We start from the raw sequence: 115,343 nt of genomic DNA on the forward strand, positions 1-115,343 counted from the left end.
TTGTTCCTGCCACGAGCAGATGGGGCATTCTGGCAAGGTCTGCCATGATGGGTTCACCGGCAATATCCTTGCCGAGAGCCAGCGGCAGCTTGCTGCGGTTTTCCTTCCATGCCGGGGACAGCAGGAGTTCCGGGAAATAGACCGTTTCCCGTGTGCTGTTGGGCACTTCGATCCCGATGACGTTCCGGCCCGGTACGGTGGCAATGCGGACACTCAGCACGGCGAGGGTACGGGCAATGTCATCCGCAAGACCGATCACACGGGAGGAGCGGACACCGGGGGCTGGCTCCAGCTCATAGAGCGTGACGACAGGCCCTGCCCTGTAATCGGTGATGGAGCCTTGCACGCCATAATCATCCAGCACTTTTTCCAGCATCTGGGCATTGGCCCGCAGGGTCTCTTCCGAGGGGCCAACCTGGTTGCTGTCAGGCATGGGATTGAGCAGGCTGATGGCAGGTGGCAGCCATGCGGAGGGTGTGGTCATGCCGGGCAGGGGGGCCGGGGCTACGCTGGGCTGGGGTGCAACGGCCGGATGGGGCGGGACAGCAGAACTGACAGGCTGTGCCGCTTCATGAGGGACGGGAGTGGACACCGTTTCCGGATGCTGGGCAGCGGGCGTACCCGGAGCTGCCGGTGTGACCGGGGCCATGTTGGGGATGGTTTCGGTGATGATGGTGCTGTGCTGTTCCGGTGCTGCCCTGGAGGCCGGGCTGCCCGCCGAGATGAGGCGTTTGAGGAAGCCGGGTTGCTGTGCCGGACCGGACAGTTCCTGCGGCTGGACTGTCAACGGGACGCCGGGGATGTCGTCGTAATTTTCTTCGGCATGGCGACGCTGCACCATGCGGGTCCGGCCAGGATCGTGGCGGATATGGGCCAGCATGCGGGCGTAAGGGTTGTCAGCTTCTTCCTCATGGGGAGGAACGTGCTGTGTTTCCTCCTGTGCCGGGGCTGGAGGCGGTGCGGGAGGCTGGGGTGGCTGGGCGGAAGGGGGCTTCTGCCACGGGGTGGCTCCATGCTGCATGGGAGACCACGGCGCACCGGGAACCGCAGCGGGCCGTTCAGCCTGCCGACTGAGATTGCGCATGATGAAGCCGGAAGGCAGGGGCGCATTTCCCTGAACGGGGCGGCCATGACGGATGGGGCCACCAGCTCCCGAAGGATAGGCGGTCTGGCGTTCCATTTCGGGGGCCGTGCCACGGGGGCGGAAGAGCGCACGGGCGGGCAGCCGGAAGAGGGCACTGAGGCCCCGCCCGACAGACCGCCATTCCCGGCTCTGGAGGCCCATGGTCATGGGGCACAGGATGCCAAGCAGAACGAGGGTGATCAGGATGGAGACGACACTGCCCATGCTGCCCGTTTCACCTGAAACGAGGCTCAGCAGTTTCTGGGCGAAGAAGACACCGCTTTCCCCGCCGATGCCGCTGCTGGTGGGCCATGCAGCGTCCAGTCCGGGCAGGCTCAGCTGAAACAGGCCGATCATCATGGCCGCCACCGGGCAGAACAGGATGGCCGCCATCAGCCGCAGCAGGGGCAGGCCCAGATGGTGATGGCGCAGGAGCTGCCATGTCCATGCCAGCAGGATGAGGACAGGCACGATCCCGGCCAGTCCCAGAAGCTGCGTCAGCCCGTCTGCAATGGTGGCACCGAAGCGGCCCAGCCAGTTGGTCGGCTCGGTACCTGTAGCGGTGTTGAAGGATGGATCATGCGGATTGAAGCTGAAGAGGGACGCTGCAATGGCCAGTGCCATGATGAGCAGGATGAGGCCCAGGACCTCCATCATGCGTGCGGACAGGATGCGGGAGAAGGGAGAGGCGTGCCATGCTGGAATCTCCTCGCCACCATGTGTCAGATCATGGCCGGGAAACGGTTCGGCGGTAGTGCCATGACTGCGCCGTGAGGCAGGCAGAAGGGAGCGCAGCTTGGCAGGAAGGCGAAAGCGGGAGAGCACAGGGGCAGGTCCTCTGGCTGGGACAGAAAGGGCACGATCGGGCCGCAATATAGCCTGTTCCGGGTGATTCTGGGAAGTGGAACCACCCTGCCTCCCGTTTCAGAGGGTGGGGCGGCTTCCCCTGATGCTGTTATCCTGCCGCCAGATGTGCAGCGTCGCTGCCCCGAAGCTGCGCTGGGCCAGCAGGGGCGGTGGCGGTGCGGAGAGGCTCGGCAGAAGATGGGCGTGGAAGGGCTGGAAGGGGTCTTCCGGCTCTTTCCCTTCAGTGGGAAGGGGAGCACTTTCCGTTTCTGCAACGATCAGGGCACCATCGGCAATCCAGCCAAGCCGCCACAGGGCACGCAGGCCTTTCTGCACCAGTCCCTTGTGATAGGGGGGGTCAAGAAAGATGAGCGTATGGGGCTGGGAGGCTTTGGGCGGGCGGGTCACGTCGCAGTGGCGCAGGCGTGCCCGGTCTGTCATGCCGCAGCCATGCAGGTTGGCCTGAAGGGCGGCAATTCCGGGTCGGCTGCCCTCCATGAAGGTAGCAAATTTTGCCCCACGGGACAGGGCCTCAAGCCCCAGGGCACCGGTACCGGCAAAGGCATCCAGCACCACGGCGTTTTCCAGCTCATCCCGGCCGAACCACGGGGCGTGCATGAGCATGTCGAACAGAGTCTGGCGGGCACGCTGGGCGGTCGGGCGGGTTGTCAGTCCGGCTGGAGCCTGGAGGCGGCGGTTGCGGGCGGTCCCGGCGATGATTCTCATGAGGTCAGGACCGTGCCCTGCCGGGTTTGCCGGATTTCAGGCCCGGAATCTGGTCCAGAAGGGTTTTGTGGGAGACTTCCTCCAGCTCGTGGGGCTTGAGGCTGCCAAGGCTGAAAGGCCCGTAGGACAGGCGGATGAGACGGCTGACATGCAGGTTCATGCCCATCATGACCTTGCGTATTTCCCGGTTCTTGCCTTCCCGCAGGCTGACGGTCAGCCATGAATTGTCGCCCTTTGAGGAGTCCAGCGTGGCCTCGATGGGGCCGTACTGCACGCCGTCCAGAACACAGCCTCTGGCAAGCTCTTTCAGCCGCTTTTCATCCACAAGGCCGAAAACACGCACGCGATAGCGGCGGATCCACTGACGGGAGGGAAGCTCCAGCTCACGGGCCAGACCACCATCATTGGTCAGGAGCAGAAGCCCCTCGGAATTGAGGTCAAGCCGCCCCACGCTGACGACACGGGGCATCGCGGCAGGGAGGGATTCAAAGACCGTGCGGCGTTCTTCCGGGTCATGATGGGTCGTGACCAGACCGGCGGGCTTGTGATAACGCCACAGGCGGGTCCGCTGGGGCGGGTCCACGGGCCTGCCATCCACGCAGACAATATCCCCCGGCTGGATGAACGTGGCCGGGTGGGTTACCGGGCTGCCCCCGAGGGTGATGCGGCCTTCCTCAATCATCCGTTCAATATCACGGCGGCTGGCGACCCCACGGCGGGCCAGAGCCTTGGCAATGCGTTCACCACGCTGCGTATCGGGAGAGGAGGAAGGATCGTCTTTCATATCCTGCACGCATACCGTGCCCGGCCTTTCCTTGGCAATCCATTTACGGCTCTATAAAGCAGTCCGGAGCGGATTATGGTCCGTTTTTTCGCTTCAGGGGGATGGGTTCATGTCTCTTCGTGCAGTCATGACAACACGGCAGGCGATGCAGCAGGCTCTTGCCCTGGCGGATGAGGCGGCCCGTATGGGGGAGGTGCCTGTCGGGGCCGTGGTACTGGATGGGCGGGACCGTGTTCTGGGCATGGCCCGTAATTATGTGGAAGAGTGGCATGATGCCAGTGCCCATGCCGAGCTTCTGGCCATGAGGGAGGCTGCCCGTCAGCACGGCTCTGCCCGGCTGGCTGGCTGCACGCTGGTCGTGACGCTGGAACCCTGCCCGATGTGTGCGGCGGCCATCACGCATTTCCGCATCCGGCGTCTTATCTACGGGGCCTATGACCCTAAAGGGGGAGCCGTTGATCACGGCCCCCGCCTGTTCCATCGTCCCACATGCCTGCACCGGCCGGAAGAAGTCATCAGCGGGGTCAGGGAACGGGATGCTGGAGAGCGGCTCAGACTGTTCTTCAGGGCGTTGCGGGGAAAGGCGGGCGACTAGCCCAGAATGGCTCGTAACAGTCCCGTCGTGATGACCCCGCAGAGCATGGTGGGCAGCAGGGAGAAGCGTGTGGCGGCCAGCATGGTGGCGGTGAGGCCCAGCAGATCGGCCGGGCGGCCCGTGGCGAAGTCAGGTGCGATGACGGCCACCAGCACACAGCCGGGAATGAGGTCCATGACGGCCTGCATCCGGGGTGAGAGCTTACGCCCAGCGAGCAGCAGATAGCCTCCGATGCGGGTCAGATACGTCACGAGGGCCATGGCAAGGATGGCCAGAAGGGCGGGGATGTGGAGCATCATATGCCCCTCACGACCAGAAAGGCGGTGGTAATGCCTGCCAGCGCTCCGGCGGGGACGTACCAGGCTCCGGGCAGGAGGAGATGGACCAGCACGGCCACGCCAAGGCTGACACACCAGGGCAGGGCATTGCGTGCCCCCTTCCACATGCCCTTGAGCAGCATGATGAACACGGCCGGGAAAGCCATGTCCACGCCATAGCGTGTCAGGTCTCCCAGAAGATTGCCCGTATAGCCTCCCATGAAGGTGAAGATGACCCAGGTGAGATACAGGCAGACCGTGATGCCGGCATAGAAACCGGTACTGAAGCGGTGGCCTGGCCGGGCATGCAGGTCTGTCAGGGTCAGTGCCCAGACTTCGTCACACATGAAGAAAAGCAGCAGAAAGATTTTCCAGCGGGGCAGATGCTTCAGGTGCGGGGCGAGGGCTGCGCCCATGAGGATATGGCGGCTGTTGATGAGAAAGGTCACTCCGGCCAGGAGCATGATGGCGGGTGGGATGGACCACAGGCCGACAGCGGCGAATTCTGACCCTCCGGCAAAATTGAGGCCTGTCAGCAGGGGGACTTCCAGAATGGAGAAGCCTTTCTGCACGGCCTGACTGCCCAGAAGCAGGCCGAAGGGTACGAAAGCGATGAGGAGGGGCAGGGATGTTTTCACACCCCGGAAAAATTCCGCCCGGAAACTGTTCTGCCTGTCGGTCAGGGAGGTGGTCTGCATGGTGACTTTCTAGAAGCCAGCCGCCCTGTCAGCAAGAGCGGATGGGGTGGCTGATGGCCGGTGTGTCTTACATTTCTTTTAGGTGCTGTCTGCTTGCAGGGCGGGCAGTCCCAGCCTTATCTTCTCCACACGTTCCGCTTGATGCATGTACAACCCATAACCTCAGGAAAAGTCTGTGATGATGTCGCCCTCCCGTCTGTCTCTGGCATGTCTGGCCGTGCTGGGTCTGGCCAGTGTTCCCCTGCCTGCCCTGGCCCAGAATGCTCCCATCCGTCCGCAGATGTCGGGTGGACAGGGTATCCCTGATTTCGTGCAGATCGTGAAGCAGGTCAAACCTGCTGTCGTCTCCATCACGGCCCGCATCCGTGAGGGGGCTGATGAGGATGGTGGTGAAGGGCCGCCCGGTGGCAATGGCGGTCCGCAGGGTTTCTCATTTCCCTTCCCGTCATTCCCCTTTCCGTTCCAGATGATGCCGGGCATGCCGTCCAACCGTATGGTGGAGGCCAGAGGGTCCGGCTTCATCATTTCGGCTGATGGCTATGTCGTCACGAATAACCATGTCATCAATGGTGCCACGAAAGTCAGCGTGAAGCTTGATGATGGTACGACCATGCCCGCGAAGGTCATCGGCCATGATGCCAAGACGGACATTGCCCTGCTGCGCGTGAAGGCCGATCATCTGCCTTATGTCGAGCTGGGCAATTCTGATGACGTGCAGCCGGGCCAGTGGGTCGTGGCCGTCGGCAACCCTTACGGCCTCGGTGGCACGGTGACGGCGGGCATCATTTCCGCTCTGGGGCGTGATCTTCATTCCGGGGCCTATAATGATTTCATCCAGGTGGATGCGCCCATCAATCATGGCAATTCCGGCGGGCCGCTGATCACGCTGGATGGCAAGGTGATCGGTGTCAATTCCATGATCATGTCCCCGAATGGGGGCGGGTCCATCGGGATCGGTTTTGCCATTCCGTCCGCCACGGTGCGTTCCGTTGTGGATCAGCTGCGGACGACCGGCCATGTCGTGCGTGGTTTCATTGGTGTGGAAACGCAGGACATCACCCCGACGATGGCCCGTGCCCTCGGACTGGTCAGCAGCGACCATCCCGGTGCGCCCTCTCATGGTGCGCTGGTGGCCAATCTCATCAAGGGTGGACCGGCTGACAAGGCAGGGCTGAAGAGCGGTGACGTGGTCCTGTCTCTGGATGGACACGATGTCCGCAGTGCCCATGACCTCGCCGTGAAGGTCGTGTCCATGGCTCCGGGGTCGAAGGGGACATTCACGGTCCTGCGGGATGGCAAGACGCTTCCCCTGACGGTCACGGTCGGCAACCAGGCCAGGAGCAGTCAGGAAGGGGGCACGGAAGGCGGTACCGCTGATGCGCCGTCCGGCAAGATGGGTCTAGCTCTTGGCGTGCTGACGCCCCGTACCCGGCAGGAGCTGGGGCTGGATGACAGCGTGCAGGGCTGTGTTGTTGCTGATGTGGCCCAGGGCAGTCCGGCGGATCATGCCGGTATCCGTCCCGGTGACATCATCGTGGCCGTTGGTAACCAGATGATAGCCAATCCCCATGCCGTGGTGGCTCTGGTGCAGAAGGCTCTCCGACAGCATCAGCCGCCGCTGCTGCGTATCCTGCGTGATGGCCAGCAGCTCTTCGTGGCCGTCTCGCCTGATGGTGCGGGTGACAGTGACGAGGATGGAAGCGAAGACGGCCAGTAAGCCGGATACGCTTTCCCTTCCTCAATGTGCCTGATGGCTCGGGTATCCTGCTCTTTCGTAACTGGAGGGGCAGGATTTTTCCTGCGGGCCGTTTACGGCCCTGCATATTCTCGGTAGTGAAGCGTCAGTTCACCGAAATTGATGGCGCGTGATGGCGATGGCATGACGTTGACGTGTCGGCCACGGGAGATCTGGGTTTTGCTGAGAAATGACAGCCTGTCTTTCAGCCAGCGGTCATGTGCGGCATGGCCCGTGCTGGCCTGCCTGTTCCTGTCCTGTCTGGCAGGGCAGGCGGTGGCGGCCTCCGGGACTGCATCAGCAGTGTCCACCATCTCGTCTCTTCCGTCACCCATACAGGGCCTGACCCCGGAGGGACGGCGTGCGCTCCAGCGTCAGCGGCAGATGGGCCGGACCAGAAGTCACCACCGGCTGGTGTATGGGCGTCATTTTGCTGTGGAATGGTCACGCTACAAGCAGCGTGAGGCCAGACGGCTGGAAGAAAAACGCAAAGCTCTGGCCGTCGCAGCGGCCATTGCCGAGCATCAGAGGGTCCGGAAAAACACGGGAACCGTCCTGCCGGATGTCATCAATGCCGTGCATAGTGACGCCATCTCCGATGAGGTGCTGACCCGGAAACGGTACAATCCGCCTTCCGTGAGGGATCAGCATTTCTTTGGTGACTGGGGCGGCATCCAGCCCTGGCTGGTGGATCATGGCATCAGCCTGCTCGTGTCCCTCAATGAGGAACTGGCCGGGAACCTGATGGGCGGGAAGAAACGGGCCAACAGCAATGCAGGTCAGGTCGGGCTGGAGCTGGATATTGACTGGCAGAAACTTGCCGGACTGCGGAATTTCAAGACGCATACCATCATCGTCAACGGGCATGGGCGGAGCGTGTCGGCCGATTTTGGGGATACGTTGGCGGCGTCGCAGGAGATTTATGGTGCCCGTGGCAATGTGGTGGCGCATCTTGTGGCCATGTATGGTGAGCGGTCCTTTTGGAAGGAACGGGTGGACCTGAACGTGGGGTGGATGCCGGTCGGGTCTTTCTTTGCGGCATCCCCCCTGTTCTGTGATTTCATGAATGTGGCCATCTGTGGCAATCCGGGGCCGAACAAATACACCAATGGCAACCGGGACTGGCCTTCGGGCAATCTGGGCATGGTCGTGCATGTCATGCCCATCAGGGGGTTGTATCATGGGCGGGCTGTTTGCTGTCAGTCCGCACGGGTATAACGGTGGCATTTCTGGCTGGTCATGGGCGCAGGACGGGCTGGGCAAATTTTCCACCCCGGTGGAACTCGGCTGGCTGCCGGAGTTCGGGAAACACCGCCTGACGGGCCATTACAAGCTGGGTTATTCCTACGACAATTCCCGTTATCCGGACCTGTATCGTGATGCTTACGGACAGCCCTTTCTGCTGACGGGCCGTCCGCAGCGTTACCGGGCGGGCATGAACAGTGTATGGTTCATGGCGGACCAGATGCTGCTGCGTCACGGGCCGGGGGAGAGTAACGGGCTGATCCTGCTCGGCGGTGCCATGTATACGGATGGAAAGACCGTGTCCGTTCATGAACATGAATGGCTGGGGCTGCTGGAGACAGGGTGTTTCTGGAACAGGCCGCTCGATACGGTAGGGGTGATGTGGCAGCATCTGGGGATCAGCTCATCAGCCACGCACCAGCAGGAAATCTCCCTGATGCTGGGCCGTCCGTTCCTGCCTAATCGGTGGGGAGCCGTGGACGGCGTGCAGTCCCACGAGAATGTCTATGAGCTGTTCTACAGTGCCCATGTTGCCCGGGCGATGGCCCTCCAGCCGGACTTCCAGTACATCCAGCGGCCCAGTGCCACGACGACCTATCATGATGCCGCCGTGTTCGGGCTTCAGTTCACGGTCGTCCTGTGAGGCAGGCTATTAGCTGATGAGGCTTTCCAGCAGGGCATCGGCATCTTCCGGGCGTGTGTAGAAGCTGGTGACGAAGCGGACCAGCCTGCCCGGTACACCCTGCGGGGTAGGGTAAGTGTAGAACTGGTAGCCCTCGGAGCGGAGCTGTTCCACCTGTGCCTCTGGCAGGACGGCGAAAATCTCGTTGCTTTCCGTTGCGAAAGGCAGGTTGACGGCAGGATGCCTGTACAGGCCGTGGCGCAGACGCTGGCACATGGCGTTGGCGTGGCGGCAGTTTTCCAGCCACAGATCATTTTCCAGCAGGGCGAGCAGCTGCGCCGTCATGAAACGCTGCTTGGACCACAGATGGCCGCCACGTTTGATCCGGCGTGTCATGGCCTCCACCATCGGGCGGGTCCGGTCATTAAGGAAGAAGACAATGGCTTCCGCTGCCATCGCTCCGGCCTTGGTGCCGCCGAAGCTCAGCACATCCACACCGGCTTTCCATGTGGTGTCAGCGGGGCTGCATTCCAGATGGGCAATGGCATTTCCAAGCCGGGCACCATCCATATGGACGGTCAGACCGTGTTCATGGGCAATTTCTGACAGTTCGGCGATTGTCTCGCAGGCATAGGTCGTGCCCCATTCTGTAGCCTGCGTGAGGGACAGTGCCGTAAATGGCGGGGTGAGGACGCCCTTGGAACGGTTCTGCTGGAGGGTGGGCGGCAGGCTTGCCGGGTCCATCCGTCCTTCCGGGGAGGGAATGCCCACCAGCTTGGCCCCCTGGGTGAAGAATTCCGGTGCCCCGCCTTCCTCATTGTTGATATGGGCACTCTGGTCACACAGCACGCTGCCATAAGGGGGAACCATAGCGGAGAGGGCCAGGGAATTGGCTGCCGTGCCCGTAGTAACCGGGAAAACGGTAACTTCTGCCTCAAATACCTCGCCGAAACGCTGGTTCAGTGTCAGGGAGAGATCATCATGACCATAGGAAGGAACATTGCCGTTATTGGCATCAGCGATGGCCTGCATGACAGCCGGGCAGGCAGGGGTCACGTTATCGCTGGCAAAATTCTTGCGTAGATCGTCACGCACGGGGTGAGTTCCTTCATCCTTGGCTGGAGGGGCTGTCCATTTCTGCTTCCCAGTCTCTAGCGGAAAGATCAGGTCTTGTCATGTCTTGTCCAATGGGCATAGAGAGGCGGGAAATACCGGTTTGGCGGAGAGTACGTTCATGACAGCATCATCCACCGTACGTGCAGACGGCAGGGCACAACTGATTGATGGCAAAGCCATGGCAGCCGGAATGACGGCTGAAATCCGTGGTCAGGTGGAGCAGCTGGTCGAGCAGGGGCATGAGCTGCCCGGTCTGGCCGTGGTGCTGGTCGGCAACGATCCCGCCTCGGAAGTGTATGTCAAGAACAAGGCGATCCAGACCCATCGTGCGGGGATGAAGTCCTTCATGCAGATGATGCCGGAAAGCACGTCGCAGGATGAGCTGCTGGCCCTGATTGATGAGCTGAATGCCAACCCCAAGGTGGATGGCATTCTCGTCCAGCTGCCCTTGCCGCCGCAGATTGATGCGGCGGCCGTGACCAATGCCATCCATCCTGACAAGGACGTGGACGGGCTGGGTGAAGTCAATACTGGCCGTCTGGCCCTGGGGATGGAGAATGGCATCGTTCCCTGTACCCCGCTGGGCTGCCTCAAGCTGCTGCAGTCCGTCCATGCGGACATGACGGGGATGAAGGCCGTGGTCATCGGGGCCTCCAATCTGGTGGGCAAGCCGATGGCCCAGCTTCTGCTCAAGGCCAACTGCACCGTTACCGTGGCGCATATCCATACCCGCAACATCGAGGCCCTGGCACGGGAGGCCGATATTCTTGTCGTGGCCACGGGCAAGGCCGGACTGGTGAAGGGCAGCTGGATCAAGCCCGGTGCCACGGTCATTGATGTGGGCATCACCCGTGTGCAGACCGCCGAGGGCAAGAGCCGTCTGGTCGGGGATGTGGTGTTTGAGGAAGCCAGTCAGGTGGCCGGGCATATCACGCCGGTGCCGGGTGGCGTCGGACCAATGACCATTGCCTGCCTGCTGTACAACACGTTTCAGGCAGCGAGTCGGCGCAGGGCCTTTGCTGAAGGCTGATACCGGCCGTTTCCCGTCCTCCCGGATGAGCCCCTGCTGTCGGGCTGGGGCCTTGTGGCAGTCATGACCACTTCATGAGACTGGCCATTCCGGAACAAGTGCTTGATTGTTCGATATGAATAGGATAGTCCCTGTTCATATACAGAATGACCGGTTGGTCATTTTTCTTTTCAGATCATCGCTGGTCCAGTCACAGCCATGCAGGCAGCAGCTGCGCTGCCTAGGGTGCAGGACGGATAATTGCATATTTCGAGGTGACCATGGCGCAGTCCGGTACACAGTCTGACACTCACTCCGCCGCAGGGGGCGGGAAAGAGCAGAAGGCCACCCCGGACCAGACCGGAAAGTCTTTCAGGGATCATGGGGCACGGAAACTCATCCTGATCCTCATTCTGGTCATGGTCGTGCTGGGTGTCGGGCTGTATTTCTTTTTCAACCGGAACAAGGTTGAAACGGATGACGCCTATGTGACAGGCCGCAAGATTTCCATTGCCGCCCATGTTAGCGGGTATGTGTCCCGCCTGCTGGTGGATGACAACCAGTTTGTTCATAAGGGTGACCTGCTGGTGCAGATTGATGGCCGGGATTATCTGGCGCAGCTGCACCGGGCCGAGGCCGCCGTGGCCCAGGCCGAGGCGGACATGGTCTCCTATGATCTGTCCTACGCCGTGGCGCAGAAGAACTATCCCGGTCAGCTGATGGCAGCCCGCGGTGCGCTGGATGAAGCCAAGGCCCGTCTCTTCCGTGCCCAGACGGATTATGTCCGGCAGCATCGTGTGGAACGTGCGGCCACGACCCAGCAGAACATTGACTATGCCCGTGCCGCACTAGATGAAGCCACGGCATCCGTCATGCAGGCCCAGGGGCAGCTGACACAGGCCGAGCCAGTCAAGGCGAATATTGGCAATGCCTATGCCCATTACACACAGGCCCAGGCCACGCTGAAATCAGCGCAGGCAGAGCTGGAGCTGGCCCGCCAGAATGTGGACTGGATGGATGTTCGTGCCCCACGGGACGGCTGGGTCTCGCAGCGTACGGTGGAGCAGGGCAACTTCGTGCAGGTCGGGCAGGAGATGTTCTCCATCGTGGCGAAGGATGTCTGGATTGTTGCGAATTACAAGGAAACGCAGCTCGCTGACATGCGCCCGGGCCAGAAGGCCGAGATTGAGGTGGATGCCTATCCCCAGCTTCATCTGAAAGGCCATGTGGATACCATACAGAAGGGGTCTGGTGAGTCCTTCAGTGCCTTCCCGCCGGAAAATGCCACGGGGAACTTTGTGAAGACCGTGCAGCGTATTCCCGTCAAAATCCTGATCGACAGCGGGCTTGATGACAGGCTGCCTCTTTCTCTGGGCATGTCCGTCGAGCCAACCGTCCATGTGGGTGAGTGAGGCCGGACATGGCTGATTCTTCAGAAGAAGGTCACCACAACTGGAAACCACGCCATAATCCCTGGCTGGTGGCGGTCGTGGTGACGCTGGCCGCCTTCATGGAGGTGCTGGATACCACCATCGTCAACGTGGCCCTGCCGCATATCGCCGGATCGCTTGGCAGCTCCTACGATGACGCCACATGGGCACTGACATCTTATCTGGTGGCCAACGGGATCGTGCTGACGATCTCAAGCTGGCTGTCGAAACGGTTCGGGCGGAAGCGGTATTTTCTCATCTGCGTGATGATGTTCACCCTGTCTTCCTTCCTCTGCGGGCTGTCCACCTCCCTGCCGATGCTGGTGATTTTCCGTCTCATGCAGGGGTTTTTTGGTGGGGGACTGCAACCGGTGCAGCAGGCCATCATTCTGGACATCTTCCCGCCGGAGAAGCGTGGTGCCGCATTTGGTCTGACAGCCCTGGCCATGGTCGTGGGGCCGGTTCTGGGGCCGCTGGTGGGTGGATGGTTGACAGACACCTATTCATGGCGGTGGATTTTTTACGTCAACGTACCCTTCGGCATTATGACGGTCATGGCCGTGGCCGCCCTTGTGGAAGACCCGCCGTGGGTGAAGGTTGTACGGGAGCGGGTGGATGTCGTCGGCATCAGCCTGATTTCACTGGGTCTCGGCTGTCTTGAGATCATGGCCGATCGTGGTGAGGATGATGACTGGTTCGGGTCGCCCTTCATTACGACCATGGCCGTCATTGGTGGTCTCTGCACGCTGGGGGCCATCATCTGGCTGCTCAAGGCGAAAAATCCACTCCTGAGGCTGAGCGTGCTGAAGGACCGGAACTTCGCCATTGGCACTTTCATGATCGGTGCCGTGGGGGTGCTGCTTTATGCGTCTGCTGTGATCGTGCCGCAGTTTGCCCAGCAGGTGCAGGGCTATACGGCCACGATTGCAGGGCAGATCATGGCTCCGGGTGGCATGGCCGTGATGGTGCTGATCCCCCTCGTGGGGATGCTGATGAAGCATGTACAGGTCCGGCATCTCATCGGGGTGGGGTTCATCTTCATGGCCCTGTCCTGCTTCTTTTCAGCCACGCTCTATGCTGATGTGGATTTCTGGTATCTGGTGCTCTGCCGTGTGCGGCAGACGGCCCCGCTGGCCTTCCTGTTTGTTCCCATCTCCACCATCGCCTATGCGACCCTGCCACGGGAGCTGAATGGTGATGCGTCAGCCCTGTTCAGCATGGTGCGGAACTATTTCGGGTCCCAGGCCATTTCGCTTTCCACGGCGGCCCTGACAGAAATGCGGCAGGTCCAGCAGACGGACGTGTCCGCCCATGCCATTGCGGCACGGCCGGAGTTCCGGGATTACATGTTCCGTGCCCAGCAGCTGGCAGAGGCGCATGGTCTGGCTCCACTGCGTGCCCATGCCTATGCCATTGCCCATATCTATCAGGAATTCCTGAGGCAGGTGGCCATGCTGGCCTACAACCAGCTTTTCAACGTGCTGGGGATCATGGCTCTCTGCATCGTGCCATTCTGTTTCCTCATGTCCCCGATGAAGGGGAATGACCAGCAGGGAGGCGGACATTGAGGCTGAAGAACGTCTCTCCAGCGGCTCCTTCAGGGGGCGTACATGCGGAGGAAGCTGTCCGCCACCATGCTGGCGACTTCGTCTATGCTGGCCGGGCTGGTATCCACGGGCAGGGACAGGCGGGTCCGGTGGATGATGCGGGTCTGACTCATCGTGAGGAACTGTTCGGCAGCCAGGTCACTGTCTTCAATGACGAGCTGGCCTGCGGCATGTTTTTCGGCGAACCATTCGGCGAGGCCGGTCAGCGTGCGGGAGACGCCATAATGCCACAGCGTGTCCGCCAGATTGGGGAACTCATTGGCTTCGGCGACGACGATGCGGTAGAGGCCGATGGCTTCCGGGTCGATCATCAGTGTGATGATGGTGGCGGAGGCCTGCCGGAGGGCCGTGCGCAGGTCGGGCTGTGGAGCCTGGGAGACGGATTTCAGCGTGTTGAGCCGTGTGCGGCTGCGTTCCTCGAAAAAGGCCGTGAACAGGCCCGCCTTGTTCTCGAAATGGTTGTAAAGCGACCCTTTGGAGACGCCAGCCAGATGGGCGATCTGCGACATGGATGTCCGCTCATAACCCTGCTGGAGAAAAAGCTGGCCTGCGCTCTGGAGGATCCGTTCATATTTGCTGGATGTTCCCCTGCTGCGGAAAGGAGATGGGGCCGTCTGTTCGGTCTTGGTCATCGTCTCGTGGAAGGGTTGCTCCTGCATATGAGGGGGCATGTTAGGGTGCCGGGGCGGCAGGGTCCATACGGGCAGTCTGTTTCCGGCCCATTTTATGTTGATTATCATGCAGGAGCTTCACTGTGAAAGACGCTCGTTTATTCCGTTCCGTACGTAACGGGGGTGAGGCCCTGTATGCACGCCGTTTCAGTCGGCAGCTTCTGTGCGGGGTGGCTCTGCTGGGGCTGGGAGGCTGCCTCATGGTCGGCCCGAACTATCACCCTCCGAAGGACTGGGCACCACCACATTATGATCTTCATAACGGAAGCAACCAGACTTCCAGAGGAACGGCGAAGGGGAAAGGGCATGGCCCTCATGGGGCCAACGCCGCACCTGAAGACAGGACGGATGAAAAGGCCTCCCCCGCTTCTGTCGTGACGGAACTGCCGATGGCGGATGCGTGGTGGAAGACGTTCCATGATTCTGAGCTGACATCTCTGGAAGACCGTGTGGCCACGCAGAACCTATCTTTCCTGCTGGCCACGCAGAATCTGGCGCAGAGCCGTGCCCAGATGATCATTGCCGGTGCCGAACGTTTCCCCAGCCTCTCGGCCTATGGCACCTATGCACGGTCACAGCACAGTTCCAAGCAGCTTCAGGAGATTTTCAAACGGGTGGGCAAGGGGTTCCCTGACCTGCCCGAGCGGGAGGCCAATTTCATCCAGAGTTCCCAGCAGGCTCAGGTGCCGCTGCTGAACCAGTGGCAGGACAAGATTGATGCGACTTATGAGATCGATCTCTGGGGGCGTGTGGCGTATCAGTATCAGGCTGCAAAATATCTGATGAAAATGAGTGAGGAGGAGCGGCGCAGCATCCTCATTGCCCGTCAGGCTGACATGGCCCGTGATTATCTCCAGCTGCGTGGTGACCAGAAGCGTCAGCGCATTCTGGCGGACAGCCATGCCACCGTGCAGGACCTGCTGTCACTGGCACAGAGCCGTTACTGGAGTGGCCTTGTGACGGAGCTGGATGTGGACAGCATGAAGGCCCGTCTGCATGGGATTGAAGCACAGCAGGCCAATCTGGACGAGACGGTGGCCCGGGAAAAGAATGCCATTGCCCTGCTTCTGGGTATGCCGCCGCAGAGCCTGAATGAAGAGCTGGGCCGTACGGCTGCCGTGCCGACCGTGCCCCCCTTTGTTCCTGCCGGTCTGCCTTCCGAGCTGGCCCATCGCCGTCCGGATATCCGGGAGGCCGAGGAGCATCTGAGGGAAACGGTGGCCGAGGTGGGCGAGGCCACGGCCGATTTCTATCCCAAGGTGACGGTGACGGCTGATTTCGGGTTCCAGACCCTGTCTTTCCGGGACCTTGGCTTCTGGAATGCCCGTGCCTGGAATGTCGGTCCCAGCATTTCCCTGCCGATCTTTCAGGGGGGGCGGCTCTATGGCCAGCTCCGGCTGAAGAAGGCGGCACAGCGTGCAGCGGCCGTGGAATATCGCCAGACGGTCCTTCAGGCGTGGAATGAAGTGGATAACGCCTTGCAGGCCTATCATGACGAGCAGATTCATCATGAAGGTCTGGCAAGAACCGTGGATGACCAGAAGCGTGCCCTGACACTGGCGACCAGCCAGTACCGGGCCGGGCTGGCGACCTATCTGTCTGTTCTGGAAGCGCAGGAGAAACTGCAGGAAGCCCAGCTGGAGCTGGCAGCAAGTGACAGTGCTTTTGCGACGGACCTTGCCCGTCTCTACAATGCTCTGGGTGGCGGCTGGTCTGATGTTCTGCCAGATGAGGACAGGACGTCGCAGGGGGAGAAGGGACGGTCTGTCATCCGGAGGGCTGGTCAGTAATAAGGGTGCAGAGGGTGTGAACACTTCCGTTCCGGCCTGATGACGACTCCCCGGTCTGCTTCACGGGAATCGCTGTCAAGGGGACATCTTCATTACTCACAGACTTTTCCACAGGTGCGGGAGCGCAGAAAACGGCCAGCTTTGCGCTGTCCTTTCACTGATTATCCACACAGTGCCTGAGGATTGTAGGTCGGGCATGAAAAAACCGGCACGGGACTCATCCCGTACCGGTTTTCCATGCAGTTCTTTCCCCGCAGGCGCAGGGAGGAACAGAGCTTAGTGCTGCTTCTTGGCAGTGGCACTGCTGTTGCTGGCTTCCGTCACGACATTCTCGGAAACGAAAACGAGCGTGTTCAGACCATCATTCAGGGCCACAGTGGCGGCATCAGGATGGTTGTTCTCGGCAAAGGTCGTGGCACGGTTCACATAACCCTGAAGCTGGGCCAGGGGAGCCAGAGCGATGATGAAGTCGATGTCCTGTCCGACAACCTGAAGTGTCTGGGCGGCCTGCTGGGTCTGGCCTGCCTTCAGCTGGGCATTGGCTGTGGCCACGGCACTCTTCTTGCTGGGTTCCAGCATGTCCGTGGCGATGACTTCACCACCAACCGGAATCCAGTCCGTCGGGCCGGACTGTGCCGTATGGGCACTGGAAACAGGGTGCTGCGGGGCCGGCTGGAGGTCGGCTTCAGCAGCGGTGAACTGTTCACGGGCCTTGGCAGCGGCATCCAGATGGGCACTGGCGGAGTGAAGGGCCGTGACGGCCTTGCTGTTCTGCCCGTTGGCGAGGAACTGCTGTGCATCCAGAATGTTGGCCATGGCCTTCTGGCCATTGTCGGACAGATGATGGAATGCCCGATGTTCCTTGCGTGCTTCGTTCTTTGCGTGGCGGCTGGCAGCTGTCTTGTTCTGGCTGGCTGAAGCGGCGTCATCGGCCAGAGCCGGAGCCGCCAGAGTACCCAGACCAAAAACGGAAAGAGCCAGACCCTTGTGTAGTGTGGTGAAGCGCATTGGTATATCCTTATTCATTGGATGGTCTGACAGACTGCCCATGAAAACAGGCCATCAGAATATCCGCCATAACAACTTAGAAAGATCATGTCTGCAACCGTTATGACTGAGTAGCAGATATGCTGGAAAGGATGAGTATTTCATGGGAAATGCGTTGACGGCCCTGCCTCCCGGTCAACTTCATGAAACCCTTCCTGGAGGAAGAGGTGTGGCCTAGAAAATTTCGATGTGACTCTTGAAGCCGAGCAGGGCTGCATCACGCAGGTTGCCCTGCCCGTTGGGGCGGAAATAATATTCCAGAAGGGGCTGGAAGATGACGCCCCGATAGACATGGATGGCGTAGTTGACTTCCAGCACGGCGGCATGACGCTGTGCCCCCGTCGCATGGTTGGGAAGATGGCGGAACTGCTGGGTATCCAGCATCAGGCTCTCGGTGGCCTGTACGCCGGGAGCGATCTTTTCGTAGGTGAAGGCTACCCCAAACGTGTCAAAGGGGCGGGACCGGAAGATGCCCCGGTCGATGAGGGCACCATAAGCCTCCCATTCCCGCAGGGCGATGCGCTTGTCATTATAGAGGAAACCACCCAGAAGGGAGATGCCACGTTTGCCGCTGCCATAATGGTCCAGAATATGCTGGTCAGCCATGAACCAGGCCCCATAGCCGTCATGGCGCATGCGCGGGCGGCCTCCTGTCAGGGCATAGGGATGGCCTTCTTCATCCAGATAGTTGTCCGGGCTGGGGGCGGTCATCAGGACGCCGCCAAATTTGTAGTGGCCGTGATGGCCCTTGCCGAAGATGGGTTCCCAGCCGGTCTCGAAGGGCAGGCGGAAACCATTGATGTTGCCCCCATTGAACTTGAAACCCGTACGATGCTGTTCGTTCTTGTAAATGCCGTTCTCCCCGGCATAAAGGCCGGTCTGCACATAGAGGAAGCGGGTGGGACGGACACGGATGCGCCCTCCCCAGACAGAGGCAGGGTATCCGCTGACAAAGCTGCTGTCCGTTGCCGCCTTGGGACGGCCGCAGATGCTGCCATTCTGGAAATTGCAGAAGAGCGGGCTGTTCTGGAAGTCTGACATTTCGGCCATGCGACCGGCAGCGATGGAGAGGCGGCCACCGAAAAGCGTCTCTTCCCCATAGGCCATGACCAGATGGACGACCACGTTGCCGCCTCCGCCGTAATCTTCCGAGGCGTGGTTCAGCCAGTCACCGAACATGCGGTTGGCGGTCGTGCCGTAGCGGCCTACGATGATCGAATGGGTGGAGAAGCCCCGCAGGCCGACAAGCTGTTCCCAGTTGATATTGACGGAAGCCGCATACTGTCCAGCATTGCTGGCCCCCTGTTTGTACGGGGCAAAATGCTGGGAATTGGGATAGGAGCGGGTAGGTGGGGTGATGGCCCCGGCAAACTCGTTCGTGTTGTCGAGGAGGAAGGCAATGCCACGTTTCCTCAGCCAGTCCGTCATGCCGAAGCCGTGAGGGAACAGGGCTTCAGGCCGGTCAAAGGGCGGAACGGATGTCGTGTATCCGCTGTGGGCCGGCAGGGGCGTATCCACCCTGAGCAGCGGTTCGTTCCCGATGATTTCATCCAGTACCTGCGCCTGCGCAGAAAACGGCATGATGCAGAGCAGCATGAGAAAAAGGGCCGGAATCCAGAAGATAATTGGTCTTAGTCGCATGGCTCGGTAATAGACTGAGAATCGTGATGCGGAAAATGACCTTTTCTGGCGAATGGGGAAAGACAGGTAGACTGGCATGATTGCCCCATTGCTCCAAAAAAGAACCGCAATAGTACGGAAATGTGGCTAATCAAAGATATGACGCTACACGTTTAAGGAGATGGAACTGGAAATTCAAAGTCTATTTATTTTTGATACGAGCATTTTCCGGGACGAGGCCAGGTAGCTGAGAAAGTTGCGGTAAAGTAATCTCTTTTCACGCCCCGGGGAGTGTGGGAAAAGCAGGGCCATGAGTACCCACATGGAAACCCATACCATCCACCCAGTCCCGCAGACGCATCGTCACGGGCGTGTGGCGGACCTGTTCTCAGTCTGGTTCAGTGCTAACATGACGCTGCTGACAGTCGTGACCGGTGCCCTGGGGCCGGCCGTTTTCGGGCTTTCCCTCTTCTGGTCTTTTCTGGCCCTGCTGCTGGGCAATGTGGTGGGGGCGATCTTCATGGCCCTTCATGCCGCACAGGGGCCACGGCTTGGTGTTCCCCAGATGGTGCAGAGCCGGGCACAGTTCGGCATATATGGTTCCGTGCCGATCATCATTCTGGTCGTCCTCATGTATATCGGCTTTGCGGCGTCCAACTGTGTGGTCGGGGGGGAAGCACTGGCTCATGTCCTGCCTTTTTTCGAGGGCAGCCGAGGCGTGTGGCTGATTGCTGTCCTGACCCTTCTGCCCTGTGTGATGGGGTACAGGGCCATTCATGTCTGTTCCCGTCTGGCAAGCTGGGTGTCCATCGTGGCGGTCGTTTATGCCATTGGCTGTGGGCTGGGCGGTTTCTCCCGTGCCCTGCTGGCGGACATGCACGGTACGGTGGCCGGGTTCTTCGGAGCGTTTTCCGTTTCGGCTCTCTGGCAGATCGCCTACGCCCCTTATGTGTCTGATTCATCCCGCTATCTGCCGGATGAAGCCGGAGCAGGCCGTCAGGCATTCTGGGCCACATATGGCGGGACGGTCATCGGGGCGGTGCTGCCCATGGTGTTGGGCAGTCTCCTGTCACTCAGCTATCCCATGCTGCCTCTGGCGGGTGCCCTGTCCCATATGGGGGGGCATATAGGCAATATTGTCCTGCTGGTGCTGGCTCTGGCCATCCCGCTGGCCAATGCCATGAGTGTCTATTGTGGTGCCCTGTGCAGCCTGACTCTGGTGCAGACGTTCTGGCCCTCATGGCGGGCTGGACTGGGGGGAAGGCTCTTCATGACCGTCCTGCTGCTGGCGGTGGCACTCGTGATGAGTCTTGGCATGGTCGGGGACTTCCTGAAGGCCTATACATCCTTCTTGGACATTCTCATGGCTGTGCTCGTGCCGTGGACGGCCATCAATCTGTGTGATTATTACCTGCTGCGGCATGGTGATTATGATGTCATGGCGTTCTTCCGGGCGGATGGCGGGCCGTATGGGCGTTTCAATCTTCCGGTCGTGCTGATCTACGTCATGGGCGTTCTGGTGGAGCTGCCCTTCATGAAGACGGGTCCCTATACCGGCCCGCTGGTGCCCGCCCTGCATGGCGTGGATATTTCATGGTTCGTCAGTCTTCTGGTGACGGGGGTGGCGTATTGTCTCTGGGCACGGCGTGGTGGGGACGTAAAGGCGTAATCAATGTCCCCATCTGATGATGATGTCATGCAGAGCATGAAGGAATAAGTACCTATAGGGTAGATTTATATTCGTAATCAATTTTACCTGTTAATCTGAAGCATCTCCCCCTATAGGAGAAGGAGCCGTCATTGTCCGGCCGTCTTCTTGCAGGATGGCAGAGTTATGTGATGTGGAACCTCCAGCGGCAGAGGCCTGTATCACGTCTGGCTTTGTGGGGAAGGCTCTTTATGCTGTACCTGAGGGGATCAAGATTCCGGGGTCTGTCTCTTCTGGGAGTTCTGACCTTTCTGCTGGTGGTATTCCTATCCTCGGCCCGGGCTTCGGAGATCACTTTTTCGATCATCGGCCCTCATGAATATGACCTGCCGGTAGATTTCAAACCGTTCAATGTGTTCGTTCAGTATGGGGACGGTAATGCGACGGGAAATTACTATGACGGGCAGGGGTTACGCAGACCGGAGAAGGGCAGCCATACATGGTCGGGAATGAGCAAATATGTCCATTTCTGGACATTTGATTCAATCCCTCATGTCGGCTTTGCCTATGAGGTCATCCAGTCGGAAAGCTACCGTCTGGCCAACGGGACGAATTACGGGGGGCTGGGGCCGACCCTGACAGGGCCTGCCGTGTGGTTCAAGCCCAACGAGCACAGCACCTTTGGTATCCAGACCTTCATGCAGACACCCAGCGCAACCCGTAGGGCACTGAATCCGCAATACTGGTCCAACCTGTCGAGCTTCATGTTTGATTATGAATGGAAGTATTTCAGCTTTGATGGCGACCTTGGAGCGGTAGTGGCATCCACCATGCATAACAAGGGGGAGCATTCCTACCATCCGGGAACGGCCTTTCACAGCAATCTCCGTTTCAGCTGGAAGGCCAGCCGCATGTGGGAGCCGTTCTTTTCAATGGACTGGCAGAACAATGCCGGATGGCATGACAACACTCTGGGCCGTTCCGTGGCGGACAGCAGCAGCCGGGAAGTCACGCTGGGGGTTGGCCTGATGTGGAACATCAATCCGGCACTGGACATCACGACCCGCTATGCCCATTCGGTCGATGGCCGTTATGTGCCGGAGACCAATGCCTATTACTTCAAGCTGGTCTACCGTTTTTCCGGGGCACTGTTCTCACATTATTGAGTCCTGTCCAGGACCTTTTCTCCAGAACGCTGTATGAGGGGCGGATTCATGCAGTCAGAGGGAGAGGGCAGCGGATGATGGAAAGGCGCAGGCACTGGATGCTGGCACCGGAGATGGGCGGGCCGTTTCTGCTTCTGGTCATGGCGGTTCTGGGTCTGATTCTGGCCAACTCGCCGCTGCGTTCCGTCTATGCCCTGCTGGACAGGCCACTGGAGGGATCGGGTCCGTGGCACCTGTCCCTGCCCAGTATTGCCGAGCTGATGACCATTGGCCCGATGACGCTGTTTTTTCTCGTCATCACGCTTGAGCTGAAGAAGGAACTCGTTACCGGGCATCTTTCCAGCATCAGGCAGTGCCTCCTGCCCTGCCTGTCTGCTCTGGGGGGTGTGGCGGTTCCTGCGGGTCTCTACGCGCTGATCGCCGCGCCTGACCCGGCCCTTCATCCGGGATGGGCCATCCCGGTGGCGACAGATGCCGCTTTCACTTTGCCCATTCTGCTTGCTCTGGGGCGGCATGTCTCTGAAGGCGGGCGTGTCTGGCTGATGGCTCTGGCCATTTTTGATGATGTGCTGGGTATTCTGATCATTGCTCTTTTTTACGGGGGAACCTTGCACGCCCTGCCCCTCATGGGGGGAGTGGTGTTGACGGGGTTGCTGGCCTGTGCAGGGTGGCGGAAGGTGAACTGCCTGTGGCTTTATGGGGTTGGGGGCTGCCTGCTGTGGCTCTGTCTTCTGGAGGGAGGCCTGCACCCGACACTGGCAGGTGTTGTGGCCGGTCTCTGCCTGCCGACAGATCAGCAGAAGGGGCCGTCCCCTCTGGAACGTGTGGAACATGGCGTGTCGCCGTGGGTGACATGGCTGGTACTGCCAGCATTCGGCTTCGTGACGGTTGGCATCCCACTGCTGGACGTATCGGTTTCGGCCCTCAGCCTGCGCCTGATATGTGCCGTTGCTGTCGGGCTGGTTCTGGGCAAGACAGTTGGAATTTTCAGCATGACATGGCTTGCCATAAAACTGCGTCTGGCATCACTGCCAGCCCATACGTCATGGCAGATGCTTTTTGGCCTGTGCCTGCTCTGCGGTCTGGGCTTTACCGTCAGTCTTTTCATGGCGTCGCTGGCTTTTCCGACGTTCATTCTTCTGGTTTCCAGCAAGATCGGCATTCTCGTCGGCTCCTTCATCGCTGCCTTGAGTGGCTGGCTCTGGCTGCGGTTTATGGGGAGGGGCGTTTGAAGCATCTGGTTCAAGTTACGAGAGATAATCTTGATGGACTGGCGGCTCGACAGGGGCGTGTGGTCTCTGTATGGCGGGCGGAATATCCCGGTTTGTGGACCGGAACTGTAATGATGATCGGATGGAGGAAATACGCATGAGCCATGAGGAGACAGGCCCGCAGGACACTCTTCATTGTCCGGCCTGTGGTGACGCTGAAGGCCGTCCGGACAGGGAGCGTGGTTACGCTGCCCGGAAGAAACGCCGCCAGTCTGCGCCGCTGACACCGTCAGGTCGCCCTCTGCTGGAGCCGCCGGGCGGGCAGAAGAAAGTTCTGCTCCATTCCTGTTGCGCTCCCTGCTCCGGTGAGGTGATGGAGGCGATGACGGAATCCGGCATTGACTACACCATCTTTTTCTACAATCCGAACATCCATCCGGAGCGGGAATATCTTCTGCGTAAGGAAGAGAATGTCCGTTTTGCGGAGGCAAACAATATTCCGTTCGTGGATGCGGATTATGACAAAGACAACTGGTTCGAGCGTGCCAAAGGCATGGAATGGGAGCCGGAACGGGGTGTACGCTGCACGATGTGCTTTGACATGCGTTTTGAGCGCACGGCCCTGTATGCGCATGAACATGGTTTTCCTGTCATGACGAGTTCTCTGGGCATTTCCCGCTGGAAGAATATGGCCCAGATCAATGACTGTGGTGCCCGTGCCGTGGCCCCGTATGAGGGGCTGGATTACTGGGACTTCAACTGGCGCAAGGGCGGTGGTTCTGCCCGCATGATCGAGATCAGCAAACGGGAGAAATTCTACAAACAGGAATATTGCGGCTGTGCCTATTCCCTGCGGGATACCAACAATTTCCGTCGGTCCAAGGGGAGACCGGCCATCGTGCTGGGTGAGGAGTTCTACGGCGAGGAGGACTAGACGACCCTGCATCGTCGGCCCATCATGTAGGAATCAGGCCTGAAGGTGGGGAGGGTGGCATGAAAATTGCGATCGTGTGTGATTCCTTCAAGGAAAGTCTGGCCCCGCTGGATGTGGCTGAGGAAATAAAGGCCGGTTTCTCCCGTGTATTCCTGGAAGCAGAGTATCTCTGCCTGCCAATGGCTGATGGTGGGGAAGGCACGGTGGAGGCCCTCGTGCAGGGGACGGATGGTGAGCTGGTACACTGTTCCGTCACGGGGCCGCTGGGGGAGCCTGTTCAGGCATTTTTTGGTGTCAGTGGGGATGGGCAGACGGCCATCATCGAGATGGCCGCTGCGGCTGGTCTTCCTCTTCTGAAAACCGAGGAACGGAATCCTCTGCACACGACAACTTACGGGGTCGGAGAACTTGTTCTTGCGGCTCTGGAAAGGGGCTGCCGTCATGTCATTCTAGGGCTGGGGGGCAGCGCAACGAATGATGGCGGGGCTGGCTTTGCCCAAGCCCTTGGTGCCCGGTTTCTGGATGCTGAAGGGCAGGAACTGCCACCCGGTGGTGCGGCCCTGTCCCGGCTGGCAAAACTGGACCTTTCAGGCGTGGACAGGCGTCTGTCTGGCATCACGTTGGAAGGAGCCTGTGACGTGACCAGCCCGCTGACTGGTCCACAGGGGGCTTCATATGTTTTCGGTCCCCAGAAAGGAGCCAGTCCGGACGATGTGACCCGCCTTGATGAGGCCCTGACCCATTATGCGCAGATATTGTCGGACCAGTGTGGCCGGGATGTTGCGGTCGTTCCCGGTGCGGGAGCTGCAGGCGGGCTGGGTGCCGGGCTGCTGGCCTTCACGGGGGCCATTTTGCGGCCCGGTGTGGAGATTGTGGCGGATCAGTTACGGCTGGCTGAGCGTTTCGTGGATGTGGACCTTGTCATTACTGGCGAGGGCCGGATGGATGGGCAGAGTGCACAGGGCAAGGCCCCGATGGGCGTGGCGCAGGTCGCCAGAGCGCAGGGCAAGCCTGTCATTGCCATTGTCGGCTCTACGGGTGATGGCGTGGACGGAATGCATCAGGTCGGCATTGGTGCGTTTTTCGATACGGTCCCACGGCCAGCAACATTGCCAGAGGTGCTGCGGCAGGCACGGGAGAATGTCCGCCGGACGGCGGAAAATGTGGCGGCCACGCTGAAGATGGGCATGGTCATGGGGTCGGAACACCATCTGGAAGGCGGAGTCCGGACGGTGGGGCCGTGATGCCCGTGACCTTGAAAGACGGCACGATACCACCATATTTCTGTGTCCATATGCCCCTGTGGGTGGCTGTCCGTTACTGAAATTCAAGTAGGCTTTATGAAGCGTTATTCTGTTCGTCAGATCATGATTCGCATGGGGGCTGGCCTGGGGCTGGTGACCATGCTGTCTGCCCCGGTGCAGGCGGCCGGATCGGCTCCTGCCCCTGCGGCTTCAGCTTCCAAGGCCTCGTCAGCTCCTGCCGTGGTGAGTACGCCCCTGCCAGCGGTGCCTCTCGTCATGGGGCAGCCGGAAGGTGATTTTGGCTGGGCCGGTGTGGCGGCAACCCTGCGGACGCAGCTGGACCGGGATCAGGGCGTGCTGCGCTCGGTGGGAGGGGCACTTGCTCCTGCCAAGGCACCGCCAACCGGGCGGGTGCTGGACAGTTACGCCCAGCAGATAGGGCAGGTCCGTCAGCATGTGACGGATGGTCTGGCGCAGATCCAGTCTTATGAAAGTTCCATGAATTCCCTGCTTCAGGTGCTGGGGACCAAGGCGGAGGATGGAGAGGACAGTTCCATTACCCGTCAGCGTGTCATTGCCCGGAAGACATCGTTGAGCATTGCTGCCTTGCTGGTGCGGATGCGTGTCTGTGACCTTCAGACAAAACAGGTGGAGAGCCAGCTGAACGACCTGCGCCGCAAGGTGCAGCAGGGTGCCCTGGTCCGGCATGTGGCGACACCGCTGAGTGTCGGCTTCTGGCAGCGGGCTATTGCTGACGGCTATACGACATTCGAGGAGATCGGGGGAGCCGAGCTGACTGTTCTGATCGGTGTTCTGGGTGTCGGCTGTCTGGTTGGTCTGTTTGGATGGGGCCTGCGGCGTCTGACAGTGCTTGTTCTCGGTTCAGCCCGGATACAGGCGAGCTGGGGAGGCGTGATCCGTACCCAGCGTGCCCTGGGGAGCGTGCTGGCGGGCGTAATGTGCGGTCTGCTGGCAGAAGCTCTCTGGCAGGGGTGGCAGGCCGTGGCCTTCAATGGTGAGGGTGTCCCCATTGCACAGGGGCTGTATCTGACGCAGGCCCTGCCTGTCTGTGCCTTCATTGTTGGGGCTGGTGTCTCTCTCTCACGGTGGCTGCTGGGGAAGAACTGTCTGCCGTGCAGCCTGCTGCTGGGTGGTGGCATCCTGTTTTATGGGGCCTTGCGGACAGCCGAGGTGAGCCGGGACATCGGCCCCGGGATTGATACCGTGCTGGAAGGGGCTTTTGCCCTCACATCCGCCGTCCTTCTGTATCTGACCTGTCGCTCCAGCAAGCGTCAGCAGCAGAGCGGGGATTTTTCGGGGGGAGCCGGTGCCGGGCAGGATATTGGTTCCCTGCTCATCCAGCATATTCCGCTGCATGGGATTTCCGCTCTGCTCCTGGGGGTGACAGGCATTGCCGTTCTGAGTGGCTATATTTCTTTTGCCTTCCTGCTGAATGACTGGGTGCTGACGTTTCTTTATTCCTTTGGCGTGGTCATGCTGCTCATGCAGGCATGGCGGGACTTTGCCCAGTTCGTCTTTTCGGCCCAGAGCCGTCTGGGGCGTCTGTGGAATGAGCTGGAGCTAAGTGCCCGCCGTCTTGCACAGGTGGAAGTCATCAGCACCGCCCTTGTCGGGCTGAGCCTTATCATGGTCTTCATAGCCCTGTTACAGGGGCGGAATGGCGTTTCCTTCATCGGGACATGGCGGCAGCTTCAGCATATCTTTGGGGGTGGCATGCTTTTCGGTGTGCCGTTCTCTCCACGGGCCGTGGTGGATTCAGCCCTGCTGCTCATTGGGGTCTATTACCTGATCCGGTTTCTCCAGCAGTGGCTTCATACCCGTTTATTTCCGGTCACGTCTCTGGATAGTGGGGCGCAGACCTCCATCATCAGTATCCTGACCTACACGCTGTGGATTGCGGCCGGACTGAAACTGCTTTCCATGATCGGCATTTCCGTCCAGAACCTGACATGGGTTGTCAGTGCCCTTTCCGTTGGTGTCGGCTTTGGTCTTCAGTCCATCGTCAAGGACTTCATTTCCGGTCTGATTCTTCTGGCCGAGCGTCCGGCACAGGCGGGGGATAAAATCACCATCAGCGGCAATACGGGTGTGATTCAGCGTGTGAATGTCCGGGCAACGGATATCCGTTTGCCGAACGGGACGACGCTGATCGTGCCCAACTCCCAGTTCATCACGGCCAATGTGCAGAATTACAGTGCAGGCCATAACCCGCTGAAGATGAATCTTGTTTTCGCCGTCCCGACCAATGTCAATCTGGACAAGGTGCAGGCACTCTTCATGCTTGTCGTGGCTGAGCAGCCTGATGTTTTGAGGGACCCGGCCCCGCAGAGCTGGCTGGGTGAAAGGATCGGGGATACGGTGGATGCTACGCTGGCCATCTATACGGCCCGTGGCACCAACAGTGATGCCGTGCGTACTGCTGTGGTTGGGGCCTTGCTGGACCGGTTCAGCAAGGAGGGTATCAGCCTGTTCGTGACACAGGTGACAGCGACTGTGCCTTCTGATGCGTCGTCTTCCGATACATCTGGTAGCGATGCCCCATCCGGTGATGCTGCCCTCTCCTGAAGAGGGTCTGCTTCCAGTAGTCTGGACATGAAAAAAGCCGGGTAACATCCCGGCTTTTTCAGTCCATGACTTTTATGAAGTCTCTGGTCCGGTCTTACTTGCCGTCAACGGAACGGGCAATCTCGGCAACGAGCTTGAGAAGATAAGCGCGGTCGATCTTCGTGTTGGGACCTTCAATGCGGACCACATCCTGCACCAGAGCGAAGATCAGGTCTTCGCGGGACATGTTGCGGGCCAGATTGACTTCTTTCTGAGACATGCGGGTAAATCCTTTCAACAGAGGGAACGGCAATGCCGGACGGGCTGACACCCGACGGGAGGCCACCGTGTAAACCTTTTAGCAGTCTTTGTGGTGGGAGGTCACGGGGGGCAAATGAAAAGATCGTGACCATATCGGGGCATGTGTCTTTTTGTTTTACTTCATGGAACCTTTATGAAAGGTTCCCTGGGTTCCGGGTGTTTCCTGATTCTGAATGACCGGCATGACATTCCGGTTTTCATGAAGGTCAGCCTCCCATTGCCGATGGGAACGGAACGGTCCCTCTGCGGATACATCTCGTTCAGGACAGATTATGATAGCGCGTTTGAAGAGTTTCTTCCTTTCAGCCGAGGCAACAACCAGAGTGGCGATCAGTCCGGTCCGCCCGGTACTGACAGCCATCACAGCCTGTCTGCTGCTTCTGGCAGCGGTATGGATTATTCATCCTTTCCTGCCGCCTATCATCTGGGGCGTGACCATTTCTATTACGCTCTGGCCGCTGGTCCTGCGCCTTCAGAAGGTCTGTTTTGGCAGCCGGTCAGCGGCGGTATTTTTCACCGTGCTGGCGGCGGTGGTCATTTTCTTCCTGCCGGCAATATTCGTGATCGTCATTTTTGCACGGCATGTTGATGATGTGTCCCATTTCATAGCCATCCTGCCGACCCTGCAGCTGCCTGCGGCTCCGGCATGGGTGGGGCATCTCCCTTATGTGGGAGGGGACATCGTTCCATTCTGGGATCATCTGAGAGAGAACAGCCTGCCGACCCTGCTGCGGCGGGTCACGCCGTCACCGGAGAAGATTTTCCATGCGTTCCTGTTCTCGGCAGGAAGTCTCGGTTCCCTGCTTCTGGAGTTCGGCCTGACACTGGTTGCCATGGTGCTGATTCTGGGAAAAGCGGAGGGGATCATCTGTCTTCTGGAGACGGTCAGCAGCCGTCTTGGTGGCAGGACAGGCCGTTCCCTCCTGAAGCAAGCGGAGATCACGACCCGTGGTGTGGCATTGGGCGTTACGCTGACAGCCATTGTTGAATCCCTGTTTGGATGGATCGGCCTCATGGTGGCCGGTGTGCCGATGGGCAGCGTCGTGGCGGCGGTGATGTTTATTTCCTGCGTGCTGCAGTTCGGGGGGGGCTGGGTGATGTTCCTCAGCACTGTCTGGCTCTATTTCACGGCACCGCTATTACATGCCATCATCATGCTGCTGTTTGCTCTCGTGACTGTTGCGGGTGACAATTTTCTCCAGCCGCTCATTATCCGGCGTTATGTGCGGATTTCCGTTGTCATCATCATGCTGGGGGCTTTCGGGGGACTGTCCACACTTGGCTTTGCCGGTGTCTTCATCGGCCCGACCCTGCTGTATCTGACTGAAAAGATGATCCGTGACTGGGCGGGGCTTCCTTCAGAAGAGGACAGGGAGGCCGTGTCCGACGAGTGAACGGACATCCCCTCTGACAGGTGCTTTCATTGCCGGTTGGGTCTGGGGCGGAGTGTATGGAAGGCTCCACCCCAGAGGCACAGGCTGGCAATGGCGAAAGCGATGGTCAGTTCTGGTGAAACGGGAGTCTGTGTGGCCGTGTGATGCAGCGTTACGGTCAGGACGGCAGCGGAAAGGAACATGGCTGCAAGAGCCAGCACCACGCCACGGCAGAGACGCCGGGGCAGGACACAGTAGCTGAGAAGGCTCAGGAGCATCAGGGCATAATAGAACAGGCTGGCCTGCTGACAGGCTTTTTCCATCATGTGGGAGGAAGCGTCCTTCAGGGCCGTGATGGGATACAGATGGCTTGTGAACGGACTGAGGGCCACGAGGCCGCAGAGGCCTAGCAGGCAGCCAAGCAGTGTTCCTTCACTCAGGCGGCTCAGCCATGACGTGGCAAGGGTATCCACAGGGGCCGTCTGTCCCGGCACTTTGTGGCGGTGGGTATTGAGCCAGAGCTTGTTTGCCGTGTGGAAGAAGCCCACCCCACACAGCCCCAGTATCACATAGAGCCAGCGGACGAATTCGCCGCCAAAGCTGCCAAAATGCAGGGCGAGGCACCATGTCAGCATGTGGCGGGCAAGGCTCTGCCGACCGGGCAGATTCTGGCTGTCGAGTACGGTTCCCGTATGGGGGGCCATCAGGACGGCACCCCGATCCCGTCCGATGAGGGGGTTGTGAGGGTCCGTGCCTTCAATGAGCAGATAGGGCTGGTCTGAGGGGGGAAGACTGCGAAGACCATTGGCGTTGTAGAGGGGGGCGTGGAGAGCCAGCCGCTCAGGCAGGCTGTCCGTTCCGTGAGGCCCCAGAACATAATCCAGCGTGAGGGGCTGAAATTCCGGGGCAAGGTTCTGCATCTGTTTCAGGGCGGTGATGGGCGGCAGGGGAGCCGAAGAGGCCGCTGCATGAGGGGGAGACATGGCCTCAGTGCCGGAGCAGGGTGGCAGAAGAGGGGCAAAGGCGAACAGGGCCACTGTCAGGGCGATAATGAGCTGGAAGGGAAGGGAACAGAGGCCCAGCAGGCTGTGCAGGTCAAGCCAGAGCCGTCGGGCATGACCCTCCAGCCGTACCGTCATGAGGGTCCGCCATATGCCGGGCAGGAGCAGAATGACCCCGGAAAGCAGGGCCAGCCCGTAAAGGAGGCAGAGGATGCCGACAAAGGGCATCGCCCAGTTCTCGGGCAGGGGCAGGCCCATACGGCGGTGCAAACCCCCGATGACATTGGGGACGGGTGACGGAATCATCTGGTAGAGCTGGATGGTTCCTGGTGCAGGCTGGCTGACGAGAATCTGGGAGGCTGGCAGGCCCAGTGGAAGTTCCGGTCCCACAGGGATGCTGAGACTGGCTGAGCCGGGTGTGGTGAGCGTCAGCCTGTAATGGAGAGCGGGGGCTGGATGCTGCCCGGTTCCGGGTGGGGTGAGTCTGTCCAGTATGGTGGGAATGTCTGCCAGTGGAATGTTTCTCTGTGCGGGCAGGTGGGGCTGGCTCCATTGCTGGAGCGGGGTGGCGAACAGTGTGACGGTTCCCGCCAGAAAACCCACGGAGAGCATGCTGCCCGTCATAATGCCGATCCAGCCGTGAAGGGACCGGTAGCGGATGGCCAGATGCTGGAGTTTCTGCCAGTTGCCGATGCCGACGCAGAGGGTCAGGGCGATCATTCCTGTCAGACAGCCGCCCATGACCAGCAGGGACAGGCCTGTTGCCCCGTAGGGCTGAAGGAAGGGAATGTGTCTGGCGGCCCAGCATGAGGCCAGGAGGCAGAAGGCAGCAAGGATGCTGCCCATGACCAGGCGCATCCAGAGGGCGGACGTGGAATGAGGTCGTGGAGGAAGGATGCGCTCTGCCCGGGCCGCTGGGGGTTTCATCCCGGTGTATGGGAACGGTAGGTGCGGAAGAGTGCCCAGAAGACCGGCATGAAACAGAGCAGGGCCATGCTCCAGCCCCCCAGGCAGAAGAAGGCACTGACAGGCCCGAAGACAGGCGACCACAGCACCCATGCCAGCCCACCGGACAGGGCCAGACCAGCCAGACCGGCGGAACGGCTCAGTCGTGCGGGGCGAGGGGTATGACCGGGGAGCTGAATCCAGAGCAGCATGACCCAGGCAGTTCCTGCCAGCAGCCCAGCCCAGAAGAAAAGGGGGTCAGTCACCATCCCCGTCATGATTGTCTCTCCCATCCTGCCGTGCCAGCCCGCCAGTTTTCCCTGTCATTTCAGGGGGTAGTGACGGCAGGCACGGCTCATGTCATGGACCTGACTTTATGTGAGGCCGGATGGGAGCGTCAAATATGTATTATTTATACAGGATAAAGGAAACCCTTATAAAACCAGGGGTTTACAGCTTCAGGGCGATCCGTTCACTGTCTCCGGAAAGGTAGACGTTTGCGGATGCCACTGAGTGGCCCGGCAGCGGCAAAACCGAGAAGCAGTGACGCAGCGACGGTCAGCTGAAAGAAGAAGTGGCAGGAGGACGACACGATTCTGTTCTCCAAGGTGAGGGCAACATGAGGGAACTCTGTGCTACCAGTAATTAATTTTTCGTAATAGAGAAATGGTGTTTCGTATTTTTTTCATGAAATGTGAAAACATGCTGTTTTCATTACCTGTTTCATATAGGTTCAGGTGCGCCCTGAGATGTCCGTGACAGGTATCGGGCCATTCTGGGGAGGCTTGTGCAGGACCTGTCAGAATGAGACAGTCCCTGTGGATGCAGTCAGGACGGAAGGGGCATGATGATGAAGATTCGGCCAGCCAGAGGCGAGGACATCACCGCCATTACTGAGATTTACAATCATGCGGTCAGTACGACCACGGCCATATGGAATGAGCGGACGGTCGATGAGGCCAACCGGATGGAATGGCTGACGGCGCATGAGGAGGCGGACCTGCCCGTTCTGGTTGCCGTGGATGCTGAGGACAGGGTTGCAGGTTACGCCACATTCGGCCCCTGGCGGGCCTGGGATGGCTACCGTCATACGGTGGAACATTCCGTTTATGTCCATAAGGACAGACGGCGGGCCGGCATCGGGCAGTCCCTGATGACGGCTCTGCTGGAAGAGGCCCGTCAGCGGGACTATCACGTCATGGTGGCCGGAATTGAATCAGGGAATGCCGGGTCCATTCATCTGCATGAGAAGCTGGGTTTTTCGGCTGTGGGGCAGTGCCGGCAGGTTGGATGCAAGTTCGGCCGCTGGCTGGACCTGACCTTCATGCAGATCATTCTTGATGACCGTTCCCAGCCGGACTGATCCTGCCTTCATGGTGTCGGCCATCATTGGCCCGGCAGGTTGTGCGCCTCTGGTCATACTCGTTCTGGAATAGTAATAAAGTTGCGGGACATGATCTGGTCATGACCCGTCCTGATGGTTACGGTGGTGACAGCAGAATGAAGGATTATGTGATGAAAATGACAGGATACAGGGCTGCCAGCCTGTGTGGAGGCCTGATGGCTCTTTCCATGGGGGCGGTTGCCAGCGTGGCACCGGCCCGGGCGGAAGGGCTGGACCGTGTCTATGGCGTGCAGGCCCAGCTGTCACCGACGCCTCTTGTGGCTGGCAGTAATGCCGCTTCCACGGCGGATCTGCTCAAGACCCAGCTCGGCCCGAATTTCCGGCAGAAGCAGGAGCTGAAGGTCGTGTCCATCGGGCAGGGACAGTATAGGCTTGGTCAGTACCGCATGAGGGTCCGGCTACATCATGGCCCGAATGGCAGTTATGACAATGGCACGATGAGCTACGTGATCTCTGCCAGCCTGAGCCGGATGAGCAGTGACCATACGGCTTCCATCTTCACAAGGGTACGGGGTGTCCTGAAGCTGCATGACGGTCAGGCTGCGGGAACACTGCCTGCCAACCGTTATTTCACGGGTACGGTACAGATCAACGCCATTGCAGCAAAGCTGTTCTGACAGAAGTGACGGGGAGAGGCATGGGCATGTGGCGGTTCATGAAGCGTGGTGTGGCAGGGCTGGCCTGCCTGATGGCTCTGGCCGGGGCGGAAGCAGCTGACCTGTCTCTCCCTGCCTCCGGGATCAAGGCTTCCTACAGTCCTCTTGCTGTGCCCACACGGATGACGCCGCTGACGGACTCTCTGGAGACGCTGCTGAACCGGCATTATCGTGTTGTTGCGGCCCATCAGGCGGGCGGAGAGGAGATACTGGTCCTGCACCTGAAGGGGACTCAGGCCGTGGCCGGAACCACGGCTCTCTGTGCCCTGACGATGCCTGCTCCGGAGAAGGATCAGAACGTCGTGACATCCCGCTGCTGGTCCCTGAATCAGCCCGACAGGTGACGGGCAGGGGAGGGCACAAGAAAGCCATTCTGTCAGAATGACAGGTATGCTACCCGTTTTACAACATCATGCAGTCTGTCACGCCTCATGCTTTTTCCCGGTAATGGGGAGACGGGACTGTCCAGGGGGGAAGGTATTTCTATGGTTGATTCGGTTTACAGTCTGCTGGGCTACGAAGCAGAGGTACGGCAGCTGGGCAAGAAGATCGGTCGTCTTTCCAAGCATGAGCTTTTCTCGCAGGACCTGTCTCCTTTCCCCAATGCCCATCCACGGGTCCAGCCCAGGCATGAGACCTTTTACCGTGAAATCGAGGCGTCCCATCAGTTCTACCGGCAGATGGTCAGCTCCATGGAGCGTGAATTCCATACGCTGTGCGAGCGTTTTTCGTCAGAGCGTTATTATGCGGTGGATGGTGATTTCAACCGGATGATGGTGACATTCAACGGTGATGCCGCCAATGACACGCTGGCATCCATGCGTTTCATGAATCGTTTCATCCAGTGCCTGAAAAAGGGTGCTCCTTTCGGGGAAGATGATGCACATGTCCTGTTTGCCAATTATGGGCGGCTGGTCGTTCGGTGAAATGACAGGGGCAGCATGATCCCGGCAGGATGGCGCACGTCAGGTGAGGCAGCATGACGTTCGATCTCTATACCACGCTCTATATCATCGCCATCATTGCCGAGGCCATGACGGCTGCCCTGCTGGCCGGGAAGCTGGAGATGGACCTTGTCGGCGTGTTCCTGCTGGGATGGATCACGGCTCTGGGGGGCGGGTCCATCCGTGACGTGCTGCTCAACCATTATCCGCTTTCATGGGTGCGTCATCCCAGCTATCCGCTGATCACAGGTTTTGCGGCTCTGGCGACCATTATGGTGGCCCAGCACATGCACCGGTTGCGCAGGCTTTTCCTGTTTCTGGACGCCATCGGTCTGGTCGTGTTTACCGTGATGGGCTGCCAGGTGGCGATGACGGAACATCTCTCGGTGGTCTGTGTCATCATTTCAGGCATGATAACCGGATGTATGGGGGGAGTGCTGAGAGACATACTCTGCAATGACATTCCGCTCCTGTTCCGGTCAGAACTGTACGGGACGGTCTCCGTCACCACGGGGATCGTGTTCCTGTGCTGTTCCCATGTTGTGGATAACAGGAATGTGGAGCTGATCATATCCATGGTGTTCGGCATCAGTTTCCGGCTTCTGTCCATCCGTTACAACTGGACGCTGCCCCGTTTCAGTTACCGGTCCTGAACTGCCTCTCTCAGGTCCTGTCATGGGGTGCCAGCAGGATGAGCAAGGCTCCTGCCAGGCAGAGGGCAGCTCCGGTCATGTCCCAGCCGTCTGGTGCCATACCTTCCACGGCCCAGCCCCAGAGCAGGCTGATGACAATATAGATGCCGCCATAGAGGGCATAGGCCCGGCCTGCATGGTCGGAAGGGCTGAAGGTCAGGAGAATGGCGAACAGGCTGAGGCATAAACCGCCCGGTATCAGCCAGAGGGGTGTTCTGCCCAAGCGCAGCCATGCCCATGCCGAAAAACAGCCTGCAATCTCGGCACAGGCAGCGAGGCTGTAGAGAAGGCCGGATGTCAGGAGGGTGGGCATCATGGGGTGTGGCATCCTAAGGAACGGCCAAGGAGGTCCAGCTCAGGAGATTATATGCAGATATTCCGTTCTTCAGAAGGTGTGCTGGTCGTCTCTGTTAGCATGGTCTAGCCGAAGATAAAGTTTGAGGAGTATATTTTTTAGAAAATTCTTTGGTCGATGGGATTTTTGGTGTTGGTTGTTTATTATTTAAATGATTAAAATAAATTGCAATTTGAATTATAGTATAATTTTTATAAAAAATAATTTAATAATTATCAAATTTTTTAAATTCAAGTTTGAGAATATTTTTTGATGCTTTGTTTGAGGTAGTATCTATTATACTTGTGACAAGAGGGAGATTACTTCTGTTATGAGATTTTAAAAGTTTGGGAAGAAAGAATGCTGCAAGGGATAAAGTGTTGTGATGTTTTGTGCACATGTTCTCGAATGACGTTTTTAATTTTGGTGGTTTGAGAATGGAGATTGTGTCATCGCTGCGAGTAAGATCGTTCAGATCAAGGAGGCGGGCAGATGGCACCGTGGACTCAGAGTACCGATCCGGAGTTTCAAGTTCTGATTCTCCTGTCGGCTTCAGAAGAAATAGTCTGTCATAGTGCAGCAGAAAGTCCGGATGTGACCATTCTGGCCCTGGTCGTTGGCAGTTACATGCCCATGCCGAGAGCATCCTTCTAGAGAGCGGGGTGATGGCAGGGCATGGAGGCAATGGGACAGACCGGCAGGATGAGGCGACCATCCGGCGTATTCTCCATGTGGACATGGATGCGTTCTATGCGTCGATCGAGCAGCGGGATAATCCGGCCCTGAAGGGCAGGCCTGTGGCCGTGGGGCGGGGGGCCGGCCGGGGTGTCGTGGCCGCAGCCAGTTATGAGGCCCGTGCATTTGGAGTGCGCTCTGCCCTGCCATCCCATATGGCTCTGGAACGCTGCCCTGAACTGGTTTTCGTGCCGCCCCGTTTTGAGGTCTATCGGGCTGTATCAGCTCAGATTCATGCCATTTTCAGGCGTCATACGCCTGTCATCCAGCCTCTGGCACTGGATGAGGCCTATCTGGATGTCACGGAGCAGTGGCAGGATTACGGGTCCGCCACGGCCCTTGCCGAATCCATCAGGGGGGAGATTCGGCAGCAGACGGGACTGACGGCTTCAGCTGGGGTGTCCTATAACCGGTTTTTGGCCAAGCTGGCATCCGGGCAGCGCAAGCCTGACGGGCTGTTCGTTATTCCCCCGTCTCAGGGGGCGGCTTTTGTGGCAGACCTGCCCGTGGAGAAGTTTCACGGTGTGGGGCCAGCAACGACCAGACGGATGCATGGCCTGGGAATCCATACGGGAGCTGACCTGAGAACATGGACAGTCCCGGAGCTGAAGAAATATTTTGGCAGTTCGGCCCGGTTCTATCATGACATTGCCAGAGGGATGGATCATCGCCCCGTGGAGGCCAACAGGCCGAGGAAATCGTTGGGGACGGAGACAACCTTCGCTCATGATGTGGCGGAATGGGACAGGCTGGCAACGACACTGAATGAGATTGTCAGCCGACTGGCGGCCGGATGTGTCCAGCGGCGCATTGCCGGGAAGACGGTCACGCTCAAGCTGCGTTATGCCGGATTCCAGACCGTGACACGTGCCCGCTCCGCACCGTTCCCCATCGTGGAAGAAGCCGTCCTGCGGCAGATGGCTCTGGAGCTGCTGGGCAGTTTTTTCCCTCTGGACAGGTCCGTCAGGCTGCTTGGCCTGACCATTTCTTCTCTGGTGCCGTATGCCGAGAAGACCCCACCGGTGCAGCTGCGCCTGTTTGAGCCGTAAGAATGACGTTCTCATGGCGGCGTGCGGATTTGCTTGTCTGCACTCCCTGAAAGGAAGATGATGAGGCTGGTCACTGTGACCATGAAGCTGGGTTTTCCCTGATATGGAGGGGTTATGAGCGGTTTTCCCAAGAGTGCGGCTGATCGTGTGACGCTGAATGATGGCCAGACCATGCCGTGGATCGGGCTTGGCGTGTGGGAAACACCACCTGATGAAACGGCCAATGTCGTCAGGACGGCCATCGAGCTTGGTTACGGGGCTGTTGATACGGCCCGTCTCTATCGTAATGAGGCAGGAGTCGGAGAGGGGCTGAAAGGTCATCCCGAGATGTTCGTCACCACGAAGGTCTGGAATGATGAACAGGGCTATGATGCGACCCTGAAGGCCTTTGATGAGAGTGCCCGTCTGCTACAGCGTGACGTGGTGGACCTCTATCTCATTCATTGGGCCATGCCCCAGCAGGGCCTGTACGTGGATACGTGGAAGGCCCTGATCGAGCTGAAAAAGCAGGGGCGTGTCCGTTCCATTGGCGTGTCCAATTTCGAGAAGGATCACCTTCAGAAGATCATTGATGAGACGGGTGTCGTGCCGGCAGTCAATCAGATCGAGATTCATCCGTTCTTCCAGCAGGAGGAACTGAGGGCCTTTCATAAGAGTGTCGGCATCCAGACGGAAGCATGGCGGCCTCTGGGGAAGGGCACCGTGCTGAAGAATGACCTGATTGCCGATATTGCCAGGCGGCACGGCAAGAGTCCGGCTCAGGTGATTCTGCGCTGGCATCTTCAGAATGAGGTGGTGGTGATTCCCAAGTCTGTACATCGGGAGCGCATGGCCGAGAATCTGGACCTGTTTGATTTTGTGCTGCCCGAGCAGGAGATGGCCGAGATTGCGACCCTGCATCGTGAAGATGGCCGCATGGGTGAGAATCCGGCACATCCGGTCTTTGACTGATCAGAACAGGATGTATCTCACGTCAGAGATACATCCTTCCTTGCCTGTGGGTAGGTACTGTTTTCAGATGTCGAGAAGTTCGACAGAGCGTGCCTGTTCCTGAATGAACTGGAAGCGCAGCTCCGGTTTGCGGCCCATGAGGCTTTCGATCCGTTTCCGTGTCAGAAGGGTCTCTTCGGTCGGAACGGTTACCCGCAGGAGCGTGCGGCGTGTCGGGGACATGGTTGTTTCCTTGAGATCGGAAACGGGCATTTCCCCCAGCCCTTTGAAACGGGAAATCTCGACCTTGGCATTGGGTTTGAAATCCGTTTTCAGGCGGCGGTCACGGTCAAGATCGTCCATGGCATAGACGGTCTTGCTGCCATGTGTGAGCCGGTACAGAGGAGGCTGTGCCAGATAGAGGTGCCCCTGCCGGACGAGATCAGGCATTTCCCGGAAGAAGAAGGTCATCAGCAGGGACGCAATATGGGCACCGTCCACATCAGCATCCGTCATGATGATGACCCGGCCATAGCGGAGCCTGCTCAGGTCCAGCGTCTTGCCAAAACCGCAGCCCAGAGCCTCGATCAGGTCCCGCAGCTCGGTATTGGCCCGGAGCTTCTCCTGTGTGGCAGAGGCCACATTGAGAATCTTGCCACGCAGGGGCAGAACGGCCTGTGTTTCCCTGTCACGGGCCTGACGGGCCGATCCGCCTGCAGATTCGCCTTCGACGAGAAACAGTTCCGTTTCATGCGCATTGCTGCGGGAGCAGTCCGTCAGCTTTCCGGGCAGACGCAGACGGCGTGTGGCGGTCTTGCGGGTGGTTTCACGGGCTTCACGGCGGCGCAGACGCTCTTCCGCCCGTTCGACGATGTAGCCCACAAGGCTATCGGCCTGCTGGGGGTTCCCGCCCAGCCAGTGGTCGATGCGGTCCCTCAGGGCACCTTCCACAAGGCGGCTGGCCTCCTGCGTGGTCAGTCTGTCTTTTGTCTGCCCCTGAAACTGTGGATTGCGGATGAAGACGGACAGGCGGGCATTGATGGTTCCGAGAACGTCTTCAGCCGTGATGGCATTGGCACGGCGAATCTTGCGCTGGTCACCCCAGCTGCGGAAGCCTTTCACCAGGGCGGCTCGGAGGCCGTTTTCATGTGTACCACCCTGCGGGGTGGGAATGGTGTTGCAGTAGGAGATGAGAGAGCTGGTGCCCTGGTCCAGAAAAGCAACGGCCCATTCAACCCGGCCTCCGGGCTGTCCATCCGCCGCAAGGGGGAGTTCGGCATCACCCGCCCAGAGCGGGGTCAGCAGGGCGGGTGATGGGCCGAGATCAGCCGTCAGGGCATCTTCCAGCCCATTGGGATAGGCGATGACAGCTTCGGCAGGGGGAGCGTTCTCGCCCTTCAGGAGGTCTGGTGCGCAGGACCATGAAATGCTGACACCCCGGAACAGGGCCGCCTTGACCTGACACTGGCGATAAAGACGGGCCGGGGAGAAATGCTGGCTGCCAAAGATGTCACTGTCCGGCGTGAAGCGCACCATCGTACCCCGCCGGATGGCTGGCTTCGTGCTTTCCAGCGTGCTGGTTGGCAGACCACGGGAAAAGGTCTGCCGCCAGCCCTTGCGGCTTCGATAGACCTCGACTTCCAGCCGGGAGGCCAGGGCATTGACCACCGAACTGCCCACGCCATGCAGACCGCCTGACGTGGCATAGGATTTGCCCGAAAATTTTCCGCCCGCATGGAGGGTCGTGAAAATGACCTCAAGGGCTGATTTTTCAGGAAAACGGGGATGCGGGTCAGTCGGGATGCCACGGCCATTATCACGCACCATCAGGGTGTGTGAGTCTTCCAGATGAACCTCGATGGTCGTGGCGTGGCCCGCCACGGCTTCATCCATGGCATTGTCGATGATTTCGGAGGCAAGATGATGATAGGCCGTATCGTCCGTACCGCCGATATACATGCCGGGACGGCGGCGGACAGGCTCCAGTCCCTCGAGAACTTCAATGGCCCCGGCATCATAATTTTCAGCTGGCTGGGAACGGGAGGAATCCTGCTCGAACATGTCGGCCATTCTGTAATCCTGTCTGTCGGGGCGTGAGGGAAGGGGCGGGTTCAGCCCCGGCGTCTGCGGTGGCTGCTGGAGCGGTGCGGCGGCTGTGGGGCCGTGCAGCTCTCAAAGGAAGATGGCTGAACGATATCCTTGGCATCGGCATAATGGGCGAGGTCGCTCTTCGAATCGTCCAGAGCTTCAATCTCGTCATACATGGGGACGCGCTGCGCACAGAAAGCCGTGCCGGACTTCAGGCCACCGAGGGACTGCACGTCAGCCAGCTGGGTGATGTAGTCATCATGTTTCTTCTGCGCCTGATGGCCATAGGTACGACGGAAATAGGAATCGAGCTGCTTTTCCGAGGCCGTGAGGATGGGACGGAAACGGGTGATGAACTGGTTGTAGCGGTCCTGTGTCTGGCAGGAGAGGGCCGTGACCATGAGTTCCGACTTCAGGCCCGCCAGATTGAAAGCTGAGTGATCTTCTGCCGAAGAATGACACGCAGCTGCCCGGGAGGCAGGTGCAAAGGCAAAAAAAGCCGCAGTAGTAAGGGCCAGTCCAGTTCTGGAAAAGGACAGGCTGCGAAACAGAAGAGACATGTGAAAACTCCCGCTGACAGGTTTTCTGCCTATATCACGCTCATTTGGGAAAGTCTGCCCTGAGGCAGGCAATTCTTTGGTGGATATGGCTGCGTGGTGATTAAAGAAGAGTTAGATATGATTGACAAACAAAGAAATGTGGAAGAGCGCATTCTCATGACTGTCATGAAAGCGTATCGTGCACATCTGGAACTGGCGGATTGCGGGTGAGGTCCCGGAGACGCCTTTTTTATCTGGTTTTAGTTTTCTCTGGAGTTGACTGTGCAGCAGAGCGGTTTTCTAGTGCGGGCTGGGGTTGTTGGGGCAACTCTTCTGGCCCTCGGCGGGTGTGTTGGCCAGCAGTCGAGGGGGTCAAACGCCGTTGATATTCCTCCCAATCCTTTCGCCAATGAGAAGCGGGCTGCCCAGTGCGAGGTATCCCCTGTCCAGACGGATGCTGAGGGGCGGATGAGCGTGACCATGACGGTCAGTACGGGTGATGGCGGCACATGCCCGTTCTCCATCAGCAAGGGGGGGGGAGGAAGCTATGTTTCTTTCGGTGTGGTGCCACCGCCCGAGTATGGCAGGGCTTTCCTGTATAACTACAATAACCGCACCTATGTGCAGTATAGGCCTGATGTGGACCACAAGGGTGATGATGCTTTCGGTGTGGAGCTGATTCCGGCTCATGCACAGCCCCGCCGTCAGCTGCTGGTGCGTGTTCATGTGGAGCAGCCGGGTAGTGTCGCTGCGGCCCCGGTAGCAGCCGAGCCGGAAAAGAAGCCGCTTGCCGCGGCAGCTCCGGCAGGGAAGAAGGTCGTGCATCATACGAGATCACGGGCGGCTCACACGGTCACCAGACACACGACTGCAAAGTGAGGCAGAGCCTTCTTCACCTAGGTGAGGAATGATGAGGTAAAAAAGGGCCGGCACTCATGTGTCCGGCCCTTTTTCTGCATCGGGATGGGTCCATGAAAAAACCGGCCTGACAGTCATCCCGTCAGGCCGGTTCTTCTGAAAATGTCCGCTTACTGGAAGTCGATCTCGACCCGACGGTTCTGCGGCTCGGCAGTCCCGGGCTGGGTGGAGACGAGTGGCCGCGTGTCGCCAAAGCCATGGACGTCAATGACGCCAGCCGGAACACCATCACGGATCAGCTCGGCCTTGATGGTCCGTGCCCGTCGCAGGGAGAGGGACATGTTGTATGCCTCCGCCTCCCGGCTTCCCGGACGCACGGCTGAAGAATCCGAATGGCCATTGACCTGAATACGGGTGAACTGGGCCGATGTGGAGTTGCGGGCTGCGGTTTCCACGATGGCACGGGCACGGTCGGAAAGACTGTCACGATTCCAGTCGAAGAACACCAGATAGGTGCGGACAGGGGACGGAGCCGGGGTGGAGGAGAGTGTCTGGGCGGGTGTAGGCGGAGGCGGTGCAGGATTGAACTCATACCGCAGGCCCAGCATCAGGGAGTGGTTGAAGTCCGTGCGGCTGCCACGCTTGCCACTGACGGGATCGTTTTCAGGATTGCTGAAATTGTAGGTCGCTGTCGTGAAGTGACGGTGACGCCCCGTGATGGTGTAGAAGCGGTATTCCATTGTGGTGGAGAGACCGACGACCCACGGTACGGGCAGGGATACGCCGAAGATGCCCTGATAGGCGAAGCCCCCGGCACTGTCCCGGGTGCGCTGCCTGTAGCCCCGGTTCGGCCCGGTGCCTCGGATGGCAGTATTCGTGAACTGGCTGCCATAGCCGATACCGGCACCGAAATAAGGGTAGATCCAGTTCTGCCCGATATCCATGTCAAACAGTGCATTGGCCATGCCGCCATATTTCTGCTGATGGCCATGCGCTGAACTGCTGAAACCGGGAGAGTGGAACCGGGACAGGCGGTTGTTGCGGTAATTGCCTTCGACTTCCACACGGAAGCCGTCGCCCAGGCCCCAGCCGATGCTGCCAAGGCCGGTGATGCCCGTCGTGTAGTCATCCCGCCCACGGGGGAAAAGCTTCGTATGCGGATTGACGGTCTGGGACTGGTTGAAGCTTGCTCCGGCAGCCCCGGCGACATAGAGACCACGAACAGGCTGTGCTTCCGCCGCACCAAACGCCATGACTGACAGGCAGGCGGCACAGACGCTGCGGGCCAGCAGTGATGCAATGGAGGTGCGTGTGTTCATGTAATTACTCTCCGACCAGACGGGTGGTTACCCTTTTCACTGAAAGTGGCGGTAAAGGCAATGGACTCACCGGAAATACCTGTTCGCCTCTCGACTGAATTCGGGCAGGATGTGTCCTATGGGTTACAGGTTGATCACGATATTTGTTGAAAAACAGAGGGTTTCTGCTGGTCCTTGACAGTGAAATGGCAGGGACGTTCAGTCCGGATGACTGAAACGGCGTGTACCAATCTCGTTTTCCAGCGGGTGGGTGCTGTCCCGTACATCAATCTCGATGATCCAGAGGTCAGGGTCGTAACGTTCCTGCCTTTCCAGATAGGCGGAGGCCTGCATTGCGGCACTTCCCGTGTCGTCGCTTTCAAAGGACTGGCGGCACCATGTGTTGTCCTGTTCCCGCAATATGGCGGTCCGTCCGTCCCGGCCATTCAGTACGATGAAGATGCTGCCAGCATCTTCATCGCCTTTCCGGGCCACGGCGGCGATGAGGCCATTCTGGTTGAGGCGTCGCAGGGTGGCACGAACCCAGAATCCTGTCTTGAGACCATACGGCATGAAAACGGTTTCCTTGCAGATGGGGGATGAAGGGCAGTCCGTTCAGGGGCTGGAGGATGCGGCCTGATGGGCAGCACTGCCGTCAGGCAGGTGAAGCAGTGCCGTGTGATAGGCATGAGGGGTTGCAAAGAGTGCCTGTATGGCGGCTATGTCATCCCGGTTCGGTGGCGAGGGCGGGCAGCTCTGCCTCAGGGCAAGGCGTGCGCTTTCCGTACTGTCGCCGTGAATGAGGCGGGATTTCTGCAGGGCGTCAGCCATGAGGGAATGCCCGTCACGGAGAGCCTCCAGCTGGGACCTGAGAGAGAATGGCCCTCTGGGGGTAGTGCAGAGCTGTGGGAGGACGCCCAGTCCCTGCAATGTCCAGCCCTGGGGGGCCGTGAGGCGTGCCCAGGTCAGGGACAGGTGACCTCCATTGGGCATGATGGTCGAGACCTGCACCATCCCTTTTCCAAAGGTGCTGCTGCCTGCCACGACGGCACGCTGCTGGTCAGCCAGTGCGGCAGCCAGAACCTCGGCGGCACTGCCCGTGTCCTGATCCACCAGCAGGGCGAGGGGAGCATTGTTTGTCAGGTCGCCCCCCTGAATGCTCCAGACGTGATTGGCCTCGGCAGCCCGTCCTTCAGTCGTGGTGATGACGCCATGATTGAGGAACAGGGCGGCAGTCATGACGGCCTGCTGCAGGATTCCACCATGATTTCCCCGCAGGTCCAGAATGAGGCCCGGCAGGGTGGCGGTTGAGGAAGCCGTTGAAGAGGTCGGGAGTGTCTGGCCGTTATCCGGCGAAGGTGCGGGCAGGAATGTGGAGAGATACTGGCTGATCTCTTCGGCTGTATGGCTGGAGAAATGGGTCACCCGTAGGACAGGATAATGGCCTGTCCTGTCAGGAAAAACGCTTTCTTCCTCCATGCGGCCCCGGGTGAAGGTTCTGGTGAACTGGTGACCATCCTGCGTATGGAACTCCAGCTCAACCGCACTGCCCGCCGGTCCGGTCAGCATGGTCTGGAGAGTGGGCAGTGGAATCTGGTGTGTGCTATGGCGGTCCAGACCGACCAGGCTGTCGCCCGGTGTGATGCCTGCATCCCAGAGGGGGCTGTTGAGGTTAAGGGCGGCCACGAGGGGAAAACGGGCATGTGTCCGGCGGAGTGTCAGGCCGACACTTGCGGCAGGTCTGGCTGGTGGCTGGCTGGACGCAACGGCATCAGAGCGGCTGGGAGGCGGCGACGGGGACTGGTAGCGGGAATAAGGGTCCAGTCTGCCCAGCATCCCGTTGAGGAAACGGTTGAGCAGACCTTCATCATTCATGAGCTGGAACTGGGGAATGTTCTGACGCAGGAGCGTGATGAGGCGCAGGCTCAGATGGCTCCATCCTGCCACGTCGTCCTTGTTCGGCGTGTGTTCGGACAGGAGGGGGCGGTGATTGTAGAGCAGGATAATTCGGGCCGGGGTGAAAAGGGTCTTCGGCTGGAGTGTCAGGGTAAAGCTGCTGGAGGCGGTGGTGGCAGCTCCCTGTGAGGCAGGGGGTAGTACCAGAAGGGCCTGCATGCCCCACAGGCAGAGGTCCCGCGGCGTGTGAGGAGCCAGTGTGCGGGGCATGATGAAGGTGAGAGCCGTGGATAATGTCAGCTCTGCCTGCCTGTCTTCATCGGTGAAATCAGATGATGTCTGGGTCAGGGGCTGGCTGGCGGACGGATTGTCTGCTCCGTTTCTGGATTCCGGTCTGTCAGGCGATGCAGACTGTCCTGCCGTTGCCGGGGGAATGTTGCTGTTATGGGACAGTACGACATCAGTCACATGGCCAGTAAAGTGGTGAATGAAATGATGCCAGAAAGGAGCTGTCTGAACGGGCAGGGCCACGGCCGGTCCTGCTGCGAACAGCCCGGACAGGGCGAACCCGGCAAGGGCTGAAACGGAGCGTCGAGGACGGGCTGGCATCATGGATGTGACGGACCGGAATGATGGAGGGAAGAGAACATCAGAAAACCGGTACAGTGTCATATCGTCTCTTCTGGGAACAGGACCGGGTGGGATGGTGGCCCATCTTCAGGAAGACAGGTCCCCAGTGCATTATGCCGTATTGAAAGAAGAAAGAAAGTTAGAAAGGAAGGTCATCCTTGCTGATGGGGGGGGGCTGCGTGTTCTTTCCGTCAGTGCCGCTGCTGGTGGCTTTGGTGGCACTGGCAGTCTTTCTGGTGGTCTTCTTCTTTGCCGTACTGGCTGTTTTGGTTTTTGTCCCCGCTGCTTTTTTAGTTGTGGTCTTTTTTGCTGCCGTCTTTTTCGTGGCTGTCTTGCGGCCTCCCTTCAGGGGTTTGCCTTTCTCTTCCAGCAGCGTGAGGGCCTCTTCCAGAGTCACGTCATCCATCGAGTTCCCTTTGGGGAGGGTCGCAACGGTCTGCCCGTGCTGCACATAGGGGCCAAAGCGGCCTTTGCGGACCATGACGGCCTCACCGTCTTTGGGATGCGTTCCCAGCGTGCGGATGGAGGCCAGTTTTTTGGCCAGAGCATCAACGGCCCGGTTCAGCCCGATGGTCAGGACATCATCATCCTTGCTGAGCGTGCCATAGATGCTGCCCATCTTGACGAAAGGCCCGAAACGGCCAAGGCCAGCCGTAATCATCTCGCCTGTTTCCGGGTGCGGACCGACCTCACGGGGAAGGGACAGCAGGCCGATGGCCTCTTCCAGGGTCAGCTCTTCCCCATTGCGGTCCTTGGGGATGGTGGCCCGCTTCGGCTTGGCTTTCTTGTCTTCCGGGTCCGGTTCGCCACGCTGGACATACAGCCCGTAAGGCCCACGGCGGAGGGTGATGTTCTCATCCGTGGCGGGGTCATGGCCCAGCAGGCGCATCCCATCGGGCAGGGCCGTTTCTTCGCCATTATCAACCGCCAGAGGCCGGGTGACCCGGCAGTCAGGATAGTTGGAACAGCCAAGGAATGCACCATGCCGCCCCAGCTTGAGGCCCAGCCGCCCGTCAGAGCAGGACGGGCAGCTGCGGGGATCGCTGCCATCCGGACGGATGGGGAAGAAATGGTTGCCGAGGTCCTGATCCAGCGCATCAATGACATCGGAGATTTTCAGGTCTTTGGTCTTGGCGACCGTGGCGGAGAAATCGTGCCAGAAAGCAGACATGACATCATGCCAGTCAGCCCGCCCGTCAGAGATGTCATCCAGCTGTGTCTCCAGCGAGGCGGTGAAGCCTGTATCCACATAACGCTGGAAGAAGGAGGTCAGGAAGGCCGTCACCAGCCGCCCCCGGTCTTCCGGGACGAAGCGGCGGGCATCAAGACGCACATAATTGCGGTCCCGCAGGACGCTGAGGATGGAGGCATAGGTGGAGGGACGCCCGATGCCGATTTCTTCCATCTTCTTGACCAGTGACGCTTCGGAATAGCGGGGTGGCGGCTGGGTGAAGTGCTGCTCGGCTGTCACGTCCTTCGTGCCCAGCCGGTCGCCTTCCTTCATGGCCGGGAGGAGGCGGTTCTGGTCGTCATCGCTGCCTTTTTCCTTATCATCACGGCCTTCGATATAGAGCTTCAGGAAGCCATCAAAGGCGATGATGGAGCCAGTGGCCCGCAGAAGGGTCTGGTCCTGTTCATCGCCAATGGTGATGGCGGTTTGGTCCAGCTCAGCGGACTGCATCTGGGAGGCTACGGCACGCTTCCAGACCAGTTCGTAAAGCCGTTTCTGGTCGGTTGTAAGAACGGAAGCCACCGCCGCAGGTGTGCGGGCGACGTCGGTCGGGCGGATGGCCTCGTGGGCTTCCTGCGCATTCTTGGCTTTTGTGGCGTAGGAGCGGGGTTTATCCGGGCAGTAATCTTTCCCGAAGGCAGAGCCGATATGCGAACGGATGGCCTGCACGGCTTCTGAAGCCATCGTGACGCCATCAGTACGCATGTAGGTGATGAGACCGACCGTTTCGCCGTTCAGGTCCACACCTTCATAGAGCTGCTGGGCGGTACGCATGGTGGTCTGGGCACTCATGCCCAGCTTGCGGGAGGCCTCCTGCTGGAGGGTGGAGGTGGTGAAAGGCGGTGCCGGGTTGCGGCGTGTCCGCTTCCGCTCAATCTTCCGTACGCTGAGGGCAGATGAGCGGACCAGATCACGGGCCTTATGAGCTGCCTTTTCGTTGGGGAGAGCGAACTGGTCGAGCTTCTTACCCTCTAGATGCGTCAGTTTCGCCGTGAAGTCCGCTTTTTCAGGAGTCGTGAAGAGACCTTCAACACTCCAGTATTCTCTGGGCTTGAAAACCTCAATTTCCGCTTCCCGCTCGCAGATCAGGCGCAGGGCGACGGACTGGACACGCCCTGCACTGCGGCTGCCGGGAAGCTTGCGCCAGAGGACGGGGGAGAGGGTGAAGCCCACCAGATAATCCAGCGCACGGCGGGCCAGATAGGCGTCAATCAGGGGCCGGTCGAGCGTGCGGGGGGCTTTCATGGCCGCAGCGATGGCGTTCTTGGTGATCTCGTTAAAAGTAACCCGCTCAACCTCAATATCCTTGAGGAGTTTTTTCTCTTCAAGGGCACTGCGGACGTGCCACGAAATCGCTTCGCCTTCCCTGTCCGGGTCGGTGGCGAGAATCAGTTTGCTGGCTCCCTTGAGGGCCTTGGCGATGGTGGCAATCTGCTTTGAGCCACGCTCATCAGTCTGCCACGACATGGCAAAGTTCTCATCAGGGCGGACACTGCCATCCTTGGGGGGGAGGTCCCGCACATGACCAAAGGAGGCGATGACGGTGTAATCGCTGCCGAGATAACGGTTGATGGTCTTTGCCTTGGCAGGGCTTTCGACAACCACAACATTCTTCACTGCCATGAGTTTTTCCCGGTCTCTGGTGTCCTGACGATAAGGCTGCTTATGGCCGATGCCCGCTAGCTGGGTAGTGTGATCTGTCCATCCCCATGGCGTTGGACAGCCCCGTTTATTTCCAGCTCGATGAGTATTGCCGCAACTTCTGAGATGGACAACTGACAGCGTGATGCAATCTCGTCAACAGTGGAGGGGGTATGCGCCAGCAGGGAAAGAATGTTTTTTTCGTCAGGACCGTGCGTGTTTTCTCCCGTTTCAGGCGGCATCGGGGCAGGAGGCATGGCTGGTGTGCTGGCTGCATGTTCCGCCGTTCGGGGGGCGGGGGTATCCGTCATGTGAGTGAACAGGGATGGCTGGCGGGAGGGAGGCCTGCCCCACGGGGCCAGTGCCCTGTCAGGTGGGGGAATGTCCTTCAGGGCGGTCAGAATGTCCTGAAAACGCTCGACCAATATGGCCCTGTTCTGTTTCAGCAGGTCATTTCCTCCGCTGGAGCGTGGGTCTCCGGGGAAGCCGGGTATGGCAAAGAGCAGCCGCTGGAAGGTCACGGCGAGTCGGGCCGTGATGAGCGTGCCGGAGCGTCTGGCAGCTTCGACCAGCAGGCAGCCACGGGCCAGACCTGCGATGAGATGATTGCGGTGCGGAAAATGGCGGGAATTGGCGGGCATGCCGGGTGGATATTCCGTAATCAGGCAGCCCTGCCGGCCGATGTCTGCCTGCAGGCGGGCATGTTCGGGTGGATAGGTGATGTCCAGCCCACCGGGCAGGGCTGCAATGGTCCGGCCAGAAGGCAGGGCACCACGATGGGCGGCACCGTCAATGCCACGGGCCAGACCCGAAATGATGGTCAGACCGGCTTCGGCCAGACCGGCGGCAAAGTCTTCAGTCAGTTTCTGGGCGGGGCCTGAGGCGTTGCGTGCGCCGACAATGGCCAGGGAGGGTGTGGAAAGCAGGTCCGTGTTGCCCTGGGCGAACAGGAGAACGGGTGCATTGGGCAGGGCTGCGAGCAGCTGCGGATAGGCGGCATCCGAACGCAGCAGGTGGCTGGCTCCCCGTCTTTCCAGCCAGCTGATTTCATCTTCGAGCTGGGATATGGACGGAACAGCCGGTGCCGGGCGGTCAGAGAGGCGGGCACGGGCAGGCAGGGCCGCAATGGCCTGTTCTGCCGTGCCATACAGGCCCATCAGCCGACTGAATGTGGCGGTGCCGATTCCTTTCGTGCGGGCCAGCCGCAGCCGTGCCAGACGTTCCGTGGTGGTCAGACCTGCCTCTGGTAACGGGGCAGACTCATTTCTGCCCGACACGAGGTTCCGTGCCGCTACAGAGGCGGGCGATATTGCCGTAATGGCGCAGGAGAATCAGCAGGGTTATCAGGGCTGCTGCGATGGGGCGGGCGGACATGATGGGTGTTAGGGAAAAAGCCACCATCAGGAAGGGAGCTGCCAGGAAGGCCAGCAGCGCACCAACCGAGGAAATTTTGCTCAGACGGACCCCGGCCAGCCAGAGGATCGTGCAGAGCAGCCCGACCGGCCAGCACATGCCCCAGAAGACGCCGATTCCCGTGGCAACGCCCTTGCCACCACGAAAACCTAGCCATATGGGGAAACAGTGTCCCAGTACGGCAGCACAGCCTGCCACGGAGAGGCAGAGAGCCGTATCATGGGGCGACAGGGCTTCTGCCAGCAGGACGGCGAGCAGTCCCTTGAGGGCATCCAGCAGCAGTGTCGCAGCGGCAAGCCCCTTGCGGCCTGTCCTCAGCACGTTGGTGGCCCCGATATTCCCGGAACCGATGCGCCTTATGTCGCCCTGTCCTCCCAGTGCTGTCAGCAGGAGGCCGAACGGGATGCTGCCCATCCCATAGGCAGCCAGCGCAATGACGGGAAGGCTGGGCGGCATGAGGCTCCAGGTCAGGATACCGCTCATGAAGAAAGACCTTCGGCAGTAAAGACTTCCCTGCCATGATGGAATGTCCTCAGGACACGGCCTTTCAGGGTCTGTCCATCGAAAGGCGTGTTCTGTGCCCGGCCGGGCAGACTGCCTGCCGTAACGGTCCATTCTTCTTCCGGGTTGAACAGGCAGAGGTCAGCCGCTGCGCCGATGGAGAGCGTGCCCGCCTCTAGGCCCAGCAGGCGGGCCGGAGCCACGGTGAGCAGACGCAGCGCATCCAGCAGGGGCAGGCCAGCCTGAAGCGTGACGCCCAGCAGGGTGACGAGACCGGTTCCCCCTGCACGGGCCTGTGCGAAGGGGAGACGTTTGTCATCGGCATCAGCCGGGCTGTGGTCGGAGGCGATGGCATCAATGGTGCCATCGGTCAGACCGGCCAGCACGGCCTGACGGTCGGCTTCCAGCCGCAGAGGCGGGGAGAGCTTGGCATAGGTGCGGAAGTCGCCAATATCGGCCTCCGTCATGGCAAAGTAGGGCGGGGCCGTATCGCAGGTGACACGGATTCCCCGTTTTTTTGCCTCAGCAATCAGGCCAAGGGCCTCACCAGTGGAGACATGGCCGAAATGAATGCGTGCTCCGGTCAGCTCGGCAAGGCGGAGGTCCCTGGCGACCATCATGGCTTCGGCACAGGCGGGAATCTGGGGCAGGCCCATCTTCACGGCCTGCGGACTGGCCGTGGCACAGCCCCCCTTGGCCAGAGACGGGTCTTCCGGATGCAGGACGATGACCGTATCCAGAAAGCCGGAATAGGCCAGCAGGTTGCGCATCTGTTTGGTGTCGGCAATGGCACGGGCACCATCGGTGAAGCCGACCGCTCCGGCCTTTTTCAGCAGGCCGATCTCGGCCATTTCCACACCGGCGCAGCCTTTTGTCAGTGCGCCATAGGGATGGATGGAGACCAGCCCCGTCTCTTCACCACGGCGGCGGATGTAGTGGACAAGAGCCGGATTATCAATGGCCGGTTCGGTATCAGGGAGCAGGGCCAGGGAGGTGATTCCTCCTGCCACGGCAGCCTGAATGCCGGAATCGATGCTTTCCCGATATTCAGCCCCCGGTTCACCAAAGCTGGCCCGCATGTCCACAAGGCCGGGACAGAGGACAGTCCCTCTGCCATCCACGATGCGGACGGCTTTGGATGTTTCTTTGGGGTCGATGGCAGCAATGCGGCCTTTTTCGACGAGCAGACTCCCTTTGCCATCCCGCCCGGAGGCGGGGTCGATCAGCCGGACATTTTCAAAAAGGATACTGCTCATGCGGGATTCTTCATGCGGGAGAGGCGGTCAAGGACGGCCATGCGGACGGCCACGCCCATCTCGACCTGTTCGGAAATGACGCTCTGGGGGGAGTCGGCAACGGCGGAGGCAATTTCCACCCCCCGGTTCATCGGGCCGGGATGCATGACGAGAGCATCCGGTTTGGCCAGCGCAAGGCGGCGGCGGTCCAGCCCGAAGAGGGAGAAATATTCCCGTGCGCTGGGTACAAGCCCGCTGCCCATGCGCTCCCGCTGGACACGGAGGCACATGGCGACATCCGCATCCTTCAGGGCTTCATCAATGTCGTGATGCAGGGTGACGCCATCCAGCGTACCGAGAGCACCAGGGAGCAGGGTGGGAGGGCCTGCCAGATGGATGTCATTGCCCATCGCCCGCAGGAGATGGATGTCCGACCGAGCCACACGGCTATGGGCGATGTCGCCGCATATGGCGATTTTCAGCCCGCTGAGGCGGCCGAAATGCCGTCGGATGGTCAGGCCATCCAGAAGGGCCTGCGTGGGGTGTTCATGCATCCCGTCGCCAGCATTGACGACACTGGCCTCGACCTTCTGCGAGAGCAGGGCCGGGGCACCACTCTGGGCATGGCGGACAACGAGCAGATCGCAGTGCATGGCATTGAGGGTGGAGGCCGTATCCAGCAGGGTTTCCCCTTTATTGACCGAGCTTGTGGCGACGGTCATGTTCACCACATCGGCACCCAGCCTTTTGGCAGCCAGTTCGAAGCTGGTGCGTGTGCGCGTGCTGTCCTCAAAGAAGAGATTGATGACGGTGCGGCCCTGAAGCACGTCCCGCGGTGCGTTGCGGGAGCGGCTGAGCAGGGCATAGCTCTCGGCGAGGTCCAGAAAAGGCGTGATGTCCTTTTCTGTCATGCCTTCGATGCCAAGAAGATGGGGGACGTGGTGTGCGGGATTCATGCGGACAGGACACTCCGGATACGGGCGAGCACTTCATCCCGTCCCAGTGCGGCGAGCGTGAGGTCGATTCCGGGCGATGTTGTGGTGCCTGTCATGGCGGCACGGAGGGGCTGGGCGACCGCTCCGAGTTTCAGCTCATGTTCTGTGGCGAAGGCACGGAGTACGGCATCGATCCCTTCGGCCGTGAAGGGGTCCAGCGCAGCGAGTTTCTCTTCCAGCCCGGCAAGGACTTTCCGGCCCTCTTCACCAAGATGCTTTTCAGCCTTGGGGGTGATGGTCAGCGGCAGGCGCAGGCCCGCAAAAGAGGCGTTGTCGGCGAGTTCCACGACCGTCTTGGCCCGTTCCTTCAGCCCCGGCATGAGGGCGAGAACACGGGCACGGACCGTCTCGTCATGGTCCAGATCGTCACGCTGTTCCAGACGCTGCATGACCAGGGCTGTCAGCCGTTCATCATCTGCCCGGCGCATCCAGATGCCATTGAGATGGCTGAGCTTGACATAGTCCATGCGAGAGGGGGAGCGGCCGATGCCATCCATGTCAAACAGTTTGATCTGTTCTTCACGGTCCAGCACCTCTGCATCACCATGTCCCCAGCCGAGGCGCAGCAGGTAGTTGCAGAGGGCTTCCGGCAGGATGCCTTCTTCACGGAAATCCATGACGGACTGGGCACCATGACGTTTGGAGAGCTTGGCTCCGTCCGGCCCGTGAATGAGGGGCAGGTGAGCGAATTCGGGCAGGTCCCAGCTCATGGCCCGGTAGATCATGGCCTGACGGAAGGTGTTGGTCAGGTGGTCATCACCCCGCATGACATGCGTGATGCCCATGTCATGGTCATCCACCACCACTGCGAGCAGATAGGTCGGCGTACCATCGGAGCGGAGCAGGATGAGGTCATCCATTTCCGCATTGGCGACACGGACTTCCCCCTGCACGAGGTCCCTGATGATGGTTTCGCCTTCTTTCGGAGCCTTGAGGCGGATGGCATAGGGCACGCCTTCCGGGGTTTCGGAAGGGTCACGGTCACGCCATGTGCCGTCATAGCGGGGCGGACGCTTCTCGGCACGGGCCTTCTCACGCATGGCGGCCAGCTCTTCCGGCGTGCAGTAGCAGCGGTAGGCCATGCCCTTTTCCATCAGCTGGGCGACGATCTCTGCATGACGCTCCTGCCGGGTGGCCTGGAAGACAGGCTCGCCGTCCCAGTCGAGGCCCATCCATTTCAGGCCGTCAAAGATCACATCCACGGCCTGTTGGGTGGAACGTTCCCGGTCTGTATCCTCAATGCGCAGGACAAACTCTCCCCCGTGGTGACGGGCGAAGAGATAGTTGAACAGGGCAGCACGGGCATTGCCGATATGGAGCAGCCCGGTGGGCGAGGGAGCAAAACGGGTACGGATCTTCATGAGCAGGCCTTATAACATGCCGGGTTGGGGCGGGCTATCCACTTCAATGTGTCATCATGCGCTTTAGCACAGAGTGCGCTCCTTGTGGACCGGCCCGCCCTTCAGGAAGACGTGTTGAGGGCAGGGCATGAGGCATGTGGTGATCCACAGGGTGGCATCAGGGCTGGCCGGTCAGGGCAGCCGCCTGACCTGCTGGCTGCCTGTGGGGGTGGCTCTGGGCATTGTCGGGTATTTTGCCCTGCCGGTGGAGCCATCATGGCCTGTCTGCCTGTCAGCGGCTTTCATGACGGGGCTGGGGCTGGTCCTGCTGGTCTGGAGCCGGCGGATGGAAGCGGTCACCGCATGGGCTGCGGACTGGCAGAGTCTGGGATGCTGTCTGGGAAGTGGGCTGCTGACAGTCGGGATGGGGTTTCTGCTGGCTTATGGGCAGGCTCTCCGTCAGTCGCCCATGCCGCTTCTGCCGCTTGAATCTGTCTGGATGGAGGGTCGTTTGGCTGTGCTGGAGCCTGTAGAGGGGCAGCATGAAGGGCAAAGAACCGGCTGGCATGTTGGTGTGGATGGAGCGGTGTTTGACTCGCCCTGGTGGGTGGGAATGGCTCCCCTGAGGCGGCGCGTGACGGTCGCCTTCCGGTCGGGACGGGGGCAGGAGGGGATTCTGGACAGTCTTGTGGTGGGCCAGTCCGTCAGGTTGCGTGTCCTGCTGCGCTCTCCGTCAGCTCCTGTCTGGCCGGGCGGGTATGACGGGCAGAGAGCGGCGTGGTTTGATGGCCGGGCCGGTATGGGAATGGCCCTGTCGCCACCACGTCCCCTGCACGGAGAGGCGCAGCATCCTGCTGGCTGGTCTGTCCGTCTGCGTCAGGGCGTGGCCCGGACGGTTGGTGAGGCCCTGCCGGGGCAGGAAGGGGCGGTGGCATCCGCTGTCCTGTGTGGCGAGACAGGGCATCTTTCAGCAGAGACACGGCAGAATTATGCGGCTTCTGGTCTGGCGCATCTTCTGGCCGTGGCGGGGCTGCATCTGGGGTTCGTCATGGGGATGGCCTTCACCGTGGCACGGCGTCTCATGAGTCTGTCCCAGCGTCTGTCAGCCCATCATCCCTGCCGTGAAGTGGCCCTGCTTTTTTCCCTGTGCGTGGGGGCAGGCTATGTGGGTCTGACGGGCTTGCATGTGCCGGGCCTGCGTGCTCTGGGGCTGGCCGGGCTGGGGGTTCTGGCCCTGCTGCTGGGGCGGCGGGCTGTCTCCATGCGGGGATTGGCCCTGATCTGTCTGGCTCTGGAGACCGTCTCTCCTGTTCTGGTGCTGGATGTGTCGTTCCAGATGTCCTTTGCTGCCGTGATGGCCCTGATTGCCGGGTATGAGGCTCTGCGCGATGTACTCTCCCGGCTGGCCGGGTTGGATGAGGGGGCTGGGGAGTTTCATGGGCGGCATGGCCGGTCGGTATGGCGACGGGGCGGGCGGCTTCTGGCATCCCTGACCATGACGTCCCTGCTGGCCGGGCTGGCGACCCTTCCGCTCAGCATGGCGTATTTCGGGGCCTTCCAGCCGTGGTTTGTCGTGGCCAATCTTCTGGCCGTGCCCCTGATGGGTGTGTGGGTGATGCCTGCCGGAATGGTGGCCCTGCTGCTGATGCCTGTGGGGCTGTCTTCCATGCCCCTGCACGTGATGGGCTGGGGCATCCGGCTGATTGGCTGGTTGGCGGCCCGTGTGGCAGCGGCTCCACTGGCATCATGGCCTGTACCGTCTTTTCCGGCCTGGGTGGTGGGGCTGTACATGCTGGGTCTGACGGTACTGTGTCTGTGGCGTGGCAGGGGCCGCCTCGTGGGTGCAGGGCTGATACTGGCGTCCCTGGCGGCAGTCTGGCTCATTGAGCGGCCGGTGATGCTGCTGGTGGAACAGGGGCATGTTTTGGCTGTCCGGCAGGTAGGGGCGATGCGGGTGATGGAAGGGCGGCCGGGTCATGGGCTGGCCCGTCAGGAGATGCAGCGTGCTCTGGGCCGGGAGACGCAGGGTGCCGGTGTTCCGCTCTGCGGGGCAGGTGTCTGCCAGCTCCGTCTGAGGGCGGGGAAGGTCATCCTGTGGCGTGGAGAAGCGGGGCCGGATGAAGTGGAAGACCTGTCATGCCGTGATGTGGTTCTGGAGGTTCGCATGGGGACCCAGCATCCGTTATGTCCTGCTGTCCGGCAGCTGGGTCCGGTTGACCTGAGGCGGGAGGGAAGCTGGGCCATCTATGATGAAGGGCGGAATGGGGTGAGACTGCTGTCAGACAGGATGGTACAGGGGACCCGTCTCTGGACGGGTGATGAAGGATACCGCAGCGTAGTCCCGTTCCCGCTGGCCAGGGAAGAATGAGCTGGCAATTCAGCTGCTGCACAGGGTGCGGATGAGGGACGGGGCAATGCGGCTGAGGCGTTTTTCCAGCGTGGCGGAAAGCCGCTGATAGTGGCTGGCACCGGGCAGGGAAGGGTCTTCCCACGGCTTGGCCCCTTCAGGAAACTGGATGATGCAGCGTTTCACCCGTTCGCTTTCCCGGCGTTTTTTCCAGTGAGCCGGGAGGTGCAGGCAGAGATTTTCCGTCAGCTTGCCGGTCATGAAGTTCCAGCGATCCGGGAGGATATGGACATGGTCGTGGAAGACCTGGTTGAGAATGTCCGTGCCGGGGCAGAGATAGGGACGTGTGGCCAGGGTAAAACAGCGGTTGATCTGGGAGGGGGAGATCAGGCGGGGTTGGATCAGAAGCATGTTGCTGTCGAAATAGTCTTCCGGCCGGGCGAGGCCGAGATGGTGGCGGGTATAGAGGGGAAGCGTGATGTCGGGCAGCCCCGTGGCAGGGGCGCTGTCAAGGTTTGTCGTATGGTTAAACTGGCAGTCCGGGAGCTGTAAGGTCTTTTATAGAGTTTCATGGTAAAATAAAGGCCTTCATGAGAAGGCCATGCTGGACTCTGGCTGGTTGTGGCAAAGCTCAGCGTTTCGGTGGTATCTTGGTCTTGTCCGGATAGAGACACCATTCCGTGACGGGGCATCGCCAGCATTCCGGTGTCCGGGCCTTGCAGACATAGCGGCCATGAAGAATGAGCCAGTGATGCGCAGGGCGGAGCATCTCCTTGGGGATGCGACGGACCAGCTCATCCTCCACGGCCCGGACTGTCTTTCCGGGAGCAAGGCCCGTGCGGTTGCCGAGGCGGAAAATATGGGTATCCACGGCCATGGTTGGCTGGTCGAAAGCGATGTTGAGGACGACATTGGCCGTTTTCCGTCCCACGCCGGGTAGGGCCTCCAGAGCTTCACGGCTGTCGGGAACCTGCCCGTCATGTTTTTCCAGAAGCTGCTGGCAGAGCAGGGCCACGTTATGGGCTTTTGACCGCCAGAGGCCTATGGTGCGGATGTGCCGGGCGATGCCGTCCTCGCCCAGTGCCGCCATGCTGGCAGGGTCCGGTGCTTCTTCATACAGGGCACGGGTGGCCTTGTTGACGGAGATATCCGTTGCCTGTGCCGAAAGCACGACACTGACGAGCAGTTCGAACGTGTTGTGATAGATCAGCTCGCTGCGGGCGTCCGGGTGTGCCCTGTCCAGTGCGGTCAGGAAGGCCCGGACGGCTTTCAGGCTCATGCGGGGCTGGGTTTTTGTCGTGCGTGTGCGGGTCGTGCTGGAAGAAGCCATGAGGAATGGATGGTCCGGCCATTATTGGGGGAAAGGTGAGCCTGTTCCTAGGATGAGTTGGTGTTTTCTTCAAGCGTGGCGGTCAATGGGGCAGACTGGTTCTGTCGGGATTGATGGAAGGAATGAATGAACGTGGCAGACGGTAAAGACGGGCTGGATGGAGTGAAAAAGCTTTCCTTTGGTGCGGTGCTGCGGTTCGTGGCCGTGCGGTGGGTGGAGCATCCTGCCATGCTGGCCAGGACACTGGGGGGTGTGGCTCTGGCAACGGTGGCGGATATCTGCACGCCCTTGCTGGCAGGGCGTCTGGTTGGGGACATTTCCACGGCGCCGGCCGATGGAGGGCGGGGGCATCTGCTGCATGATGCCCTGCTGATGGTCAGTGGACTGCTGGTTCTGGGGCTGGTGGGCGTGATGGGGCGGCGGTCCTCCTATCTGGGCATCAGCAAACTGAGCCTTGCCGTCATGCGCCGGGTGCTGGATGATGCCTTCGCCCGTGTGCAACGTTTTTCATCCGACTGGCACGCCAACAATTTTGCAGGGTCCACCGTGCGGCGTGTCACCCGTGGCATATGGGCGATCGACACGCTGGATGACACATTGCTGCTGCTGATTGCTCCGGAAGTGCTGGTCCTGCTGGGCACGACAGTGGTCCTGCTGGTGCGGGCACCGCTCATGGGGCTGGTGCTGGCGGTGATGGTGGGGCTGTTCGCCTGCATCTCCATCTGGCTGGCTTTGCGCTATGTGGCCCCCACGGCCCGGATTTCCAATGAATGGGATTCCAGGATGGGTGCGGTGCTGGGTGATGCCGTCACCTGCAATGCCGTCGTGAAGAGTTTCGGTGCGGAAGAGCGGGAAGAGGACCATCTTCATTCCGTGGCCCGCACATGGGCGGAGAAGACCTATTACAGCTGGTACCGGGGCACGAACAGTGCCAATTTTCAGGCATCCTATACGCTGCTGATGCGTGTGGTGATGATCGGTCTGGCGGTGATTCTCTGGTGGCGGGGCATGGCCGGACCGGGGGACGTGGCCTATGTGCTGACGATGATGTTTCTCATCCAGGGCTATCTGCGGGACCTCGGGCAGCAGGTGAGTCAGGTCCAGCGGTCGATCAATGAGATGGAAGAGCTTGTCGGGCTGTTCTCGACCGAACCGGCCATTCAGGATGCTCCGGACGCCACATTGCTGGAGGTGAAGGCCGGAGAAATTGATCTTCGGGATGTGACATTCCGTTATCCGTCCCAGGAAAAACCGATCTATCAGAATCTGTCCCTGAAGATTATGCCCGGAAGCCGTGTGGCTCTGGTCGGGGCGTCCGGTTCCGGCAAGACGACGCTGACGAGGCTGCTCCAGCGTCTGTATGACGTGAATGAAGGGACTGTCCTGATTGACGGGCAGGACATTGCCCACGTCACCCAGCAGAGCCTGAGGCGTCAGATCGCTCTGGTCCCGCAGGAACCCATGCTGTTCCATCGGACGCTGGCAGAGAACATCGCCTATGGGCGGCCCGAGGCGACCCGTGAGGAGATCGTGGAGGCGGCCCGGCAGGCCAATGCGGATGTGTTCATTTCCCGTCTGCACGAAGGCTACGATACGCTGGTCGGGGAACGTGGCGTGAAACTGTCCGGAGGAGAGCGTCAGCGTGTGGCGATTGCCCGGGCTTTTCTGGTTGATGCACCTATCGTGATTTTCGACGAGGCAACGGCAAGTCTTGATTCCGAATCAGAGATGCTGGTGCAGGAGGCCATGACCCGTCTGATGGAAAAGCGCACGGTGCTGGTCGTGGCGCACCGTCTGGCCACCGTGCGGGACCTTGACTGTATTCTGGTGTTTCATCAGGGGCAGGTTGTCGAGGGTGGTACCCATGAAAGCCTGATGGCCCTGAAGGACGGATTTTATCACCGTCTGGTCTCATTGCAGACGCTTGAGGCTGATTCCGGTCAGGCCGGGGGCAGGGCATGAGGCGGGTCCTCCGACCCGCCCCGTCTGCATGACCCTGTGAGCGGGTCAGATGTAATGTTCGTCCAGCGGTGGGAACCCGTTGAAACCGGTGGAGCAGTAAGTGGACACATACGCACCCGTGGCGAGAATGTTGATCCTGTCTCCGGCCCTGAGTTCTTCCGGCAGGGGGATGAGGTTCTTTTCGTAGAGAACATCCATGCTGTCGCAGCTCGGCCCTGCAAGAATGCAGGGTGACAGGCCTGCCGTCCTGTCATCATGGGGGGTCTGGAAGGCATAGCGGATGGATTCGCCTTCCGTTTCCGCCAGCCCGCCGAAACGCCCGATGTCCAGATAGACCCAGCGGGGGTCATGGTCTTCGCCACCCCGTCTGCTGGCCAGCACCACTTCGGTATGGACAACACCGGCACTGCCGACCATGTACCGGCCCGGCTCCAGCAGGATGCGGGGGGCTTCATCAGGAAAGTGGGCCTTCATGGCCTTCGTGATGGACTGCCCGAACTGGTCGATGCTGGGGATGGGGCTGTCGTAATAGGTCGGGAAGCCCCCGCCCATGTTGATGAAGTCCAGCGTGATGCCCTGTTTCTGGAGGCGGTGATAGATTCCGGCAGCCTGGGCGATGGCGTCGCCATAGGCTTCCGTATTGGTCTGCTGGCTGCCGACATGGAAGGAGAGACCGGCCGGTTTCAGGCCCATCTCATGGGCTTTCTGCAAGAGTGTGAAGGCACTCTCCGGCGTGGTGCCGAACTTGCGGGAGAGGGGCCACTGTGCCCCGGTGTTGACGACCCCGAGGCGGCAGAAGACCTCACAGCCGGGGGCGTGTTCGGCCAGCTTTTCTAGCTCTTCCAGACAGTCAAAGGCGTAGAGCGTCAGGCCTTTCTGGTGGGCATAGGCGATGGACCGCACGTTCTTGACGGTATGGCCGAAGGACAGTCTCTCGGCCGGGATGCCTGCCTCCATGCAGATGTCGATTTCGCCGGGGGAGGCAATGTCAAAGAATGAGCCGAGGGCGTACAGCTCCTTCAGGATGGCCGGGGCCGGGTTGGCCTTCACGGCATAATGGATGAGGGAGGAGGGCAGGGCACCATGCAGGGCGTGGTACTGCGTACGGACGCAGGAGAGGTCCACGACCAGGCAGGGCGTGGCGGGTTTCTGTTCCGCGAGGAACCGGGCAATTTTAGGGGTCATGAGACTCACGTTCCCTGAAAGTCTTCCCTGTCATGTTTTAGGGAGGATGTTGCGAAACGGTCGAACGGACCGGCGAAGTTCCGCTTGCCCCTGCCGGGACGTACGGAAGCCAGAACGCTTGACGTCGTTGCGTAACCGCATAGAGGGCCAGTGGCACGTGCGTTGCTGCGTGAAGTGCGTGACAAAGCCCCAGATTTTTCTGCAATGCAAGGGGGAACCGGATGAAAATGGAGGGACTGGTCTTTATTTTCACGGAAAAGTGATTATCGTTAAGGAAGTCTGGGAAAGGAATGGCAATGGAATGACAGCTCTGGAAGATGTATTCCTGCCAGCAGGCCCCGGACCTGCCTGCACGCCTTGGCTGCCTATCTGAAAATGGGGGAGACAGTTCCCGGCATGACAGGAGACCCAGGGAAGAAGCGGAATGCGGCCAGGCTTGGGCGTTCCGGGGGATCGTGATACTTGCCGGGGTCAGGCCGAACTGGGAAAAGTGTGATCATGAGGCCGTGGCCTGATGCCACGGTGAAACATGGAGAGGAAAAGCGCGTTACGTGCCCGACAAGATCGAGATGCCAACAGAACCCCCGCCGCCGCCCCAGGGCTGGCTGTCAATCTTCCGGCAGGTGCTGAGCAACAGTGGGGACAGCCAGACATCCCTGAGTGCTGCCGGGTGCGCCTTCTATGCGACCCTGTCGCTTTTCCCGGCCCTGACGGCCCTGATTTCAGTCTATGGACTGGCCTTTGATGTCCAGACGGCAGAAAGCCAGCTGCATGTCGTCAAGCATATCCTGCCTTCGGCTGCTTATGACATGATCTTTGACCGGGTCCATGCGCTGGTCACCCAGCCCCAGTCTTCATTGACACTGGGACTGGTCTTTTCTGTTCTGGTCGCCCTCTGGTCGGTGACGGCGAGCAGCAAATCCATCCTGTCTGCCCTGAACATCGTCTATCACACCAAGGAGGCACGGGGGTTCCTGCATTTCCAGTGTCTGGCTTTCGGCACGACACTGATGGCCGTGATCGGGGCCTGTCTGACCCTGGCCCTGATGGTGGCGGCTCCAGCTGTCGTGGATTATCTGCCACGTTATCTGAGCTATGTGGGCGTGACCATGGACAATTTCCCGCCGTCACTCCACTTTCTGGTGGAACAGGGAACGCCCGTACTGGTGCACTGGCTTGCTCCGGCCATCATGCTGTGTTTCGTCTTCACGGCCCTGATCGTGCTTTACCGCATCGCCCCCTGTCGGGAGCATCTGACCAGCTGGCGGTGGATCATGCCCGGTGCCCTGCTGGCAACGCTGCTCTGGGTTGCGGTGTCCATCGGTTTTTCATGGTACGTGTCCCATTTCGCCAGCTACGGCACGACTTACGGGCCGCTGGGGGCCGTGGCGGCCGTCATGATGTGGCTGTTTGTCAGTGCCTATGTGGTGCTGTTCGGGGCTGTCCTGAATGCGGAGCTGGAAGAGAGAGGCTATCGCCGGACAGTCCGGAAAGAAATGGGCGTTCCTGCTGACGGAGCGGAGTGCTGAAAAGAGACCGTGGCTTCAGGAGAGAGCGGGTTATCTGACCGCGCTGTCCTGAACCGCTTTCTGCGCCTGTCGTTCTTCTTCCTGAAGAATGTTGCGTATGTCCGAGGCATGGCGGAAGCGGGCCATGTTGCGGGGCAGCACCGTTATGGTGATCTGGCTGACGCCATGTCCCATGATTCCAAGACTGGCTGCTGCCCCTTTTGAAAGGTCGATGATTCTGTCACCGCCAAACGGGCCACGGTCATTGACACGGACAATGACGGAGCGGCCTGTTGACGGGGAGTGGACCAGCAGTTTTGTGCCAAGTGGCAGGGACGGATGGGCGGCTGTCATGGCATCCGGGTGGAAACGTTCGCCACTGGCGGTCCGCTTTCCGGCCAGTTTTTTATTCCCATACCAGCTGGCTAGGCCACTTTCCGTCACGGGGAGTGTGGAGGCTGCTTTTATGAGGGCCGTATTATCCACGGTCTGCTGGTGACTTCTCCTGCGATGCTGGGCTGCATGAGCAGGATGGTGAAGAACAGGTGCAGCAAGGCAGAGCAGGAACAGTGAGGCCTTCGGGAAGGCCATGCCTGGGGAGGCTTTTTTCGTGCTTCCTGGGGAAGGACCACGCGGCATGGTAAAGGAAAAATGATGCGGGGCCTTCATGCTGTCCACGGCATTATTGTTGCTGGGGGGCGGATTGTGTCACAATTTGGCTCTCCGGGCCAGCACGGGGCCGGTAAAACCCCGTGAAACGTCAGGTAATTGCAGGTCTTCATGCCATTCGGGCATAAAAGAGTGACTTTACCTGAGGAATATGAAGATGCTATCAGCCGTCCAGATGAAGCGACCTCTTATTGTTGTCCTGAACGGACCGAACCTGAACATGCTGGGTCTGCGACAGCCTGAGATTTACGGTGAAGCGACACTGGATGACGTGGAGCAGCTGTGCCTCCAGGCTGCGGAGCGGCTCGATGTGACGATTGATTTCCGCCAGACCAATGGCGAGGGGGAGCTTGTGTCCTGGGTGCAGGAGTGCCGGGGCCGTGCAAGCGGTATCGTCATCAACCCTGCGGCTTACGGGCACACATCAATTGCTTTGCTTGATGCGCTTCTGGCGGTTGAGTTGCCGGTGATTGAGGTGCATATGTCTAACATTCATCGCCGGGAAGCATTTCGTCATCATACGTATGTTTCACAGGCAGCCCGCGGGGTCATCTGCGGGTTGGGGATACGAGGTTATGCCCACGCCCTGCAGGCGGTGGCAGATATGATTGAGGATGAAGGATGAGCCGTATGCTCGTGGACAAGGAGGCCATTCGGGCGTTGGCCGATATCCTGACGGATACAGGCCTGACCGAGATTGAAGTTTCCGAAGGTGACAGCCGCCTTCGTGTCGCCCGGAATGTGACCGTGCAGGCCGCCGCTCCTGCGGCAGCAGCAGCTCCCGCTCCCGCAGCGGCATCCGCCGCTCCGGCCTCCGGGGACGCTGCCGCCCCTGCGGACCCGTCCTCTCATCCCGGTGCTGTCCCCAGCCCGATGGTGGGCGTGGCCTATCTGACGCCGGACCCGTCCTCTCCGCCTTTCGTGCAGGAAGGGACACAGGTGTCTGCCGGTCAGACCATCATGCTCATCGAGGCGATGAAGACCTTCAACCAGATCAAGGCTCCCCGTGCGGGCAAGCTGGTCCGCTACTGCGTGGCTTCTGGTGAGCCGGTCGAGTTCGGGGCAACATTGGCGATTATTGAGTAATGTTTTCCAAGATCCTGATTGCCAACCGTGGCGAGATCGCACTGCGGGTGCTGCGTGCCTGCCGTGAGATGGGCATCAAGACGGTAGCCGTGCATTCCACGGCTGATGCTGATGCCATGCATGTGCGTCTGGCTGACGAGGCTGTCTGCATCGGGCCGCCAAGCTCCCGTGATTCTTACCTGAACGTGGCGGCCATCCTGTCCGCTGCGACCATCACCGGGGCGGAGGCCATTCATCCCGGCTATGGCTTCCTGTCCGAGAATGCTGAGTTCGCCGAGACGGTGGAAGAGCATGGCATTGCCTTCATCGGTCCGACGGCTGAACATATCCGCATGATGGGTGACAAGATCACGGCCAAGACCACGATGGAGGCTCTTGGCGTGCCGCTGGTGCCCGGTTCTGACGGTGCCCTGCGGAATCTTGATGAAGCCCGTGAGGTTGCGGCCCGTGTGGGGTATCCCGTGCTCATCAAGGCGGCTGCCGGCGGCGGTGGCCGTGGCATGAAGGTGGCCCAGACTGCGGATGAGCTGGAAGAAGCATGGAGCGTGGCCCGGACGGAGGCCCACGCCGCTTTCGGCAATGACGAGGTCTATCTGGAGAAGTATCTCGACAAGCCCCGTCACATCGAGCTTCAGATCATGGGTGATACGCACGGCAATGTCGTGCATTTCGGTGAGCGTGACTGTTCTCTCCAGCGTCGTCATCAGAAGCTGCTGGAAGAGGCCGGGTCTCCCGTCATCACGCCCGAGCAGCGCAACGAGATTGGTAGGACCGTCACGGATGCCCTGTCACGCATGGGATACCGTAATGCCGGTACGCTCGAGTTCCTCTATCAGGATGGTCAGTTCTGCTTCATCGAGATGAACACCCGCCTTCAGGTGGAGCATCCGGTGACGGAAATGGTCTGTGACGTGGATCTCGTGCGTGAGCAGATCCGTGTGGCGGCCGGTGAAAAGCTGAGCTACCGCCAGGAAGACATCGTGATGTCCGGGCATTCCATCGAGTGCCGCATCAATGCCGAAGACCCGGAGACGTTCGCACCCAATCCGGGTACGGTTGAGATGTTCCATGCTCCGGGCGGGCTGGGTGTCCGCATGGATAGTGCCCTTTTTGCTGGCTATAAGGTTCCGCCTTATTATGACAGCATGATCGCCAAGCTGATCGTTCATGCGCCGACCCGTGAACAGGCCATTGCCCGTATGCAGCGGGCCCTGACGGAATGTGTGGTGGAAGGCGTGAAGACGGTCATTCCCCTGCATCAGAAAATTCTGGATGACCCTGAGTTCCGGAAGGGTGAGTACACCATTCACTGGCTGGAAAACTTCGTGGCGAAACTTCAGGCGGACAAAGTCTGAAGATTTCTGCTTGGGAATGGGAAAGGGCCGCTTCTGTCATCGGAAGCGGCCTTTTCTATGAGTCATGGAGTGTAGATTGATTTATTTTGATGTGTTGGAGGGTATTTTCAATAAATGTCTGATTTGCCCGGAAGAAAATACAATGTGTTATCCCTGTTTTCGGGGTGTGGTGGATTGGATCTTGGTTTTGAAGGAGGCTTCAAGGTGCTTGCTTCATCGATCAACGATATGATCCACCCTGAATGGAAGCAGGATACTGGTGGAGATGATCGGTGGGTTTTGCTCCCAAAGACAAGATTCAATACTGTATTTGCCAATGATATCAGGGATGGTGCCAAGGCAGCGTGGGATAATTATTTCAGAAAATTTGGGATGGATGATAAAATATACCATCTTGGAAGTGTTGTTGATCTTGTAAGACATCATAGACAGGGAGAATCGGTTTTTCCTCGTGATGTTGATGTTGTTACAGGAGGATTCCCCTGTCAGGATTTTTCAGTTGCGGGGAAAAGATTAGGATTCAAATCACCCAAGAATCACAGGGGCCTGCTCTCGGAGGATGTTTTCCCTAGTCTGGAGAGTAGGGGAAAGCTCTATATGTGGATGAGAGAGGTCATAGAGATCACGAAACCAAAAGTGTTCATCGCTGAAAATGTCAAGGGGTTGGTCAATCTTCATGATGTGAAATCAATAATAGAGAGAGACTTTAGATCTGTTTCCGAGGATGGGTATCTGGTTGTCGAGGCGAAAGTATTGCATTCGGCTGATTATGGTGTCCCTCAGTCGCGTGAACGTGTTATTTTTATCGGCTTCCGAAGGTCTTCTCTAACGCCAGAGGCCTTGGCCGCACTTTCTCAGCCTTCCTTGGATGAACGTTTTGATCCTTACCCAAAGCCAACACATGCTTATACGAATAATGGTGAGGCGTTGGTGAAGCCTGTGAGTTTGAGGGAGGCTCTTGGAGGACTGTTGGAGCCGGACAAAACATCTGATCTTTCCCAGCAAAAATATTCTAAGGCGAAGTACATGGGAAAACATTGTCAGGGGCAGAGCGAGATACGACTGTCTGGTATTGGTCCGACTATTCGTTCTGAGCATCATGGGAATATAGAATTCAGAAGACTTTCTGCAGAACATGGTGGCATGAATTTAGAAGAACTGCAGACAGGCCTTGAAGAAAGGCGTTTGACAGTTCGGGAATGTGCCCGGATACAGACATTTCCTGATGATTATGAATTCGTATTTCCTCCACAGTCAGGACGGAAGGGTGTTTCTGCATCTGAGGCTTATAAAATTATTGGGAATGCTGTTCCGCCCTTGTTGGGATATCATATTGCGCATAATCTTCAGAGTAAGTGGGATTTATATTTTGGACGAGATTCCTGAATGATTGTTTTCAATGAAAATAGGGTAGATTTATTTGAGGAATTTCGTAATATACTTGAGCGGACGAATAAACGATTGAATGAGTGTGCAAAGTATAAAAGTGAGTATTTTATAAAGAGAAATGCTCAACTTTTGGAGGAAGATGTTGCGGATTCTTTAAAAGAGCAGTCACTGGGGACTTCGTTCGAGAATACTATTGAGATAATTTCCGGACAAAGGTTTCCTGACATCATAGCACGTCAATGTTACGGTGTTGAAGTGAAGAGTTCCAAAGATGATAAGTGGATTACACTTGGGGGGAGTGTTAATGAGAGCACAAGGGTAAAGGGTATAGAAAAGATATTTCTAATATTTGGAAAACTGACGGATCCTGTTGAATTCCGTATGCGTTCATATGAGGAGTGTTTGTCAGAGGTAGTTGTTACACACTTCCCACGATACAAAATTGATATGAATTTGGAAAATGGTCAGACTATTTTTGATAAAATGGGAACAACGTATGATGAGATACGTCAACCACCGAATGAAACAGTTCATAAGATAGTCAATTTTTATAAGAAAAAATTGAGAGAAGGGGAAAGTTTGTGGTGGACTGGGAGCCATGTCAATCCAGAGGAAGATACGTCTGCTCCAATGACGGTCCGGCTGTCTGGTAAATTGAGTAAGGAAGAACGGGCTGGTTTTATAGAAAAGGGTTTTGCTTTCTTTCCCAGTATTTTTAGTTCAAAGTCCACAAAGTATGAGAGGTTCTTTTTGTGGCTTGCTACAAATCATGGGGTATTGGCGACGCGTGATTTTTTTACGGCGGGAGGTCGAGGAATTGTCCAAGGGAAGGCAGGACATGAGTTTTTTGACGTCCCCCAGAAATTGATTCAGCTTCACGATCACTGGCTTACTGTTGCCTCACTGATTGTTGAGGCGAATGCGGATTTTTTATGTGAAACATGGGGTGTCGAGAAGATAGAACCAGACCGGATCCGGCAGTGGAAGGGCATGGTATCGGAGAATTTTTCCAGAGAATATAAACAGGTTGGGCTGTTTCTTGATGACCTCATTTTCGGCTGAATATTTCAGTCCTGTGCTGCTTTTAGGCTGGCTCCGGCCACGAGGGGGCAGCCGGGCAGGGCCAGAAGGAAGAGGGCTGCCAGCAGGCTGAGATTGGCCGTGCAGGAGGGGCCTTTTGGTGAAGCACAGGCCAGCGTCCCGAAGATGAGGCTCGGTGTCATGAGAGGCAGGGTCAGGATGGGGAGCAGCAGACTGTTGCGTCGTGCTCCCAGCGTGATGGCTGCCGTCATGCCGCCCGTAAGGGCCAGGGTCAGGCTGCCCAGGGTCAGCCCTGCCAGTAGGACGGGCAGGACCGAAAATGGAATCTGGAAAAGCAGGGCAAGCAGGGGCGTTGCCAGAATGACCGGGAAACAGCTGCTCAGCCAGTGCATCAGCATCTTCCCTAGGGCGATGAGGGCCGGATGCAGGGTGATCTGGAGGATGTCCAGTGATCCGTCCTCGGCATCTGCCTCATAGAGGCGTTCCAGCGGCAGAAGGCAGGCAAGAAGGGTGCAGACCCACAGGACGCCCGGACCGGTCTGCTGGAGCAGGGCCGGAGCAGGGCCGAGTGCAAGCGGGAAGAGGCTGCTGCACAGGATGAGAAAGAGCAGTGCTGCCAGATGGTCGGTTCTGTTCTGGCAGGCAAGACAGAATTCCCGGCGTAGATGGTTCGCAAAAGCATGTCGCCTGCGGGGAGACGGGAAAGTCGTCCGTGGGGGAACCGTGTCTGTCATGACGGAAGACAGGGACGGTGAGGCTCCGAAGGTGAGCTGACGGCTGTCCGGTATGTTCAGGGGGATGTGGGAAGCCACGATGAGGGCACCGCCACGGTCACGGTGCGTGCTGAACATGGCATCCAGCAGGGCGAGGCTGTCGGCATCCAGTGCATTGGCCGGTTCATCCAGCAGCCACAGGGAGGCATCGGACAGGAGAAGGCGGCTCAGGGCCACACGGCGTTTCTGGCCCAGTGAGAGCAGACGGGCAGGACAGTCCAGAAGATGCGCCAGTTTCAGATGAAGCAGGACGGCATGGACAGCTTCCGTTTTATGGGGGGAGAAGAGCCGGAGATTCTGCTCAACCGTCAGGGCCGGTTTCAGGCCATCTTCCGGCCCCAGCCAGGCAATGTCGGCTGTCCGTGTCACCCGGCCGGCCGCAGGTAGGCAGAGGCTTGCCACCAGGCGGAGAAGGGATGATTTTCCTGTGCCATTGGGACCGGTAAGAAGGAGGGCCTCGCCAGATGACAGATGCAGGGAAAGGTCAGACAGCAGGCAGCGGCCACTCCGCTCCAGCCGGACATGATCCAGCTCGAGAAGGGGGGGTGGCGGCGTGCGGGGCGGAACAGGGGCCATGAGGGTGTTTCATGTGGAGCGGCATGAGGAGACGGGCAGGAAAATCTGTCTGGTTAAAGGGAAAATACATAAAAGGATGTTTTGCTTAAAGGGCGGTTATGGTTAGAAAGCGCAATGGTGAATGACTACAGGGTGGCAGTTCCACGCTGTGGCGTGCTGTAGGGGTGTTCGGAACTGACTGACTGGGTGCTGAAGGCGAGCGGTATCGCCAAGTCTTTTGGTGGAAATGAGATTCTGCGTGGGATTTCTTTGGATGTGGAACGGGGGGAGCTGATTTCCATTATCGGGCCATCGGGCTGCGGGAAATCGACTTTTCTCCGCTGTCTCAATTTTCTGGAACATCCCGATGCAGGTGAAGTGCAGGTGGAGGGCGTGACCGTGGCCAGTACCGGCCAGTGGCGTCGGGCGGATGAGGTCAAGGCCCACCGTCTGCGGGGCCATGTGGGCATGGTCTTCCAGTCCTTCAATCTGTTCCCGCATCGTACGGTGCTGGAGAATGTCATGCTGGCCCCCATCCAGGTCAAGCGCATGGAAGAGCAGACGGCTCACAGGATCGCCTGTGAGCTTCTGGAAAAGGTTGGTCTGGCTGCCGTGCAGAACCGGTACCCGGACAGGCTTTCCGGCGGGCAGCAGCAGCGGGCGGCCATTGCCCGTGCGCTGGCGATGAAGCCTTCCGTCATGCTGTATGATGAACCCACCTCCGCTCTGGACCCTGAACTTTCCGAAGAGGTGCTTTCCGTCATGCGGGCACTGGATGCCGAGGGCATGACCCAGCTGGTCGTGACGCATGACATGCGTTTTGCCCGGGCCGCCTCGGACAGGGTGCTGTTCATGGAAGCCGGACAGATCGTCGAAAGCGGTGACCCTGACGTGATGTTTGCCAATCCGCGTGAGCCGGGGACACGGCGTTTCCTGCGGACACTTCTCTGATGACGGGGGCTACGATGATGAAGCGTGTGATGTTTGCGCTGGCTCTGGCCCTGTGCGGGGTCTGGGGGGTCGCTGGTCCGGGCAGTCATGCTCTGGCGGATGACATGGTGGCAGCGGGTGCGAAGGCCCCCGCATCACCGGCAGCTCCGCTGCGTGTGCCCGGTGCCACGGATGAGCGGGACCTGCCCTGGGCGTCCGATGGTGAAGCCAATGTTCCGTATGTTTTTCATGACCCGGCGCATGAAGGGCGGATGACCGGCTTTGAGTATGATTTGATGCAGGCCATCAGTGCCCGGATGGGGCGGCACGGGCGGTTCGTGCAGAATGGATGGGATGGTCTGATTCCCGGCCTGTCACGGGACCTGTACGCCCTGGTCATTGATGGTATCGAGATGACGCCGGAACATAAGGCGGCCGTGCTGTTCTCCCGGCCCTATTATGTGACGGTGGACCGGATCGTTCTGCGGAACAGTGAAACGGGACTGGACACGCTGGAAGCCCTGAAGGGCCATGTGGTCGGGACCATCAAGAGTACGGCTGCCGAGCGTCTTCTTCTGGATCATGACCCATCCAATGTCCGTTCCTATGATGAAGAGACGAACCTGTTTTCCGATCTCAAGAACGGGCGTCTTGATGCTATCCTGATTGATGAGCCGATCGCCCTTTATTACCGTTCGGATGACCTGAAACTGGTTGGTTCGCCTATCGGGCGTGTGGCCTATGGGATCGCCTTCCCCAAGAATAATCCCGGTCTGCGGGATGCGGTGGATTCCGTGCTGGGTGATCTCATGAGTGATGGGACGCTCCATCAGATTCTGGCCCGCTGGAATCTCTGGACGCCACAGATGGCGGATTATACGGGCGATCAGACCCTGCCAATGATCAAGCCGACGGCATGGACGGATTATCGCCAGACGATGGAGCGGATGTCCGGCAGCAGCATGCAGGCGATGGTTCATCGCTATGTCAGTTTTCTGCCCTTGGTTGCCAGCGGTGCCCTGATGACACTCGGCGTGTCGGCTCTGGCGATGGTGCTGGCTGTTGCTGTTGGGCTGGTTCTGGCTCTGGCCCGGGCTTATGGCATGGCCCCGCTGCGCTGGGTGGCCGGGGTGTATGTTGAGGTCGTGCGAGGCACGCCGCTGCTGATCCAGGTGCTGTTCATTTTTTACGGGTTGCCCGCTTTCGGGCTTCGGCTGTCTCCTTTTGCAGCCGGCGTGCTGTCACTGGGGCTGAATTATGCGGCCTATGAGGCGGAGAACTACCGGGCGGGGCTTCTTTCCGTGCCCCGTGGTCAGATGGAAGCGGCCATTGCCCTGAACATGACCCACATGCAGGCCCTGCGGCTGGTGATCGTTCCTCAGGCCTTCCGCACCGTGGTGCCGGTCATGACAAATGATTTCATTGCCCTGCTCAAGGACAGTTCGCTCGTGTCCGTCATCACCCTGACGGAGCTGAGCCAGACCTACATCCGGCTTTCCTCCACCTACTATGACTATATCGGTACGGGACTGATGGTGGGGACGGCCTATCTGCTCGTCGGGCTGCCCTTCGTGCGCCTCGCCCGCATAGCGGAGAAGCGCATGGGCCGTGTAGTGGCCAAGGGGCACCACTGACGGTCCCGGGACGAGAAACCTACGGGTCCCGTGGAATGGCATGGCCCTGTAACTGGTTGTCAAAGCCCAGTTGCAGGGCCTTCTGCCATTCAGGTGCCCAGCTGCGCATCTGGTTCAGGAAGGTTCTGGCTTCAGGATAGGTATCCGGAATGCTTTTTCCCCAGACAGGAATGGGGGCAAGAAGCTGGTGTGTCTGTGAGTCTAGTGGTGGAATGAGCGTGTCCACGAGGCCCACCTGGGCCTGACCATCCGCCGTGGCGGCAACGTGCCGCCACTGGACGGCCAGAAATAGTGGAGGAATGGGAGTGACACCAAGAGCCTGGAGGCGGGCGATGGACTGGTTGATGAGGGGATTGGTGCTGACATCGCTGCCCTGGATCACGACGGTACCGGAGCCGATGCAGTCTTCTCCGGCGGGGGAGAGAGGCAGGCTGTGGTTGAGAAAGTTGCGGTCATCGTGGCAGATGCTGGTTGCATTCCCAGCCCGGTCCAGCGGGATGGGCTGCTGGGTGGCCTGAGCGATGATCAGCCCGGTGACAGCCCCCTGATGCGTGCGGACAAGGGCCAGAAAAGAGAGGGGGGAGTCGCTGCTGATCTGGGCTGAAAGGATGGGATGCCATTCGCCTCTGGGCAGGGGTATGGTATGTCCCCCCAGGACAACGTGATTCCGTACGACTTCCGACATGCTGGGATATTGCAGATGAACCGGCATCTGCCCGGCAGGACCAGTCTCTGCCTCACTGTGACCTGTCGATGTCTCATCGGAGGCTGCTCCGTGCGACGGATGTGTGGTCTGCGGGGCCGTTCCGGGGAGCCAGGGGGCCTGCTGCTTCAGCCAGGGAGTGGGGAAGAAGGCTGCCAGGATCATGCTCCCGATGCCCATGATGAAGCAGAGCCGCCAGAGCGGGGCCTGTTTCCATAGGGAAAAGACTGTACCGAAGAAGGTTTTCACAGGCTGGCCTTGTTCATTTTTTCCTGTGGCTCTTCGCTGGTTTCCGCCCTGATTTGCCCTTCACCTGCCATGACAAGATGGACATGGGTCCGTCCCTGCTGACGTGCCGTGATGAGGCTGTCGCTGATCATGTCCTCAATGGAGCGGAGAATGTCACGGGCACTGGCCATGCTGCCCAGCTTCTGCTGCCGCTGGAGAATTTCGAACAGGAGGGCCGGGTCAATACCGCCCGCTTCGACATTCAGGCCGTAACCACGGATCATGTGTTCGATTTCAAGGGCGGCGACACGGGCGAGGTCCAGCCCACGCAGGGCGCGGAAGACAAAGATGCGGTCCAGACGGTTCAGGACTTCCGGAGCAAAACCGGCACGACGCAGGGCTTCAGTCGATTCGGCACGCATTTTTTCAGGTTCGTCGGCGAGGCGGTCTGCGATGGCGTTCAGTTCGTCTGTGGCAATGTTGGAGGTGAGGACGAAAATGGCCCGTGTGGTGGGGACCAGCTCATTGGTGGAAGCTTCCGTTACATGGCCGTCATTCCAGGCCGTGAGGAATTTCTTGAAAACGTCCGGATGCGCCTTTTCGATTTCATCCAGCAGGACAACGGCATCAGGATGCTCCTTCAGACCTCCCGTCAGACGCCCGAACGTGTCGGAACCGACATAGCCCTTGGGTGACCCGAAGAGCTGTGTGGCTGCATGGGGGCTGGACATCTGCGTCATGTCAAAATGCAGGAGCGGGCGTTCCGTCTGGGTGGCAATCTGCTTGGCCAGATAGGTCTTGCCCGTGCCGGGGGGGCCTGCCAGCAGGAAGACACCAACGGGCCGGTTGCGGGTCTGGAGGGCCAGACGGCGGCGCAGCTGCTGGGCAATGTCCTCGCAGACCTGATCCTGCCCGATGACACGGGCACGCAGGGCGGCGGCCAGTTCTTCGGCATTGATGGTACTTTCACGCTGCTGGCGGGCCAGCATTTCTTCCAGTGCAGTACGGTTAGTCAGGCGGCTGAGAACATCCATGAGAAGACTCTTTCTATGGCGCAGGCCACGGCGGGCCAGACGGTCGGATGAGAGGCAGTAGAACACCCCGGCAAGTGAGAGGGCAAGTCCGATGGCTCCAGCCGGAAGATAGCCGGGACGTGCCCAGCTGGCGGCCACAAGAAGCCCGTGGAGCATGGCTGCAGGCGAGAGCTGGAGCATCAGGGCCAGCTGGACGGCTGCAAGGATGAGGAAGGCCGCCATCATCAGGGGCATCATGCGGGACAGCCAGGGGATCAGGGATTTCATCATGGGCTTCTGCACTCCTGCCGGGAGGGGAAGTCCCTGTTTTCACGGGCAGGACGGGATGGGGTCAAGTTCTTTTCCTGTCTGTTACTGCACGATCACCGGGACGGCGAAGGATGGGCTGGTCTGGGTAAGGGGGGGCAGAACCACGACATTATGGAACATGTCCAGCGTCGCAACGGAAACGGATCCCATTTTTGCCGGACTGGTACGGGTCAGCGTGACAATGCCTTCCCGGGCGATGGGGAGCAGCACGGCCCTGGCTCTGGGGCCAAGTACGACCTGCTGGCTGATGCCGCCGCCGCTTACAGTCAGTATCTGCCCCGTATGGCCTTCTGCGTCGGCCAGGGGCATGGCAGCCAGACGGATGCGGTTTTCTTTCAGGGCCGCCAGAAGGGCTGGTTTCTGCTGGTCAGAAAAGACACCGTGCGCAATGGCCCGTGCCGCTTCATCGGGAGGAAGCATGGAAAGGGTGAGGGCACCTTCCAGCACGGGAACGGCCTGCTTGGAAGCCTGCATCTGCGGCTGGGGCTGAGGCTTTTCCGGCTGGGAGGCCCGTTCGTGGAAGGCCAGCAGAGCACCACCCAGCCCGACGGCAGCGGCCATCATGGCCACGGGACGCCAGAGGGACTGTTTCTGAGGTTCCTGTGCGGGTGAAGGCTGTTCCATGACGGTATTTGGCACCATTTCCGGCTGGAGAACAAGGCTGGAAAGGAGATGGGAGCTTTCCGGTACGGTTATGTCGGGATGGATGGGAAATGCTTGCATTGGGGGTGGCTCTGTCGTATCAGGGGAGCGTTTTCACTTTCCGCTCTTTTGGGGGGTGGCCCTGACGGGCCGCCTTTTTTGTTTTGGATCATTTTTCCACATCGCCGGACTCGTCCGGCCAGTCCGTCACGTTCCATGATGGGGAAAGCTCTCATGGGATCCGCCGTCTGAGCGGGCTTGAGGCACGCATTGCGGACAGGATTGCGCCGACTCTGGCTGATATGGGCTATGAGCTGGCCCGTCTTTCCGTTCTCGGTCATGAGACACCGACCGTGCAGGTCATGGCGGACCGGGCTGACGGCTCCCTCATCAGTGTTGAGGACTGCGAGCAGATCAGCCACGCCGTCGGTGCCGTGCTGGACGTGGATGACCCGATCCCGGGTGCATGGATGCTGGAGGTCTCTTCCGCAGGGATTGACCGCCCGCTGACCCGTGCGAAGGACTGGGAGCGTTTTGCCGGGCATCTGGCCAGGGTGGAACTGGACGTGCCGCTGGACGGGCGCAAGCGTTTCGCCGGGATCGTCCTTGGCGAGCGTGACGGGCATGGTCTGCTCCGTCTGGATGACGGGCAGGAAGTGGCCCTGTCTCTGGATGACATGCGCAAGGCCCGTCTGGTCCTGACGGATGAGCTGATTGAGGCGAGTGCCGCACTGGCTGGTGTGGTGCAGGAAGAAGAGGCTGAGGCCGGGGGTGCGCCCCGCCGTGCGCCGAAGCTGAAACCCAAAAAGCCGGGGAAGAAGAACTGATGACCCGTCTTATGCTGGTTGGAGGTCCGATCTGATGGACACATCTGTTACCCGTCCCGAGCTGCTTCTGGTTGCTGATGCGGTCTCAAGGGAAAAGAATATCGATCGTGAGCAGGTGCTCGAAGCGATGGAGCAGGCCATCCAGAAGGCTGGCCGTGCAAAATACGGGCATGAGAAAGACATCCGTGTCACGATTGACCGCAAGACGGGCGAGGTTCGCCTGAGCCGCTGGATTGAAGCCGTCGAGGTGGTGGAAAACGAGGACGCCCAGATTCCGCTGAAGATCGCCCGGAAGTTCAGGCCGGAGATTCAGGAAGGCGAGTTCATCGTGGACCCCCTGCCGCCGATTGATTTCGGGCGCATTGCCGCCCAGACGGCCAAGCAGGTGATCGTCCAGCGCGTGCGTGAATATGAGCGTAAGCGTCAGTATGATGAGTTCAAGGATCGTGTGGGCGAGATCATCAACGGGACGATCAAGCAGACGGAATATGGGAATCTCATGGTGGAGCTTGGCGGCCATGCCGAAGGGCTTCTGCGTCGTGATGAGATGATTCCCCGTGAGGAATTCCGCAACTCCGATCGTGTCCGTGCGTACATCTACGATGTGCGTGATGAACCCCGTGGCCCGCAGATTTTCCTCTCCCGTACGCATCCGGGTTTTCTGGCCAAGCTGTTTGCACAGGAAGTGCCTGAAATTTACGATGGCATCATCGAGATCAAGGCCGTGGCCCGTGATCCGGGGTCCCGTGCCAAGATGGCCGTCGAGTCCCGTGATGCATCCATCGACCCGGTCGGTGCCTGTGTCGGCATGAGGGGGTCCCGTGTTCAGGCTGTCGTGGCCGAGCTTCAGGGCGAAAAAATCGACATCATTCCCTGGAGTGCGCAGGCTGCCACGTTCGTGGTGAATGCCCTTGCTCCGGCTGAAGTCACCAAGGTGGTGATGGATGAGGATGCCGGACGTGTCGAGGTTGTCGTACCGGATGAACAGCTGTCCCTGGCCATTGGCCGGCGTGGGCAGAATGTCCGTCTTGCCAGCCAGCTGACCCGCTGGGACATCGACATCCTGACCGAGGCGGAAGAATCCGAACGTCGTCAGGAGGAGTTCCGCAAGCGTACCAGCCAGTTCGTCAACGAGCTGGATGTGGATGACGTGATTGCGGGCCTGCTGGTGACAGAGGGTTACCACACCATCGAGGATCTGGCTTATGCTGATCCGGCAGAGCTGCATGACATCGAAGGTTTTGATGAAACCGTGGCTGAAGAGCTGATGGCCCGTGCCAATGATTATCTGGCTGGCCGTGAGCGTGCGCTGGATGAGCGTCGGCGTGAGCTGGGTGTCAGTGATGATCTGGTCGGTCTTGGCGTGTTCTCCCTTCAGGTTCTGGTTGAGCTGGGCGAGAAGGGCATCAAGACACTGGATGATCTGGCCGATCTGGCTGCCGATGAGCTGATCGAGCTTCTGGGTGGGGAAGAACCGCTCGAGGAAGCCGAGGCTAATGAGATCATCATGGCGGCCCGTGCTCACTGGTTCGAGGGTGAGGGAGATGCTGGTGAGGGAGACTCGAGTCACGACTGAGGAGTCCATCCCTGACACTGATGATGGTCCGCCGGGGCGGGGGCATCGTGCCCTCTCCCAGCGTCGCTGTCTGGTCAGCCGGACTCATGGTGAACCGGGGCACATGCTGCGGTTTGTCGTGGGGCCGGATGGCAGGGTCGTGGCGGACCTGTCCGTCCGTCTGCCCGGTCGTGGCATGTGGCTGCTGGCAGACAGGGCCGTTCTGGAAGATAAACAGCTTGCCCGGGCTTTCTCCCGTGCAGCACGGCAGAAAGTGGAACTGCCTGAGGGACTTGTGGAGTCTGTCAGGGATGGTTTGGCAAAGCGTCTTCTGGATGGTATCAGTCTGGGCCGACGCGCTGGCGAAGCAGTCTGTGGGTTTCAGAAGTGTCGGGAACGGATCGTTGCTGGTAGAGTCGGGGTTGTCATTTGTGCAGCAGGTGCGAGTCAGGATGAGGTGGCCCGTCTGCTGTCGGGCCAGCGGGACTTACCGGTGGTCTGGGTGCCAGGGGCTGTTCTGGCAGCGTCTTTCGGGCGGGAACGTGCAGTTTATGCCGTGATGGCTCCCGGTGCGCTGGCAGATCGCCTGAAGGCAGAATATAAGAGATTTACGGGAGTGACCGAAGGTATGCTCCCTGGCCCTGATACGGTAGGGCAGTAAGGAACAGGCAGAAATTATGAGCGACGGCAACGAGCGCAACCAGAACGGAACTCCAAAGGGGACGACCCCGAAAGAAGGGCAGAGCAAAAGCTCCGGTCGCCTGTCACTGCGTCCGGCAGGACGCAAGGATGTTGGGCGGACTGTGGAGGCTGGCTCCGTAAGACAGAGCTTCAGTCACGGGCGTTCCAAGGAGGTCCAGGTCGAGGTGCGCAAGCCCAAGAGAAGCCGTACGGCAGGCAGCCGTGGTGGTCGTGCCGCAACGGGCGTCCGTGGCCTGACAGCTTCCGAGCAGGAGAAGCGTCAGCGGGTTCTGGCTGAGGCCGCCGCCGCCGCCCGTGCCGAGGAAGAGGCCCGTCAGGAAGCCGAGAAAATCCGCATCCGTTCCGCTGCCGAGGAGGAAGCGCGTAAGAAAGCTGAACTGGAAAGCTGCGTGCGTACGGGAGCTAAAATCCGCTCAGTTGAGAGAGGAGGGCGTGAGGAGGACAGTGACAGTGTCGTTATTCGTGACGAGAAAGTTGAGAAAGTGGTGCTCTCTCGTCCAGATTCTAACACGGGTGGGGTGCAGCTGGCCGAGCCGACCAAGCGTCTGCGTCCTCTGGCCGAGCGTGCCATCATGCCGAGCCGTCCGCTGAACACGGCGGCATCTTCCCGTGCGGCTTCAACCCGTTCTGCTTCCGCGGCCGGTGAGACCCTGCATCTGCGTGGTCGTGCCGGTGCTGCCGCCTCTGCCGCTGATGATGAGAGTACGGCAGCCCCCCGTCGCAGTGGTGGCGGAGGCGGTGGGGGTGCCCGTCGTTCATCCACGCAGTCCCGCCGTCCGGCGTCCCGGCGTGCCTCCGGTGGTCAGGACCGTCGTTCCGGCCGCATTGACGTGCGTGCTGCCATCGAAGGTGATGATGGCAAGACACGCTCTCTGGCTTCCGTCCGCCGTCAGCGTGACCGTGAACGCCGTCAGGCCGAGCTGGAGCGTCTGCGGTCCGATCAGGTCCGGGTCGTGCGTGACGTGACCGTACCGGAAACCATCACGGTGGGTGAGCTTGCCAACCGTATGGCGGCCCGTCAGGGTGAGGTCATCAAGATGCTGATGAAGATGGGCGTCATGGCAACGGCTGCCCAGAGCATCGACGGCGATACGGCTGAGCTGGTCGTGAGCGAATTCGGTCACCGTATCAAGCGTGTGGCAGACAATGATGTCGAGCTGGGTATTGAAGGGATCGAGGACAAGCCGGAAGACCTGCTGCCCCGTCCGCCTGTGGTGACGGTCATGGGCCATGTTGACCACGGCAAGACCTCCCTGCTCGATGCACTGCGGACTACCGATGTGGCCCATGGTGAAGCCGGGGGCATCACCCAGCATATCGGTGCCTATCAGGTGACGCTGTCTTCAGACCAGAAGGTGACCTTCATCGATACGCCTGGCCATGAGGCCTTCACCTCCATGCGTGCCCGTGGGGCCTCCGTGACGGATATCGTGGTACTGGTCGTGGCGGCTGATGATGGCGTGATGCCGCAGACGGTCGAGGCGATCAAACATGCCAAAGCAGCGAGTGCGCCGATCATCGTGGCCATCAACAAGATGGACAAGCCGGGTGCCAACCCTGACCGTGTCCGCAATGAGCTGCTGAACCATGAGATCGTGGTGGAAAGCATGGGTGGCGACACGCAGGAGGTGGAAGTTTCCGCTCTCAAGCGTGATGGTCTGGACAGGGTTCTAGAAGCCATCCTGCTTCAGGCTGAGATTCTCGACCTGAAGGCCAATCCGAACCGGATCGCTGAAGGTGCCGTCATTGAGAGCCGTCTAGACCGTGGCCGTGGTTCCGTGGCGACCGTGCTGGTCCAGAAGGGAACGCTTAACCGGACGGACATTGTCGTGGCCGGTGCCCATTGGGGGCGTGTCCGTGCCCTGCTGGATGATCACGGTAAACAGATCAAGAAGGCTGGTCCGTCCGTTCCTGTGGAAATTCTGGGCATGAGTGGGGTGCCGGATGCCGGTGCGCCGTTCGTGGTGGTTGACAGCGAGAACCGTGCCCGTGAGATCAGCGAATTCCGCCAGCGCAAGGCACATGAGAAGGCGACGGCGATGCAGGTTGCTGCCCGTGGTACGCTGGACCAGATGCTGGCCAAGATTCAGGCTGGTGAGCAGAAGGAAGTCGCCCTGATCGTCAAGGCTGACGTGCAGGGGTCTGCCGAGGCCATCCAGGCAACGGTGGAGAAGCTGTCCCATGAGGAAGTGGCTGTCCGTGTCCTGAATGCCAGTGTCGGTCAGATCACCGAGAGTGACGTCCAGCTTGCCAAGGCCTCCAGTGCCGTCATCATCGCCTTCAACGTGCGTGCCACCGTGCAGGCCCGTGAGCTGGCCCAGCGTGATGGTGTGGACATCCGGTATTATTCCATCATCTATCAGGTCTCTGATGATGTGGAGAAACTGGTCAAGGGCCGCATCGCACCGAAGCACCGCGAGAAGTTCCTCGGTTATGCGGAAATCCGTCAGGTCTTCAACATCACCAAGGTGGGCAAGGTGGCTGGCTGCTACGTTACCGAAGGTGTCGTCAAGCGTGGCTGTGGCGTGCGTCTGCTGCGTGACAACGTTGTCATTCATGAGGGTGAGCTGAGCCAGCTGAAACGCTTCAAGGATGATGTCCGTGAAGTGGCCCATAACTATGAGTGCGGCCTTTCCTTCGCCGGTTATAATGACCTGCGGGAAGGCGATGTGGTTGAATGCTATGAAATGGAAGAGATTCCGGCTTGAAGAAACGGCCTTCCTTTGATCTCCTCGGGCCGGCGGGCGAAAGCTCTGTCGGTCCAAGCACCCGTCAGCTGCGTGTTGCAGAAGAGGTCCGTCATGTTCTGGCAGAGGTTTTTGCCAGAACGGAGTTTCGTGATCCGGAGCTGTATGGCGTGACTGTCACGGTGACGGAGGTGCGTGTTTCCCCGGACCTGCGTCATGCCACCGTGTTCGTCACCCGTCTGGGACGGGATGACATAGAGGCTGTCCTGCCAGCACTGAAGCGTGTTGCTTCCTTCCTGCGTAAGCGGCTTTCTTCTGCTCTGCGCCTGCGGACTGTGCCGGAGCTTCATTTTCAGCCTGATACCTCTCTGGAACATGCGATGGAAGTGGAGAACATTCTCCGCTCTCCGGAAGTCCAGCGTGATCTGCGTCATGATCCAGCTTCAGACGATATGGACTGAGGCTGGGCGGTTCGCTGATGGCACGCAAGAGAGGGAAAGACATTCATGGCTGGCTGATTCTCGACAAGCCGCTGGGGCCGAGTTCCACTACAATGGTTAACAGGTTGTTGCGGGCCTTTGATGGTCGCAAGGCCGGACATGGTGGAACGCTGGACCCTCTGGCTTCGGGCGTGCTGCCGATCGCTTTTGGCAAGGCCACAAGCACCATTCCCTACATCATGGACGCTACCAAGCGGTACCGTTTTGCCCTGTCTTTCGGGGAAAGCCGGACGACGGATGACCGTGAAGGAGAGGTTCTCGCAACGTCAGAGGTGCGGCCTTCCGATGACGAGATCAGGGCCGTGCTGCCTGCACTCTGCGGGAATGTCATGCAGGTGCCGCCTGTGTTTTCGGCCCTGAGGGTTGGGGGGCAGCGGGCTTATGATCTTGCCCGGGCAGGTAGGCCACCGGACCTTCCGCCCCGGCCTGCCCGAATCGATTCGATCACCCTGGTGGAACGCCCTGACGCTGATACGGCGGTGTTTGAGGTGCAGTCTGGCAAGGGGGTCTATATGCGCTCCCTCGCACGGGACATTGCTCTGGCCTGTGGCACGGTGGGACACATCTCCGTCCTGAGGCGCACGAAATGTGGGCCTTTTGATTTGTCCCACAGCCATACGGTGGAACAGTTAAGACTGGACAAACTGGAAGAAACTAGAGACAAGGCATGTGCTCTTCCGGTTTCCCTGCTGGATGCGGCGACTGCGCTGGTCGACATCCCGGCGTTGGCCGTCACGCGGGCAGAGGGAAAATCCCTGATCTGTGGGCAGGCTGTCATGCTCGCCCATCTTGAGGGGAGCGTGCCTGAGGGGGTGGAGGATGTTCCACTCTGGCGGGTTACGGTTGGAGGGCATGTCATTGGGCTGTGCCGGGCTGCCGAAGGGCGGCTGCGGGCAGTCAGGATGTTGGAAAACCATTTGTTTTTTGGAGAACAAGATGTCGATTACAGCTGAACGTCGCAGCCAGCTCATCGCTGAATACCGTCGTGCCGATGATGATACCGGGTCCCCGGAAGTGCAGGTTGCCCTGCTGACCGAGCGGATCGTGAATCTGACAGAGCACATGAAGACCCACAAGAAGGACTTCCACTCCCGTCGTGGTCTGCTGATGCTGGTCGGCCGCCGCCGTGCGCTGCTGGATTACCTGAAGCGCAAGAGTGAAGAGCGTTACCAGACGCTGATCGAACGCCTCGGCCTGCGCCGCTGAGATCCGACCATGATCCGGGGGTGTGAACTCCCGGATTCTGGCCCTTGCTGGGTTGCCAGAAAACGCTTTCGTCGGCGTTTCAGGCCACATGGTGTCACGACGTGTCTGATGCGTCATCATCGCCATGCCGTCCGAAACGCTGTTTATAGTCTGGTACTGGCTGGGCCGTGATTATTGCTTCCGGAGGAAGACAGAATGTTTGACAATTATTTCCGTAAAGAAATTGAATGGGCCGGCCGGCCGCTGGTTCTTGAGACCGGCAAGATTGCCCGCCAGGCCGATGGTGCCGTCGTGATCACCTACGGTGATACGGTCGTGCTGTGTACGGCCGTTGGTGCCAAGACGGTGAAACCGGGGCAGGATTTCTTCCCCCTGACCGTGAATTATCAGGAAAAGGCCTATGCGGCTGGTAAGATTCCCGGGGGCTTCTTCAAGCGTGAAGGGCGTCCTTCCGAGCATGAAGTGCTGTCCTCCCGCCTGATTGACCGCCCGATCCGCCCCCTGTTCCCGGATAACTTCAAGAATGAAGTGCAGGTCGTTGCGACTGTTCTGAGCCATGATATGGAGAATGATCCGGCTCTGGTCGCCCTGATCGGCTGTTCTGCGGCCCTGACCCTGTCCGGCATCCCGTTCTTCGGTCCCGTCGGGGCAGCCCGTATCGGGCGTATTGATGGCAAATTTGTTGTCAATCCGACCCTCAGTGAGGTGAAGGACAGTGCGCTGGACCTCGTGGTGGCCGGTACCTCCGAGGGCGTGCTGATGGTTGAGTCCGAGGCGCAGGAGCTGTCCGAGGATGAGATGCTCGAGGCTGTCATGCTGGGTCATACGGCTTTCCAGCCGGTGATTGATGCCATCATTGATCTGGCCGAACATGCCGCCCGTGCGCCGTGGGACCTGCCGGAAGTCTCCAAGGAGGAGGTTGCTCTCCGCAAGCGTGTGGACAAGGTTGGCAGCAAGCTGATTGCCGAGGCGTACAAGGAACGCCGCAAGCAGGCCCGCATGGAGAAAGTGGCCGAAGCTCGTGAGAAGATCGTGGCCGCGCTTGAGGAAGAAGGTTTTGACGCCGAGCTGGCCAAGCCGATGATCAAGGACCTTGAGGCCCAGGTGGTCCGTGGTGCCATCCTGAAGACGGGCATCCGTATTGACGGGCGTGACACGAAGACGGTCCGTCCCATCATGGCGGAGGTTGGCGTTCTGCCCCGCTCTCATGGGTCTGCTCTTTTCACCCGTGGTGAGACACAGGCACTTGTTGTCGCCACCCTGGGAACAGGACAGGATGAGCAGGTGATTGATGCGCTGGAAGGGGAATACCGGTCCCGCTTCATGCTGCATTACAACTTCCCGCCTTTCTCTGTCGGTGAGTGTGGTCGCATGGGGTCTCCGGGCCGTCGTGAGATCGGTCATGGCAAGCTGGCATGGCGTGCCCTCAATCCGCTTCTGCCCTCCAAGGAGGATTTCCCGTACACGCTGCGTGTTGTCTCCGAGATCACGGAGAGCAACGGCTCTTCCTCCATGGCGACGGTCTGCGGAACGTCCCTGTCCCTCATGGATGCCGGTGTGCCCATGCCCCGGCCGGTGGCTGGCATCGCCATGGGTCTCATCAAGGAAGAGCGTGGCCATGCCGTGCTGACGGATATCCTTGGTGATGAAGACCATCTCGGTGACATGGATTTCAAGGTGGCCGGTACGTCCGAAGGTGTGACAGCCCTCCAGATGGACATCAAGATCACCTCCATCACGCCGGAAATCATGAAGGTGGCCCTGGAGCAGGCCCGTGAAGGCCGCCTGCACATTCTTGGCGAGATGAGCAAGGCCCTCTCCGAGGGGCGGTCTGACGTGGCCGGTAATGCGCCGAAGATCACGACCATGACGATCCCGCTCGCAAAGATCCGTGACGTGATCGGCTCTGGCGGTAAAGTCATCCGTGAGATTGTTGAATATTCCGGTGCCAAGGTCGATATCGGGGATGACGGCGTTATCAAGATTGCCGCCGCCAATGATGAACAGGCCCAGAAAGCCATCAGCCGGATTGAAGGCATCGTGGCCGAGCCGGAGATGGGGCGCATCTATGACGGGAAGGTCGTCAAGACGGCTGACTTTGGTGCGTTCGTGAACTTCCTTGGCCCCAAGGATGGTCTGGTGCATATTTCTGAGCTGACGGATGGCCGTGTGGCCAAGACGACGGATGTCGTCAAGCAGGGTGATGCCGTCAAGGTCAAGGTTATTGGCTTTGATGACCGAGGTAAGGTAAAACTCTCCATGCGTGTCGTGGATCAGGAAACTGGTGCCGATATCACGGAGAGCGTTGGTGCCAAGCCGGGTCGTCCTCGCCGTGATGCGGAGTAAGGATGTGTGAGGGGAGCGACAGGCTCCCTTTGCATGAGTTGTTTGTGATTGAGTAGTGGGGACATCTGGCCTCTATGAAGTCGATCAATGCCGTCCGTTTTGGTGGTCAGGAGGTTCTGCCCCTGGTCGAAGGGGGCAAAGGTGTTTCTGTCTCCAATGGTGTGTCTGCAGGATACTGGGCTGCGGCAGGTGGGGTCGGGACGATCTCTGCCGTCAATGCAGACAGTTATGACGAGCAGGGGAACCCTGTTCCACAGATCTATCATGGCCGGACGCGCCGTGAGCGGCAGGCCGAACTCGTGCGCTACGCCATTGAAGGTGGCATCGCACAGGCGAAGATAGCCCGGGATATTTCCGGGGGGCGTGGCCGTGTTCATGCCAATTTCATGTGGGAGATGGGGGCCGCAGAAGAGGTCATCACCGGCATTCTGGAAGGGGCACCGGGCCTGATCCAGGGTCTGACCTGCGGTGCTGGCATGCCTTACAGGCTGGCGGAGATTGCCGCCCAGTTTGGGGTGCATTATTACCCGATCGTCTCGTCAGGCCGTGCCTTCAGTGCGTTGTGGAAACGCTCTTACGTGCGTTTTGCGGACCTTCTGGGCGGTGTTGTCTATGAGGACCCGTGGCGGGCAGGCGGCCATAATGGCCTTTCCAATACGGAAAATCCTCTCAAGCCGGAAGCTCCCTATCACCGTGTGGCGGCTCTGCGAAGGGTCATGAACGGCTTTGGCCTCCAGCATGTGCCCATCATCATGGCGGGTGGGGTCTGGCATTTGGAAGAATGGAACGACTGGCTGGACAATCCGGAGATCGGCCTGATCGCCTTCCAGTTCGGTACCCGGCCGCTCCTGACGAAGGAAAGCCCCGTTCCGGAGGCATGGAAGCAGCTTCTTCTGACACTGAAGGAAGGGGATGTGTACCTGAACCGTTTCTCACCGACAGGATTTTACTCCTCGGCGGTGAATAACGGGTTCCTTCAGGAGCTGCGTGCCCGTTCTGAGAGGCAGATCGCCTTTCAGGCGAAAGCAGAGGGTGAGTTTGATACACCGATCTGCCTTGGTGGCCGGGGGCGTGAGGTTTTTGTCACGTCCGGAGACGCCGAAAAGGTCAGTCGCTGGAAAGAGGCTGGGTATACCCAGCCCATGCGGACACCGGATGGGACCGTCGTCTTCGAGACGCTGGAAACTGCACGGCAGGTGCTGGCCGATCAGGCAGCCTGCATGGGGTGTCTCTCCCAGTGTCGCTTCTCCAACTGGAGTCAGAAAGGCCCGTCCTTCAGTACCGGGCAGCGGGCTGATCCAAGGTCCTTCTGTATCCAAAAGACTTTGCAGACAATTTCTCATCTTCAGGATGTCTCTCCGGAAGATCAGAAACACATCGTGGACCATAATCTGGTCTTTGGTGGGACGAATGCGTGGCGTTTTGCAACGGACCCGTTCTACGCCAACGGGCATATCCCGACCGTCAAGGAACTGGTCGACCGTATCATGACCGGGCGGTAGGACATATTCGGATCATGGCTGGAATGGAAAGGTGCGGGTTTCTGGCCCGCACTTTTTTTATGGGCAACAGTCATGGAAAAAGATGCTGCGTCGCCCATCCTGTACCATCCACCGTCCGGGTGAAGAGAACACGGTCATGCAGGCGGAAGGGCTTGTCCATCCAGAATTCCATGGTGAGGGGAGTGACCCGGTAGCCATTCCAGTAAGGTGGCCGGGGGACGGTACCGATGGCAAAGCGGGTTGTTTCTTTCGTCACGGCCTGCCAGAGTGCCTTGCGGCTGGCGATGGGGCGGGACTGCTGGCTGGCCCAGGCACCGATGCGGCTGGCACGGGGGCGGGACTGGAAATAGGCATCTGCTTCTTCAGCTGGAAGGCGTGAAACCGTGCCCCGGATGCGCACCTGTCGCCGCAGGGATTTCCAGTGGAACAGCAGGGCTGCTTTCATGTTCTGTTCCAGTTCCCGGCCTTTGGCAGATTCACTGTTCGTGTAGAACACGAAGCCTTCATCATCGAAGCCTTTCAGCAGGACCATGCGGACATCCGGCAGGTTCTGTGCATCCACGGTGGCAAGGGCCATGGCGTTGGGGTCGTTCGGTTCCTTCGTTTCGGCCAGAGACATCCAGTCCTGGAACAGCAGGAAGGGATTATCCCCGGCAATGGTCTGGTCATCATTCTGGAAGGCCGCTTCGGCACTGTCGTCTATCATGTTGATGGTTCCCTGTTGCATGTCGATGGGCGATCATGGAAGTGGCAGGGGGCTGTGTCCATAGGGAAGGCAGGTCTGTCTGCCATGTGATGCAGGGCTTGGTAAGCCGTGGCAGGACTTCCATATAGGGGGGACGTTCAGGAGAGTGAGGGGAAGAGGTTCATGGAGACGTTCCGGTTCATATTCATGCTGACCTGTGATGACCGTACGGTGGAGACGGCGATGGAAGCAGCAGAAACTGCCCTGCGGCTGGGTATCCGGCATATCGGGTTCAAGGATATTGGTCTGCCGGTGGAGGAATTACGGGCACTGGCCGACAGGCTCCGTTCTGCCGGAGCAACCTCATATCTGGAGATCGTGTCGCCGGACAGGGAAAGAGAACTGGATTCCGTGAGGGCCGGACTGGCTCTGGGGGTGGACTGCCTGATGGGGGGCACCCACGTGCCGGATGTACTGCCCCTGCTGGCCGGGCATGATGTGGCCTATTACCCCTTTGCTGGTCATGTCGTGGGGCACCCTAGCGTGCTGAAAGGCTCACCGGAAGAGATTGCCCGCAATGCCGCCGAATGGGCAGTGCATCCGGCCGTGACGGGGCTGGACCTGCTGGCCTATCGTAATGACGGGAATGTGCCGGAGGTGATCCGGGCCAGCTGTGCGGCCGTGGGCAAGCCCGTGATCGTGGCCGGTTCCATCAGCACGCCGGAGCAGATCAGGACTGTCCGGCAGGCGGGAGCCGCAGGTTTCACTGTGGGGACTGCCGTCCTGGATGGAATTTTCCCGGCCAGAAGTACCTCTCTTGAGGATCAGCTCAGGGCTGTAATGGCGTGCCTATAACAGGCCCAGCTCGGAGAGCTGGTTGCGGAGAGATGCCGGAAGTGAACTGATCCCATTATCGGGGACGCCGGTAGCGGGCTGGTCAAGGTCTGGTGGAGTGTCCTCCGGTTTGAAGTATCGCCAGCCTTGAAAAGGCCTCATGGGCCGGGGCTGGGTCGGGATGACGTCATCGGAGACAAGAATCAGGGTGCCGGGATGGCCGTCCTCCCGTGTGTAACTGTCAAAACCGATGATGGGCTGGCGGCACATGATGAGACCGTTGATGACCCGGTAGATGGAGCCACCACCTTCCAGAATTTCATCAGCTCGTTTGGGCATGGTGCGGGTCCGGACATAGGCCACATCTCCGTGACGTTCCACGGCAACCCAGTCCCGCAGCATCTCGGGTGAGGTACAGCCTACGATCAGCTTTATCATGTGGAGGGTGGGTGTCTTCGGTGCGGGCATGGCAGTCATCATGATGCAGACAGTGTTGGCCTGTCCCATAAATGGGGAGGCAGACCGGCCTTTTCAAAGGTCCGTGTCAGAGGACGAGCTGCCCGAGCAGGGCCTCCAGCCGGAGGCGGCCCTCATCCGTGGCCCGGAGCGTATGGGTATCCTGCTCCAGGTAGCCTTCTTCCAGGCAGGCTGCCAGAATGACGGGGTCGAGGCAGTCCCGTAGGGGAAGGCCCGTCCGCCGTGTGAAATGGGCTGCATTGATTCCTTCCCGCAGCCTCAGCCCCATGAGCAGGGCCTCATGGGCCTTCATCTCGGGGGAAAGCGTTTCATCTTCCCGGGTGCCGTGGCCATGTGTTTCCACAAGCTCTGCCCACGGTTCCGGGGCACGGTGTCGGCGTGTGGCATGGAGCTGTCCGCTGAAGGTCAGGCGGCTATGGGCACCGGGGCCGATCCCCAGATAGTCGTCATAATGCCAGTAGGTGAGGTTATGGCGGCTTTCCGCACCGGGGATGGCATAGTTGGAGATTTCGTAGTCACGCAGGCCAAAGCGGGCGGCCTCGTCACGGGTCATCAGGTACAGGGACGCTGCCAGCTCATCTTCTAGCAGGATGAGGCTGCCCCGCCTGTGACGGGCCTCAAATGTCGTGCCGGGTTCGATGGTCAGCTGGTAGAGGGACAGGTGGTCAGCCGCCAGAGCAAGGGCCTGCTGGAGTTCGGCCCGCCATGTTTCTTCTGTCTGGCCGGGGCGGGCATAGATCAGGTCGAAGGACAGGCGGGGAAAGATGCTGCGCCCCAGCTCCAGCGCAGTGATGGCCTGTCGGGCTGAATGCTGTCGCCCCAGGGCGGCAAGATCAGCCTCATCAAGGCTCTGCACCCCCAGAGAGAGACGGTTGACGCCCGCATCTGCAAAGGCACGGAATTTGTCGGCTTCCACACTGGTGGGGTTGGCTTCCAGCGTGATTTCAGGGTCATTCACGCTGGGGAAGAGGCGGCGGGCATCTTCAATCAGATGATGGACCGTTTCCGGTGCCATGAGGGAGGGTGTCCCCCCGCCGAAGAAGATGGAAACAAGCTGGCGGGGCGCATCCTGCATGAGTCTTGTGGCTTCATGGCGCAGCTCGGCCCTCAGGGCGTTGGCAAAACGCTCCTGAGGGATAGTCTCCCGGACATGGGAGTTGAAGTCACAGTAAGGACATTTGGAAAGGCAGAACGGCCAGTGAATGTAGAGTGAAAGAGGCAGGGGATGGGTCACGATCAGATCGCGACCCGCACCCCGAACTCCATGACACGCTCCGGCGGAATCCGGAAGAATTCGGAAATCGACGTGGCGTTGTTGAGCAGATAGAGGAAGACCCACATCCGCCAGAGCGACATCTTCGGCACCTTGGAGCGGAAGACGAGATCATGTGACGTGAAGTAGGAGGCCTGGATGGGGTCGAAGTCCATCTCGGCCATGTTGGCCAGCGTCAGGGGTAGGTTGGGCATTTCCATGAAGCCATAGCGGATGATGACACGGCGTATGCCCGGTGCCAGCTCCTTGATGGTCATGCGTTCTGCCGGATCAGCCTCCGGCTGGTCCAGTGTCTGCACGGTGACGAACAGGACCGTCTGATGCAGCACCTTGTTGTGTCGCAGGTTATAGAGCAGGGCATCCGGCACCATCTCCGGGTCGGAGGTCAGGAAGACGGCCAGGCCGGGGACACGGATGGTGCGGGACTGGGTCAGCCGGGTAATGAAGGACCCCATAGGCACGGCATCACGTTTCTTCATGTTGCGGATGAGCTGACGCCCACGCTGCCATGTGGTCATGATGAGCGTGCTGCCAACGGCGATGCTGAGCGGGACCCAGCCGCCATCCGGAATCTTCATGACGTTGGAGGAGAAGAAGACACCATCCATGATGAAGAAGAAGCCGAATACGAGGCCCACGGCATAGCTCTTCCACTGGAAGACACGACGGAAGACCACCATGGCCAGCACGCAGGTGCAGAGGAAGGTGCCCGTCACGGCAATACCGTAAGCGGAGGCCAGGGCTGCGGAGGAGCGGAAGGCGATCACCAGAACGACGGAGCCGAAGGCGAACATCCAGTTGAGGGAGGGCAGATAGATCTGCGCTTCCTCATGCGGGTTGGTGTGGATGATGCGGGTACGGGGCAGATAGCCGAGCTGGATGAGTTGGCGGCAGAGGGAGAAACTGCCGGAGATACCGGCCTGGCTGGCAATGATGGTGGCCATCGTGGCCAGAAGCAGCATGGGAATCTGCAGCCAGTGCGGGGCCAGATAGTAGAACGGGTTGGCCAGTGTGGTCGGGTCATGAATGATGGAGGCGGCCTGCCCGAAATAGTTCAGGGACAGGGCGGGCAGCACGAGGAAGAGCCACGCAAAACGGATGGGAGACCGCCCGAAATGCCCCATGTCGGCATAGAGGGCTTCTGCACCGGTGACGGACAGCACGACCGAGCCAAGCGCAATGAAGGACAGCTTGCCATGCGTGACGATGAAGCGGATGGCCTCAAGCGGGGACAGGGCCAGCAGTACGCCCGGATGGAGCATGATGCCCCGTGCCCCCAGAACGGCGATGGTGATGAACCAGACCAGCATGATGGGACCGAAAGCCCGGCCGATTTTCCCGGTCCCCAGGGCCTGTGCGGCAAACAGCCCCAGCAGGATGATGATGGCGGCCGGAATGATGAAGGGCGAGGCATCTGGAACGGAAATTTCCACACCTTCCACGGCGGAAAGGACCGAGATGGCGGGGGTGATGATGCCGTCACCGAAGAACAGGCACGCCCCGGCAATCCCGATCAGCCCGAAAACCCAGCGGAAATAGTTGGATTTGCAGACACGCTGGGCCAGGGCCATCAGGGCGATGATGCCGCCCTCCTTGTTATGGTCGGCCCGCATGATGAGAATGACATATTTGATAGTCACGACCAGCATGAGTGCCCAGAAGGTCAGGCTGGTCAGGCCGATGACTTCCCATGCGTGGGCGGGGTGGGTTTCCGACCCCACATTGCGGATGGAGGATTGCAGGGCGTAGAGCGGGCTTGTCCCGATATCACCATACACGACGCCCAGAGCGGCTAGCATGGCCCCCATTCCCTTGGGGCGGCTGTGGCCATTCTGCCCCTGTGGCGGGGTTGAGGTCGGTGTCCCTATGGAATTGGGGTATCGGGGATCAGAAGAGGATTCCTTGAGGGACATGCTATCCTGTTCAGACATGGAGAGAACCATCCTGTGTGACTGATAGACACCCATCCCCCACAGGAAGACAGGCAGGGATGCCCCATGCAGGAGGGCACCGGCTATGATGATTCCGGCTTCATGACAGTTTTTTCATATGTAATGCAAGTAGAGAGCCTAAAAAAACTGTCACTCCTCATAATCAAGCCCGGGGCCGGTTCCCGAATATGGCTGTACCGACACGGACAAGAGTGGCCCCTTCTGCAATGGCGGTCTCAAAATCCGATGACATGCCCATGGAGAGTGCAGGCAGGCCATGACGGCGATTCAGTTCCGCAAGTTTCCGGAAGAATGGACGGGGGTCTTCATTGAGGGGGGGAATGGCCATCAGCCCTTTTACATGGTCCTTAAAGCGGGAGAGGGCATCTTCAATGAACCGGTCGGCGTCTGCCGTGCCAATGCCGGATTTCTGGGGTTCATCACCGATGTTCACCTGAATGAACAGCTCCGGCAGGCGGCCCGTTTTCTGGGCTGCTTTCTCCAGTGCCGTGCTGAGGGAGGGGCGGTCCAGACTTTCGATCACGTCGGCGAGGGCACAGGCCTCGGCAGCCTTGTTGCTCTGTAATGTCCCGATGATGTGCAGGCGGAGGTCCGGCCAGTCTTCCCGCAGGGCCGGGAATTTGGCGGCGGCCTCCTGCACACGGTTTTCTCCGAAAACGCGCTGTCCGGCTTCAAGGGCCTGCCGGACGGCACTCTGCGGGTGGAACTTGCTGACGGCGACGAGGCTGACATCATCTGCTGGCCGTCCCGCCTGCTGGCAGGCCGTGCTGATGCGGGTTCTGATGCCGTGCAGGGCATGGGCAATGGTGTGATCTGTCATGATGGTCCGATTGCAGCCCCTTTGATGGAGAGGGTCAAGAGGCCGGACAAAAACCATCTTGACTTTTCTCCTGCTGACTCCCGACAACGGGCGCATGACAAACGCTTCTTCTTCCCGTCCAGCCCGTTCACGCCTCAGGGGTGGACGGGGGCGGCGCACCGGTTCCCGGCCCGCCTCCATTTCCCGCCATGAAGACCCGGTAAGGGACTTGGCCTTTGATATTGTCTGCGGCGTGGTGGAGCATCGCCGGATGCTGGAAACCACGCTGGAACGCAGTACCTGCGAAGGGCGGGACCGTGCAGCGGCACACCGCCTTGCCGCAGCGGCCCTGCGGCATCTGGGCAGCATGACGGAGCTGCTTCAGCCGCTCCTGCGCCGCCAGCCGCCGGAGCCGGTCCGTTGTGCCCTGCTGCTGGGCGTGGCGCAGATTCTGCATCTTCAGACACCTCCTCATGCGGCTGTCGGGACGATTGTTGACCTGTTGCACCGGCGTGGCCTGTCACCGTTCGCCGGGCTGGCCAATGCCGTTCTGCGCCGTGTGGTGCGGGAGGCTGAAACGCTGAAGGAGGGGCTGGATGATGCCCGGCTGGATGTTCCTCACTGGCTCTGGAGTGCATGGGGGCGGCGGGCACGCTCCATCACGCAGGGTTTCTATCAGGAAGCTCCGCTGGACCTGACGATGAAACCCGGCTGCGAGGTCCCGGAAGGCGGCGAGACCCTGTCGACCGGAACGGTCCGTTATCCGGCCGGGACAAAGATGACCGAGCTGCCCGGTTTTGCCGAAGGCCAGTTCTGGGCACAGGATATGGCAGCGGCCATGCCGGTCCGGCTGATGGGGGACATGCGGAGGAAGCGGGTTGCTGATCTCTGTGCGGCTCCGGGGGGCAAGACGGCCCAGCTTGTCTGCGGTGGGGCAGAGGTCGTGGCCGTGGAGCGTGAGAAGTCCCGTGCCCAGAGACTGAAAGACAATCTGGCCCGCCTCCAGCTGAAGGCGGAGATTGTCGTGGGGGATGCCCTGCGCTGGCGTCCATCCGAGCCGCTGGATGTCGTGCTGCTGGATGCGCCCTGTTCGGCAACGGGCACGCTGCGGCGGCACCCTGATGTGCTGTGGATCAAGCGGCCCCGTGACATCACCACGCTGGCGGCGGGGCAGGACCGCTTCATTGATGCAGCCTATGAGATGCTGAAGCCGGGGGGGACGCTGCTTTATGCGGTCTGCTCCCTTCAGGACGAAGAAGGCCCGCAGCGCATCGCCCATGCTTTGGAAGATGGTCGGTGGGAGCTGTCTCCTTTCACGGAGGAGGAGCTGGCCGCTCTGCCCCGTGCCCGCACGGAGGAAGGGTATTTCCGTACCCATCCGGGCATGAACGTCGCACAGGGCGGCATGGACGGCTTCTTTGCTGCCCGGCTGATCCGCCGCTAGGGGCGGATCAGGACCAGCTGTTACATCCAGGGTGGTGTGGGCAGGTTTCTGCCGCGCAGGAAGTCAGGATTGAATAGCTTGGACTGATAGCGTGCGCCGCCATCGCTGAGGATGGTGACGATGTTATGCCCCGGCCCCAGACGGCGGGCCGTGCGGATGGCGGCAGCAATATTGATGCCGGAAGACCCGCCAACGGAGAGACCTTCCTTCATGGTGAGCTGGTAGATCTGTTCCAGAGCTTCGGCATCGGGGATGCGTTCGGCATGGTCCGGGGCGCAGCCTTCCAGATTGGCCGTCACACGGGACTGACCAATGCCTTCGGTGATGGACCCGCCACTCACGCTGAGGTCATTGGATGTGACCCAGCCATAGAGGCCGGAACCTTCCGGGTCAGCAAGGACGATCTTGGGGCTTTTCTGGCCGTCCCGCCGGGCTAGGTCCCGCAGGCCGAAGGCGATGCCCGCCAGCGTCCCCCCGGACCCGCAGGAACAGGTGAAGGCACTGACTTTGCCTTCAAGCTGGGACCAGATTTCCGGGGCCGTGGTCGTGCGATGGGCCTCACGGTTGGCGGTGTTGTCGAACTGGTTGGCCCAGAAGGCGCCGGTTTCTTCAGCCAGACGGCGGGAGACATGCACATAATTGCCCGGGTCCCGGTACGGTTTTGCCGGGACGAGGCGAAGGTCAGCCCCGATCATGCGGAGGAAGTCCAGCTTCTCCCGGCTCTGGGTTTCCGGCACGATAATGACGGCCTTGCAGCCGAGGGCGTGAGCTACGAGTGTAATACCGATGCCGGTATTCCCGGCCGTCCCTTCCACGATGGTGCCACCTTTCTTCAGCACGCCACGGGCAAAGCCATCCTGAATGATGGAGAGGGCTGCCCTGTCCTTGACGGACCCGCCGGGATTCATGAACTCGGCCTTGCCGTAGATGTTGCATCCCGTGATCTCGGACGCATGGCGGAGGCGGATGAGCGGCGTGTTGCCAATGGCCTCCACCAGAGACGGACAGGGTGTGGCGTGAGCGATGGATGATGTATGTTTCATGCAGGAATCCGGTTGTTGCTGATCGGCGGAATGGGTCATGTTTAGCGTGACAGGTGGCATGACCGTCATGATGCTGCCTGAAACGACGTGAAAGGGTAATACACCCTATATATGATCGTTGATTGTGAATTCAACAGAGGAGGATGACATGAAGCACAGCACTGCGAAAGACGCATGGGGGTCCCTGAAAGCTGATGGTCAGGCCATTCTGGTGGATGTCCGCACGCCGGAAGAATGGGCGCAGGTGGGGATGCCGGAGCTGGGGTCCATCGGCAAGAAGGTCGTCGCCCTGACATGGGGTGCGGGCAGTGAGGCTGAGTTCATCCACGGGCTGGAACAGGCCGTACCGAACAAGGCGACACCGCTTTTCTTCATCTGCCGTTCAGGGATGCGCTCCCAGAAAGCCGCTGAACTGGCCGCCCAGGCAGGCTATGAGACACTCACGAACGTTGTTGATGGTTTTGGAGACAAACACGGCCCCGGCACAGGCTGGAAAGCCTGTGGCCTGCCCGTGAAGTAAAAAAGGGCCGCTGTCCTTACCGCCCGCCATTCGGGTCAGCATCCGCATCATAGCGGGGGGTGAGGATGGCACACCACGGGTAGCGGCTGTCATAGCTCTGCCCGTCCGAACTGCTGACACGGCCGCTGCTGTCTGTCGGCACATGGGTTAGGGAGACGGCATCATCCACATTCCCGCCGATGATGCTGATTTCCCGCCCGAAGGGAGGGGCGTTCTGATCCGTGGCGACCACAATGCCGCAATGGGCCGGGAAGCCGTAAGATGTGGGCAGCATGGAATAGGTGATGCTGCGGCTCTTGCCACGCCCCACGCAGAGTATGTCGCCCAGCCGGGGGGCGTAACTGGCAGGGTTCTGTGCTGAAATGCCGGGATTGCTGCCGGAGGCTGCGGCATTGATGTAGGTGGCGTGGTTCGGTGAATAGGGGAAGCGGATATTCGCCCCGCCAATGCGCATGACATAGGAGATGAAGGCGGCAGACCATGCATAGCGGCCATCATGCAGGAACGGGAACAGGCTGCCATTACCATCGGTGCGGCCTGTCCAGCGGGCTTCAGTCTCTTCCGGAGCCTGACCGATCCACCAGTATTCCCCGATGCGCTGCCAGAGGCCGGGCAGACGTTCTGGCTTCATGGCGGGGCTGGTTGGCTCGGGCCGATCATGAGGGTCGGCATCGGCTACGGGGCTGCCGAACATTCGCCATTCCCGCAGGGCAATGGCAGCGACATCCTGACGGTTGAAGGGGGCGAAGTTCTCGCTGGCAAAGGCGGGGACGTGGGCATCATATTTCAGCGGGCCGGTCTGTCCGTTTGCATACTGGCTCATGGGTGTGAGGGCCGGGTTATGCGGACTGCTGCTGTTCGAACATGCTGCCAGCAGAGCAAGGCTGCAGAGGGACAGGCCGTGAATATAACCTTGCCGCCCGTGTCTGAAAAAACGAAGAATTGCCTTCATGGTAACGCTTAAGCCCGTGAGTGTATTCCGCCTGATACTAAAGGGCGAGGTTAGAGTGTTTTGGTGAAATTGGGAATGCATTTTTGGCATGAATGTGAGATAAAATGCGAAGAAGTTTATGATAAGTATATGAGCAAGTTCATGCTGTTACGATAACCTTCATTCATTCTTGAATGTTATCGAGGCTGCTGGACGATTTATCAGGATGTATGGTGGGGACTAAATGGTTGGTGGTGTGAAGGATTGGTCTTCCCTCTAGCGATAGTGGCTGATGACGGATGTACTGCATCCGACATTGCTGAAGATGGGATGTTCGATACCTTCCGCTTCTTTCATCCGGGGATGTTCCTCTACAACCGGGTGGAGACCATCAGCTGCGATCCCGATGGCTATGAGTTCTGTCTCTAGTCCGCTGTTGTTTTCCTGCTTGTTAGGGGGAGCGGGAGCATGGCTGCCCCCTGTGACTAGGGTATTGATTAGAGGCTTTCAGTTCATACTAGCCATCCAGAGGCTCTGTCGGGAGGTGGCTCCAATGGTGGTGAAGCTGGTATCTTGGAAATATAAGGATTCCTTCAATAAGCAGCCCGAGTGATTATTTATTATCCGGGCCATTATCATTGCTGTGCCGTATGAACTGGTTGCGGTTGCCTGTATCCAGATAACTCTCCGTCATGGCATTGTTGGCGAATATGATGCTGTGGTTTTCCGTTTCCACGTGAAAAATGTCATATACCGTCTGGCAGGCGTCCGCTGTTTCATAATGGATGGACCGGCCATTCACCAGCATACGGGCTGGGACAAAGCAGCCATCGAGAAACAGGCAGTGTTCTGCCGTGATCAGCAGGTCTTCAGAGGGGACATTCTTTGCCAGTGCGTCTTTCCTGATCCGTACGGGATAGCCCGCCATGTCCAGGGGAAGGGAAGGTCTCACCCAGACCCGGCTCCGTCCTGCCCATGTCAGGACCTGCGGGAACGTCTGGTTCTTTACGGGGTCATAGGTGATGACCACGTCACCACGTTTCAGCTCTTCCACCTTCCTGTAGCCTGATGGTGTCCTGATCAGGCTGCCGGCCAGGAAGCATGTATTGAAGGTGAATTGTTCATTGTCGAGAGAGCCGTCAGTGGCGGTGCCGTCATTGTCCTGATGGAAATAATAATGTTCGCCATTCAGCTGGAGGTCGAAGAAATTCCCGGAGGACCAGTCCTTTGAATGGTCATAGCTGTAACTGTACTGGGCCTTTCCGGGGTCTAGAAGGGTTGCGCCATCAATGGTGGATGATGAACTGCCTGGCATGGCGGAGGTTATGATGTAATAGCCGCCGGAGCCATTACCGATGATGAAGCCGTTTACGGACTTGTTCCCCCACGAGTAATCATAGCTCCCGGTAAGGTTCTTTTTTGTCTGGGGGTCCTTGAATGTGAAGTCCTGAACTTTCTTGTCGGAGCGGCAGGTGGAATGATAGGGTGTGAATGTGGCTTCTACATTATATTTCGGGTTGGAGATGGTGGCTCGTTTCGTTTTGGGGTCTACCGTCAGGGAAGCGATATCTACCAGGTACGTCCCGGTTGCGACAACAGGTTTAGGGGTGCCCGACAAAATATATTTCCTCAGAGAGTGGTTATTCCCCGAGAAAGTAATGTTATTTTCTTATAATTTTCCTCATCGTACGATAATTTTTCGTTAAAGCGAAACAACAGTTTGTGACATGGATGACTGAACAATCTGTCTGAATAAAGACGTTAATATGGGAAAAATGTTCATTTATTCACGGCAGAACTGCACAGAAAAAGGAGCGGCAGGATAGTCCTGCCGCTCCTTATATTCATGATGTCAGACCGTATCGTGCGGTAACTGTCTTACGCTTTACGGGCTGGCGGGGCCATGAAAGCGGGAGACAGCGGGGTCGGGACATGACGTTTGAGAATGGCGTCAATATCCTTCTTGTCCTGTTCAGTCAGCTGCCAGCCGAAGACATCAACCACACCGTTGATCTGTTCCGGCTTGCGGGCACCCCAGAGGGCGATGGTCGGCCCCTGGTCCAGCACCCAGCGGATGGCCAGAACCATCAGGGACTTGCCATGACGGTCCGCAATGGCTTTCAGGTCAGCCACGGCGGCGATGTAGTCCTTGAAATGTTCTTTCTGGAACTTGGGGTCACCGGAGCGCAGGTCACTCTCCGGGAAGGTCTTGTCCGCCGTCATCTTGCCGGTCAGCAGCCCACGGCAGAGCGGCCCATAGGCCAGCTGCACGAGCTTGTGCTTCTTCGCATAAGGCAGCACGTCCTTTTCAATCTCACGTTCAAAGAGATTGTAGGGGGACTGGACGCTGGCCAGCGGGGCAACTTCACGGAAAATGTCCATCTGTTCCGGGGAGTAGTTGCTCACGCCAAGGGCACGGATTTTCCCTTCCTTGTGCAGCTTCTGAAGCTCACGGGCGGTCTCATCAATCGGCGTGTTGGGGTCCGGCCAATGGACTTGCTCAAGGTCAATGGTCTCGACACGCAGGCGGCGGAGGGAATCTTCCACTTCCTTGCGGATGCGGGCCGGGCTGGAGTTGCGGAATGGCTTGTGATCGTCAGTCCAGTCCAGTGCGAGCTTGGTGGCGATGCGTGCCCTGTGGGGTTTCTCTGCCAGAGCACGGCCCACGACTTCCTCGGAATGACCAAAACCATAGACGGGAGCCGTGTCGATCAGGTCCACCCCTTCATCAAGGGCACGGTGGATGGTGCGGACGGCGTTGTCGTCATCAGGCCCACCCCACATCCAGCCGCCAATGGCCCATGTGCCAAGGGCAACGCGTGAAACGGGTTTGTCAAAACCGGGAATGAGAATGGTGTTTTCATTCATGGGTTTGTCTCCATCAGAAAATGAGGGCGGAGTGCATGGAATGAATCATGTCTCTGCCCGGACCCGGAGGGCGGCCCCTCGGTCATGCGGGGGCGGGCAAGGCCCTGCTGGCCTCCCTGCCCATATGGGATGCGGGAGGACGGTTATGCAACCACCTGTCCTTCTTTTTGGTTTTGAAGCAGGAGAAGAGTATGGTCATCTCACCTTTCAAGGCGAAGAAGGAAAAGACATCATGGCTGATTCAGAGATCAGAAAAATCCCCGTCACCGTTCTCACCGGTTTTCTGGGAGCGGGGAAGACCACGTTGCTCAACCATATCCTGACGGCCGATCACGGGCGGAATTACGCCGTCGTCGTCAATGAGTTCGGCGAGCTGGGCATCGACAATGATCTGGTGGTCGATGCCGATGAAGAAATCTTCGAGATGAACAATGGCTGCATCTGCTGCACGGTGCGGGGTGATCTCATCCGGATTCTCAGCCGTCTTCTGCGCCGCCGTGGCAAATTTGACGGCATCATCGTGGAGACCACCGGTCTGGCTGATCCGGCCCCCGTGGCACAGACTTTCTTTGTGGATGAGAGCATCCGTGAGAAGGCCGAGCTGGATGCAGTGGTGACAGTCGTGGATGCCTATAATGTGCTTCAGACCCTCAGGGAAAGCCCGGAGGCCGTCAATCAGATTGCCTTTGCTGACGTCATCATCCTGAACAAATGTGACCTTCTGGATGACGCTGCCCTGGCTGAAGTGGAGCGGAAGCTCCGGGCCATCAATTCCGTCGTGCGGATTCACCGTGCCGAGCGGGGCAAGGTCGCTCTGGATGACATTCTCAACCGTGGCGGGTTCGACCTCAAGCGTGCCCTGTCCACCATGCCGGACTTCCTCGAGGAAGACGAGCATGGCCATGACCACCACGATCATCACCATCATCATGATCACTGCGACTGCCACGATCACTGTCATGAGCATGACCATCATCATGAGGCTGCTCACGGTCCGGGCGGGCATCATCATGCCCATAGCGAGGACGTGACGAGCCATTCCTTCACCGTGACGGAGCCGCTGGATGAGGAACGCTTCCATGCCTGGATCGGCCTTGTCCTTCAGGAGCAGGGACCGGACATTCTGCGGGCGAAGGGTATTCTGCATTTCCAGGGGAAAGACGAGCGTTTCGCTTTCCAGGCCGTGCACATGATGGCTGATGGCGACTATATCGGGCCGTTCAAAGCTGGAGAGTCGAAACAGTCCCGCATCGTCTTCATCGGCCGCAAGCTGGACTGTGCCCAGCTTCAGCGCGGTTTTGAAGGCTGCGTGGCCGTATGAGTGCCGCACAGAGCAGGACCCTGTTGCAGACCCGTGGGGCCGAGCGGTGCTTTGAGGCCCCGATAACGGGCGTTCAGGTCAGCCGTGATGGCCAGACATTCGCTGCCCTGACGATGGATGGGGAGATCATTCTCATCTCCCGTGATGGCCTGCGGATGCCTGAAGGCTGGCAGGTTATGCCTGCACATGATGGGGCCGTGTCCTTTGCACAGGGTTGCGGGAAGGACAGTTTCCTCAGCGGTGGGGAAGATGGCCGGGTGGTGGAAACACGGGCCGATGGCACCATGACGGAACGTCATGCAGGCCGTGGCTGGGTGGACTGTCTGGCCAGCACACCCACGCACTGGGCCTGTGCCAGCAAGAAGGAGGTTCATCTCTATGCCCACGGCACGGATGCTCCCCTGAAGGTGCTGGACCATCCCTCGGCCCTGAGTGGCCTCGCCTTTGATGCCAGAGGGAAGAAGCTGGCTGCCTCGCATTATAATGGCGTGTCCATGTGGTTCGTGCAGGCGAAGGAATCCAGCGTTCGTTCTCTGGAGTGGAAGGGCAGCCATACCGGGCTGTGTATTCATCCGGGCAGTGAGGCCCTGGTGACCAGTATGCAGGAGAATGAACTGCATGGCTGGCGTCTGTCCGACGGGCACAACATGCGCATGAGTGGCTATCCCCGCAAGATCGCATCCATGAGCTTTACCCGCAAAGGCCGCTGGCTGGCGACATCCGGGGCGGATGCTGCCGTGTTATGGCCGTTCTTCGGAGGAGGCCCGATGGGCAAACCGCCAATGGAGCTGGCCCGCCTGCCGGGACTGTTCGTGACCTGCGTCTGCGCCCATCCCACGGATGACATTCTGGCCATCGGGTTTGAGGATGGCACGGTTCTTCTGGCAGAAGTGCCCAACAGTGCCGAAGACGCTGCTGGAGGTGCAGACCGCATCCTGCCGCTCTGCAACGGTCAGCGCAGCGGCGGTGCTGCCCGTGGTGCCGTGAATGCCATCGCTTTCACTCCCCAGGGTGGAGTCGTCATTTTCGGCACGGAAGAAGGCCATGTCGGGGTCGTGGACCTGTCCGCTCAGGGCTGAGTTTTATTTATTGCCGGACACAACCATGTCCGGCAATAGATTATCACATGTATTTTTTTAATATTAAAGTTAAAAAGAATTTGAATAACACTGATATAAAAGGACTCAATATTGATCCTGCTACGGCGAAAATTATGTTATTCCTATTTTGTTGTTCGAAATTTTCTATTTCGCTTTCATCTTTTTTATTGAATTTTATGAAAGAAAGAGGCGTCCATGAATCAAGATACATCTCGATAATTCTTCCTAAAAATGATGAGATGTTGAATATAATAAATGTTAATAGTGAGAATATAATTATAAATTTTGGCAATGTAATATAGCATAGAATGAAGTAAATTGACATAGTAGTCAGGGATATTGTTTTCCTTATTATAGGTCTGTAATTTTGAAGGATACTCATAATCGAGTTTTTCTTTGTTTTATGTAGAGTAGAAAACCACCCTTTTACTGTTGTTTGTAAGGAGCGGGCAATTGTATAGTCTCCGTATTCTATTCTTAGAGATGTCATTCTTGTTTTTGCTAACCTAATAAAAGAAGATGATAACGATAGTATTGGTTCATTTTTAAGTTGAGATATTAAAGATATCTGTGAAGCAATGTTTATATTTATAGAATACATACTTATTTTTTTGTCTACCGGATGTTGTATCATAAAATCATATTTTAGATATATGCGTTCAACTTGACTTGTTGAATGGGCTCTTAATTTTGATGCCATTTCAAAGGAGGTTATTTCATCACTTGTGTCATCCACGTAGTAGATGACAAATCTTAATGAGATCGAACAAACATTATGAGGTTCTAATGTTTGTCGAATCTTTAGGTGAAGTTGCTCAATGTCTTGAAAATCTATTTTATAGTATTCTGTAAATAACTCTTTAATCGCTGCATTGTTTCTTGTTAATTCTTCGAATACATCTTTAAGTATATTTATAGGGACTGTTTTGTCTTTTTTTCTCCTATTGTAATTGGAGTTTGATCTGGTAATTCAGAGTTTGTATCTAGAGTGCTCATAGGTGAAAAAACCTCCGTATTCTACTAAAATTTTTTATAGGGTAAGTACAATAAAAGTTAAAGAGCGCTAGATGATCTTTCGTTAGTCTTTGGACTGTCTGTTCTCTTCGTGCTTCTTCTGGAGGTACCCTTCCTGCCGGGCCATGAACTGGTCGGCCAGTCGGCCATAGAGGGAGTGGGAGCAGACCATGCGGGAGACACCGAAAGCCAGAAAGGCCGTAGCCAGTAGGGCAAGGGTGATCTGCTGGTTGTCGCACATTTCCATGACGATGACGGTGGCTGTCAGGGGAGACTGCACGACGCCGGAGAAATAGCCGACCATGCCCAGCAGCACGACGGCACCGGGAGCCGTGAGTGGCAGGAACTGGGCAACCCAGCCCCCCACCGAGGCCCCGATGGAGAGGGAGGGGGCAAACAGCCCGCCTGGAATGCCGGAACAGTAGGAAACGACTGTGGCGGCGTATTTCATCAGAAAGTAGGACATGTGGGGATGGCGTGATCCGTCAACCAGATGATGGGCCTGGATGTATCCCGTGCCGAACGTGTCGCCGTGGCTGGCAAATCCCAGAATGGCCAGAATGACCCCGCAGAGGGCGGTGAAGAGGATGGGACGGCCCTTCTGGACGCGTCCGATGAATCCCGGCAGCCCTTTGCCAACCCGTATGAGGATGGTTGAAAAGAGGCCACCACCCAGCCCGCCGAGGATGCCGCAGGCCAGCACGGCAATCCATGCCGTGCCGACAGGGACGTCCACCGAGGCATGGCCGAAATAGGTGTAGTTTCCACCCGCCAGCACAATGGCCGTGACACCGGCGAGAACGACACCCGTCAGCATCACGCCGGATGTCCGCTGCTGGAAGGAGCTGGCCAGTTCCTCAATGGCAAAGACGATGCCGGCCAGTGGCGTGTTGAAGGCGGCCGCCACACCGGCGGCTCCCCCTGCAAGGATGATGCCCCGGCGGGTCGAAACGTTGGCATGACCCAGAAAGCGGGAATAGGCGTTCATGATGGCTGCACCCACCTGCACGGTGGGGCCTTCTCTCCCGATGGAGGCTCCGCAGAGCAGGCCGAGTGTGGTCATGAAGATTTTGCCAATAGCAATGCGCAGGGCAAGAATGCGGTCGACAAGCGTGAAATCCTCGATGTGCAGCGTGGCGATGGTCTGCGGGATGCCGGACCCTTGCGCCCCGGGGAAGAAGCGTTTCGTCAGCCACATGGAGAGGGCCAGCCCGCTGGGGATGACAGCGAACATGACATAGGGGTTCCAGTGATGGAGGCTCATGCAGAGGGAGCTGGCATAGTCGGCCGCACGGGCAAACAGCCACGCCGCAATGCCGACCGTGATGGCCCCTGCCCAGAAAATGAGTGTCCGCCGCCACTGCGAGGTCCGCATCCGTGCTGAGCGGCGGAAATGCGTGATGCGGTTGCGCCGTCTCATGGCATGGGGCGAACCGGAAGCAGGGGCGGGAGAGCTTGGGGAAGAATCGGGCACGTCTGGGATGGATCCGCCACATGACTGGAGTGAAGGGGTTTCAGGCCCTGTTTCGGACGGAGCCTTCTCTGTGGTCAAGGGGGGATATGGTTCTGCATGGCAGTTCTGACATGCAGGACTACATGACGAGGACGCCGCTGGCTCCCGGCTTGTGGCGTTTGGCAAGGTCTTCCGGCTCGACATGGATATGGATGGAAGACCGGCCCAGCACGGCTCGTATGGCATTCTCGATCCGGTCGCAGATGTCATGGGCATCGGTGATGCGCATTTCGTCCGGGACGATGAGATGGAACTCCACGAAATAGAGGGCACCTACCCGTCTCATGCGCAGGTCATGGGCTTCCAGTGCGCCCTGGCCGGCCTGCGTGATGGTCTGGCCGACTTCATGGACGAGTTCTGGCGGAGGGGCTTCATCCAGCAGGCCGGTCATGGAATGGCGCATCATGCCAAACCCGGTCCAGAGAACATTCAGGGCCACGAGGGCGGAAAGCAGCGGGTCCAGCCAGAGCCAGTGCAGGAGAGGAATCAGGCAGACACCGATGAGCAGGGCCAGGCTGGCCCAGACATCGGAGAGAACATGATCCCCTGCCGAACTCAGGGCCTGAGAGTGGTGTTTCTTTCCCATCCGCCGCAGGATGAGTGCCCAGATGAGGTTGATGACGCCTGCGGCAGCGTTGAGCAGTGCACCGGGCAGAGGAGCTTCCGGTGCCTGGATGTGCAGGGCATCGTGCCCCGCAATGGCCAGAATGACCAGGGCGGTGAGAACCACCAGAACACCTTCAATGACAGCCCAGACATATTCCGCCTTGCCATGCCCGTAAGGGTGGTTGTCATCCGCCGGGCGGGCGGCAAAGGCCACGGCCCAGAGCGTGCCGACAGAGGCCAGCACGTTGAGAATGGTCTCGATGGCATCGGAGAGCAGGGCACCGGAGCCGGACACGGCCCAGGCGGCATATTTGATGCTCAGCACGACAATGCTGACGAGAATGGACAGGCGGGCCACACGTAGGCGCAGTGGCGTGGCGGCGCTGTCCCTGGGCAGTTCGGCGTCAGGCGTGGTGGTGGTGGGCATGGGTGCAGTCCGTCTCTTCCGGGGCGGTGTGGGGCGTGTCGCAGGTCGGTGTGGCACAGAGGGTGCCTTCAGGAGGTTCTACCTGAAATGTGGGATGACCGATGGAAAATTCTTCACGCAGCAGGGTCGTGGCCCGGGCCAGCAGGTCTGCCGTTCTGCTCTGGGCCTCCCGTGCGGAACAGTCTGCCGGGACGGGATGAAGTATCAGATGGACCGTCAGGGCTGTCTCGGTCGTGCTGATGGGCCAGATATGGAGGTGATGCAGGTCGGCGATGTCCGGCAGGTTCCGCAGGGCATCTTCCACGGCGCGGGGGGCAATGGCCTGTGGAACGCCGTCCAGTGCCAGACCGAGCGCATGGGTCAGCAGGGACCATGTACCCCAGATGATCAGCCCGGACACGATGAGGCTGGCCAGCGGGTCAATGCAGGAGAAGCCCGTCAGCGTGATGAGGACACCGGCAATGACCACGCCCAGGGCCATGAGCGCATCGGAGGCCATGTGCAGGAAAGCTCCCCGCATGTTCAGGTCATGATGTGACCCCTTCATGAGCAGCAGGGCCGTACCGCCATTGATGAGAATGCCGATGCCCGCCACGATGCTGATGGTCCGGCCCTGCACGATTTCAGGATGGATGAGGTGCCAGATGGCCTGCCAGATGATTCCTCCCGTGACGAGCAGAAGAATGGTGGCATTGAGCAGGGCCGTCAGGATGGTGGCCCGTTTCAGCCCATAAGTGAATCGTTCACTGGGGGACCGGCGGGCGAGTATCTGGGCACCCCATGCGGCCAGCAGGCTCAGCACGTCCGAGAGGTTGTGCCCTGCATCAGCCAGCAGGGAGAGGGAATGTGCCGCCAGTCCCCATCCGGCTTCCCCGACGAGATAGAGCGTGTTGAGGATGATGACGATGAGGAAGGTGCCACCAAAGGAGGCCGGTGCGTGGACATGCCCGTGCCCGCCATGATGATGGTGCCCATGCCCATGCCCATGCCCATGCCCATGTGGTTCATGGTCGTGGTGGTGGGAGCAGGCTGTGCCCTCGGCCGGCTCGTGTGAAGGATGGGGCATGGATGTCATGGCGGACCCTGATAGGCACGAAAAGATGTGAGATGGGTGAGTATAAGCTAAACCTATCCAGCTTTCATCACTTTTCTGGTCCTGTTTCATGGGGCATCGGGGCGTGCCGGGATGGTATTCCATCCTGCCTTGCCAGTGCCCCGGTGCTGGCTCTAAAGGAACGGGCATGACTGCCTTATCCCCCCGTCTCGTCCCCATGCTCCGCCTCAGCAACCTTGCCCTGCCTCTCGACCATGCGCCGGAAGAGCTTCAGGCGGCCATTGTGGCCCGTCTGGGCATTAGGGAAGATGAGCTGCTGGCCTGTCACGTCTTCCGCCGGGGCCATGATGCCCGGAAGCGGGGAAACATCCAGCTCGTCTACACGCTGGACTGTGAGCTGCGTGATCTGGAAGCGGTGCTGGAGCGTTTCAGCGGGGACCAGCATGTCCGTCAGACACCGGACATGCGCTGGCTTCCCCCTGTCCCGCCGCCTCATGTGGCAGATGGTGCGCTGCGCCCTGTCGTGATCGGGGCCGGCCCCTGTGGTCTCATGGCGGCTCTCGTACTGGCACAGGCGGGGCTGAAACCGATCATCATTGAGCGTGGCCGTGCCGTGAAGGACCGCACGGTTGATACGTTTGCCCTCTGGCGGAAATCCCGCTTCACGGCAGAAAGCAACGTGCAGTTCGGTGAGGGGGGAGCGGGGACGTTCTCGGATGGCAAGCTTTATTCCGGCGTGTCAGACCCCCGCCATCTGGGCCGCAAGGTGCTGGAAGAATTCGTGAAGGCCGGTGCGCCGGAAGAAATCCTCACCCTTTCCAAACCCCATATCGGTACCTTCCGGCTGGTGACGGTCGTGCAGTCCCTGCGGGCGCAGATCGAGGCTCTGGGCGGGGAATATCGTTTCGAGACAAGGCTGGAAGGGATCGAGACGGTTTCCAGTGAGGGGGAAGAGTGGCAGGTGACGGGGCTGCGCCTCTCCACGGGGGAGGTGCTGAAGGCGGACCGGGTCATTCTGGCGGTTGGCCATTCGGCACGGGATACGTTCGCCATGCTGCATGAAAGCGGCGTGCCGATGCAGGCCAAGCCTTTCTCCATCGGGGTGCGGATCGAGCATCCGCAGGCGGTGATTGACGTGGCCCGTTTCGGTCCGCAGGCGGGTCATCCTCTGCTTGGTGCGGCGGATTACAAGCTGGTGCATCATGCCAGTACGGGGCGGGGTGTTTATTCCTTCTGCATGTGTCCCGGCGGGCAGGTCGTGGCGGCGACCTCGGAGAAAGATCAGGTCGTCACGAACGGGATGAGCCAGTATTCCCGTGCGGAGCGGAATGCCAATAGCGGCATCGTGGTGGAAGTCCGCCCCGGTGTGGATTTCCCGGATAAACCGCTGGCGGGGATCGCCTTTCAGCGTCAGTGGGAGAAGGCTGCCTTCGTGGCAGGGGGCGGGGATTATCGTGCCCCGGCACAGCGTGTGGGGGACTTCCTTGCCGGGCGGGCATCCACCTCTCTGGGCACGGTCGTGCCATCCTATCAGCCGGGTGTCACGCCGACTGACCTTGCCTGCTGTCTGCCGGATTTCGTGGTGGCCTCCATTCGTGAAGCCCTGCCCCGGTTCGAGCGGAAGATCAAAGGCTACAGCATGGAGGATGCCGTGATGACCGGTGTGGAAACGCGGACATCCTCGCCCCTGCGGATTGAGCGTGATGCCACGGGGCAGAGTCCGGCCCTGCGGGGGCTTTTCCCGGCGGGTGAAGGGGCTGGCTATGCAGGGGGGATCCTCTCGGCAGGGATTGATGGCATCCGTGTGGCAGAATGGCTGGTGGCTTCTTATGGGATGGAGTGATGGTGCATTTAGAAATCCTGCACACCCTTCGGGCGGAAGAGTGTCACGCCAATGCTGATGAGCGTGCCGGACAGGACGCAGAGGGTGGCAGCGATGGGCAGGCCAGCCACCAGCGGGGCAAGGGAAGGGACGAGACGCCCGGCCACGCCCTGCCCCAGCGACCCGACGGCATAGCTGGTGCCCATGCCCGCACTGCGGCCTGCATCAGGGAAGCGTTGGGAGAGGTAATGTGGCACAAGCGCATAGACGCCGGACGCCGCCGCCCCGACGAAAAAGGCGGAGGCCAGCAGGATGGCCCACGGTCCGGCATTGAGGAAGGGGACGATCAGCAGCATGACGCCGATCAGTGCCGCCCGCATGACGATGCCTTCCCCGAAGCGTGTGGCCAGCGCACCGCAGAGGATTTTCCCGGTCAGGGACCCAAGGCAGTACAGGGCCACGGGCCAGAAGATGAGCTGGGGGCTGAGATGGTGGCTGTCCCGCAGGATGGTGGGGTAGAAAGTATAGAGGGCGGCCTTCTGGAACTCCAGGAAGCACATGAAGGCAATGGCCTGGGAAGCCGCGCCGTTCCAGAACTGCCGGGCCGTTTTCCAGAAAGAGCCAGCGGGTGTTTCCGTCCGTCCGGTCTGCTGTTTTTTCTTTTCTTCCTGCGCTGCCAGCCAGAGGGGACTTTCCTTCACCCGGAAGCGGATGAAAATGATGAGCAGGGCCGGTAACAGCCCGATGAAGAACATGATCCGCCAGCCATAATGGGGCAGGATGAGGGCCTGTGCCCCTGCTGCTGCCATGTAGCCGACCTCATAGCCTGACATCATGGTGGCGGAGGCCAGAGGCCGCAATGGACCGGGAACGCTCTCCATTAGCAGGGTGGCAGAGGCCGTCCATTCCCCGCCGAAGCCGATCCCGAAGAGAAACTGGATGATGACCAGCATGGTGATGCTGTGGGTCGTCCCCGTCAGGGCGGCGAAGAGGGCAAAGAAGAGGATGCCCAGCGTGAAGGCGGGCTTGCGGCCGAAGCGGTCGGACAGCCATCCCCAGCCCGTGTTGCCGACGGCCCGGCCCAGAGCCTGGGCGAGGAAAACGCTGCCAAGAGCGGCCAGCGTGCAGCCGAAATCCCTGGCAATGTCGGGCAGGGTGAACATCAGGGCGGTCTGGTCGAAAGCATCGAGAAACCAGCCACTGAAGGCGGCAAGAGTGACCTGCCAGTAGGGCAGCAGGGCACTGAATCCCGGCCGGTCATCCGGGGAGGGGGAAGAAGCGGAAACAGGCAAGACAGGCCTCCGGCAAGAAACGCTCTCCACATGAGGGAGCAGTGAGGCCACCAGCTATAAAGGAGTGATCCGGAAAACTGTAGTCAGATAGTCCTGTTTGAAACAGTCTGTAATCATGTTTTCGTTTATAACAGTGTTTAAACCTTGCTTTCTGGAAGGTGAGCCATAAAGTGAGGCCACTGAGGAGAGCAATATCTATGAATTACGATACCCTGTTCCAGACTGCGCTGGACGGCCTCCATGCTGACGGCAGCTACCGTTATTTTGCGGAGCTGGAACGTCACGCTGGCAGGTTCCCCAAAGCCTTCCATCATGGTGTCGGGCGGGATGTGACCGTCTGGTGTTCCAATGACTATCTGGGCATGGGGCAGCATCCCGACGTGCTGGCCGCCATCCATAAGTCTCTGGATGAAAGCGGTGCTGGTGCAGGGGGGACACGCAACATCTCCGGTACGAACCATTACCATGTTGCGCTGGAGAAAGAGCTGGCCGCCCTGCATGGCAAGGAAAGTGCCCTGCTCTTCAATTCCGGCTATCTGTCCAACTGGGTGACGCTGGGGACACTGGCCTCACGGCTGAAGGGCTGTGTCGTGCTGTCGGATGAACTCAATCATGCTTCCATGATCGAGGGCATCCGTCATTCCCGTGCGGAAAAGCGGATTTTCAGGCATAATGACCTTGAAGACCTTGAAGCCAAGCTGAAAGAGCTTCCGCTGGACACGCCGAAGATCGTGGCCTTTGAATCCGTCTATTCCATGAATGGTGACATCGCCCCGATCGAGGAAATCTGCGATCTGGCCGACCGCTATAACGCCATGACCTATCTGGATGAGGTCCATGCCGTGGGCATGTATGGCCCGCAGGGTGGCGGCGTGGCGCAGGAACGTGGTCTGGAACATCGTCTGACGGTCATCGAGGGCACGCTGGGCAAGGCCTATGGTGTGGTGGGTGGCTATATTGCTGCGTCTGCGGCCCTGTGCGACTTCGTGCGGTCTTTTGGCTCAGGCTTCATTTTCTCCACGTCCCTGCCACCGATGATTGCGGCTGGCGTGCTGGCTAGTGTCCGCCATCTGCGGAACAGTGATGCCGAGCGGAAAGGCCAGCGTGAGGCCGTGGCCCTGCTGCGGAAGAAGCTGGAAGCCGTGAAGATTCCGTACATGCCCGGCCAGTCACATATCACGCCGGTCATGGTGGGGGATGCCACCCTCTGCCGTGAGCTGACGGACAGCCTGCTGAAACGATTCGGCCATTACCTCCAGCCCATCAACTATCCGACCGTTCCCCGTGGAACGGAACGTCTCCGTCTGACACCTGGCCCGCTTCACACGGAAGAAGAGCTGGATTCTCTGGTCAGTGCGCTGGATACGCTCTGGACGGAACTGAAGCTGCCCCGTTCAGCGGCCTAAAATCCCCCTACGATCTGGAAGTCGCAGAATGTCCCACGGCGGTTGGCCAGTTCCGTCGTGTGGATGCGGCGGAGGCGGATGCCGGCATCGAAGGTGATGTTGACATGCCGGTTCAGGCTGCCGGTGATGTCGGCACCCACGCTGGCGAGGGTGGCTGCCCGTGCGCCCGTGCCGACATGGCGGACCTGCCGGTTGTCGGCCCAGTCCCAGAAGATGCCGAGTTTGTTGCTGTCCGGCTGCCCCGGGGTGGGCAGGTGGGCCAGTCTGAGCAGGGACAGGGCAGGGCTGAAGATTTCTTCGCTGACGGCATTGCCATTGCTGCCGAAAGAGGTGTTGGCGAAATAGCCCCGGGCATTGCCCATGCCACCAATCATCAGCTGTTCACTATAGAGCAGGTTTTTGCTGGCCCGCTGGAAGGTCACCTTGGTGGTGGAGGAGAAGCCATAGGGCAGGTCCTGCGTGCGGGTGAGCATCAGCCGGTCATAGACGTAATTGGGACTGGAGAGCGGGAAGATGCTCTCATAGGCCCGCCGTGTGTCATTCTTCATCAGCCCGCCGGGACCGTAGAAGAACTGGTTGTTGATCTGTGTTTGCCCCCAGGGGTCCTGGAGGGACCCTGTATAGCCCACGACAAACTGGGCCGTGTCCGCCTTGGAGAGCGTGATGGTGTGGTTGTGGTAGAACTGGTCGGAGTGGGTGCTCTTCCAGTCGAAACCGAGCTGGATCATGCCATCCAGCCCGACATCACGGCCAAGGGCGACATGGTCGAACATGTGCAGCCAGCGTATGGAGGCCTGTCCGCTGAGACCACGGTTGATGAGGCCCGGTGTGTTGCTGGTCGGGTGGGAGAGGGCATAATTGCCGAAAATCTGCAGGGCATTATGCCCGAAGAGCGGAATGGTCCAGCTTCCCGTATGGTTGTCGAAGCGGTCCATGAAGGTACGGTTGAACTGGTAGGTCAGTATCTGCCCCAGCCCGAAGGCATTGCCCCATGAGGCCCCTGCATACCAGTTGAGGCGGCCCAGTGAACGGTCCGCCTGGTTGTTCATGGCGGCATAGCCATAGACGGGGAAGCGGTCCGTCACGTTGATGTCCACATCCGTGCTGCCGGGGTGGCTGCCGGGACGGTAGATGAGGTCCGCCGTGCGGAAGGGGTTGAGATTCAGCCAGTCCAGATCGGTCTGGAGGGCTGTCAGGGCCATGGTCTGGTTGGGCGTGAGGTTGCTGGCCTGGCGGACCTGCCATGCGGGTGTCCAGCGGTTGCCGTGTACGGTGATGCGCTCCAGATGATATTCCGAGACATCAATATGCAGGACTCCCTCATGCACGCGCTGGGGAGGAACGGTCACGCTGATGAAAGCCCGGTCATTCTGGCGGAAGAAGACGGCAATGGCCCCCGTCAGCTCATGCATTTTCTGGAAGGTCAGCGGATGGCCGATATAGGGGAGAATGAGCCGGTAGAGTGTGGGCGAATGGCTCAGGCGCAGGCCCTCTGACGAGATGGGCTGCTGGGCGGTCCTGTTGCCTTTCTGTCCTGCTGGCTGGAGGATGACGGCTTCCAGCCTGGGCAGGGCAACGGTATTTTCCAGATGGGGGGACGGGTTGGGGCCGGCAGGCCCCTGCGGGATATGCTCCACTGGTGGCGGGGTGGCATGATCCAGCCCGTCCCCCGGTTCGGTGCCTGTGGTGTTGGCGGAGGGGGCACCGATCGTATGGTGGTCGAAAATGCCCAGAGAGGTGGGCAGGGCCGTCATGGGAATGCCCGCCGGAGTGGAGGCCGGAGGAACGCCCTGTGCCATCATCCGGCATGGAAGCAGCAGGAGGGCCAGCATGGCCGTGCGCTGGAGGACGGGGGCAATCCGGTGTCTGTGGGGGATGAGCCGTGTGCTGCGGATGGTCACGGGGTGGCAGGACCGGTCAGGGCACTGTTGCGCAGCTCTATGTCGCCATCGGGCAGGGTCCGGGCCGCATTGATGGGAATTTCGTGGGAGCGGTTCCCGGCAAGGGTGAAGGCGTTGCCGTCGGCACTGGCAAGGCTGGCGGCGGCATCCAGTGTCAGGGCACGGTCACTGGGATTGGTGCGGGAGCAGGGTTCCGGCAGGATATATAGTCCGGTCGGGCCAAAAGAGGCATTGAGGGTGGCACGGCGTGTTCGGGGTACTTTCTGCCCCGTGGTGGTGAGGCTTGGCTGTTCACTCACGCCGATGGTCACCGTTTCGAACCCCTTGCCGTGGCGCAGGGTGCCGAAGCGGTAATGGGGATGGGGCATGGTCTTTTCATGGACCGTGGACAGGCGTCCGGTTCCGGGTGTCTGGCAGCCACCGGGAGAGACAATCAGCCCGTTGGGGGCCGTGACGGTCCCGTCAGCCGCCACCCGGTAGAGTTCCCCGGTGATGCTGGTCTGCTTCTTTATGGGGGAATGGGAGTTGCCGACCACGCTGTCGAGCATCGTGTTGGCTGTCGTGGCACTCCGGGCACCGGGGGAATAGCCTGCGACGGGCACATTCTGCCCCAGAGCGGGGTGTGTGAAGGGCAAGCACAGCAGACAGGACAGGGCGGCAGGCAGCAGAAATCCCGCCGGGAAGGCTGTGGATGACGCATCCATGAAACATGATCCCCTGTTGTGGAAGACAATGGCAGTCGTTCACAGACGGGGGCTGTATAAAGTATTTTTTAATGTGGGAAAAGAAATTCCGGCCTCAGCGGCCATTCAGGCCTTTCCTGCGGATTTCAGGAAAGGCCTGCGTCAGAATTTACGACGTGGCCATCTTTCTGGGGAGAGCAATGGTCGGCACGGCTGTCTGTGTCCTGTCCACATAGGGTCCTTCAGCGATGAGCTGTATGGACAGCATGTCCCGTTCACGGATGGCCGGGACACCCTCCAGAGACAGGAAGGCATTGCCGTTCGTCCAGCGGCAGGGGCTGCTTTCCACCACATCCCAGCCGAGGGCATGGCGGTCCGTCAGATGGTGGATCAGGCAGTGTGTCTGGCTGCCCTGATAGAGTTCCACCGTCCCGACGAGCACACCAAGATTGCGGCGGTCATCCACATAGACCCCGACCGTGTCACAGGGGCGGCTCGTGCGTGAACGGAGATGGAGGGAGCAGACCCCTTCCGGTAGAAGGAAGATGGCCTGATCCCGCACACGGCGGATGGGGTAAAGCACCTCTCCCGTATCGGTCACCAGATGGAAGTCTGAATCCGGCGTCAGGGTGACGGGAGGTACCTGCCGGGCAAAGCCGAGAGACCGTGCCCGGCTGTCCAGCATGTCATGAAGGGGCTGGATGGAGGCGACGTCCACGGCGAGTGGGGCGCAGGCATCCTTTTCCCAGCTTTTGGACGGTGGAAAGGTCACAATGTTCCCCTGCTGTTGGAAGCTCATGTCGTGGAAGCTGCGACGGCTGCTGCCGGAACTGAGGTAACTCTCCGTGGCCACATTGTTGGCATGGACGATGCTGTGGCGTGCTGTCTCGAAATGATAATAGTCGTAGGAGAGAAGGTCACGGTCATAGAAAATGGACCGGTGATTGACGAGCATCCGTACCGGCACGAAGTGACCGTTGAGATGAGTGTATGTTCTGATGTCAGATAAAGGTCGGCATCCGGGCAGTTCTCTCCCAGAGCGTTCCTGCTGATGCAGACAGCATAGCCCGCACGGTCGTCCGGAAGGTCAGGCTGGACCGTGACATAGCCACGCCCCACCCATGTCACCGTTTCCGGTATCTGGCTGCCGACAGGACCGGTCAGGACATGATCGCCAACGGCAAGAGTTTCAACCGTCTTCGGACCGTTTTCCGTGGCGATCATGGAGCCGGGCAGGAAGCAGGCGATGATGATGGCGGTCGCACACGCATTGAAGTCCCATGTGGCGGTGCTGAGCGTCACGGGGGAGCCTGGCGTTGCCGGATTGCCCTGAATGACGGAATCAGTGCTGGTGCAGGGGAAAATCTGGAGATAGACGGCATATTTTCCCGTGCTCGTCGCCTGGGCCAGTGCGGCCAGCCCGGAAGATTCTGCGGGAGTCAGGATGCCATCCCGCGTGTTGATGGAGGAGACGCCCGTGAGCTGGAACTCTGCAATGATGGCAGGTGTGGGGTGAGGAACGTATTTGTAGGAAAATTCCCCAACATAGGCCCCCGTTACCTGCACGGTCGCATTCGTGCCGGGAATCTACATGTTGATCGTGACCTGGTCCCCCGCTTGGCTGACGGACGTCCCGCCGGAGACTGACAGGTTGTAGACGGGCTGATTCTGACTGATCTGCGAATTCGCATTGAGTGTGGTCGGCCTGTAGGAAACCTGTCCGTCAGGGTCCGGGGCAGAAGGAATGATCGCAGGACCAAACCAGAAACCGGGGGCACCAGAAGTGTTGTATTTTCCTGCATTGGGAGCCTGATTGGAGTACTCTTGCGATTTGTCCCATGTGAGAGTCATGATCTTCCTCTGTTCTCAGGGCGCGAGCCTGTCAGTCTGATGACCTAGTATGAAGCAGAGTGATGGTAACGTGGGTTCTGTGGTATTTTTGTGGTGTATTTCAGGAAGGTTTATGGATGGCCTGCAATAATTTAAACAGGAATTTCATTTTTTACTTTTTGTAAATGATCATATTACTGGGACTAGAAGCGGCTTTCGACCTGAAATGGTGGGTATTGGGGTTATTTTCCCAGTCAGGCTAGGGTGATGGCTCTCTATGCCTTATCTTCTTTTGCAGGAAGGGATCGGATGGATATGATCAAGGCCAGCATGACACGATCTGCGGGGCATGGGCCTGTCGTGGATGACACCAGGAACGGCAAGGACGGGCAGGAATGCAAGATACTGGCCGAGCAGGCCACGGACTGCCTTCTGGACTATCTGTATGAGGAGCCGAAGGCACTGGTGGATGACAGTGCCCTGTTCCTGCTGGAGATACAGAAGATATGGCGGCAGCATGATGTTGATGAAACGGCCATCTGGCGGGAACTGAACGAGCGGATTGACCTTTCATCCGATTTGCTCAAACGTGGCATCCGTGCCCGCAAGGGGGGGCGTTACCGGTCCACCAAGCTGCCCTGACAGTAGGCGGATATTACGGGATTCATGGTGGGGGAGTGATGGAGCCGCAATGACAGGCCTGCACGGGACATTTCTGGAACATCTGGGGTTGATGGACTGGGG

General features: G+C 59.4%; 98 protein-coding genes and 2 pseudogenes (2 of these 100 running past the window's edge). 50 read left to right on the forward strand and 50 right to left on the reverse strand.

What is annotated here, in order from left to right; genetic code table 11:
- From NQF87_RS04240 to NQF87_RS04250, 3 genes are all read right to left on the reverse strand, one after another.
- Nucleotides 1-1,948, reverse strand: the 5' portion of a protein-coding gene (locus NQF87_RS04240) for a DNA translocase FtsK (protein WP_266127182.1). It extends 1,079 nt beyond the left edge of the window; only the first 1,948 of its 3,027 coding nucleotides appear in the window; the start codon lies at nucleotides 1,946-1,948; its stop codon lies off the left edge, out of view.
- Nucleotides 1,949-2,047: 99 nt separating this feature from the next.
- The gene (locus tag NQF87_RS04245) at nucleotides 2,048-2,695 is read right to left on the reverse strand and encodes an RsmD family RNA methyltransferase (protein ID WP_266127183.1); all 648 of its coding nucleotides are present in this window, start codon (nucleotides 2,693-2,695) and stop codon (nucleotides 2,048-2,050) included.
- A gap of 4 nt (nucleotides 2,696-2,699) precedes the next feature.
- Nucleotides 2,700-3,479, reverse strand: a complete 780-nt coding sequence (locus tag NQF87_RS04250; protein WP_266127184.1) for a pseudouridine synthase — start codon at nucleotides 3,477-3,479, stop codon at nucleotides 2,700-2,702.
- Between the two features lie 109 nt (nucleotides 3,480-3,588).
- Between NQF87_RS04250 and NQF87_RS04255 the strand changes: the two genes are divergently transcribed.
- Nucleotides 3,589-4,074: a nucleoside deaminase gene (locus NQF87_RS04255; protein ID WP_266127185.1), complete on the forward strand. Its 486-nt coding sequence runs from the start codon at nucleotides 3,589-3,591 to the stop codon at nucleotides 4,072-4,074.
- Here NQF87_RS04255 and NQF87_RS04260 read toward each other — a convergent pair.
- A complete protein-coding gene (locus NQF87_RS04260; protein ID WP_266127186.1) occupies nucleotides 4,071-4,373 on the reverse strand; it encodes an AzlD family protein in 303 nt (100 codons plus the stop codon). The two genes, NQF87_RS04255 and NQF87_RS04260, sit on opposite strands and share 4 nt — an antisense overlap.
- Nucleotides 4,370-5,089, reverse strand: coding sequence for an AzlC family ABC transporter permease (locus tag NQF87_RS04265; RefSeq protein ID WP_266127187.1), 720 nt, complete (start codon nucleotides 5,087-5,089; stop codon nucleotides 4,370-4,372). The genes NQF87_RS04260 and NQF87_RS04265 overlap by 4 nt, the downstream gene beginning before the upstream one ends.
- Before the next feature lie 178 nt (nucleotides 5,090-5,267).
- Here NQF87_RS04265 and NQF87_RS04270 point away from each other — a divergent pair, with 178 nt between their 5' ends.
- Nucleotides 5,268-6,806, forward strand: coding sequence for a Do family serine endopeptidase (locus NQF87_RS04270; protein ID WP_266127188.1), 1,539 nt, complete (start codon nucleotides 5,268-5,270; stop codon nucleotides 6,804-6,806).
- Between the two features lie 264 nt (nucleotides 6,807-7,070).
- Nucleotides 7,071-8,712, forward strand: a pseudogene (locus NQF87_RS04275) (carbohydrate porin).
- A 9-nt stretch (nucleotides 8,713-8,721) separates the two neighbouring features.
- On the opposite strand, the gene NQF87_RS04280 reads toward NQF87_RS04275, so the two are convergent.
- Complete coding sequence (locus tag NQF87_RS04280) at nucleotides 8,722-9,786, reverse strand: threonine aldolase family protein (RefSeq protein ID WP_266127189.1); 1,065 nt, start codon at nucleotides 9,784-9,786, stop codon at nucleotides 8,722-8,724.
- Nucleotides 9,787-9,925: 139 nt separating this feature from the next.
- On the opposite strand from NQF87_RS04280, the gene folD reads away from it, so the two are divergent.
- The 3 genes from folD to NQF87_RS04295 all read left to right on the forward strand — a co-directional run bounded on the left by folD (nucleotide 9,926) and on the right by NQF87_RS04295 (nucleotide 13,814).
- The gene (gene folD / locus NQF87_RS04285; RefSeq protein WP_266127190.1) at nucleotides 9,926-10,837 is read left to right on the forward strand and encodes a bifunctional methylenetetrahydrofolate dehydrogenase/methenyltetrahydrofolate cyclohydrolase FolD; all 912 of its coding nucleotides are present in this window, start codon (nucleotides 9,926-9,928) and stop codon (nucleotides 10,835-10,837) included.
- Between the two features lie 260 nt (nucleotides 10,838-11,097).
- Nucleotides 11,098-12,228, forward strand: coding sequence for an HlyD family secretion protein (locus tag NQF87_RS04290; RefSeq protein WP_266127191.1), 1,131 nt, complete (start codon nucleotides 11,098-11,100; stop codon nucleotides 12,226-12,228).
- 8 nt (nucleotides 12,229-12,236) lie between these two features.
- On the forward strand, nucleotides 12,237-13,814 hold the full coding sequence (locus NQF87_RS04295; protein ID WP_266127192.1) for a DHA2 family efflux MFS transporter permease subunit: 1,578 nt from the start codon (nucleotides 12,237-12,239) through the stop codon (nucleotides 13,812-13,814).
- 29 nt (nucleotides 13,815-13,843) lie between these two features.
- Here the strand turns inward: NQF87_RS04295 and NQF87_RS04300 are convergent, their stop codons facing one another.
- Nucleotides 13,844-14,512 carry a TetR/AcrR family transcriptional regulator gene (locus NQF87_RS04300; RefSeq protein ID WP_266127193.1) on the reverse strand — a complete coding sequence of 223 codons (669 nt, stop codon included), beginning with the start codon at nucleotides 14,510-14,512 and terminating at the stop codon, nucleotides 13,844-13,846.
- 95 nt (nucleotides 14,513-14,607) lie between these two features.
- Between NQF87_RS04300 and NQF87_RS04305 the strand changes: the two genes are divergently transcribed.
- A complete protein-coding gene (locus NQF87_RS04305) occupies nucleotides 14,608-16,314 on the forward strand; it encodes an efflux transporter outer membrane subunit (RefSeq protein ID WP_266127194.1) in 1,707 nt (568 codons plus the stop codon).
- 276 nt (nucleotides 16,315-16,590) lie between these two features.
- Here NQF87_RS04305 and NQF87_RS04310 read toward each other — a convergent pair whose 3' ends face one another.
- Nucleotides 16,591-17,322 carry a YfdX family protein gene (locus NQF87_RS04310; RefSeq protein ID WP_266127195.1) on the reverse strand — a complete coding sequence of 244 codons (732 nt, stop codon included), beginning with the start codon at nucleotides 17,320-17,322 and terminating at the stop codon, nucleotides 16,591-16,593.
- 213 nt (nucleotides 17,323-17,535) lie between these two features.
- Entirely contained in the window at nucleotides 17,536-18,957 is a 1,422-nt protein-coding gene (locus NQF87_RS04315) for a carbohydrate porin (protein ID WP_266127196.1), read from the reverse strand.
- A gap of 334 nt (nucleotides 18,958-19,291) precedes the next feature.
- Between NQF87_RS04315 and NQF87_RS04320 the strand changes: the two genes are divergently transcribed.
- From NQF87_RS04320 to NQF87_RS04345, 6 genes are all read left to right on the forward strand, one after another.
- Nucleotides 19,292-20,650, forward strand: a complete 1,359-nt coding sequence (locus tag NQF87_RS04320) for a purine-cytosine permease family protein (protein WP_266127197.1) — start codon at nucleotides 19,292-19,294, stop codon at nucleotides 20,648-20,650.
- A gap of 230 nt (nucleotides 20,651-20,880) precedes the next feature.
- A complete protein-coding gene (locus tag NQF87_RS04325) occupies nucleotides 20,881-21,795 on the forward strand; it encodes a transporter (protein ID WP_266127198.1) in 915 nt (304 codons plus the stop codon).
- A 74-nt stretch (nucleotides 21,796-21,869) separates the two neighbouring features.
- Nucleotides 21,870-23,027 (forward strand): Na+/H+ antiporter NhaA, encoded by a 1,158-nt coding sequence (gene nhaA / locus NQF87_RS04330; protein WP_266127199.1) that lies wholly within the window; start codon nucleotides 21,870-21,872, stop codon nucleotides 23,025-23,027.
- A gap of 136 nt (nucleotides 23,028-23,163) precedes the next feature.
- Nucleotides 23,164-23,940 (forward strand): epoxyqueuosine reductase QueH, encoded by a 777-nt coding sequence (locus tag NQF87_RS04335; RefSeq protein WP_266127200.1) that lies wholly within the window; start codon nucleotides 23,164-23,166, stop codon nucleotides 23,938-23,940.
- Between the two features lie 59 nt (nucleotides 23,941-23,999).
- Nucleotides 24,000-25,184: a glycerate kinase gene (locus NQF87_RS04340; protein WP_266127201.1), complete on the forward strand. Its 1,185-nt coding sequence runs from the start codon at nucleotides 24,000-24,002 to the stop codon at nucleotides 25,182-25,184.
- Between the two features lie 96 nt (nucleotides 25,185-25,280).
- Complete coding sequence (locus NQF87_RS04345; RefSeq protein ID WP_266127202.1) at nucleotides 25,281-27,770, forward strand: mechanosensitive ion channel family protein; 2,490 nt, start codon at nucleotides 25,281-25,283, stop codon at nucleotides 27,768-27,770.
- 94 nt (nucleotides 27,771-27,864) lie between these two features.
- On the opposite strand, the gene NQF87_RS04350 is transcribed toward NQF87_RS04345, so the two are convergent.
- Nucleotides 27,865-28,029: a hypothetical protein gene (locus NQF87_RS04350; protein WP_182040047.1), complete on the reverse strand. Its 165-nt coding sequence runs from the start codon at nucleotides 28,027-28,029 to the stop codon at nucleotides 27,865-27,867.
- A 313-nt stretch (nucleotides 28,030-28,342) separates the two neighbouring features.
- Between NQF87_RS04350 and NQF87_RS04355 the strand changes: the two genes are divergently transcribed.
- A complete protein-coding gene (locus NQF87_RS04355; protein ID WP_266127203.1) occupies nucleotides 28,343-29,464 on the forward strand; it encodes an AI-2E family transporter in 1,122 nt (373 codons plus the stop codon).
- 26 nt (nucleotides 29,465-29,490) lie between these two features.
- Here NQF87_RS04355 and NQF87_RS04360 read toward each other — a convergent pair whose 3' ends face one another.
- Nucleotides 29,491-31,290: a PepSY-associated TM helix domain-containing protein gene (locus tag NQF87_RS04360; protein WP_266127204.1), complete on the reverse strand. Its 1,800-nt coding sequence runs from the start codon at nucleotides 31,288-31,290 to the stop codon at nucleotides 29,491-29,493.
- Between the two features lie 77 nt (nucleotides 31,291-31,367).
- Nucleotides 31,368-31,682 (reverse strand): hypothetical protein, encoded by a 315-nt coding sequence (locus tag NQF87_RS04365; RefSeq protein ID WP_266127205.1) that lies wholly within the window; start codon nucleotides 31,680-31,682, stop codon nucleotides 31,368-31,370.
- Nucleotides 31,683-32,233: 551 nt separating this feature from the next.
- Between NQF87_RS04365 and NQF87_RS04370 the strand changes: the two genes are divergently transcribed.
- From NQF87_RS04370 to NQF87_RS04390, 5 genes are all read left to right on the forward strand, one after another.
- Nucleotides 32,234-32,752: a GNAT family N-acetyltransferase gene (locus NQF87_RS04370; RefSeq protein ID WP_323670707.1), complete on the forward strand. Its 519-nt coding sequence runs from the start codon at nucleotides 32,234-32,236 to the stop codon at nucleotides 32,750-32,752.
- Nucleotides 32,753-32,853: 101 nt separating this feature from the next.
- Nucleotides 32,854-33,411 (forward strand): hypothetical protein, encoded by a 558-nt coding sequence (locus NQF87_RS04375; protein ID WP_266127206.1) that lies wholly within the window; start codon nucleotides 32,854-32,856, stop codon nucleotides 33,409-33,411.
- Between the two features lie 26 nt (nucleotides 33,412-33,437).
- The gene (locus NQF87_RS04380; RefSeq protein ID WP_266127207.1) at nucleotides 33,438-33,794 is read left to right on the forward strand and encodes a hypothetical protein; all 357 of its coding nucleotides are present in this window, start codon (nucleotides 33,438-33,440) and stop codon (nucleotides 33,792-33,794) included.
- Nucleotides 33,795-33,935: 141 nt separating this feature from the next.
- On the forward strand, nucleotides 33,936-34,376 hold the full coding sequence (locus tag NQF87_RS04385) for a hypothetical protein (protein ID WP_266127208.1): 441 nt from the start codon (nucleotides 33,936-33,938) through the stop codon (nucleotides 34,374-34,376).
- 53 nt (nucleotides 34,377-34,429) lie between these two features.
- The gene (locus NQF87_RS04390; protein ID WP_266127209.1) at nucleotides 34,430-35,047 is read left to right on the forward strand and encodes a trimeric intracellular cation channel family protein; all 618 of its coding nucleotides are present in this window, start codon (nucleotides 34,430-34,432) and stop codon (nucleotides 35,045-35,047) included.
- A 10-nt stretch (nucleotides 35,048-35,057) separates the two neighbouring features.
- Here the strand turns inward: NQF87_RS04390 and NQF87_RS04395 are convergent, their stop codons facing one another.
- Entirely contained in the window at nucleotides 35,058-35,402 is a 345-nt protein-coding gene (locus NQF87_RS04395; protein ID WP_407651996.1) for a YnfA family protein, read from the reverse strand.
- A gap of 683 nt (nucleotides 35,403-36,085) precedes the next feature.
- Here NQF87_RS04395 and dinB point away from each other — a divergent pair.
- Together dinB and NQF87_RS04405 are read left to right on the forward strand one after the other, a co-directional pair.
- Nucleotides 36,086-37,204: a DNA polymerase IV gene (gene dinB, locus NQF87_RS04400; protein WP_266127210.1), complete on the forward strand. Its 1,119-nt coding sequence runs from the start codon at nucleotides 36,086-36,088 to the stop codon at nucleotides 37,202-37,204.
- A 114-nt stretch (nucleotides 37,205-37,318) separates the two neighbouring features.
- Complete coding sequence (locus NQF87_RS04405) at nucleotides 37,319-38,155, forward strand: aldo/keto reductase (protein WP_266127211.1); 837 nt, start codon at nucleotides 37,319-37,321, stop codon at nucleotides 38,153-38,155.
- A 63-nt stretch (nucleotides 38,156-38,218) separates the two neighbouring features.
- Here NQF87_RS04405 and NQF87_RS04410 read toward each other — a convergent pair whose 3' ends face one another.
- Together NQF87_RS04410 and NQF87_RS04415 are read right to left on the reverse strand one after the other, a co-directional pair.
- Complete coding sequence (locus tag NQF87_RS04410; RefSeq protein WP_407651997.1) at nucleotides 38,219-40,204, reverse strand: DNA topoisomerase IV subunit B; 1,986 nt, start codon at nucleotides 40,202-40,204, stop codon at nucleotides 38,219-38,221.
- Between the two features lie 41 nt (nucleotides 40,205-40,245).
- A complete protein-coding gene (locus NQF87_RS04415) occupies nucleotides 40,246-40,782 on the reverse strand; it encodes a hypothetical protein (protein ID WP_266127212.1) in 537 nt (178 codons plus the stop codon).
- Between the two features lie 261 nt (nucleotides 40,783-41,043).
- Between NQF87_RS04415 and NQF87_RS04420 the strand changes: the two genes are divergently transcribed.
- A complete protein-coding gene (locus NQF87_RS04420; RefSeq protein WP_266127213.1) occupies nucleotides 41,044-41,640 on the forward strand; it encodes a hypothetical protein in 597 nt (198 codons plus the stop codon).
- 149 nt (nucleotides 41,641-41,789) lie between these two features.
- Here NQF87_RS04420 and NQF87_RS04425 read toward each other — a convergent pair whose 3' ends face one another.
- From NQF87_RS04425 to gltX, 9 genes are all read right to left on the reverse strand, one after another.
- Nucleotides 41,790-42,938 carry an OmpA family protein gene (locus tag NQF87_RS04425; RefSeq protein WP_266127214.1) on the reverse strand — a complete coding sequence of 383 codons (1,149 nt, stop codon included), beginning with the start codon at nucleotides 42,936-42,938 and terminating at the stop codon, nucleotides 41,790-41,792.
- Between the two features lie 198 nt (nucleotides 42,939-43,136).
- On the reverse strand, nucleotides 43,137-43,490 hold the full coding sequence (locus NQF87_RS04430) for a DUF1491 family protein (protein ID WP_266127215.1): 354 nt from the start codon (nucleotides 43,488-43,490) through the stop codon (nucleotides 43,137-43,139).
- 42 nt (nucleotides 43,491-43,532) lie between these two features.
- A complete protein-coding gene (locus tag NQF87_RS04435) occupies nucleotides 43,533-45,425 on the reverse strand; it encodes a S41 family peptidase (RefSeq protein WP_266127216.1) in 1,893 nt (630 codons plus the stop codon).
- A gap of 157 nt (nucleotides 45,426-45,582) precedes the next feature.
- The gene (gene topA, locus NQF87_RS04440; protein ID WP_266127359.1) at nucleotides 45,583-48,291 is read right to left on the reverse strand and encodes a type I DNA topoisomerase; all 2,709 of its coding nucleotides are present in this window, start codon (nucleotides 48,289-48,291) and stop codon (nucleotides 45,583-45,585) included.
- A 62-nt stretch (nucleotides 48,292-48,353) separates the two neighbouring features.
- Entirely contained in the window at nucleotides 48,354-49,592 is a 1,239-nt protein-coding gene (gene dprA / locus NQF87_RS04445; protein ID WP_266127217.1) for a DNA-processing protein DprA, read from the reverse strand.
- On the reverse strand, nucleotides 49,576-50,211 hold the full coding sequence (plsY, locus tag NQF87_RS04450) for a glycerol-3-phosphate 1-O-acyltransferase PlsY (RefSeq protein WP_266127218.1): 636 nt from the start codon (nucleotides 50,209-50,211) through the stop codon (nucleotides 49,576-49,578). Before plsY ends, dprA begins: the two co-directional genes overlap by 17 nt.
- The gene (locus NQF87_RS04455) at nucleotides 50,208-51,485 is read right to left on the reverse strand and encodes a dihydroorotase (RefSeq protein WP_266127219.1); all 1,278 of its coding nucleotides are present in this window, start codon (nucleotides 51,483-51,485) and stop codon (nucleotides 50,208-50,210) included. Before NQF87_RS04455 ends, plsY begins: the two co-directional genes overlap by 4 nt.
- Entirely contained in the window at nucleotides 51,482-52,420 is a 939-nt protein-coding gene (locus NQF87_RS04460; RefSeq protein ID WP_266127220.1) for an aspartate carbamoyltransferase catalytic subunit, read from the reverse strand. The genes NQF87_RS04455 and NQF87_RS04460 overlap by 4 nt, the downstream gene beginning before the upstream one ends.
- A complete protein-coding gene (gene gltX / locus NQF87_RS04465) occupies nucleotides 52,417-53,820 on the reverse strand; it encodes a glutamate--tRNA ligase (RefSeq protein ID WP_266127221.1) in 1,404 nt (467 codons plus the stop codon). The genes NQF87_RS04460 and gltX overlap by 4 nt, the downstream gene beginning before the upstream one ends.
- 136 nt (nucleotides 53,821-53,956) lie before the next feature.
- On the opposite strand from gltX, the gene NQF87_RS04470 reads away from it, so the two are divergent.
- Nucleotides 53,957-56,167 (forward strand): ComEC/Rec2 family competence protein, encoded by a 2,211-nt coding sequence (locus tag NQF87_RS04470; protein ID WP_266127222.1) that lies wholly within the window; start codon nucleotides 53,957-53,959, stop codon nucleotides 56,165-56,167.
- A gap of 9 nt (nucleotides 56,168-56,176) precedes the next feature.
- On the opposite strand, the gene NQF87_RS04475 is transcribed toward NQF87_RS04470, so the two are convergent.
- Complete coding sequence (locus tag NQF87_RS04475) at nucleotides 56,177-56,557, reverse strand: glycosyltransferase family protein (RefSeq protein ID WP_266127223.1); 381 nt, start codon at nucleotides 56,555-56,557, stop codon at nucleotides 56,177-56,179.
- A gap of 220 nt (nucleotides 56,558-56,777) precedes the next feature.
- On the reverse strand, nucleotides 56,778-57,476 hold the full coding sequence (gene nth, locus NQF87_RS04480) for an endonuclease III (RefSeq protein WP_407651998.1): 699 nt from the start codon (nucleotides 57,474-57,476) through the stop codon (nucleotides 56,778-56,780).
- Nucleotides 57,477-57,608: 132 nt separating this feature from the next.
- Here nth and NQF87_RS04485 point away from each other — a divergent pair, with 132 nt between their 5' ends.
- Nucleotides 57,609-59,438, forward strand: coding sequence for an ABC transporter ATP-binding protein (locus NQF87_RS04485; protein WP_266127224.1), 1,830 nt, complete (start codon nucleotides 57,609-57,611; stop codon nucleotides 59,436-59,438).
- 45 nt (nucleotides 59,439-59,483) lie between these two features.
- Here NQF87_RS04485 and NQF87_RS04490 read toward each other — a convergent pair whose 3' ends face one another.
- Nucleotides 59,484-60,623: a type III PLP-dependent enzyme gene (locus NQF87_RS04490; protein ID WP_323670708.1), complete on the reverse strand. Its 1,140-nt coding sequence runs from the start codon at nucleotides 60,621-60,623 to the stop codon at nucleotides 59,484-59,486.
- A 551-nt stretch (nucleotides 60,624-61,174) separates the two neighbouring features.
- On the opposite strand from NQF87_RS04490, the gene NQF87_RS04495 reads away from it, so the two are divergent.
- Nucleotides 61,175-62,152 (forward strand): YihY/virulence factor BrkB family protein, encoded by a 978-nt coding sequence (locus tag NQF87_RS04495; RefSeq protein WP_266127226.1) that lies wholly within the window; start codon nucleotides 61,175-61,177, stop codon nucleotides 62,150-62,152.
- Nucleotides 62,153-62,182: 30 nt separating this feature from the next.
- On the opposite strand, the gene NQF87_RS04500 is transcribed toward NQF87_RS04495, so the two are convergent.
- On the reverse strand, nucleotides 62,183-62,722 hold the full coding sequence (locus tag NQF87_RS04500) for a septal ring lytic transglycosylase RlpA family protein (protein WP_266127227.1): 540 nt from the start codon (nucleotides 62,720-62,722) through the stop codon (nucleotides 62,183-62,185).
- A 253-nt stretch (nucleotides 62,723-62,975) separates the two neighbouring features.
- On the opposite strand from NQF87_RS04500, the gene aroQ reads away from it, so the two are divergent.
- From aroQ to NQF87_RS04525, 5 genes are all read left to right on the forward strand, one after another.
- Nucleotides 62,976-63,425 (forward strand): type II 3-dehydroquinate dehydratase, encoded by a 450-nt coding sequence (gene aroQ, locus NQF87_RS04505; RefSeq protein ID WP_043561671.1) that lies wholly within the window; start codon nucleotides 62,976-62,978, stop codon nucleotides 63,423-63,425.
- The gene (locus NQF87_RS04510) at nucleotides 63,422-63,886 is read left to right on the forward strand and encodes an acetyl-CoA carboxylase biotin carboxyl carrier protein (RefSeq protein ID WP_266127228.1); all 465 of its coding nucleotides are present in this window, start codon (nucleotides 63,422-63,424) and stop codon (nucleotides 63,884-63,886) included. Before aroQ ends, NQF87_RS04510 begins: the two co-directional genes overlap by 4 nt.
- Entirely contained in the window at nucleotides 63,886-65,241 is a 1,356-nt protein-coding gene (accC, locus tag NQF87_RS04515; RefSeq protein ID WP_266127229.1) for an acetyl-CoA carboxylase biotin carboxylase subunit, read from the forward strand. The genes NQF87_RS04510 and accC overlap by 1 nt, the downstream gene beginning before the upstream one ends.
- A 114-nt stretch (nucleotides 65,242-65,355) precedes the next feature.
- Nucleotides 65,356-66,627, forward strand: coding sequence for a DNA cytosine methyltransferase (locus tag NQF87_RS04520; protein WP_266127230.1), 1,272 nt, complete (start codon nucleotides 65,356-65,358; stop codon nucleotides 66,625-66,627).
- Complete coding sequence (locus tag NQF87_RS04525) at nucleotides 66,628-67,692, forward strand: hypothetical protein (protein WP_266127231.1); 1,065 nt, start codon at nucleotides 66,628-66,630, stop codon at nucleotides 67,690-67,692. It abuts the gene before it with no gap.
- 5 nt (nucleotides 67,693-67,697) lie between these two features.
- On the opposite strand, the gene ccmA is transcribed toward NQF87_RS04525, so the two are convergent.
- Nucleotides 67,698-69,020: a heme ABC exporter ATP-binding protein CcmA gene (gene ccmA / locus NQF87_RS08845; RefSeq protein ID WP_407651999.1), complete on the reverse strand. Its 1,323-nt coding sequence runs from the start codon at nucleotides 69,018-69,020 to the stop codon at nucleotides 67,698-67,700.
- 186 nt (nucleotides 69,021-69,206) lie between these two features.
- On the opposite strand from ccmA, the gene NQF87_RS04540 reads away from it, so the two are divergent.
- Entirely contained in the window at nucleotides 69,207-69,950 is a 744-nt protein-coding gene (locus tag NQF87_RS04540; RefSeq protein WP_266127232.1) for an amino acid ABC transporter ATP-binding protein, read from the forward strand.
- A gap of 104 nt (nucleotides 69,951-70,054) precedes the next feature.
- A complete protein-coding gene (locus tag NQF87_RS04545) occupies nucleotides 70,055-71,563 on the forward strand; it encodes an ABC transporter substrate-binding protein/permease (protein WP_266127361.1) in 1,509 nt (502 codons plus the stop codon).
- A 19-nt stretch (nucleotides 71,564-71,582) separates the two neighbouring features.
- Here the strand turns inward: NQF87_RS04545 and NQF87_RS04550 are convergent, their stop codons facing one another.
- From NQF87_RS04550 to NQF87_RS04560, 3 genes are all read right to left on the reverse strand, one after another.
- Nucleotides 71,583-72,515 carry a hypothetical protein gene (locus NQF87_RS04550; protein ID WP_266127233.1) on the reverse strand — a complete coding sequence of 311 codons (933 nt, stop codon included), beginning with the start codon at nucleotides 72,513-72,515 and terminating at the stop codon, nucleotides 71,583-71,585.
- On the reverse strand, nucleotides 72,512-73,795 hold the full coding sequence (locus NQF87_RS04555; protein WP_266127362.1) for an AAA family ATPase: 1,284 nt from the start codon (nucleotides 73,793-73,795) through the stop codon (nucleotides 72,512-72,514). The genes NQF87_RS04550 and NQF87_RS04555 overlap by 4 nt, the downstream gene beginning before the upstream one ends.
- 84 nt (nucleotides 73,796-73,879) lie before the next feature.
- Nucleotides 73,880-74,560 carry a hypothetical protein gene (locus NQF87_RS04560; RefSeq protein ID WP_266127234.1) on the reverse strand — a complete coding sequence of 227 codons (681 nt, stop codon included), beginning with the start codon at nucleotides 74,558-74,560 and terminating at the stop codon, nucleotides 73,880-73,882.
- Between the two features lie 158 nt (nucleotides 74,561-74,718).
- Here NQF87_RS04560 and rimP point away from each other — a divergent pair, with 158 nt between their 5' ends.
- The 9 genes from rimP to NQF87_RS04605 all read left to right on the forward strand — a co-directional run bounded on the left by rimP (nucleotide 74,719) and on the right by NQF87_RS04605 (nucleotide 85,804).
- Nucleotides 74,719-75,306, forward strand: a complete 588-nt coding sequence (gene rimP / locus NQF87_RS04565; protein WP_266127363.1) for a ribosome maturation factor RimP — start codon at nucleotides 74,719-74,721, stop codon at nucleotides 75,304-75,306.
- Nucleotides 75,307-75,340: 34 nt separating this feature from the next.
- Nucleotides 75,341-76,882, forward strand: a complete 1,542-nt coding sequence (gene nusA / locus NQF87_RS04570; protein WP_266127235.1) for a transcription termination factor NusA — start codon at nucleotides 75,341-75,343, stop codon at nucleotides 76,880-76,882.
- Complete coding sequence (locus NQF87_RS04575; protein WP_266127236.1) at nucleotides 76,857-77,522, forward strand: DUF448 domain-containing protein; 666 nt, start codon at nucleotides 76,857-76,859, stop codon at nucleotides 77,520-77,522. Before nusA ends, NQF87_RS04575 begins: the two co-directional genes overlap by 26 nt.
- A gap of 16 nt (nucleotides 77,523-77,538) precedes the next feature.
- Nucleotides 77,539-80,271, forward strand: a complete 2,733-nt coding sequence (gene infB, locus NQF87_RS04580; protein WP_266127237.1) for a translation initiation factor IF-2 — start codon at nucleotides 77,539-77,541, stop codon at nucleotides 80,269-80,271.
- Nucleotides 80,268-80,711 (forward strand): 30S ribosome-binding factor RbfA, encoded by a 444-nt coding sequence (gene rbfA / locus NQF87_RS04585; protein WP_266127238.1) that lies wholly within the window; start codon nucleotides 80,268-80,270, stop codon nucleotides 80,709-80,711. Before infB ends, rbfA begins: the two co-directional genes overlap by 4 nt.
- 17 nt (nucleotides 80,712-80,728) lie before the next feature.
- Nucleotides 80,729-81,703, forward strand: coding sequence for a tRNA pseudouridine(55) synthase TruB (truB, locus tag NQF87_RS04590; protein WP_266127239.1), 975 nt, complete (start codon nucleotides 80,729-80,731; stop codon nucleotides 81,701-81,703).
- Entirely contained in the window at nucleotides 81,687-81,956 is a 270-nt protein-coding gene (gene rpsO / locus NQF87_RS04595) for a 30S ribosomal protein S15 (protein ID WP_182040119.1), read from the forward strand. Before truB ends, rpsO begins: the two co-directional genes overlap by 17 nt.
- Nucleotides 81,957-82,151: 195 nt before the next feature.
- Entirely contained in the window at nucleotides 82,152-84,302 is a 2,151-nt protein-coding gene (gene pnp / locus NQF87_RS04600) for a polyribonucleotide nucleotidyltransferase (RefSeq protein WP_266127240.1), read from the forward strand.
- 74 nt (nucleotides 84,303-84,376) lie between these two features.
- A complete protein-coding gene (locus NQF87_RS04605) occupies nucleotides 84,377-85,804 on the forward strand; it encodes an NAD(P)H-dependent flavin oxidoreductase (RefSeq protein WP_266127241.1) in 1,428 nt (475 codons plus the stop codon).
- Between the two features lie 70 nt (nucleotides 85,805-85,874).
- Here the strand turns inward: NQF87_RS04605 and pdxH are convergent, their stop codons facing one another.
- Complete coding sequence (gene pdxH / locus NQF87_RS04610) at nucleotides 85,875-86,510, reverse strand: pyridoxamine 5'-phosphate oxidase (RefSeq protein ID WP_266127242.1); 636 nt, start codon at nucleotides 86,508-86,510, stop codon at nucleotides 85,875-85,877.
- Between the two features lie 162 nt (nucleotides 86,511-86,672).
- On the opposite strand from pdxH, the gene NQF87_RS04615 reads away from it, so the two are divergent.
- The gene (locus tag NQF87_RS04615) at nucleotides 86,673-87,344 is read left to right on the forward strand and encodes a 4-hydroxythreonine-4-phosphate dehydrogenase (protein WP_266127243.1); all 672 of its coding nucleotides are present in this window, start codon (nucleotides 86,673-86,675) and stop codon (nucleotides 87,342-87,344) included.
- On the opposite strand, the gene NQF87_RS04620 is transcribed toward NQF87_RS04615, so the two are convergent.
- The 4 genes from NQF87_RS04620 to NQF87_RS04635 form a co-directional block, all read right to left on the reverse strand.
- A complete protein-coding gene (locus NQF87_RS04620; protein WP_266127244.1) occupies nucleotides 87,339-87,791 on the reverse strand; it encodes a DUF1489 family protein in 453 nt (150 codons plus the stop codon). The two genes, NQF87_RS04615 and NQF87_RS04620, sit on opposite strands and share 6 nt — an antisense overlap.
- Nucleotides 87,792-87,867: 76 nt before the next feature.
- A complete protein-coding gene (gene hemW / locus NQF87_RS04625) occupies nucleotides 87,868-89,034 on the reverse strand; it encodes a radical SAM family heme chaperone HemW (protein WP_266127245.1) in 1,167 nt (388 codons plus the stop codon).
- Between the two features lie 2 nt (nucleotides 89,035-89,036).
- Nucleotides 89,037-90,986: a potassium transporter Kup gene (locus NQF87_RS04630; protein ID WP_407652006.1), complete on the reverse strand. Its 1,950-nt coding sequence runs from the start codon at nucleotides 90,984-90,986 to the stop codon at nucleotides 89,037-89,039.
- A 181-nt stretch (nucleotides 90,987-91,167) separates the two neighbouring features.
- Nucleotides 91,168-91,845: a YggS family pyridoxal phosphate-dependent enzyme gene (locus tag NQF87_RS04635; protein WP_266127247.1), complete on the reverse strand. Its 678-nt coding sequence runs from the start codon at nucleotides 91,843-91,845 to the stop codon at nucleotides 91,168-91,170.
- A gap of 94 nt (nucleotides 91,846-91,939) precedes the next feature.
- On the opposite strand from NQF87_RS04635, the gene NQF87_RS04640 reads away from it, so the two are divergent.
- Entirely contained in the window at nucleotides 91,940-93,268 is a 1,329-nt protein-coding gene (locus NQF87_RS04640; RefSeq protein WP_407652007.1) for an RsmB/NOP family class I SAM-dependent RNA methyltransferase, read from the forward strand.
- A gap of 20 nt (nucleotides 93,269-93,288) precedes the next feature.
- Here NQF87_RS04640 and NQF87_RS04645 read toward each other — a convergent pair whose 3' ends face one another.
- Nucleotides 93,289-94,311 (reverse strand): cysteine synthase A, encoded by a 1,023-nt coding sequence (locus tag NQF87_RS04645; protein WP_266127249.1) that lies wholly within the window; start codon nucleotides 94,309-94,311, stop codon nucleotides 93,289-93,291.
- A gap of 148 nt (nucleotides 94,312-94,459) precedes the next feature.
- Here NQF87_RS04645 and NQF87_RS04650 point away from each other — a divergent pair, with 148 nt between their 5' ends.
- Nucleotides 94,460-94,831, forward strand: coding sequence for a rhodanese-like domain-containing protein (locus NQF87_RS04650; RefSeq protein ID WP_266127250.1), 372 nt, complete (start codon nucleotides 94,460-94,462; stop codon nucleotides 94,829-94,831).
- A 16-nt stretch (nucleotides 94,832-94,847) separates the two neighbouring features.
- On the opposite strand, the gene NQF87_RS04655 is transcribed toward NQF87_RS04650, so the two are convergent.
- The 3 genes from NQF87_RS04655 to NQF87_RS04665 form a co-directional block, all read right to left on the reverse strand.
- On the reverse strand, nucleotides 94,848-95,783 hold the full coding sequence (locus tag NQF87_RS04655; RefSeq protein WP_407652000.1) for a DUF2272 domain-containing protein: 936 nt from the start codon (nucleotides 95,781-95,783) through the stop codon (nucleotides 94,848-94,850).
- A gap of 592 nt (nucleotides 95,784-96,375) precedes the next feature.
- Nucleotides 96,376-97,380, reverse strand: coding sequence for a Hint domain-containing protein (locus tag NQF87_RS04660; protein ID WP_266127251.1), 1,005 nt, complete (start codon nucleotides 97,378-97,380; stop codon nucleotides 96,376-96,378).
- 260 nt (nucleotides 97,381-97,640) lie between these two features.
- The gene (locus tag NQF87_RS04665) at nucleotides 97,641-98,630 is read right to left on the reverse strand and encodes an aldo/keto reductase (RefSeq protein ID WP_266127252.1); all 990 of its coding nucleotides are present in this window, start codon (nucleotides 98,628-98,630) and stop codon (nucleotides 97,641-97,643) included.
- Between the two features lie 232 nt (nucleotides 98,631-98,862).
- On the opposite strand from NQF87_RS04665, the gene NQF87_RS04670 reads away from it, so the two are divergent.
- Together NQF87_RS04670 and NQF87_RS04675 are read left to right on the forward strand one after the other, a co-directional pair.
- Nucleotides 98,863-99,951, forward strand: coding sequence for a CobW family GTP-binding protein (locus NQF87_RS04670; RefSeq protein WP_266127253.1), 1,089 nt, complete (start codon nucleotides 98,863-98,865; stop codon nucleotides 99,949-99,951).
- Nucleotides 99,948-101,030 (forward strand): WD40 repeat domain-containing protein, encoded by a 1,083-nt coding sequence (locus NQF87_RS04675; protein ID WP_266127254.1) that lies wholly within the window; start codon nucleotides 99,948-99,950, stop codon nucleotides 101,028-101,030. Before NQF87_RS04670 ends, NQF87_RS04675 begins: the two co-directional genes overlap by 4 nt.
- A gap of 43 nt (nucleotides 101,031-101,073) precedes the next feature.
- Here the strand turns inward: NQF87_RS04675 and NQF87_RS04680 are convergent, their stop codons facing one another.
- The 4 genes from NQF87_RS04680 to NQF87_RS04695 form a co-directional block, all read right to left on the reverse strand.
- Nucleotides 101,074-101,787, reverse strand: coding sequence for a hypothetical protein (locus NQF87_RS04680; protein ID WP_266127255.1), 714 nt, complete (start codon nucleotides 101,785-101,787; stop codon nucleotides 101,074-101,076).
- 342 nt (nucleotides 101,788-102,129) lie between these two features.
- Nucleotides 102,130-103,485: a chloride channel protein gene (locus NQF87_RS04685; RefSeq protein WP_266127365.1), complete on the reverse strand. Its 1,356-nt coding sequence runs from the start codon at nucleotides 103,483-103,485 to the stop codon at nucleotides 102,130-102,132.
- A gap of 172 nt (nucleotides 103,486-103,657) precedes the next feature.
- Complete coding sequence (locus tag NQF87_RS04690; RefSeq protein ID WP_266127256.1) at nucleotides 103,658-104,611, reverse strand: cation diffusion facilitator family transporter; 954 nt, start codon at nucleotides 104,609-104,611, stop codon at nucleotides 103,658-103,660.
- Nucleotides 104,589-105,686, reverse strand: coding sequence for a cation diffusion facilitator family transporter (locus NQF87_RS04695; RefSeq protein WP_266127257.1), 1,098 nt, complete (start codon nucleotides 105,684-105,686; stop codon nucleotides 104,589-104,591). Before NQF87_RS04695 ends, NQF87_RS04690 begins: the two co-directional genes overlap by 23 nt.
- A gap of 196 nt (nucleotides 105,687-105,882) precedes the next feature.
- Here NQF87_RS04695 and NQF87_RS04700 point away from each other — a divergent pair, with 196 nt between their 5' ends.
- Entirely contained in the window at nucleotides 105,883-107,508 is a 1,626-nt protein-coding gene (locus NQF87_RS04700; protein ID WP_266127366.1) for an NAD(P)/FAD-dependent oxidoreductase, read from the forward strand.
- Between the two features lie 8 nt (nucleotides 107,509-107,516).
- On the opposite strand, the gene NQF87_RS04705 is transcribed toward NQF87_RS04700, so the two are convergent.
- A complete protein-coding gene (locus NQF87_RS04705) occupies nucleotides 107,517-108,779 on the reverse strand; it encodes an MFS transporter (protein ID WP_266127258.1) in 1,263 nt (420 codons plus the stop codon).
- Nucleotides 108,780-108,976: 197 nt separating this feature from the next.
- Between NQF87_RS04705 and hemA the strand changes: the two genes are divergently transcribed.
- Nucleotides 108,977-110,185, forward strand: a complete 1,209-nt coding sequence (hemA, locus tag NQF87_RS04710) for a 5-aminolevulinate synthase (protein WP_266127259.1) — start codon at nucleotides 108,977-108,979, stop codon at nucleotides 110,183-110,185.
- Here the strand turns inward: hemA and NQF87_RS04715 are convergent.
- The 4 genes and pseudogenes from NQF87_RS04715 to NQF87_RS04730 form a co-directional block, all read right to left on the reverse strand.
- Nucleotides 110,182-112,086: a ShlB/FhaC/HecB family hemolysin secretion/activation protein gene (locus NQF87_RS04715; protein ID WP_266127260.1), complete on the reverse strand. Its 1,905-nt coding sequence runs from the start codon at nucleotides 112,084-112,086 to the stop codon at nucleotides 110,182-110,184. The genes hemA and NQF87_RS04715 overlap by 4 nt on opposite strands.
- Nucleotides 112,083-112,790, reverse strand: a complete 708-nt coding sequence (locus tag NQF87_RS04720) for a hypothetical protein (protein WP_266127261.1) — start codon at nucleotides 112,788-112,790, stop codon at nucleotides 112,083-112,085. Before NQF87_RS04720 ends, NQF87_RS04715 begins: the two co-directional genes overlap by 4 nt.
- 148 nt (nucleotides 112,791-112,938) lie before the next feature.
- Nucleotides 112,939-113,993 (reverse strand): annotated as a pseudogene (locus tag NQF87_RS04725) (Hint domain-containing protein).
- Nucleotides 113,994-114,356: 363 nt separating this feature from the next.
- Nucleotides 114,357-114,620: a hypothetical protein gene (locus NQF87_RS04730; protein ID WP_266127262.1), complete on the reverse strand. Its 264-nt coding sequence runs from the start codon at nucleotides 114,618-114,620 to the stop codon at nucleotides 114,357-114,359.
- A gap of 288 nt (nucleotides 114,621-114,908) precedes the next feature.
- Here NQF87_RS04730 and NQF87_RS04735 point away from each other — a divergent pair, with 288 nt between their 5' ends.
- Complete coding sequence (locus NQF87_RS04735) at nucleotides 114,909-115,241, forward strand: hypothetical protein (protein WP_266127263.1); 333 nt, start codon at nucleotides 114,909-114,911, stop codon at nucleotides 115,239-115,241.
- Nucleotides 115,242-115,290: 49 nt separating this feature from the next.
- Nucleotides 115,291-115,343, forward strand: the beginning of a protein-coding gene (locus NQF87_RS04740) for a CvpA family protein (protein ID WP_266127264.1). Its footprint extends 502 nt past the window's final position; only the first 53 of its 555 coding nucleotides appear in the window; the start codon lies at nucleotides 115,291-115,293; the stop codon falls past the right edge of the window.

It is taken from the genome of Bombella dulcis (assembly GCF_026385505.1).
In the GTDB taxonomy this organism is placed as follows: domain Bacteria; phylum Pseudomonadota; class Alphaproteobacteria; order Acetobacterales; family Acetobacteraceae; genus Bombella; species Bombella dulcis.

Excerpts from the sequence above, each read along its gene's own strand:
- NQF87_RS04360 (WP_266127204.1), bottom strand. The coding sequence starts at position 31,290 with ATGGGCAGCATCCTTGCTGCCTTCTGCCTCCTGGCCTCATGCTGGGCC.
- NQF87_RS04425 (WP_266127214.1), bottom strand. The coding sequence starts at position 42,938 with ATGAACACACGCACCTCCATTGCATCACTGCTGGCCCGCAGCGTCTGT.
- NQF87_RS04635 (WP_266127247.1), bottom strand. The coding sequence starts at position 91,845 with ATGACAGATCACACCATTGCCCATGCCCTGCACGGCATCAGAACCCGC.
- aroQ (WP_043561671.1), top strand. The coding sequence starts at position 62,976 with ATGAAGCGACCTCTTATTGTTGTCCTGAACGGACCGAACCTGAACATG.
- NQF87_RS04290 (WP_266127191.1), top strand. The coding sequence starts at position 11,098 with ATGGCGCAGTCCGGTACACAGTCTGACACTCACTCCGCCGCAGGGGGC.
- NQF87_RS04675 (WP_266127254.1), top strand. The coding sequence starts at position 99,948 with ATGAGTGCCGCACAGAGCAGGACCCTGTTGCAGACCCGTGGGGCCGAG.
- NQF87_RS04350 (WP_182040047.1), bottom strand. The coding sequence starts at position 28,029 with ATGTCTCAGAAAGAAGTCAATCTGGCCCGCAACATGTCCCGCGAAGAC.
- NQF87_RS04315 (WP_266127196.1), bottom strand. The coding sequence starts at position 18,957 with ATGCTGCTCTGCATCATGCCGTTTTCTGCGCAGGCGCAGGTACTGGAT.
- NQF87_RS04620 (WP_266127244.1), bottom strand. The coding sequence starts at position 87,791 with ATGCCCGCACCGAAGACACCCACCCTCCACATGATAAAGCTGATCGTA.
- NQF87_RS04345 (WP_266127202.1), top strand. The coding sequence starts at position 25,281 with ATGAAGCGTTATTCTGTTCGTCAGATCATGATTCGCATGGGGGCTGGC.
- NQF87_RS04525 (WP_266127231.1), top strand. The coding sequence starts at position 66,628 with ATGATTGTTTTCAATGAAAATAGGGTAGATTTATTTGAGGAATTTCGT.
- hemA (WP_266127259.1), top strand. The coding sequence starts at position 108,977 with ATGAATTACGATACCCTGTTCCAGACTGCGCTGGACGGCCTCCATGCT.
- NQF87_RS04245 (WP_266127183.1), bottom strand. The coding sequence starts at position 2,695 with ATGAGAATCATCGCCGGGACCGCCCGCAACCGCCGCCTCCAGGCTCCA.
- plsY (WP_266127218.1), bottom strand. The coding sequence starts at position 50,211 with ATGAGCGGTATCCTGACCTGGAGCCTCATGCCGCCCAGCCTTCCCGTC.
- NQF87_RS04395 (WP_407651996.1), bottom strand. The coding sequence starts at position 35,402 with ATGATGCCCACCCTCCTGACATCCGGCCTTCTCTACAGCCTCGCTGCC.
- NQF87_RS04700 (WP_266127366.1), top strand. The coding sequence starts at position 105,883 with ATGCTCCGCCTCAGCAACCTTGCCCTGCCTCTCGACCATGCGCCGGAA.
- NQF87_RS04545 (WP_266127361.1), top strand. The coding sequence starts at position 70,055 with ATGGTGGCAGCGGGTGCGAAGGCCCCCGCATCACCGGCAGCTCCGCTG.
- NQF87_RS04685 (WP_266127365.1), bottom strand. The coding sequence starts at position 103,485 with ATGAGACGGCGCAACCGCATCACGCATTTCCGCCGCTCAGCACGGATG.
- nhaA (WP_266127199.1), top strand. The coding sequence starts at position 21,870 with ATGATGGAAAGGCGCAGGCACTGGATGCTGGCACCGGAGATGGGCGGG.
- NQF87_RS04560 (WP_266127234.1), bottom strand. The coding sequence starts at position 74,560 with ATGCAAGCATTTCCCATCCATCCCGACATAACCGTACCGGAAAGCTCC.
- NQF87_RS04300 (WP_266127193.1), bottom strand. The coding sequence starts at position 14,512 with ATGCAGGAGCAACCCTTCCACGAGACGATGACCAAGACCGAACAGACG.
- NQF87_RS04380 (WP_266127207.1), top strand. The coding sequence starts at position 33,438 with ATGTGGCGGTTCATGAAGCGTGGTGTGGCAGGGCTGGCCTGCCTGATG.
- NQF87_RS04475 (WP_266127223.1), bottom strand. The coding sequence starts at position 56,557 with ATGCTTCTGATCCAACCCCGCCTGATCTCCCCCTCCCAGATCAACCGC.
- NQF87_RS04405 (WP_266127211.1), top strand. The coding sequence starts at position 37,319 with ATGAGCGGTTTTCCCAAGAGTGCGGCTGATCGTGTGACGCTGAATGAT.
- NQF87_RS04325 (WP_266127198.1), top strand. The coding sequence starts at position 20,881 with ATGCTGTACCTGAGGGGATCAAGATTCCGGGGTCTGTCTCTTCTGGGA.
- NQF87_RS04250 (WP_266127184.1), bottom strand. The coding sequence starts at position 3,479 with ATGAAAGACGATCCTTCCTCCTCTCCCGATACGCAGCGTGGTGAACGC.
- NQF87_RS04335 (WP_266127200.1), top strand. The coding sequence starts at position 23,164 with ATGAGCCATGAGGAGACAGGCCCGCAGGACACTCTTCATTGTCCGGCC.
- NQF87_RS04385 (WP_266127208.1), top strand. The coding sequence starts at position 33,936 with ATGGTTGATTCGGTTTACAGTCTGCTGGGCTACGAAGCAGAGGTACGG.
- NQF87_RS04355 (WP_266127203.1), top strand. The coding sequence starts at position 28,343 with ATGATAGCGCGTTTGAAGAGTTTCTTCCTTTCAGCCGAGGCAACAACC.
- NQF87_RS04555 (WP_266127362.1), bottom strand. The coding sequence starts at position 73,795 with ATGAAATCCCTGATCCCCTGGCTGTCCCGCATGATGCCCCTGATGATG.
- NQF87_RS04255 (WP_266127185.1), top strand. The coding sequence starts at position 3,589 with ATGTCTCTTCGTGCAGTCATGACAACACGGCAGGCGATGCAGCAGGCT.
- NQF87_RS04490 (WP_323670708.1), bottom strand. The coding sequence starts at position 60,623 with ATGACCCCTAAAATTGCCCGGTTCCTCGCGGAACAGAAACCCGCCACG.
- NQF87_RS04295 (WP_266127192.1), top strand. The coding sequence starts at position 12,237 with ATGGCTGATTCTTCAGAAGAAGGTCACCACAACTGGAAACCACGCCAT.
- nth (WP_407651998.1), bottom strand. The coding sequence starts at position 57,476 with ATGGCTTCTTCCAGCACGACCCGCACACGCACGACAAAAACCCAGCCC.
- NQF87_RS04340 (WP_266127201.1), top strand. The coding sequence starts at position 24,000 with ATGAAAATTGCGATCGTGTGTGATTCCTTCAAGGAAAGTCTGGCCCCG.
- NQF87_RS04645 (WP_266127249.1), bottom strand. The coding sequence starts at position 94,311 with ATGAAACATACATCATCCATCGCTCACGCCACACCCTGTCCGTCTCTG.
- NQF87_RS04735 (WP_266127263.1), top strand. The coding sequence starts at position 114,909 with ATGGATATGATCAAGGCCAGCATGACACGATCTGCGGGGCATGGGCCT.
- NQF87_RS04430 (WP_266127215.1), bottom strand. The coding sequence starts at position 43,490 with ATGCCGTATGGTCTCAAGACAGGATTCTGGGTTCGTGCCACCCTGCGA.
- NQF87_RS04695 (WP_266127257.1), bottom strand. The coding sequence starts at position 105,686 with ATGACATCCATGCCCCATCCTTCACACGAGCCGGCCGAGGGCACAGCC.
- NQF87_RS04500 (WP_266127227.1), bottom strand. The coding sequence starts at position 62,722 with ATGGCCTTCCCGAAGGCCTCACTGTTCCTGCTCTGCCTTGCTGCACCT.
- infB (WP_266127237.1), top strand. The coding sequence starts at position 77,539 with ATGAGCGACGGCAACGAGCGCAACCAGAACGGAACTCCAAAGGGGACG.
- rpsO (WP_182040119.1), top strand. The coding sequence starts at position 81,687 with ATGTCGATTACAGCTGAACGTCGCAGCCAGCTCATCGCTGAATACCGT.
- NQF87_RS04630 (WP_407652006.1), bottom strand. The coding sequence starts at position 90,986 with ATGTCCCTCAAGGAATCCTCTTCTGATCCCCGATACCCCAATTCCATA.
- NQF87_RS04640 (WP_407652007.1), top strand. The coding sequence starts at position 91,940 with ATGACAAACGCTTCTTCTTCCCGTCCAGCCCGTTCACGCCTCAGGGGT.
- NQF87_RS04690 (WP_266127256.1), bottom strand. The coding sequence starts at position 104,611 with ATGCCCACCACCACCACGCCTGACGCCGAACTGCCCAGGGACAGCGCC.
- NQF87_RS04455 (WP_266127219.1), bottom strand. The coding sequence starts at position 51,485 with ATGAGCAGTATCCTTTTTGAAAATGTCCGGCTGATCGACCCCGCCTCC.
- pdxH (WP_266127242.1), bottom strand. The coding sequence starts at position 86,510 with ATGATAGACGACAGTGCCGAAGCGGCCTTCCAGAATGATGACCAGACC.
- NQF87_RS04460 (WP_266127220.1), bottom strand. The coding sequence starts at position 52,420 with ATGAATCCCGCACACCACGTCCCCCATCTTCTTGGCATCGAAGGCATG.
- gltX (WP_266127221.1), bottom strand. The coding sequence starts at position 53,820 with ATGAAGATCCGTACCCGTTTTGCTCCCTCGCCCACCGGGCTGCTCCAT.
- NQF87_RS04730 (WP_266127262.1), bottom strand. The coding sequence starts at position 114,620 with ATGACTCTCACATGGGACAAATCGCAAGAGTACTCCAATCAGGCTCCC.
- NQF87_RS04670 (WP_266127253.1), top strand. The coding sequence starts at position 98,863 with ATGGCTGATTCAGAGATCAGAAAAATCCCCGTCACCGTTCTCACCGGT.
- nusA (WP_266127235.1), top strand. The coding sequence starts at position 75,341 with ATGGACACATCTGTTACCCGTCCCGAGCTGCTTCTGGTTGCTGATGCG.
- NQF87_RS04650 (WP_266127250.1), top strand. The coding sequence starts at position 94,460 with ATGAAGCACAGCACTGCGAAAGACGCATGGGGGTCCCTGAAAGCTGAT.
- NQF87_RS04365 (WP_266127205.1), bottom strand. The coding sequence starts at position 31,682 with ATGGGAGAGACAATCATGACGGGGATGGTGACTGACCCCCTTTTCTTC.
- NQF87_RS04510 (WP_266127228.1), top strand. The coding sequence starts at position 63,422 with ATGAGCCGTATGCTCGTGGACAAGGAGGCCATTCGGGCGTTGGCCGAT.
- NQF87_RS04615 (WP_266127243.1), top strand. The coding sequence starts at position 86,673 with ATGGAGACGTTCCGGTTCATATTCATGCTGACCTGTGATGACCGTACG.
- NQF87_RS04310 (WP_266127195.1), bottom strand. The coding sequence starts at position 17,322 with ATGCGCTTCACCACACTACACAAGGGTCTGGCTCTTTCCGTTTTTGGT.
- NQF87_RS04410 (WP_407651997.1), bottom strand. The coding sequence starts at position 40,204 with ATGGCCGACATGTTCGAGCAGGATTCCTCCCGTTCCCAGCCAGCTGAA.
- NQF87_RS04320 (WP_266127197.1), top strand. The coding sequence starts at position 19,292 with ATGAGTACCCACATGGAAACCCATACCATCCACCCAGTCCCGCAGACG.
- truB (WP_266127239.1), top strand. The coding sequence starts at position 80,729 with ATGGCACGCAAGAGAGGGAAAGACATTCATGGCTGGCTGATTCTCGAC.
- folD (WP_266127190.1), top strand. The coding sequence starts at position 9,926 with ATGACAGCATCATCCACCGTACGTGCAGACGGCAGGGCACAACTGATT.
- NQF87_RS04390 (WP_266127209.1), top strand. The coding sequence starts at position 34,430 with ATGACGTTCGATCTCTATACCACGCTCTATATCATCGCCATCATTGCC.
- NQF87_RS04260 (WP_266127186.1), bottom strand. The coding sequence starts at position 4,373 with ATGATGCTCCACATCCCCGCCCTTCTGGCCATCCTTGCCATGGCCCTC.
- NQF87_RS04655 (WP_407652000.1), bottom strand. The coding sequence starts at position 95,783 with ATGAAGGCAATTCTTCGTTTTTTCAGACACGGGCGGCAAGGTTATATT.
- NQF87_RS04665 (WP_266127252.1), bottom strand. The coding sequence starts at position 98,630 with ATGAATGAAAACACCATTCTCATTCCCGGTTTTGACAAACCCGTTTCA.
- ccmA (WP_407651999.1), bottom strand. The coding sequence starts at position 69,020 with ATGGCCCCTGTTCCGCCCCGCACGCCGCCACCCCCCCTTCTCGAGCTG.
- accC (WP_266127229.1), top strand. The coding sequence starts at position 63,886 with ATGTTTTCCAAGATCCTGATTGCCAACCGTGGCGAGATCGCACTGCGG.
- NQF87_RS04520 (WP_266127230.1), top strand. The coding sequence starts at position 65,356 with ATGTCTGATTTGCCCGGAAGAAAATACAATGTGTTATCCCTGTTTTCG.
- NQF87_RS04415 (WP_266127212.1), bottom strand. The coding sequence starts at position 40,782 with ATGTCTCTTCTGTTTCGCAGCCTGTCCTTTTCCAGAACTGGACTGGCC.
- pnp (WP_266127240.1), top strand. The coding sequence starts at position 82,152 with ATGTTTGACAATTATTTCCGTAAAGAAATTGAATGGGCCGGCCGGCCG.
- dinB (WP_266127210.1), top strand. The coding sequence starts at position 36,086 with ATGGCAGGGCATGGAGGCAATGGGACAGACCGGCAGGATGAGGCGACC.
- NQF87_RS04370 (WP_323670707.1), top strand. The coding sequence starts at position 32,234 with ATGATGATGAAGATTCGGCCAGCCAGAGGCGAGGACATCACCGCCATT.
- NQF87_RS04605 (WP_266127241.1), top strand. The coding sequence starts at position 84,377 with ATGAAGTCGATCAATGCCGTCCGTTTTGGTGGTCAGGAGGTTCTGCCC.
- NQF87_RS04720 (WP_266127261.1), bottom strand. The coding sequence starts at position 112,790 with ATGGATGCGTCATCCACAGCCTTCCCGGCGGGATTTCTGCTGCCTGCC.
- NQF87_RS04265 (WP_266127187.1), bottom strand. The coding sequence starts at position 5,089 with ATGCAGACCACCTCCCTGACCGACAGGCAGAACAGTTTCCGGGCGGAA.
- NQF87_RS04375 (WP_266127206.1), top strand. The coding sequence starts at position 32,854 with ATGACCCGTCCTGATGGTTACGGTGGTGACAGCAGAATGAAGGATTAT.
- NQF87_RS04435 (WP_266127216.1), bottom strand. The coding sequence starts at position 45,425 with ATGATGCCAGCCCGTCCTCGACGCTCCGTTTCAGCCCTTGCCGGGTTC.
- NQF87_RS04270 (WP_266127188.1), top strand. The coding sequence starts at position 5,268 with ATGATGTCGCCCTCCCGTCTGTCTCTGGCATGTCTGGCCGTGCTGGGT.